This window comes from Xanthomonas sp. NCPPB 1325 (assembly GCF_041477645.2).
Classification (GTDB): Bacteria; Pseudomonadota; Gammaproteobacteria; order Xanthomonadales; family Xanthomonadaceae; genus Xanthomonas; species Xanthomonas cannabis.
This window is the reverse complement of sequence record NZ_CM192985.1, coordinates 2,291,104-2,406,446: the sequence shown is the minus strand read 5'-3', so window position 1 is coordinate 2,406,446 and position 115,343 is coordinate 2,291,104. Positions and strand designations below refer to the sequence as shown.

Below are 115,343 nucleotides of genomic sequence, written 5' to 3'. Positions count from 1 at the left end.
GGACGTGCCGGCCGGCGCCAGCGTGTTCGGCAACCCGGCCCGGATCATCTACCACAAGGATTCCTGAGGAAGCCGCGCCGATGCGATCGCGAATGCACCCCAGCTACTACCTGTCGACGGACATCTTCGCCCGCGAACAGCGCAAGATATTCCGCAAGGTCTGGCTGTTTGCCGGCCTGAAGACGCTGCTGCCCGACAACAACTGCTTCATCACTCGCAGGCTCGCCGGCATTCCGGTGCTGATCCAGAACTTCCAGGGCCGCCTGCGCGCGTTCGAGAACGTCTGCCTGCACCGCAGCGCGCTGCTGCAGACCGCAGCGGTGGGAAAGCGCCCGCTGGTCTGCCCTTACCATGCCTGGAAGTACGACGCTGATGGCCGGGTTGAGAACATCCCTGAGTGCGCGGCTGTCTATGGCTTCGATGAAGAAGAAAGACGCGGTTTGAAATTGCGGGAGTTCGCCTTGCGTGAGGTGGGAAACCTGCTGTTCGTCAACCTCGACCCCGACCCGATGCCAATCGAGGAGCAGTTTTCGGCAGACTTCATCGCCTTGCTGGAAAGTAGTTCCAACGCCTATGACACCGAGGTTATGGTGACCACATGGCATGGCCGGTACAACTGGAAGCTGGCCTACGAGAATCTGCGGGACGCCAACCACCCACGCTTTGTCCACCCCAAGACCCTGGCCAAAAGCGTCAACTTCACTCCCCAGGTAAACGAGGAACAAGCCAAGGAGTCCATGGATGCGTTGCAGGACACATCGCCCACAGCCCTGAGGCGCGAAATGCGCCGCTTCAGTTTCGGCGGCCCGGAAGCACCCATCCCTAAGCTTCAGCATTTCGGCTGGCACGATAAAGTGGAACGCTGGGACAAGCAGGACGCCTACTTTAACTGGCTTGCCTTCCCGAACATGCACATCGCCAGTTCCAATGGGGGCTATTCTTTCACGCTGGAACACCACATCCCCGTCGCACCGGACCGGACCGACCTGGAAATCTATTGGTTTAGCGCGCGCAGGAAACAGCCTTACGGTTCTTCCAGCCAGGTGCTACTGGCACAGATGCACGGCAGCAAGGTGGTGGTGGGCGAAGACGTCGACATCATGGAACGAGTGCAGTCCGCATTGCACACAGACGCGCCGCTGCCTACCCAGGGAGCCTATGAATCCATGAATCGCCTGGTCGAACGCTGGTACACGATGCTGATGGAGACCGAACATGAAATCTAGGTGGATCATCGGCAGCAGCGAGTACCTCGACCTGGCCTTTCACGCCTGGAAGCAGGCGCGTCAGGACGAGGCAGTCATCAGAATCGACGTGCCGCAAGACGCGGGACACGAATTCGATCTGGCCGTGCTGGATGTGCTGAATCCGACCGACGGCGCCATGTTCGTGGCTTTCGACGAACGCTTCGGCAACTTCAAGCGCCTAGAACTGATGCAGGCAGCGATGGAACGTGGCTTCAAGCTGGAGCCCTTCATCCACTCCAGTGCAGCCATCGCCTCTGACACGGTCATCGGGCTCAACGCATTCGTGGGTGCCAATGCTGTCGTCGGGCACGGGTGCAGGATCGACTACAACACCGTCATCCACGCCAGCGCACACCTCGGGCCGGCATGCCGCGTCAAATCGTCATGCTGGATAGAGAACGGTGTGCAAATCGGCACGGGCGTCGAGATCGGCGGCAACAGCATCCTGCGCACCGGCGCCATCGTGAGTGGGGGCGTCAAGGTGGGACGAAGCTGCGAACTTGGCTGGCCGCGTATCTACCGCGAGGACGTGCCGGCCAAGACCTATTTCGACGCCCGCTACGACGCCCCCATTCATACCTACGAGAGATGACGTTCATGAACTCAAGAAATGAGCAGCTTCGCCAACAGATTCTCCGTATTGCGGAGCAGGAGCGCCCTGTACTCGAGGATGTCATTGCGCGCCTACCCGCGATTGCCAACCGCCCTGTCTTCCTCGTCGCTCCCGAGTCCTATGCAGGCATGGTGCACGGTCCCAGGGTCGTTGCCGACCTGCATCATGTTGTTGCCGCAATTGATGACCAGAGCATCCACCTGGACCGCATTCATGGCGCGCCGCGCTGGAGCAGTCAGGAGTTTCTTGCCAAGGCGGGGCAGTATGCTGATGCGATCGCTATCGATTTCTCTTGCAGTCCGCGCGGACGGGCGTTTGCAAATGACCTCTGCACCAATGCGGGCATCGAGCAACTAAGCGTTGCGCCTTGCTTGGATCCGCTGATCCCGCATTTCGAGCAGCGCCCCCTCTTTTTGCTCCAACCGCGCTCGGGCATTGGAGACATTTATGGCCCAAAGATCGTCCAGCGCTCCAGCCATGTAATTGCCGCCGTCGATGACCAGCCAAGCGACAGCGATACCATTCATGGGGTACCGCGTTGGAGTTCGCACCAGTTCATCGAACAAGCGGCCCAGCATTCCCAGGCATTGGCCATCGATTTTTCTTACGGCCCGGGAGAATCCGGCCTGGCCCGCAAGCTGTGCGAGCAAGCAGGCATTGAAAGGGTAGATGCCTGCCTGGCCGTTGCTCACTGTGGGCTGCCCGCCGTATACGAGCCTGCACGGGTATACCGTCAGCGCACACTTGCGCGCCTGGAAGAATTTCTGCGCTTTGCGGATCGACTGGACGACGATTTCAGCGTTTTTACGCTCTACAGCAACCTGCTGTTCCGCCTGACCTATGATTCCAGCCTCCTGTTGGACTGCTGGGCTACGCCGATCAACGAGTACTTTTCAACATACGCCGATAGCAGCACGTTCCAGCTGGGCCAGCGTGAACATTTCTGCGATGGCGGTGCCTTTCAGGGCCCCATCGTCCACAAGTTTCTAGAAGCATCCCGCTATCGCTACGAAAGTATCACCGCCTTCGAACCCGACAATATCAACTTCCAGAAATTGGAGGGCGTCGCAAGCGCCCTCCCACTTCCCCCGCACAATTTCAGGGCCATAAAAAAAGCGATCTCCAACGAACACACGACGCTGCGCTTCGAGGAGACCGGCACCGTTTCCAGCCATGTATCGCCGGATGGCGGAATCTCCGTGGCTACTACACGCCTGGACGACGAGTTGGAAAAGCTGACGCTACTGAAGTTGGACATCGAAGGGTTTGAAGCCAGGGCACTAGAAGGCGCATCTCACCTCATCCGTACCCAGCGCCCCCGTATGGCTATCTGTGTATATCACTATGCCCAGGATCTACTGGATATCGTGGGACAACTGGACAAATTGGTCGATGGCTATCACTTCCGCCTACGCCAGCACTCTCCCGGCCACTACTACGACCTCGTTTTGTATGCATCGCCCGTCGCCGGTGCCGCACCACCACCCTGGGCGGAGTAAGCCCAGGGAAATTCACGGCTTGGAGAGATAAAGTAATGACTGACGGCTGCAAAATTCTTCTTCCCACTTCTTGTCCAATCTTCCCGCAGACAGGTGGTGCAAGAGTTTGGTGAAGACGGTCAAGTCCCGCAGGCGGATCGCACGCGATTACCAAAAGTTGAAGCAGGAGTTGCGCTGGACCACGACGAGGGGCGTGGTTGGCGAGCCCTCACTATCACTCCACGCTCTGTATCGCGGCTTATGGGTTTCTGATAGCCGCCCAGCGCCATATCGCCGACTCGATCGCGGCCTTGCGCTGGATAATTGCCATCGCAATCGGCGCGAAGCTGCTCGACGAAAAAAGCAACCGCATCTCCGAATTCAATGACACAGTAAGACTAGTAGAGCACACAAGGAAGCCCTGTCATGGCGTTAGCAATCGGCTCGATCGAGCGAGCCAGCATCAAATATCCAGGACTGAATCCGCGCAACACCAAGTTGATCGGCTGGGGCGCGGGACAGTTTTTCCGCGATTTCTATCCAGCCATCGCTCGGCAATTGAACTTGCAGTACACCATCTGCCCACGGCCAGAGAATCAGGGCACGACTGTCCATGGCCTGCCGGTCAAATCACCTTCGGCGCTGGAGGACGAATCAGCCGATGATGTGCTGATCGTCATCTTCTCCAATCACGCGGCAGAGGTGATGAACCAGATTGCAAGGGCACATGGCCCTTTCCGCACGGTGCGTGCCGTCGAATACGACCAGGGCAGCATTGCACTGCTGCAGGAATTGCAGGATTTCTCGCGTTTGTTACCCCAGCTGCAATTGTCGCGCCAACTGACCAAGGCGGACACCGGCATTTTCGTGCAGGGGCTCGCGTTCGATTTTACGCCCTTGGTGCTGGCCTGGAATCGCCTGCGTTTCCCCTGGGCTTACCAGTGCATGGTGACCTGGGACCACCAACCAAGTGCACTGCTGGACCGCTGCAGGCCCTGGCTGGACAAGCTGATCTTGGTGCCTCAGCCGGACAACCTGGGCCTGCACTACCGCAACGCGGTGCTGCGCTCCGCACGCCTGGGAGTGGAGCATCTGGCCGAGCAAGGCATCGAGTTTGCGGTGCGTTGCCGTAGCGACAACGTGCTGACTGGCTCAACGCACGACGCCATCAATGTCCACTTTAGAGGGAAACGCAATCAAGGAAAGATCGCAATTTCTTTGGGAGCAGGGTTTCGCAACATTCCGTTCCTTTTCACCGAGAAAGCCATGCTTGGTAGGACGCAGGACATGCTGGCACTATGGTCGATGCCAGAAGATCCGCGACCGGCAAATCATGCGGACGACGAATTTTCTCCCATGAACGAACTTGCGCCCGATCGGCATTTTCAAGAACTCAGCCAATACGCCTTCGAGTCGTCATTGTGGAAGAACTACGCATGCCAGCTTGGATTCCCGGCCGAGACGCTAGTCGATAGCTACCGTTTTGCAAAGTCTCGTCTGCTGGCACTGGAGCCGCATATGAGCTGGACGTCGTTGAAGCTTGTATCGTTGTTCAATGTGGCTCGCGACAACAGCTACGGCTTCTCGATGGACTCGTGGAACCGTCTATTCACCGACACCGATGCAGTACTTGAGGCTGCCGAGGCAGTCAGCCAGCTGGAGCTCAACTCCACTGATTTCTGGCAAGGCAGAGTCGGCTGAGCCGCCCTCGCCACTCAACGCCATCGGTTGCCAGGAGGCTTCCATGACTTACGCCATCATCATCCCCGCGCGGCGCGACTCTTCGCGCCTGCCCGGAAAACCGCTGATCGAGTTGGGCGGCGTGCCCATGGTCGTGCGTACCTATCAGCAATGCGCCAAGGCGGCGCCAGCCGAGCGCATTCTCGTCGCTACCGATTGCGATGTGATTCAACGTACCTGCGAGCAGGCCGGCATCCGCACCTTGATGACCTCCAGCGACTGCCTGACGGGCACCGATCGTGTTGCCGAGGTCGCGCAGCAGCTCGATGTGGACACCTATATCAATGTGCAAGGTGACGATCCGCTATTCAATCCGCAGGACGTGCGTCTGCTGATCGACGCTGCGGCAGCTTCACCGAATGATGTCATCAACGGTTACTGCCCTGTCGCCAACATCGACGAGTTTCGTAATCCGAGCGTGCCCAAGGTGGTGGTTCGCCCGGATGGGCGTCTGCTGTACATGTCGCGCGCGGCGATCCCGATCACCAAGCAAGGCGAGTTCCGGCGCGCATGGCGTCAGGTGTGCGCGTATGCATTTCCCAGGCAGGCATTGCAGGCGTTCGCTTCGGTGTCTTGCAAGACCACGTTGGAAGAGATCGAGGACATCGAGATCCTGCGCTTTCTGGAACTGGGCTTCGAAGTGCGCATGGTGCAGATGAGCAACCAATCGATTGCAGTCGATACGCCAGCGGATGTGGCTCGGGTGGAAGCGGCGCTGCGTGCACTACAGCATGGTGAGCAGAACGCCCCATGAAGCAGGACAAGACAGCCAACGCACAGCCCGGTATGCACTCGCCAATCTGTGGCGCATCCGATCTCAGAAACGAGGAACATGCTCAGGCGTACTCGCCTCGTCGGTTCTTCGACCAGTTGCTGATGACGGATGCGCCGGTCGTGCTGGATGTTGGCGCGCATCGCGGCGAGTCGATCCGGTATTTCAAATCGATCTATCCGGACTGCCAGCTTTATTCGTTCGAGCCGGATCCGCAGAATTTCGCCGCGCTGGAAGAAGTAGCCGCGCAGTTCGGCAGCAAAGCCGTGTGCTTGGCGCTGGGCGAGAAGGAAGAGATCAGTCCGTACTACCGGCAAGGCATCTCGCACCTGGGTGGATTGCTGCCGATCAATGCGGATTCCAACGATTCTCTTGGGTATGCGCGCCAGGCGTCGAACGAGCAGATTGCAGTCAGCAAGACCACCCTAGACAACGCGTGCGCGGAACTGGGGATTTCCCATGTGCATATCCTCAAGATCGATGTGCAGGGCTTCGAGCGTCAGGTACTGGAAGGCGCGAAAGCGATCCTGCAGCACACTGACTGCGCAGTGATCGAAATCGGGCTGTACGACTTCTACGGCAAGAGCACCAGCTTCGTCGACGTGGTCAACTTGATGCAGGCAGCTAGCTTTTCGCTATGGGACATCGCCAAGCTGTCCAAGAACCCCAGGAGCCTGCGCACCGACTGGATCGAGGTGGTGTACCGCAAGGACTCCGCCTAGCTGCGACCTCCCTCGCAGTCCCGGGTGCGGCGGCACGCCCCAACCGGCTCGTCCCACTTTACGCACCACGGCACGCTTGTTGCATCTTCGGCTAGGCTGAGCGCGCCCAGGTTCGCCGTCTTCCGGTGCACTGTGAGGCCCTCTTCCCTCCCCCCGCTGCTGCGCCGTGGATGCACCTTTGACTGTTCAAGACAATCGATCGCCGATGACGTCCAACGCCCTCGTCAGCATCGTCATGCCGACCTACAAGCCCCGGCACTTTGCGCAGGCGCTGGACAGCGTGCTGGCGCAGACTTACACAGCGCTGGAGCTGGTGATCTGCGACGACAACGCCGATGGCGCCATCGAGGCCGTGCTGGCGTCGAGGCTGGCTGACGCCCCATTTCCGATCCGCTACCACCGCAATACCCCCCGCCTCGGCGAACTCGGCAGCACGGTCAAGGGGATCGGCCTGGCGCAGGGCGAGTACGTCAAGTTGCTGCACGACGACGACGTGCTGCAGCCGGACTGCGTCACGCAGCTGGTCGGCGCAATGGAGCGCAACCCTGGCACCGCGCTGGCGTCCTCGCGCCGGCTGCGGATCGACGACGACGGCGCCCCATTGCCGGACATCCTGGCCACCAGCTTCCCGTTTGCAGAGGATGTGCTGATCGATGGGCCGGAGCTGGTGTCGTTCCTGGCCGACCATGCCATCAACTTCATCGGCGAGCCGAGTTGCGTGCTTGCACGGCGCGACGACCTGGTGGCGATGGGTGGCGAGCTGATGATGTTGAACGGCAAGGCCATCCATTGGGTTGGCGACCTGGCGATCTACGTCAAGCTGCTGCGTCACGGCAACCTGGCCCTGCTGTCCAGCCCGCTCACGCAGTTCCGCGTGTCCAGCGCGCAGTTCAGTCAGGCCGGCCGCGATCAGCCGGGTATCGGCGATCAAGGCCACGACGACCTGCGCCAGGGCATCCGCCAACTCGGCTGGCGACGCGAGGGCGGCGACAACCGCCAGGTGCGTGTCGCCCCGCTCAGCCCGCACAAGGCGCGGGTGTTCAAGTCGGTGGATCTGGTCAACGCCTTGATGCAGAGCGCAGGAATGGCCGAGCGCGTGTCGCCGGCCACCTGGTTGGGGGTGCGTCATCCCAGCACCGTGCAGCGCGCCTTGATCGATGCGCGTTTGCAGGCGCATGCGGGCGGCCCGCGGATCGCAGTGATGGTGGTCGACAGCGACGGCGATGCGGCGGCGGTGGCCGCAACCCGGGCCAGCCTGGCGGCGGTGGCGTGTTATCGGAACCAGCAGACCTGGGTGATCAGCAGCTCGCCGCAGCAGGCCGCCGAGCATGGCGAGCGCGGTGTGCTGATCGGTCCGGACGGGTTGGTGCCCGCACTCAATCGGACCATCGCCACGCAACAGTCCACCGACTGGGTGCTGCTGGTCCAGGCCGGCAGCCTGTTCACCGCCAGTGGCCTGCTGATGCTGGCGCTGGAGATGCTCGCGCTGCCGGACACGTGTCAGGCCATCTACGCCGATGAAGTGGTCGCGCTGGACGGCGGTCAGCTGGGGCTGGCGATGCGGCCGGCGCTGTATCTCGACATGTTGCTCAGTTCACCGTCGACGATGTCGCGGCATTGGCTGTTCCGGCACCAGACATTAGTGGCCGATGGCGGCCTTGCAACCGAAACGAGCGACGCCTTCGAACTGGATTACCAGCTTGGGCTGGTCGAGCGTTACGGCCTGGCCTGCATCCAGCACATCGCCGAACCCTTGCTGGTGGCATCGGCCACCACGCGGCATGACGACGAAGACGAACAGCAGGCCATTGCCCGTCACCTCGCCGCGCGCGGGTATATGGACGGGCGCGTGCACAGCGCCGGTCCCGGCCGGCATGCAGTGGACTACCGGCACGCGCAGCAGCCCTTGGTGAGCATTCTGGTGCTGATCGACGGCCGCCTGCCACAGGTGCAGCGTTGCCTGGAAAGCGTCCTGGCCAACACGGCCTATCCGCATTACGAGGTGTTGCTGCTGGACTGCGCCAGCAGCCAACCGGAGCTGCGCGACTGGCTTGCCGGCATCGAGGCGCTGGGCATGCAGCAGATCCGCGTGCTGCGCTTTGCCGGCGAACCAGCGCGCGAGGCGGTCTGCAATGCGGCCGCCGAACACGCGCGTGGGGACGTGCTGCTATGGCTGTCTGACGGTGCCGCGGTGATGAAAGCCGATTGGCTCGATCAGTTGCTCAACCATGCGCTGCGGCCAGAGGTCGGCGCAGTCGCCGGCAAGCTGCTGCGAGGCGATGGCACCGTGCATCACGCCGGGCTGCTGCTGGGCCTGGGGGCACCGGTGGCGCGCGCGTTCGAAGGTGCGGCATTCGACGAATCGGGCTATCTGCAGCGCCTGCAACTGGACCAGAACTACAGCGCGCTCAGTGGCGAATGCCTGATGCTGCCGCGCCAGCTGTTCCTGGACGCCGGCGGCTTTGCGCAGGAACCGGCATTGGCGCAATGGAGCGACGTCGACCTGTGTCTGCGCCTGCAGCAGGCCGGCTATCTCAATGTCTACGCCGCGCGCGCGCAGCTGTTGATCGACCCGCCCGACGCACTACCCGCCACCGCCCTCGAGGAAGAGGCGATGTACGCGCGCTGGCTACCGGTGATGGCCAACGACCCGGCCTACAACCCGGGCTTCTCGCTGGACCCCGGCGCCGGCTTCCAGCTGGCCGACCCGCGCGCCAGTTGGCGGCCGTTGCAATTGTGGCGGCCGCTGCCGCGCGTATTGGCGCTGCCGGCCGATATCGAAGGCTGCGGGCATTACCGGGTGATCCAGCCGCTGCGCGCCCTGCGCGAGGCCGGGCTGGCCGAGGGTGTGCTATTCAATGGCTACCTGGAGATCGCCGAATTGGCGCGTCAGGATCCTGACGTGGTGATCCTGCAGCGCCAGGTCGGCGAGGCTCGGCTGGAAGCGATGCGGCGAATGAAGGCGCTGTCGCGCGCCTTCAAGGTCTACGAGCTGGACGATTACCTGCCCAATCTGCCGCTGAAGAACGCGCACCGCGCGCAGATGCCCAAGGACATCCTGAAAACGGTGCGGCGCGGGCTCGGCATGGTGGACCGCTTCGTGGTCTCCACCCCTGCCCTGGCCGAGGCGTTTGCGGGGCTGCACAGCGATGTTCGCGTGGCGGAAAACCGCCTGCCGCCCCATTGGTGGGGGGCGCTGCCGGAGCGGCAGGTGCGCTACGGCGGCAAGCCGCGCGTCGGCTGGGCTGGCGGCGCCAGCCACACCGGCGATCTGGAGCTGATTGCCGACGTGGTGAAGGAGCTCGCCGGCGAGGTGGAATGGGTGTTCATGGGGATGTACCCGTTCGCGCTGCGCCAGCACATCCACCAGTTCCAGCCGGGTGTGCAGATCGATCACTACCCGGCCGCATTGGCGGCGCTGGACCTGGATCTGGCGCTGGCGCCGGTGGAGCAGAACCTGTTCAACGAATGCAAGAGCAATCTGCGCCTGCTGGAGTACGGCGCCTGCGGTTATCCGGTGATCGCCAGCGACGTGCGCTGCTACCAGGGCAGCCTGCCGGTGACGCTGGTGAAGAACCGCTACCGCGACTGGGTTGGCGCCATCCGCGAGCATCTGGCCGATCCGGTTTCGACGCGGGCCAAGGGAGCGGCCCTGCGCGAGGTGGTGCGGCGCGACTGGATGCTGAGCGGCAGCAATCTGGACACCTGGCGAGCCGCGTGGTTGCCGGACTAGCGCCCGAGCGCGCTGCTTGGGTGTTTTCCCGTTTGCAGTCTCCCTCATCCGGCGCTGCGCGCCACCTTCTCCCGCAAGCGGGAGAAGGAAAGCCGGGCTGGGTGTGATCTGTTGGTTGCACTGCGACTGGTCGTCTACCGGTCCCTTCTCCCGCTTGCGGGGGAAGGTGCCCGAAGGGCGGATGGGGGCGTGTGTTTACACTCCAGCGCCGCGCATCGCCCCGTCTGAGCCGCGTTGCCATTGATGGTGCTGCCCTCATCCGGCGCTGCGCGCCACCTTCTCCCGCAAGCGGGAGAAGGAAAGCCGGGCTGGGTGTGATCTGTTGGTTGCACTGCGACTGGTCGTCTACCGGTCCCTTCTCCCGCTTGCGGGGGAAGGTGCCCGAAGGGCGGATGGGGGGCGTGTGGTTACACTCCAGCGCCGCGCATCGCCCCGTCTGAGCCGCGTCGCCATTGATGGTGCTGCCCTCATCCGGCGCTGCGCGCCACCTTCTCCCGCAAGCGGGAGAAGGAAAGCCGGGCTGCGTGTGATCTGTCGGTTGCCGTGCAACTGACCATCCGGCGGCTCCCTTCTCCCGCTTGCGGGGGAAGGTGCCCGAAGGGCGGATGGGGGCAATCACGCTGCGCCGCAGCCGCGGCAGGAACATGCCCGCGCCGGAATCCCGGCGCGATTTCGGCACGCCGCTTGCATTGGTGTGGATGCCTCCCTGGCTGACCGCACCCATGAGCGACTCCGTTACCTCGATTCTTTCGCAGATCCGCAGCTATCAGACGCAGATGGGCCAAGGCCCCATGGGCGCGGTGGGCGATGCGGCGCGTGGCAATCAGACCCAGGGGTTGGCCGGCGCACAGGGAACACCGGCCACCCAGGCACCGAGCTTCAGCGAGACCCTGCGCGGCGCCATCGGCGGCGTCAACGAGGCGCAGCAGAAGGCCGGCGCGCTGTCCAAAGCATTCGAAATGGGCGACCCCAGTGCCGATCTGGCACGGGTCATGGTCGCCTCCCAGCAGTCCCAGGTGGCCTTCCGCGCCACCGTGGAAGTCCGCAACCGTCTCGTCCAGGCTTACCAGGACGTCATGAACATGCCGCTGTAAAGGTTGACGACACATGGCTCTCGCGATCAGCAAAGAAAACATGAACCAGAACGTCGAGAAGGCGGGGCAATGGTTCGACCGTGTCCGTAGCCTGCAGATCACCCGCAAGCTGACCATGATGGCGATGATCGCCCTGGCGGTCGCGGCCGGTCTGGCGGTGTTCTTCTGGTCGCAGAAGCCCGGCTACCAGGCGCTGTACACCGGCCTGGATGAGAAGGGCAACGCGGAAGCCGCCGACCTGCTGCGCACCGCGCAGATCCCGTTCAAGATCGACCAGGGCACCGGCGCGATCTCGGTGCCGCAGGACCGCCTGTACGACGCGCGCCTGAAGCTGGCCGGCTCCGGCCTGACCGGCAAGGAAACCGGCGGCGGCTTCGAGCTGATGGAAAAGGACCCAGGCTTCGGCGTCAGCCAGTTCGTGGAAAACGCCCGTTACCAGCATGCGCTGGAAACCGAACTCTCGCGCACCATCGGCACCCTGCGCCCGGTGCGCGAGGCGCGTGTACACCTGGCCATTCCCAAGCCCAGCGCCTTCACCCGCCAGCGCGATGTGGCCAGCGCCTCGGTGGTGCTGGAACTGCGCGGCGGCCAGGGCCTGGAGCGCAACCAGGTCGATGCCATCGTCAATCTGGTGGCCTCCAGCATCCCGGACATGACCCCCGAGCGCGTCACCGTGGTCGACCAGAGCGGGCGCATGCTCTCCATCGCCGACCCCAACAGCGACGCTGCCCAGCACGCCGCCCAGTTCGAACAGGTGCGCCGCCAGGAAAGCTCCTACAACCAGCGCATCCGCGAGCTGCTCGAGCCGATGACCGGCCCGGGCCGGGTCAACCCGGAAGTCAGCGTGGACATGGACTTCTCGGTGGTGGAAGAAGCCCGCGAGCTCTACAACGGCGAGCCGGCCAAGCTGCGCAGCGAGCAGGTCAGCGACACCAGCACCAGCGCTACCGGCCCGCAGGGTCCTCCGGGCGCCACCAGCAACAGCCCGGGCCAGCCGCCTGCACCGGCCGTCGCAGGCGCCCCCGGGACCCCAGCGGCGGCCAACGGCCAGGCCGCCGCACCCGCCGCGCCGACCGAAAGTTCCAAGAGCGCCACCCGCAACTACGAATTGGACCGAACCTTGCAACACACCCGCCAGCCGGCCGGCCGCATCAAGCGGGTGTCGGTGGCGGTGCTGCTGGACAACGTGCCGCGTCCCGGTGCCAAGGGCAAGATGGTGGAGCAGCCGCTCACCGCTGCCGAGCTCACCCGCATCGAAGGCCTGGTCAAGCAGGCAGTGGGCTTCGATGCGGCACGTGGCGACACGGTGTCGGTGATGAATGCCCCGTTCGTGCGCGAAGCGGTGGCGGGCGAGGAAGGCCCGAAGTGGTGGGAAGACCCGCGCGTGCAGAACGGTCTGCGCCTGCTGGTCGGTGCGGTGGTGGTGCTGGCGCTGCTGTTCGGTGTGGTGCGCCCCACCCTGCGTCAACTCACTGGCGTGACCGCGGTCAAGGACAAGCAAGGCAAGGATGGCAAGGATGGCACTCCACAGAGTGCTGACCTGCGGATGGTCGACGAAGACGACGACCTGATGCCCCGCCTGGAAGAAGACACCGCGCAGATCGGTCAGGACAAGAAGACCCCGATCGCTCTGCCAGACGCCTACGAAGAGCGCATGCGCGTGGCTCGCGAGGCAGTCAAAGCCGATTCAAAACGTGTCGCACAAGTCGTGAAGGGATGGGTCGCCAGTGAAGCCTGATACACCACCGATGACCGGCGTGCAGCGCGCCGCAGTGCTGTTGCTGTCGCTGGGTGAGAGCGATGCGGCCGAGGTGCTCAAGCACATGGACCCCAAGGAGGTGCAGAAGATCGGCATCGCCATGGCCACCATGACCGGCATTTCGCGCGATCAGGTCGAAAAGGTGATGGACGAGTTCAACGGCGAACTGGCCGGCAAGACCTCGCTGGGCGTGGGCGCCGATGACTACATCCGCAACGTGCTGATCCAGGCGCTGGGCGCCGACAAGGCCGGCGGCCTGATCGACCGCATCCTGCTGGGCCGCAACACCACCGGCCTGGACACCCTGAAGTGGATGGACCCGCGCGCGGTCGCCGACCTGGTGCGCAATGAACACCCGCAGATCATCGCGATCGTGATGGCGCATCTGGACAGCGACCAGGCCGCCGAAGCGCTGAAGCTGCTGCCCGAGCGCACCCGCGCCGACGTGCTGTTGCGCATCGCCACCCTGGATGGCATTCCGCCCAACGCGCTGAGCGAGCTCAACGACATCATGGAGCGCCAGTTTGCCGGCAACCAGAACCTCAAGTCGTCCAACGTGGGCGGCATCAAGGTGGCGGCCAACATCCTCAACTTCCTGGACACCGGCTCCGACCAGGGCGTGCTGGGCGAGATCGGCAAGATCGATGCCGACCTGGCCGGCAAGATCCAGGACCTGATGTTCGTGTTCGACAACCTGGTGGACCTGGACGACCGCGGCCTGCAGACGCTGCTGCGCGAAGTCTCCGGCGAACGGCTGGGCCTGGCCCTGCGCGGCGCCGACACCAAGGTGCGCGAAAAGATCACCCGCAACATGTCCCAGCGCGCCGCCGAGATCCTGATCGAGGACATGGAAGCGCGCGGCCCGGTGCGCCTGGCCGACGTGGAAGCGGCGCAGAAGGAAATCCTCACCATCGTCCGCCGCCTGGCTGACGAGGGCGCCATCAGCCTGGGCGGCGCCGGTGCGGAGGCCATGGTATGAACGACGTGGTCACCCGCTGGCTGGCCCCCGACCTGCACATGGCCCCGGCCCTGCCGGAGCCGGAGTACGACGAACCGGCCATGCTCGAGCCGGTGCTGCGCCCGCCGACCCTGGAAGAGATCCAGGCCATCGAGGACGCCGCCCAGCACGAAGGTTTCGCGCGCGGGCATGCCGAAGGCTTCGCCCAGGGCCAGTCCGAGGTGCGCCGGCTCACCGCGCAGATCGACGGCATCCTGGACAACTTCACCCGCCCGCTGGCGCGGTTGGAAAACGAAGTGGTCGGCGCGCTCGGCGAATTGGCCGTGCGCATCGCCGGCCAGCTGGTCGGCCGTGCCTACCAGGCCGACCCGCAGCTGCTTGCCGACCTGGTCGGCGAGGCGGTCGATGCGGTGGGCGGTGCCGGCCGCGAGGTCGAGGTGCGCCTGCACCCGGACGACATCACCGCGCTGCTACCGCATCTGGCGCCCAGCAGCACCACCCGCGTGGCCCCGGATATGAGCCTGAGCCGCGGCGACCTGCGCGTGCACGCCGAAAGCGTGCGCGTCGATGGCACCCTGGATGCGCGCCTGCGGGCCGCGCTGGAGACAGTCATGCGCAAATCCGGGGCAGGCCTGTGAGCGCCCTGTTCGGTGCCACCCCGGCCGATTGGCTGGATGCACGCAATCTGCGCCTGGCCACCCGCCTGGGCGCGCTCGGCCTGGAGCCCACCGCCGGCCGTACCCTGATCCGCGAAGGCATCCTGCGCCGCGCGGTCGGCCTGACCCTGGAAGCCACCGGCTGCGAAGCGCCGATGGGCGCGACCTGCAAGGTCGAGGTCGATGGCGGCTGGGTGGATGCCGAAGTGGTCGGCTTTGCCGGCGAACGCACCTACCTGATGCCCAGCGCCGAACTGCACGGCCTGCTGCCGAACGCGCGCGTGGTGCCCTCGCGGCGCCGCGGCGGCGTGGAAGTGGGCGAAGGCCTGCTCGGCCGCGTCATCGACAGCGACGGCACCCCGCTCGACGGCAAGGGCCCGATCCGCGCCGAAGGCAGCGTCGGCATGGCCGGCGTGTCGATCAACCCGCTGGCGCGCGAACCCATCACCACCTCGCTGGACGTCGGCGTGCGGGCCATCAACGCCATGCTGCCGATCGGCCGCGGCCAGCGCGTGGGCCTGTTCGCCGGCTCCGGCGTCGGTAAATCGACGCTGCTGGGCATGATGACCCGCTTCACCTCGGCCGACGTCATCGTGGTCGGGCTGATCGGCGAACGTGGCCGCGAAGTGCGCGATTTCGTCGAAACCACCCTGGGCGAAGAAGGCCTGCGCCGCGCCGTGGTGGTGGCCGCTCCGGCCGACCGCCCGCCGCTGGCACGCCTGCATGGTGCCTACCGCGCCACCGCCATCGCCGAATGGTTCCGCGACCAGGGCTTGAACGTGCTGCTGCTGATGGACTCGCTGACCCGCTTTGCGCAAGCGCAGCGCGAGATCGGCTTGTCGGTGGGCGAGCCGCCGACCACCCGCGGCTATCCGCCGTCGGTATTCGCCAAATTGCCGGCGCTGGTGGAACGTGCCGGCAACGGCGCCAAGGGCCGCGGCTCGATCACCGCCTTTTACACCGTGCTGACCGAAGGCGACGACCCGCAGGACCCGATCGCCGACGCCGCCCGCGCCATTCTGGACGGCCACATCCTGTTGTCGCGTCGGGTGGCCGACAGCGGCCTGTACCCGGCCATCGACCTGGAATCCTCGGTCAGCCGCGTGGTGCAGGACATCGCCGACGAACCGTGGCGCCTGCGCATCCGCAAGCTCAAGCGGCTGCTCTCCGCCTACACCGCCAACCGCGACCTGATCGCCATCGGCGCCTACCAGCGCGGCAGCGACCCGGCCACCGACGAAGCATTGGCACGCTGGCCGGAGATCGTCGAATTCCTCGGCCAGGACGTGCACAAGGCGTCGGTGCTGAGCGACAGCCTGTCTGCACTGCAGCAGCTGGTGGAACCAGAGAACTAATCCATGATGCAGTCCAAGCGAATCGATCCCCTGCTGCGGCGGGCCCAGGAACAGGAAGACAAGGTCGCCCGCGACCTGGCCGAGCGCCAGCGCACCCTGGAGACCCATCAGTCGCGCCTGGAAGAACTGCGCCGCTACGCCGAGGAATACGCCAACAGCCACATGGCCGGCACCAGCGCGGTAGCGCTGAGCAACCGCCGCGCCTTTCTGGACAGGCTCGACAGCGCCGTGCTGCAGCAGGCACAGACCGTGCAGAGCAACATCGCCAAGGTCGAATCCGAGCGCACCCGCCTGCTGCTGGCCAGCCGCGAGAAGCAGGTGCTGGAGCAACTGGCGGCAAGCTACCGCGCCCAGGAGAACAAGGTGATCGAACGCCGCGACCAGCGCGAGATGGACGATCTGGGCGCACGTCGCTCGCGCCTGGCGCGGGCCGAAGATACTCACGGAGAATCCGCATGAACCCCCTGTCCGCCTTCGCCGCCGGCCTTGGCGCGCTTGCCGGTAACGGCAAGAAGTCCAGCTACAGCGACCCGTCGTCCGAGCAGGACCCGGCCAAGGACCAGTTTGCGCGCATGCTCCATCCGGCCAATACGCCCGGCCACGCGCAGGCGCTCGAGCGCGTGCCGCCCAAGCCGGCCGCTCCCAAGCCCAAGCAGTCCGACACCCAGCGCGACGACGACACGCGCGACGATGCGGCCGGCGATGCCACCGCACGGCCGCGTGCGCAGGACGGCCAGGCCAAGCCCGCCGCCTCCAGCGCCACCAAGGATCCGGCAACCACCGATAGCAGCACGGCCGCCGGCGCCGGCAAGAGCGGCAAGACCGCCAAGGCTGCCACTGCCAGCGAAGACGCGACCGCCGAAATGGCCACCGCCACCGATGCCGGCTGGCCGCCGCAAGGCCTGGGCGGCTTCGGCATGGGCCTGTTGGCCCAGGCGCTGCCGGGCGGCGACGTCCTGGCCGCCGCAGCCGCAGCGCTGACCGCCAGCATGGCCGGCGCAGCCAGCGCCACGCCCGCAGCCACCGCATTGCCCACCGACGCAGCCGCCCCCGCCGCCACCGCGACGGCCACGACCGCCCTGCCCGCCCTGGGCGCGCTGGCGCCGGCCGCCCTTGCCGGCGCCAAGCCCACCTCGACCACGGCAGTGAGCGGCGATGCGCAGACCGCCACGCTGATGAGCATGGCCGCCAAGGCACTGGAACCGGTCGCCGACGACAGCGCAGCTTCGGCCGCGCCGGATGCCCCGGCGTTCGTCCTGCCGACCACCACCGCGCCGGCACTCAACCGCCTGCAGGAGGCGGCACCGATCTTCAGCGCCTCGCCCACCCCCACCCCGGAGCTGGGCAGCGACACGTTCGACGACGCCATGGGCGCGCGCCTGAGCTGGCTGGCTGATCAGAAGATCGGCCATGCCCATATCAAGGTCACCCCGAACGAGATGGGCCCGGTGGAGGTGCGCCTGCATCTGGACGGCGACAAGGTCAACGCCAGCTTCACTGCCGCCAATGCCGACACCCGCCAGGCGCTGGAACAGAGCCTGCCGCGGCTGCGCGACATGCTCGGGCAGAACGGCTTCCAACTCGGGCAGGCCGATGTCGGCCAGCAACAGCAGGGCCAGACCGGCAACCGCAATGGCGGTGGCAGCGACGGCAACGGCCTCAGCCTGGACGACAGCCCACCCGTCGGAATTCCGTCGGTGGTGTTACGCCAGCGTGGATTGCTGGACGCCTACGCCTGAGCCAGCGCGCCGGATCGGCCGGCGCACTGCGCAAACCGGCCACCCCGGCGCCGCTGCCGCCCGCCCGACTCCCTGCAGCGCAAGGCTTGCGGGGGTTTTCACGTCTGCGCGCACGCTGCGCCAGGAAACCGTCGCAGTTTTGGCATGCCGATTGCATCCATCGGGTGAGCATTCCCCTGGAGCACACCGTGGCAGCCGCAAAGAAACCCGAAAAGAGCGAAGACAAGGACGAAAAGAAGAAAGGCGGCAAGAAGCCTCTTCTGCTGATCGCCATTGGCGTGGTCGTGCTGGCCGCGGCCGGCGGCGGCGCCTGGTTCTTTCTGGGTCACAAGGGTGAGGAGAAAGGCGGCAAGCACGACGCGCCCAAGGTGGCCGAAGTGCCCAAGCCGGCCCAGTACTTCCCGATGGACCCGGCGATCGTGGTCAACCTGGCCGACCCGGGCGATGGCCCGCAGTACCTGCAGGTCGAAGTGCAGCTGGTCACCCGCGACCCGGAAGAGCTCAAGCTCATTACCGAAAACGCGCCCGCCATCCGCGCGCACCTGCTGATGCTGCTGTCCCAGGTCAAGGCCACCGACGTGGCCGACCTGGCCGGCAAGCAGAAGCTGCAGAAGTCCGCCCTGGCCGAAGCGCAGAAGGTCATGACTAGCGAGACCGGCAAGAAGTGCGTCGAAGAATTGCTGTTCACCAGTTTCGTGACCCAGTAAGGCCTGCCCGATGAGCGTCAGTGACCTGCTTTCCCAGGACGAAATCGATGCCCTGCTGCACGGCGTGGATTCCGGTGCGGTCAACACCGAGCCGGAGCCGTTGCCCGGCGAGGCGCGTCAATACGACCTGTCCAGCCAGGACCGCATCATCCGCGGTCGCATGCCGACCCTGGAGATGGTCAACGAGCGCTTTGCGCGGTTGTGGCGCATCGGCCTGTTCAACCTGATCCGGCGCTCGGCAGACCTGTCGGTGCGCGGCATCGACCTGGTCAAGTTCAACGAGTACATGCACTCGCTGTACGTGCCGACCAACCTCAACCTGATCCGCTTCAAGCCGCTGCGCGGCACCGGCCTGATCGTGTTCGAACCGACCCTGGTGTTCACCGTGGTGGACAACTTCTTCGGTGGCGACGGCCGCTTCCATACCCGCATCGAAGGCCGCGAATTCACCGCCACCGAGATGCGCGTGATCCAGCTGATGCTCAAGCAGACCTTCGCCGACCTCAAGGAAGCCTGGGCGCCGGTGATGGACGTGGACTTCGAGTACATCAATTCGGAGATCAACCCGCACTTCGCCAACATCGTCACCCCGCGCGAGTACGTGGTGGTATGCCGGTTCCATGTGGAGCTGGAAGGCGGCGGCGGCGAGATCCACATCACCCTGCCGTACTCGATGCTGGAGCCGATCCGCGAACTGCTCGACGCCGGCATCCAGAGCGACCGCAACGACCGCGACGACTCCTGGAACGTGATGCTGCGCGAGCAGCTGGACACCGCCGAAGTGACCCTGTCCAGCGTGCTGGCCAGCAAGCGCATGAGCCTGCGCCAGCTCACCGGCCTGAAGGTCGGCGACATCCTGCCGATCGACCTGCCCGCCCAGGTGCCGCTGTGCGTTGAAGACATCCCCTTGTTCACCGGCGAATTCGGCGTCTCCAACGGCAACAACGCCGTCAAGATCACCGCCGTGCGCCCGCCGGGCGTGCAAGCCCCGCGCGCCGTTCCCTCCCAGGACTCCAACTCATGATCAACTCCGACACCCTCGACGCCGCGCCCGCCACCTTCGACAGCCTGCAGGCCGAGCACGACCACAATGCCGCCGACCTCAACCTGGACGTCATCCTGGACGTGCCGGTGACGCTGTCGCTGGAAGTGGGCCGTGCGCGCATTCCGATCCGCAACCTGCTGCAGCTCAACCAGGGCTCGGTGGTGGAACTGGAGCGCGGCGCCGGCGAACCGCTGGACGTCTACGTCAACGGCACCCTGATCGCGCATGGCGAAGTGGTGGTCATCAACGACCGCTTCGGCATCCGCCTGACCGATGTGGTCAGCCCCAGCGAACGGATCCGGAGGCTGCGGTGATCGGCCTGCTGGCCGCCGCGGCGCCTGCCGCGGCAAAGGCCACCCAGGTCGGCGCGCAGGCACCGTCCTCGCCTGGCCTGTTTGGCGCAGTCTTTGCATTGCTGTTGGTGCTCGCGCTGATCGTCGGCCTGGGCTGGTTGCTCAAGCGCATGCCCGGTAGCGGATTTCGCAGCAGCGAGGGCCTGCGCGTGGTGACCAGCCTGGCGGTGGGTGCCAAGGAGCGCGTGGTGGTGGTGGAAGTGAACGGCCAGCAGCTGTTGCTCGGCGTTACCGCCGGCGGCATCAGCACCCTGCATACCCTGCCCGAACCGTTGCCGCCCACGCCTGCCCCCACCCTGCCCAACCTCAAGCAACTCCCCAATTTCGCCCAGCTGCTCGCTCAGAAGCTGCGCAAGGATCCGTGACATGTTCAGTAGCTGGAATCGCTGGGGGCGCAGCCTCCGCCTGGTGTTGATCCTGCTGGTGATGAGCTGCCCGCTGCTGGCCGCCGCCGCCCCGGCCGCGCTGCCGTCGATGGCCCAGGCCGCCGCCCCCGCCGCTGCCCCGGCGGCAGTGCCGCCCGGTTCCAACCAGCTGCCGAACCTGCCCAACGTGAGCGTGGGCCGCATCGGCGACCAGCCGGTCAGCCTGCCGCTGCAGACCCTGCTGCTGATGACGGCGATCACCCTGCTGCCGTCGATGCTGCTGGTGCTGACTGCCTTCACCCGCATCACCATCGTGCTGGGCCTGCTGCGCCAGGCGCTGGGCACCGGCCAGACCCCGTCCAATCAGGTGCTGCTGGGCCTGGCGATGTTCCTGACCGCACTGGTGATGATGCCGGTGTGGCAGAAGATGTGGGGCGCCGGCCTGCAGCCGTACCTCAACAACCAGATCGATTTTTCCACCGCCTGGACATTGACCACCCAGCCGCTACGCGCCTTCATGCTGGCGCAGATCCGCGAGACCGATCTGATGACCTTCGCCGGCATGGCCGGCGACGGCAAGTACGCCGGCCCGGACGCGGTGCCGTTCCCGGTGCTGGTGGCCTCGTTCGTGACCAGCGAGCTGAAGACCGCCTTCGAAATCGGCTTTCTGATCTTCATCCCGTTCGTGATCATCGACCTGGTGGTGGCCAGCGTGCTGATGTCGATGGGCATGATGATGCTGTCGCCGATGCTGATCTCCGCACCGTTCAAGATTTTGCTGTTCATCCTGGTGGATGGGTGGGTGCTGGTGGTGGGGACGCTGGCTGCGAGCTTTAATGCGTCGTAGGTGTGGACGCGCGGTGCGCGCGGTAGCGCTTGTCAGTTGACTGATTTTTGCGCATTGCGGGGTTGCATTGCTCAACCATCAGCTCCGCTTGCCGCGTTTTGCCTTCCGCTTTTTGCCTTTGTGCTTCGCTTTGGCTTCTAGCTTCTCCGGGGCCCCATACCGCAGCGGCAAGGCCGGCAGATACAACCCGCAGGGCGGCGCGCATGGATGCGCGTCGTTTTTGTAAGGGACAGGGATGTCCCTTACAAAAATTTCTGCCGGACTTGCGCACCCGCAGCGCCGTAGGCGCGGAGGGCGCGAGGACGGGGTGTGCTTTCTTTTGGTTACTTTTCTTTGCACAAGCAAAGAAAAGTGACTCGCGCCCGCAGGGCGTGAAAGCCGTTGATTTCTCTGTCTCACACCAAAAACGAAACTGCAAACCGAGCAAACTCAAGTACAGGGCTTTCGCTCCCCTTCGGGGAACGAGTCACTTTCTTTGCTTGTGCAAAGAAAGTAACCAAAGAAACACACCCCGTCCTCGCGCCCCTACGCGCCAGGGCGCTACGGGTACGCAGTCCACGTGGGAATTTTTCTAAGGGACATCCATGTCCCTTAGAAAAACGTCGCGCATCCATGCGCGCCGCCCCTTCGGGGTTTGACCCACGCGGCCCGCCGCTGCGGTATGGGGGATGAAAAGCAAACTGCAAAAGCCAAGCAAGAGCACAGCGACAGCGACAGCGACAGCGACAGCGACAGCGACAGCGACAGCGACAGCGACAGCGACAGCGACAGCGACAGCGAGTGCAACACGAGGCAACTCAGATCCCCGTTCGCCAACCAATCCCGAACCACGAATCCCGAATCCCCGCCCCCATTGGCACCCCACTTGCATCACAGCACCCCATGAGCCCTGAAATCGCCCTGACTGAATTGCGTGGTGGCCTGGTCACCGTCCTGTGGATTGCCGGACCGATGCTGCTGGCGGTGCTGGTGGTGGGTGTGGTCATTGGCGTGGTGCAGGCCGCCACCCAGTTGAACGAACCCACCATTGCGTTCGTGGCCAAGGCAGTCGCGTTGACGGCCACCTTGTTTGCCACCGGCAGCATGCTGCTGGGGCACCTGGTGGAGTTCACCATCGCGCTGTTCCAGCGCATTCCGCATCTGATCGGCTAGCGGGCCGGCGCGGATGGATGCTGCCACCCAGATGGTGATCGACGGCCAGCGCGCGTTTGCGATGGTCGGGGCGATCATGTGGACGATGCTGCGGACCGGCGCCTTGCTGACCGCCATGCCGTTGATCGGCACGCGCGCCGTGCCCGGGCGGGTGCGGGTCATGCTGACCGGGACCCTGGCGATGGCGCTGGCACCGATCCTGCCGCCGGTGCCCGAGTGGGACGGGTTCACCGCCAGCGCAGTGCTGAGCATTGCGCGCGAGCTGGCGGTGGGCGCGAGCATGGGCTTCATGCTCAAGCTGATCTTCGAGGCGGGCGCGCTGGCCGGCGAGCTGGTGTCGCAGTCCACCGGCCTGTCGTTCGCGCAGATGTCCGACCCGATGCGCGGGGTGACCTCCGGCGTGATCGCACAGTGGTTCTATATCGGTTTCGGGCTGTTGTTCTTTGCCGCCAACGGCCACCTGGCCGTGATCGCGCTGCTGGTGGACAGCTACAAGGCGCTGCCGATCGGCACCGCAATCCCCGACGCCAGCGCCTTTGCCGAGGTCGCCCCGACATTGTTCCTGCAGATCCTGCGCGGCGGGCTGACCCTGGCCTTGCCGATGATGGTGGCGATGCTGGCGGTCAACCTGGCCTTCGGCGCACTGGCCAAGGCGGCACCGGCGCTGAACCCCATGCAGCTGGGCCTGCCGCTGACGGTGTTGCTGGGACTGTTCCTGTTGTCCAGCTTTGCGAGCGAATTCGCCCCGCCGGTGCAACGCATGTTCGACACTGCCTTCGATGCCGCCAGAGAACTGACGGGCTGACCGCGCCACACCTCAAGTTTTGTAACCGATCGCCGTCAACGCTGGGGACGATTGGCCCGTTCAATCGGCATACCCCTCTTTCCGCGGAAACCGATGCTCATCTCAGCGCTGTTCGCCTGCCCTGCTTCGCGACGCGCTGCGTCGCGGGCGCGTCTGTGGCTGCTGGCGGTCGCGCTGCTGCTGGCCTGCGTGACCGGCGCGCAGGCACAGAGTTACAGCCTTCGCGATTACGGGCAGGCAGACGGCTTGCAGGGCATGACCATCAACGGGCTGGTCGAAGACCGGCGCGGCGAGGTGTGGGTGGCGACCGAGCTGGCGCTGCACCGCTTCGAACGCGACCGCTTCATTCCCGTCGAGCGGGAGAGCGGGCTGGATGCCCGCTATACGCGCGCGCTGACGCTGGACGATGCAGGGCGGCTGTGGGTTGCCACCGCCAATGGCGTCTTCGTGCGCAGCGGCGAGCGGTTCGTGCAGGTGTTGAAGGAGGGCAAGCGCATCAGGGCCGATGCCGGCAATGTGATCGCGCGCTACCGCAATGGCGTGGCCGTCATCAGTGATGGCGCGCTGCTGGCGCTGACGCCGGCTGCCGACGGTTCCTGGCAGGTGCAGACGCTGATACTGCAAACGCGCGATGGCACCGTGTTGAAGACCGGCCCTACCCTGCTGGCCGATGGCCGGTTCCTGTGGGTGTCCTGCAATGCCGGTGTCTGTCGTCTGGACGCCAATGGCACCGTAGTCGAAACCTTGTCCGACGCCGATGGCGTACCGGCCAGGCGGTGGCGCGTGATCTTTCGCGAGCGTGGCGGCCGGCTGTGGTTGCGCGGCGGCGGCATCATGGTGTCGCGCGAGCCGGGCGCCTCCCGTTTCCAGGAGCGTCCGGCCAATCCGCACAACAGCTTCGAAACCATGTCCGGTGCCACCACGATGGTGGAAGACGCGCATGGCCGCATGCTGACGCGCTCGGATCACGGTCTGGTGCGTTGGGACGGTTCGCATTGGACCGATATCGGCACCGATCAGGGCCTGCAGCTGGATGCGATGGTTGGTGCGCTGCTGTTCCAGAGCACCGGGACCTTGTGGATCGGCACGCGCGGGACCGGGCTGCAGCGCCTGCTCGGCTACGGCAACATCGAGCATCTCACCGAAGCACAGGGCGTGGCGTCGGCGCCCATCTGGTCGATGCAGCGCCTGCCCGACGGCACACTCGCAGTAGGCGCCGACGGCGGTGCCAACCTGCTCGCGCGCCACGCCGTGCGTGCGCAGCCGTGGCGGCTGGAGGATGGCAAGCCGTTGTCGCAGACGCTGAACATCGCGGTGGCACCGGACGGCGCGGCCTGGCTGTCGTACTACTCCGGCGCCATCGCACGGCGCGATCCAGTCACCGGATTGACCCGGCAGGTGATGGATCTGCCGCGGCCGGGCTACAAGATCCTGTTCGACACCACCGGTTCGGTCTGGATTGCGACCTCGCGCGGGCTCGGGCACGGCCAAGCCAGCCCGCCTTACACGCTGGTGTCCGATCCGGCGATGGCGACCAGGTTCATTGGCGATATCGACCTGGATCCCCAAGGCCGCCTGTGGGCCGCCACCGGCGATGGTCTGTACCGGCGTGACGGCACGACATGGGTGCACGTGCCGGTCACCGGGACGTTGCCCACGCAGGACATGTACCAGATCGATTTCGCGCCCGATGGCGAAATCTGGCTGTCGTTGCGCGAAACCGGGCTATGGCATGGCCGCCTGCAGGCCGATGGCAGCCTGCCGGTCCAGGCGGTGGACGACCCGTTGTTGTCCAGGGTGATGCCATTCATCCTGCGTCACGATCGCAAGGGCCGGCTATGGGTGGGCAGCAGCCAGGGGCTGGATCTGTACCAGCATGGACGTTGGTCGCGCATCACCCGTGCAGAAGGCCTGCTGTGGGACGACCTCTCGTCCAATGCGTTTCTGGAAGACGACGACGGCAGCATCTGGGTCGGCAGCAGCAGAGGGCTCAGCCATCTGCGCGACCCGCAGCGGTTGTTTGCGGCACAGGCGCTCAAGGTCGAGATCGGCCAGGTCCGTCGCGGCACCCAGATCGTCCGGGCCGGCAGCGCGCTGGACTGGTCGGAAACGCCGCTGGACATCGAGCTTCAAACGCCTGGCGTCGAAGGCGGCGCCGAGCGGATCAGTTTCCGCTATCGCGTGGAAGGCCATCAGGCGCGCTGGACCACCACCTCGCTCAGCCATCTCACCTACCCACTGCTGCCACCGGGCCGTTACACGCTCGAGGTGCAGGCGCTGGATGCCTATCAACGCAGCGCAAGCGCCGTGGCGCGGTTCCACTTCGTGCTGCGCGCACCCTGGTGGCGCGGCATCCCCGCACTGATCGGCTATGGGGTGCTGGCCATTGCAGCGGTGATCGTGCTGTTGCGCTGGCGTACCGCCAAACTGCTGCGCCGCAAGCGCGAGCTGGAGCAGCTGGTGGCCGAACGCACCGCCGAACTGGAGCAGGACAAGCGCGATCTGGAATCGGCCCGTGCCGCGCTCGCGCTCAAGGCCACCCACGACGAACTCACCGGCCTGCTCAACCGCGCCGGCATCCTCGCGGCCCTACGCGACATGCTGGAACGCGCCGATGCGACGGCGCGGCCGTTGGCGGTGGTGCTGATCGACCTGGACCATTTCAAGCTGGTCAACGACCAGCACGGCCACCTGGCCGGCGATGCGGTGCTGGCCGGGGTGGGCCGGCGGATGGATACGCTGGTGCGTGGCGAGGACCGCATCGGCCGTTACGGCGGCGAGGAATTGCTGGCGCTGATGCCGGGGCTGACGCAGGAGGCCACGCATCGGCTGGATGCCCTGCACCGCGGCATCTGCGGCGACTACCCCATCGACGGCGGCCGGCTGCATGTCACCTGCTCGATCGGCGTGGCCTGGTTCCAGCCCGGCGAAACCCTCGAACAATTGCTGGCCCGCGCCGATGCAGCGCTGTACGCCGCCAAGCGCAGCGGCCGCAATCGTATCGACTACGACCATGGGCCGGTGCGCCCTGCCGCACCGGCCGGTCATCTCGACTGATCCGACCGGCGCAGCGCGGCGGCAACGCTGCGCAGGGCCGGCGTGTGCACCGACATGGCGTGTGCGCCCTCGCTGCCACAAGTGCCGATCAGCGCACGGCGCGCTGGTTGGCCAGCGGCGCGATGGACGCGCCGCGCCAGCGCCGCCGCCCTGGCGCCCAGCTTTGCGCTGCAGCCTTGACCGCGATCCAGATCGTGCATTGACGCTGGTCTCGGCCGTTCCACGACAGGACTGCGGCACGGTCCGGCCCGCTGATTCACCGCGTCGATCGATTGTCAAATGCAATTAAAGTAAATCGCATGCACAGCCGCTAGTCGATAGATCGTGGCCTGGGATGGGGCCACCAATGGCAAGCGTGAGGCGTCTGCGCGAGGGCGCGGACCATACGCTTGGATGCGTGGGAGAGCGAAACGCCCGTGGGGTTCTTGCACCGCCAATCGAGGTCGTCAGGCCGAGTGCCACCGTTGACCGCGGTGCTGCTGTTGGCCCTGCTGTCGTTTGCGGAGCTGGCTGGTGCGCAGAGCGCCAGCATTCGGCGTTATGCCCACGATCAGGGCCTACTCGGCCTGGCCGGCACCTGCCTGCTGCAGACCCGTCATACCCTGCTGTGGGTATGCACCGAGAGCGGCCTGTATCGCTACAACGGCCGCCTCTTTCAGCAGGTTCCGCTGGACGGCCTGCGCAACGAACCGATCACCGCCATGAGCGAAGCGCCGGACGGTCGCCTGTGGGTTGCCGGGTTCCAGGCGCTGTTCGTCGGCGACGAACATGGCTTCCGCAAGCTTGCCCGCGACGAGGCCGAGCATCTGCAGGACGGCATGCTGCTGGCCAGCCCGTCGTGGGGCACGGTGATGCTCAACGGCGGCGAACTGGAGGTGCTGCGCCCGCGCAGCAATGGCAAGTGGCATAGCGACTACCTGCTGGACACCGCCACGCGGGTGCGGGTGCCGGAACTGTCCAAGGCGATGAGTCTGTCGGTGGAGGGCGACACCCTGTGGGTGGGGTGCGCGCGCAAGCTGTGCGCCATCGACGCGCAACGCCGGGTGCAGGTCTATGGCCCCGACCAGGGCGTGCCGGAGGACCGCTGGTCCAGCGTGCTGCGCGATCGCGACGGCGGGCTGTGGGCCCGCGGCGCCGGGACCCTGCTCCACCGCGCGCCGGGTGACGACCGCTTCCGCGTGCGCCCGCTGCCGCTGCTGGACGGCAGCACGGTCGGACGACAGGCACCGCTGGTGCTGGATCGCGAAGGACGCGTGCTGGTGCGCCGCAACGATGGCCTGGTGCGCTGGGAACACGGCCGCTGGCGGACCTTCGGCGCCGGCAACGGGCTGCCACCGGGCAGCAGCGACGCGATCGTGGTCGATCGCGACGGCGACCTCTGGATGACCGTGGACGGCGAAGGCCTGGTGCGTTGGGCCGGCTACGAATGGATCGAGAACTGGGACGCCACACAGGGCATGCCGCCCGCCCCGACCTGGTCCATTGCACGCGATGCGCAGCACGCCTTGCTGGTCGGCAACGAGCACGGCGTGGGACGACAGGCGCACCCGGGCGGGCGCTTTGCACCGGCGCTGCCGCAAGCCGGCATCCAGATCGTGGGCATGCAGCGCAGCAGCGACGGCAGCCTGTGGACGCTCAACTCGGCCGGCCACCTGCAGCGCTTCTGGCCCGATGGTCGCAACGCCGAGGTGGCCAAACTCCCGCGCACCGCCAGACGCCTGCTCCTGGATCGCCAGGGCCGGCTATGGATCCTCACCGCCGGCGGACTGTTCGTGATCGAGCGCCCGCTTGAGGGCGGCGCGCTGCAGCCGGTTGCCGGCATGCCCGCCATTGCCTACACCGATATCCAGCAGACCGCCGACGGCACGCTGTGGGTGTCCAGCGCCAACGGTCTGTTCCGGCTGCGCGGCGCACACTGGGCCAAGGTGCCGGTGAAGGTCAACGGTGGCGATGCCGAGCCCTGGGTGAGCAAGTTCCATATCAGCGACAGCGGCGAAGTGTGGCTGGCCTTCTACCGCCCCGGCGTCTGGCACGGCATGGTGCTGGCCGACGGCGTGGACCTGCAGGCCATCAGCGACGACGCGCTGCGCGATGTGGGCGTGTACCTGTTGCGCGGCGACAGCGTGGGCCGGATCTGGGTGGGCCATGCGCGTGGCGTGGAGGTCTATGACGGCGAGCGCTGGGCGCATCTGTCGCAATCGCAGGGGCTGATCTGGGACGACGTGTCCGAAGCGGCGTTCGCCGAGGATCCGGATGGCTCGGTGTGGATCGGCACCGCGCGCGGCGTCAGCCACCTGGCCGACCCGGCGCGGCTGTTCGACGATCGCCAGCCCAGCGTGCGGATCGACAGCGTCAGCCGCGGCGGCGTCCCGATCCGCAGCGGGCAGCTGCTCGGCTGGAGCGACAAGCCGCTGCATATCGAACTGTCCACGATGGAGGTCTACGACGACCCGAGCCGCCTGACCGTGCGCTATCGCCTGCTCGGCCTGCACGACGAATGGATCCAGAGCGACGACCTGTCGATCGACCAACCGCCGCTGCCGTCCGGGCACTTCCGCCTGCAGGTGCAGGTGCTGGACCGCTATCGGCGCACCGCCTCCCCGGTCGTGGACCTGGCCTTTGCGGTGGCGCCGCTGTGGTGGCGCAGCCCGCCGGCGATCGCCTTGTACCTGCTGATCGGCAGCGGCCTGCTGATCGGGCTGTGGAGCTGGCGCCACCGTCATCTGATGGCGCGCGAGCGCATGCTGGCCGAGCTGGTGGCCGAGCGCACCTACCAGCTCGAACGCGAGAAGCACGAGCTGGAAAGCGCACGCGCCGCGCTGGCGCTGAAGGCCAGCCACGACGCGCTCACCGGCCTGCTCAACCGCTCCGGCATTCTCGAGGCCATGGGCGAGGAACTGCAGGCCTGCGCGCATGCAGAACACCCGTTGGCGGTGGTGTTGATCGACCTGGACCACTTCAAGCAGGTCAACGACGAACACGGCCACCTGGTCGGCGATGCGGTGCTGGCCAAGGTGGGCGCGCGGCTTACCGCCTGCCTGCGCGATTCGGACAAGGTGGGCCGGTACGGCGGCGAAGAACTGCTGTTGCTGCTGCCCGGCATGACCCGTCAGGGCCAGCATCGGCTGCGCGCCATCCATGAGGCGATCAGCCTGTCGCCCTACGAGGTGGGCGCTGCGCGCGCGCTGCAGGTGACCTGCTCGATCGGTGTGGCGTGGTACCGCGTCGGCGACACCGCCGCCACCCTGCTGGCGCGTGCGGACGAGGCCTTGTATCGGGCCAAGCGCCACGGCCGCAACCGTATCGAGCCGGAAGAACCGGAGATTTCGGTGGCCTGAGCGCGCGGCCCATGCACCGGGGACCCAGGCTCCCCGTGGGGGCGCGTCGGTGCGTTGCGCGCGCCCGTGCTCGGCCGCTGGGCGAGCTGGCGGCAGAGCGGTAGAGCGGCAAAGCGGGTGAACGGTCCAGGACGATCACGGTCCAGGACGATCGCCGCCTGCAGCTTGGCACGCTGTGTCGCTGCCGGCGTCCGGGGCTGGCGGCCGCGGTTCTGGAATGCCGCTTGCATCAGTGGGCGTAATCCCCCACCGGCATCCCCATGTCCGAGTCCGAAGACGGCGGCGAGCGTACAGAGCTTCCCACCGAAAAACGCCTGCGCGAGGCCCGCGAACAGGGCAACTTCCCGCAATCGCGTGAGCTGTCCACCGCCGCGGTGTTTGGCGCCGGCGTGTTCGGATTGATGACACTGGCCGGCGGCATTGGCGATGGCGCGGCGGTCTGGATGAAGACCGCACTCAGCCCGGACCCGAAGATGCGCGAGAACCCGATGGCGCTGTTCGGCCACTTCGGGGACCTGCTGCTGCAACTGATGTGGGTGATGCTGCCGCTGATCGGCGTCTGCCTGCTGGCCGGGCTGGCCGGGCCGCTGTTGATGAGCGGCATGCATTTTTCCGGCAAGGCGCTGATGCCCGACCTCACCAAGCTCAACCCGATGAACGGGGTCAAGCGCATGTGGGGCAGCAATAGCCTGGCCGAGCTGGTCAAGTCGGTGCTGCGCCTGCTGTTCGTCGGCCTGGCCGCCTGGCTGTGCATCTCCAAGAGCCTGCCCGGCCTGCGCGCGCTGGTGAACCAGCCGCTGGAACAGGCGGTGGGCAACGGCCTGGACTTCACCAAGAGCCTGCTGTTCTACACCGCAGGCGCCTTGGTGCTGCTGGCGGCCATCGACGCGCCGTACCAGAAGTGGAACTGGCTGCGGAAGCTGAAGATGACCCGCGAAGAGATCAAGCGCGAGATGAAGGAAAGCGAGGGCAGCCCGGAGGTGAAGGGCCGCATCCGCCAGATGCAGATGCAGATGTCGCAGCGCCAGATGATGGAAGCGGTGCCCAAGGCCGACGTGGTGCTGATGAATCCGACCCACTACGCGGTGGCGCTCAAGTACGAAGGCGGCAAGATGCGCGCCCCGATCGTGGTGGCCAAGGGCGTGGACGAAATGGCCTTCCGCATCCGCGAAGCCGGCGAACAGCACCGGGTGGCGATCGTCACCGCCCCGCCTTTGGCACGCGCCTTGTATAGGGAAGCCCAAATCGGCAAGGAAATTCCCGTGAGACTCTATTCGGTCGTGGCCCAGGTGCTGTCCTACGTCTACCAGTTGCGCGGGTGGAACGGCGGCCCGATGCCGGAATTGCCGTCGCTGGACGTGGATGAGTTCGGCAAGGGGGCCAGCGCATGAGCGCCCAACCTGCCCCGATGAACGCCCGCCGCGTCATGGAGTTGCTGCGTAACGGCCTGGGTGCCCCGCTCGCCCTGATGGCCATGCTGGCCATGCTGATGGTGCCGCTGGCCGCGCCGGTGCTGGACGCGCTGTTCACCTTCAACATCGCCATCTCGCTGATGGTGCTGCTGGCGGTGGTGTATGTGCAGCGCCCGCTGGAATTCACCATTTTCCCGATCGTGCTGTTGATGACCACGATGCTGCGGCTGGCGCTGAACGTCGCCTCCAGCCGCGTGATCCTGATCAACGGCCAGGACGGCCACGCCGCGGCCGGCAAGGTCATCGAGGCGTTCGGCCAGTTCGTGATCGGCGGCAACTACGCCGTGGGTATCGTGGTGTTCGCGATCCTGACCATCATCAACTTCGTGGTCATCACCAAGGGTGCCGGGCGCGTGTCGGAAGTGACCGCGCGCTTCATTCTGGACGCCATGCCCGGCAAGCAGATGGCCATCGACGCCGACCTCAACGCCGGTTTGCTGACGCGCGAGGAAGCCAAGGCCCGCCGCGAGGAAGTCCGCGAGGAAGCCGACTTCTACGGTGCGATGGACGGTGCCAACAAGTTCATCCGCGGCGACGCCATCGCCGCCATCCTGATCCTGTTCATCAACCTGGTCGGCGGCATGGCCGTCGGCATGTTCCAGCACGGCATGAGCTTCGTGGATGCCGCCTCCACCTACACCCTGCTGTCGATCGGCGACGGCTTGGTGGCGCAGCTGCCGGCCTTGCTGGTGTCGTCCTCGGTGGCCTTGCTGGTGACCCGCGCCTCGCGGGCGCAGGACATGCGCGGGGCGATGGTCAGCCAGGTGTTCGGCCAGCACCGCGCACTGGCGGTGGCCGCAGCGATCCTGGGCCTGGTCGGCCTGGTGCCGGGCATGCCGAACGTCGCGTTTTTGACGCTGGGCCTGATCCTGGGCGTGATCGCCTGGAAAATGTACAAGCGCAGCCTGGTGGCGCCAGCGGCAGGCGATGCGGCCACCGACCCACAGGCGGCTGCGGCGGCCACTGCCGCCCAGGCCAGCGCGGAACTGAGCTGGGACGAACTGCGCCCGATCGACCCGCTGGGCCTGGAAGTGGGCTACCGGCTGATCCCGCTGGTGGACAAGCACCAGGGCGGCGAATTGATGGCGCGCATCAAGGGCGTGCGCCGCAAGCTCACCCAGGACATCGGCTTCCTGGTGCCGCCGGTGCATATCCGCGACAACCTGGAGCTGTCCGCCAACGCGTATCGGCTGCTGGTGCACGGCGTGCCGGTGGCCACTGCGGAAATCTATCCCGATCGCGAACTGGCGCTGGACCCGGGCGGCGCGCTCGGCCAGCTCGACGGCATTCCCGGCAAGGACCCGGCGTTCGGCCTGGACGCCACCTGGATCCAGCCGCATCAGCGCGCCTATGCCGAATCGATGGGCTATACCGTGGTCGACCCGGCCACCGTGGTGGCCACCCATCTGTCGCACCTGATCCGCGAACACGCCCCGGAACTGCTCGGCCACGAAGAAGTGCAGCAGCTGCTGGCAACCCTGGCCAAGACGGCGCCCAAGATGGTCGAGGACCTCACCCCCAAGGCGCTGCCGCTGTCGGTGGTGGTGCGCGTGCTGCAGAACCTGCTGATCGAGCGCATCCCGGTACGCCAGCTGCGCAAGATCGTCGAAGCGCTGGTCGAGCACGCCCCGCATAGCCAGGACCCGGCCACCCTCACCGCCGCCGTGCGTACCTCGCTGGGCCGCTTCATCGTGCAGGAAATCGCCGGCATGTCGGCCGAGCTGCCGGTGTTCACCCTGGCCCCGCAGCTGGAGCGCGTGCTGCAGGAATCTACCCACGGCAACGGCGTGGCACTGGAACCCGGCCTGGCCGAGCGCCTGCACCAGAGCCTGGCCGATTGCGTGGGCAAGCAGGAAGCGCGCAACGAACCGGCGGTGGTGCTGGTGCCGGGCCAGGTCCGCGCGGCGCTGGCCCGCCTGGTCCGCCACAGCGTGCCCAGCCTGTCGGTGCTGGCCTACAGCGAAGTGCCGGAAGACAAGCGCCTGAAGCTGGTCGGCACGATCAGCTAAAGACCAACGCCCCTCATCCGGCGCTGCGCGCCACCTTCTCCCGCCTGCGGGAGAAGGCAACGGGTTGCCAGCGCTGCAGCGGCGTTCCACCAACGCCTCCTTCCCTGCCTGCAAACGCCTCCCTTCCCCCGCCTGCGGGGGAAGGGGCCCGAAGGGCGGATGGGGGCAACACTCTGGCGATGTTCCCGCAGGCATGACTCGCACGGCACCAACGCCCCTCATCCGGCGCTGCGCGCCACCTTCTCCCGCCTGCGGGAGAAGGCAACGGGTTGCCAGCGCTGCAGCGGCGTTCCACCAACGCCTCATTCCCCTGCCTGCAAACGCCTCCCTTCCCCCGCCTGCGGGGGAAGGTGCCCGAAGGGCGGATGGGGGCAGCACTCTGGCGATGTTCCCGCAGGCGTGACTCGCACGGCACCAACGCCCCTCATCCGGCGCTGCGCGCCACCTTCTCCCGCCTGCGGGAGAAGGCAACGGGTTGCCAGCGCTGCAGCGGCGTTCCACCAACGCCTCCCTTCCCCTGCCTGCAAATGCCTCCCTTCCCCCGCCTGCGGGGGAAGGTGCCCGAAGGGCGGATGGGGGCAGCACTCTGGCGATGTTCCCGCAGGCGTGACTCGCACGGCACCAACGCCCCTCATCCGGCGCTGCGCGCCACCTTCTCCCGCCTGCGGGAGAAGGCAACGGGTTGCCAGCGCTGCAGCGGCGTTGCACCAACGCCTCCCTTCCCCTGCCTGCAAACGCCTCCCTTCCCCCGCCTGCGGGGGAAGGTGCCCGAAGGGCGGATGGGGGCAGCACTCTGGCGATGTTCCCGCAGGCGTGACTCGCACGGCACCAACGCCCCTCATCCGGCGCTGCGCGCCACCTTCTCCCGCCCGCGGGAGAAGGCAACGGGTTGCCAGCGCTGCAGCGGCGTTGCACCAACGCCTCCTTCCCCTGCCTGCAAACGCCTCCCTTCCCCCGCCTGCGGGGGAAGGTGCCCGACGGGCGGATGGGGGCAACACTCTGGCGATGTTCCCGCAGGTGTGACTCGCACGGCACCAACCGCCCCTCATCCGGCGCTGCGCGCCACCTTCTCCCGCCCGCGGGAGAAGGCAATGGGCTGCCAGCGCTGCAGCGGCGTTGCACCAACGCCTCCCTTCCCCGCCTGCAAACGCATCCCTTCCCCCGCCTGCGGGGGAAGGTGCCCGAAGGGCGGATGGGGGCAACAGGGGCAGCCGCCGCACGCGCAACCCTCCTGATCGAGCGCCAGAAATCCAGCACTTCGGTTTTGGCACACCACATGCATTAGCTCTGGCGAGACCGCAGACAGCTCCACCGCTGCGGGGCGGATGGCAGGACTTGGAACACAAACGGGACATGCAACTCATGACGCTGGCAACACACCCACATTCATCGCGCACCCGTCCGGCGTCCGGCGGGTCCCGTTCCTGGAGGCACGTGGCATGAAGATCAAACGCTTTGTTGCCCCGGACATGCGCACCGCATTCCGCATGGTGCGTGACGAGCACGGCCCGGATGCAGTGATCCTGTCCAACCGCCGCACCGCCGAAGGCATCGAAATCGTCGCGGCTAGCAATTACGACGAAGAACTGGTGCAGCGCGCCCTGGAAACCGCCCGCGCCGAGACCCCGGCCAGTGCCGCGCCCGCCCAGCAGGCGCCCGTGCAGCAGGCTCCGGTGCAGCAGGCCCCGGCCCAGCCGGCGGCCCGCCCCGCCGCACCGGTGCATGCTCCGCTGAAGCCGGCCGCCGAGGCCGGCATGAGCCACCGCCAGCGCGTTGCCAGCGCCGCCGAAGAGATGATCGCCGCCATGGCCCTGCGCCAGCCGGTCAGCGTGCCGCGTCAGGCCCCGGTGGCCGCCCCGATCCGCAGCGCCGCGCCGATGCCGGCCGTGCAGGAACTGGCCGCCCCGGTGGTGCAGCGCCAGGACCACGCGCTGTCGGCGGTGCCGGAACAGCTGTTCGCCGACTTCCTGACCACCGCCCCGGTCCAGCGCCCGGCGCTGCAGACCGCTCCGAGCCCGGCTCCGGCTCCGATCGCTGTCGCCGCCCCGGCCTACGCCGCACATGGCCAGGACGACGACGCCTTCGCCGATGAGGCCGACTTCGATCTGGACGACGCCCTGCCGCAGATCCTGCCGCCGGCTGCGCTGCCGCCGATCGTCGTTGCCCCCGCCGCGCTGGCCGCGGTGCCGGTGGCTGCGGCGCCGGTCGCGCAGAACGACGAAGAACTCAAGCAGCTGCGCGGCGAACTGGCGCTGATGCGGCAGATGATCGAGCGCGAAATGAACCGCCTCACCGACGAGCGCCTGCGTGGCTCGCCGGTGCGCGCCCAGGCGCTGGAACTGATGGACGACTACGGCTTCGACGCCGGCCTGACCCGCGATATCGCCCTGCAGATCCCGGCCGATACCGAATTGCACCGTGGCCGCGGCCTGATGCTGGGCTTGCTGTCCAAGCGGTTGCCGGTGTCCCCGGTCGACCCGCTGGAACGTGGCGGCGTCATCGCCCTGGTCGGCCCCACCGGCGCCGGCAAGACCACCACCATCGCCAAGCTGGCGCAGCGCTTTGCCGCCCAGCACGCCCCGCGCGACGTGGCCCTGGTCACCACCGACACCTTGCGCGTCGGTGGCCGCGAACAGCTGCACAGCTACGGCCGTCAGCTCGGCATCGCGGTGCACGAGGCCGACAGCGCCGAAAGCCTGCTGGAACTGCTGGAGCGTCTGCGCGACTACAAGCTGGTGCTGATCGACACCGCCGGCATGGGCCAGCGCGACCGTGCCCTGGCAGCCCAGCTGAACTGGCTGCGCGCCGCCCAGCAGGTCACCTCGCTGCTGGTGCTGCCCGCCAACTCGCATTTCGCCGACCTCGACGAGGTCGTGCGCCGCTTCGCCCACGCCAAGCCCCAAGGCGTGGTGCTGACCAAACTCGACGAGACCGGCCGCTTCGGCAGCGCCTTGTCGGTGGTGGTCGACCACCAAATGCCCATCACCTGGGTGACTGACGGACAGCGGGTCCCCGACGACCTGCACCGCGCCAATGCCGCCAGTCTCGTTCTTCGTCTTGAAGATTTGCGGCGCGCTGCCGATAAGCCCTGTACTCCGGAGCACAACCATGCAGTCGCGTGAATACGCCAAGCTGACCAACGCCTTCCCCCTGTCGGCGACCCGTCCCGAGCCTTTGGGCCCGGTGCGCACCATCGCCGTGACCGGTGGCAAGGGTGGCGTGGGCAAAACCAACATCTCCGCCAACCTGGCCGTGGCGCTTGCCGACATGGGCAAGCGCACCCTGCTGCTGGACGCCGACCTCGGCCTGGCGAACCTGGACGTGGTCCTGGGCCTGGCGCCCAAGTACACCCTGGCCGACCTGATCGCCGGCCGTTGCACGCTCGATGAAGTGATCATCGAAGGCCCTGGCGGCGTGCTGGTGGTGCCGGCCGCATCCGGTCGCCGCCACATGGCCGAACTGGCCCCGGCCCAGCACATCGGCCTGGTCAATGTGTTCTCCGAACTGGAGCGCGACCTGGACGTGATGGTCATCGACACCGCCGCCGGCATCACCGACAGCGTGCTGACCTTCTGCCAGGCCGCCCAGGACACCGTGGTGGTGGTCTGCGACGAGCCGGCTTCGATCACCGACGCCTACGCGCTGATCAAGGTGCTCTCGCGCGAACGCGGCGTGGACCGTCTGCAGATCATCGCCAACATGGTGCGCGACCCCAACGAAGGCCGCCTGCTGTACGACAAGCTCTCCCGCGTCTGCGAGAAATTCCTCGGCGATGTCTCGCTGAACTATCTCGGCCACGTGCCGCAGGACGACTGGTTGCGCCTGTCGGTGCAGCGTCAGCAACCCGTCATCAAGGCCTATCCGTCCAGTCCGTCGGCGCAGGCCATTGCAGAAATCGCACGCCGTACCTCGCGCTGGCAGGCACCCACCGTGCCGCGCGGCAACGTCGAGTTCTTTGTCGAACGCATCATCCAACGGGGAGTGGCCGCATGAGCACCGCTACCGCCACCACGGCCAGCGCGCAGTACCGCGCCGTGCAGCGCAACAACGCCAACGACGTGGTGACCCAGCACGCCGACCTGGTCCGCCGCATCGCCCACCACCTGGCCGCGCGCCTGCCGGCCAGCGTGGAAGTGGACGACCTGATCCAGGCCGGCATGATCGGCCTGATCGAAGCCTCGCGCAGTTACGACTCCGACCAGGGCGCCTCGTTCGAAACCTATGCCTCGATCCGCATCCGCGGCTCGATGATCGACGAGATCCGTCGTGGCGACTGGGTGCCGCGTTCGGTGCACCGCCGCGCCCGCGATGCCGCCGCCGCCGTGCGCAAGATCGAGCAGAACACCGGCCGCGCCGCCGCCGCCACCGAAGTGGCCGCCGCGATGGAAATGCCGCTGCCCGACTACCTGCGCCTGATGGAAGACGCCGCACGTGGCCAGGTGCTGAGCCTGGAATCGCGCATCGAAGATCACGGCGAGCTGGACACCACCGCCAAGGGTGGCCCCAACCCGCAGCAGATGATGGAGCGTGGCGAATTCGGCCGCGAGCTGGGCAAGGCCATCGGCCAGTTACCCGAGCGCGAGCAGCTGGTGCTGTCGCTGTACTACGAACAGGAATTGAACCTGAAGGAAATCGGCGCCGTGCTGGGCGTCAGCGAATCGCGCGTGTGCCAGATCCATGGCCAGGCGGTGGTGCGTTTGCGTGGCCGCCTCAAGGTCTTCGAACTGGCCGATGCCGGCGTCGAAGTCGACGACTGAATTTTTCGCGTAATTTTTCGTGTTAGGAGCTTGATGTGAACAAGAACATGCGGATCCTGATCGTGGACGACTTCTCGACGATGCGACGCATCGTCAAGAATCTGTTGGCGGATCTCGGCTTCACCAATACCGCAGAGGCCGAAGACGGCAACAGCGCGCTGGCTGCGCTGCGCGCGGGCCCGTTCGACTTCGTGGTGACGGACTGGAACATGCCCGGCATGACCGGCATCGACCTGCTGCGCAACATCCGCGCCGACGCCAAGCTCAAGCACCTGCCGGTGATGATGGTGACCGCCGAAGCCAAGCGCGAGCAGATCATCGAAGCGGCCCAGTGCGGCGTCAACGGCTACATCATCAAGCCGTTCACCGCGCAGACGCTGGAAGAAAAGCTGGGCAAGGTGTTCGAACGTCTGGCGGCGACCGCCTGATGAACGCCACCGTGGAAACCGATGCCGAACGTGCCGCGTTGATCGAGCGCCTGCAAGGCGCGCTTGACGCACTGGAAAGCGGTGATGAAGTGGCGTGGAAGCGCGAGGTCGACCACCTCGCCGCCCTGCGCACGCGCCCGATGATGCAGAGCCTGAGCCGGCTCGCCCGCGAACTTGGCCAGGCGCTGGGCGAGCTGCCCACCGTGCCCGAAGAAGCCGGTGAGCTGGACGATGCCTGCTCGCGCCTGGATCACGTGGTGGAGATGACCGAAAAGGCCAGCCACCGCACGCTGGACCTGGTCGAGGAATGCCGCGTGCTGGCCAACCAGCTGCGCGATGGCGGCCTCAATCAGGACCAGGGCGCGCTGATGGACAAGATGCGCCACAACCTCACCGAGCTGTCGCTGGCGCAAAGCTACCAGGACCTCAGCGGCCAGATCATCCGCCGCGTGGCCGGCATCGTGCGCCGCGTGCACGAGGGCTTCGGTGCGCTCGGCCTGCCGCCGAAGAATCCCGAGCCGAAGAAAGACGACGGCGGTCTTGCCGGTCCTGCGATCAAGGGCCTGGACCGTCACGCCGTGTCGCAGGACGACGCCGACGATTTGCTGTCCGGATTGGGGTTGTAACCATGAGTGCCGTTCCAGACGATATTGCTGCCGATTTCATCGTCGAGGCCCAGGAAATCCTGGATCGCCTCGGCGAACAGCTGGTGTCGCTGGAACAGGCGCCAGACGAAGCCGACCAGCTCAATGCGGTGTTCCGCGGCTTCCACACGCTCAAGGGCGGCGCCGGCTTCCTGGCGATCAAGCCCATGGTGGAGCTGTGCCACGCCGCTGAAGAAACCCTCGGCATGGCGCGCTCCGGCCAGGCGGTGTTGCAGGCGCATCACTTCGACGCCGCGCAGCAATCGCTGGACTATCTGCAGGCCATGCTGGATGCGATGGGCTCGGGTGAACCCGTGCCGCACGCACCGGCTACGCTGATCGCGCAGTTCGATGCCAAGAGCGGCCCGCCGGCGGTCAAGGCCGCGCCCAAGGCAGCTGCTGCTGCGCCAGTGCACGACGACGGCCATGCTGCGCCGGCGCCGGGCGCCAAGGCCGCACCGAAAGGTGCCGCCAAAGGCGGTGCCGAAGCCGAGCAGACCGTGCGCGTGGACACCAAGCGCCTGGATGCCATCGTCAATCTGATCGGCGAACTGGTGCTCTCGCGCAACCGTCTGAAGACACTGCGCACCCGCCTGCGCGACGAAGAACTCGACCGCGCCGTCAGCACGCTGGACATCGCCACCGCGCGCCTGCAGACCGCAGTGATGCGTACCCGCATGCAGCCGGTGAGCAAGGTGTTTTCGCGTTTCCCCAAGGTGGCCCGCGACGTCGCGCGCACCCTGTCCAAGGAAGTGGAGCTGGAACTGATCGGCGCCGAAACCGAGCTTGATCGTAATCTGGTCGAAGCCCTGGCCGATCCCTTGGTGCACCTGGTGCGCAATGCGATCGACCACGGCATCGAATCGCCTGCCCTGCGCGAAGCCACCGGCAAGCCGCGCAGCGGCCATGTGCGCCTGTCCGCGCAACAGGAAGGCGATTACGTCAGCATCGAGATCCAGGACGACGGCGCCGGCATCGACCCGGAGCGGCTGCGCGAGATCGCGCGCGGCAAGGGCCTGATCGACGCGGAAGCGGCGGCACGTCTGAGCACCGACGAGTGCTTGCATCTGATCTTCATGCCGGGCTTCTCGACCAAGGTGGAAGTCACCGATATCTCCGGCCGTGGCGTCGGCATGGACGTGGTGCAGTCGCGTATCCGCGAACTCAGCGGCCAGATCCAGATCCAGTCCGAACTGGGCCGCGGCAGCCGCTTCATGATCCGCGTGCCGCTGACCCTGGCGATTCTGCCGACCCTGCTGGTGCAGGCCGGCGAAGCGGTCTATGCATTGCCGCTGGCGCGCGTGGTCGAAGTGCTGCACGCACCACAGACCTCGCTGGGCTGGTTCGACGGCCGCGCCGTGCTCGACCGCCGCTCGCACACCCTGCCGCTGATCGACCTGCGCCGTTGGCTGGGCGTACCGGCCGAACAACCGCCACTGCTGACCGTGGTGCTGCTGCAGGCCGGCGAAACCCGCTTCGGCCTGGTGGTGGACCAGGTCCGCGGCCGCGAGGAAGTGGTGATCAAGCCCCTGCCCCGCGCCCTGCGCGGCCTCCCCGGCTACGCCGGCGCCACCCTGATCGGTGACGGCCGCATGGCGCTGATCCTGGATGTGGATGGATTGCGCTCCAGCGATCATTGATTTTTGGGAATCGGGAATCGGGAATCGGGAATCGGCAAGACGATCCTGGTTGCCTGATCTAACGACAACGGCCGCGTACTGCGGCCGTTGTCGTTTTCCATCCGGCCTCGCTGCCGATTTACGCCACTACGCGCGGCTATGCGGTGGTGTATTTGTCTAATGCTTGTAGACACCTCGATGGGGGTAATCCCCTCCACCGGCGCCCGCATCAGGCGCTGGGCATGAAGACACCCGATGAAGCATGTGCCTTAGCTACATGACCTGTGCAGAGACCGCTGGGTCATTACATACTTGGCTAACGAAAATCCGTTTCTTGCTGTAGAAGGGGCGTCCGATGCGCATCCGCTGCACTCCACGCCTGGATGCGCGCTCCGAAGTGGATCTAATCGCCAGGGCGATTACCCAAACGCAAGAATCCCCGAACCGACCTGAGTCAGAGGATTCTTCGCACGGAGCTGTGGAGAGGTATTACGTTTTCAAAAGCTCAGTGATGCTTGCCATAGGCAACCAGAGCTTGAGAGGGTTCGACGCCGCAGGCTGGAACCCGAACTTTTGATAGAAGGGGGCGGCATCTCCCTTGGCATCCACGAACAGTCCCGTGACGCCAATGGCTTCGCTCACCTGTGCGGCTCGCGAGATGGCTTCCATGAGGAGCATCGTGCCGAAGCCGCGCCCTTTCAGTCGTTGATGCACCGCCAGGCGGCCCATGCGGACTACAGGAACATTGCGGGGCAGCTTTGAGCCAGCCGGTGGCAGCTCGCTGTTCATTACCTGCGCTGATGACAGGCTGAAGTAGCCAAGGACGGTGGTGTCCTCGATGCCCTCAAATCTTTCCTGGTGCCAAGCGTACAAGCTTCCCTTCATCGGAATTGCCAGGAACGTGCGGCTGACGCCGCGCTTCTGGTGCTGGCTCGCCGTGGTATGCAGCCACTCGTTCAATTCCTTGTTGCCGCAATCGAAATCAGCGCGGCTTAGGTGTCCAGCGAACGGTACTACTTCTACTTCCAGTGTCATGGTTTCTCGTCTCCATATGATGTTTCAGGGAGACAGCCAGACGATCGGAGACCGGCTTCGGGTTATCGAGCGCATCCAGAAATTTCTGCATGTCGTTCTGGCTTAGTCGAATGATCGAATGTTCTTCGATGATTCTCTCAGCTTCCCGCAGCGCGGCCTGGGCGACGAACTGGTTCGTCGTTGTTGCCGTCATCTCAGCCGCCTGTTCAATTGCTTGCTGCGCGTAAGCGGTGACTCGGGTCGTTATTCTTGCCCGGTCATTACTGGTCGCATGCATAGGTAACTCCTATGTGTATTTCGTCTTCACCGGAGCTGGCCAAGCTCTTGGCTTGGTCTGAGCTCGCTGCCTGTGTGGTCTGATCGTGCCTACTTCATCTCATGTCTCCTACTGTTGGTAGACGCAATATAGCCAGGTGGTGCCAAAATGGCAACCGGGAGAAAATCCATTTAGGATTAAATTGCAATATCCGTGGGATATGCAGCAGGCTGAAGCGTCTTTGCAGCGGGCACGGCGCTACAGCCAAGCACAAGAGGTGCTACTGAAAGTAAAGCAACCGATATGCGCATACCTGGCCCAGGCCCTTGGTAATGTAAGGCCCGAGACTTCGTTCTCCTTCGGTCGGGAAGGTTGGCCTGTTGAACCACGATACCGCCACTGCGACTTCGTTCCAGCTACCGTCGCGCTCTGCGGGATGCGGCCGGTGCCTCCACCGGCGGCAACACTGTAATGACCCACTGATTTCCTGCTCAGGTGTTACTTTCCCCGAAGGAGACACCGATGAGCGAAGTGATGGAAGAGGAGATCAAGCGCTGGACCGCCCGGCGCAAGTCAGCGCTGGTGCTTGAGATCATCCAGGGCAAGACGACGGTAGCAGCGGCCAGCCGGCAGTTCGACCTGACCCCGGCCGAGATCGAGAACTGGGTTGAGGAGGGCAAGCGAGGCATGGAGAACGCCCTGCGGGCGAAGCCCGAGGACGTGCGCGAGCAGTACGAGCGGCAGCTGAAGGACTTGCAGGAGGCCTACGGCGAGGCGATGTTGGAGATACGCGCCCGAAAAAAGCTGGCCTCCCTGCTGGGAAAGGACGAGAGCTGATGCTCTCGGTCCAGCAGGGCTTGAAGGACGAAGGTGTTTCGGTTCCGATGACCAAGTTGTGCCAATGGTTCGGTGTGGCACGTCGCACGACGTACTACAAGCCGACCAGATCGCCCGCCAAAGTGAAGCCGGAGCTGGCCGAACCGATCAAGAAGATGATCGAGACGGAGCCGAGTTTTGGCTATCGCACGGTCGCTGCGCTGCTTGGCATGAACAAGAACACGGTGCAGCGGATCTTCCAGCTGAAGGGCTGGCAGGTGCGCAAGCGTGCCCTTGGCCAGCGCCCGCGCATTGAAGCTAAGGTCTCCCGCGCCGAGAAGCCGGATCAACGCTGGGCCACTGATCTGTGTCGCGTTTGGGGCGGCAAGGACGGCTGGCTGAGTCTGGCGCTGGTGATCGACTGCAGCACGCGGCAACTGCTCGGCTGGCACCTGTCACGGACCGGTAAAGCCAGCACGGCATCTGCCGCACTGGAGCAGGCGCTCATCACGCGCTACGGCACGCTGGGCCGGGTGCAAGAGCCATTTCTGCTCCGCTCGGACAATGGTCTGGTGTTCACCAGCCGCGACTACACCCGACTAGTTCGCAGCTATGGGCTGACGCAGGAGTTCATCACCCCGCATTGCCCACAGCAGAACGGGATGGTGGAGCGTGTGATCCGGACCCTGAAGGAACAGTGCGTGCACCGACATCGCTTTGAGAGCCACACCCACGCGCTGCGAGTGATTGCTGACTGGATCGCCTTCTACAACCAACAGCGCCCTCACCAGGCGCTGAAGATGATGACCCCGGACGCGGCCTATGCCGCTACATTAACCCCATGACCTGAGCAGAAACCGGTGGGTCATTACAACACCTCCATCAGTAGCTGCCCTGCGCTGGCGGTGATGCGTAGTTTGGTGCCGATGGCAAAGCCCAGTTGTTCCAGCCACAGGCCGCTGAGGCGGACGTGCGGCACGTGCTGGTCGCCGGCGCGGTCATGGGCGCCGGGGTAATGGGTGTAGCTGACGGTGCATTGGCGCGGGCGGCGGGCGCGGCGGGGTGCGCGTAGCGTGCCGGGGCCTTGCGGGGAGGCGTCCGGGTCGGGCGGCAGCATCGGTGGCAGCTTGGTGCGGTCGGGTTCCACAACGACCCACTGCACGCGCTTGGGCGGCGTGGGGCGCGCACGCGTGCGGGTGGGCCGTGCGCCGGCAGATGCCGTGGGTGGGCGGCGGCGTGTCATGGCGCCTCCGTGTGATAGCGGGTGATGGTTGCAGCGACGTACTGCTGCAATGGCACAGCCCTGCGTGCCGACAGGCGGCGCGAGGTGTACGGCAATACACCGAGCTGGCGACTCAGCGGATGCGCAGTATGGTCACTCGCCTGCTCAATACCTGTGCTTGCGTCGAGCCTGTGCAGCACATCGCCCATATCCCACCGCAGGCGGTGAGCGGAAGCTGGCAACAGATCAACCGGCACAGATGCCGGCATGGATGGTGCGGTAGACATGGCAACGCCCTCCTGGAACAACCCAAGAACCGCCGCCAACGGCGACGGGATGTCGGGAGGTTCGAAACCGCTAAGAGCCGGCGGGCGTATTCCCCTGGCGGGTGTTGTATTAGCCGCCCTCCCGACGCAGGCATCGCATCGGCTTGTACCTGCAGGATGCAGGCACAAAGAACCCACCGGTTTGACGGAGGTGGGTACCGCTCTTAGAGGAGTTTCGACGCTCCTTGGGCCTAGATTGCAAGTACACGGTCTGGCGTGTCAACACACGCTGGCGGGTCTCGCGCGGCTGTGTGCGCCGCTGGCGCAGTTCCATACGGGCCACGCAAGCCGAACGCCGTCGCCTGATAAGTGCACCTGACCCCATCACGGTCGTTCACGTGCTGGCGATGGAACCAGTCTCACGCTGGCTAGCACGCTCACGTACACTGCCCGACGCAGTGCGCGAGCAGATGACGCTGGTGCTTTAAAAACTTGGGGATACCTAAGAATCTGACCCCGTTAGCCCGGATTACTATCAATTGATTGCGTTGAAGAAGGCTTGGTACATGCCTACTTGCCAATGATTAGGGAAGACAGCCTCATTGATGCCGGGCTTAATTAAAATATCCTTTATAGATTGACAAGACATTCCCGCCATTTTCATGCCATCTATTTGACGTACGACCGTCCCCCTTTGCTCCGCGGCTTTAAAAGCATATCTACTCGAAAGATCGAATGCATCAAAATGTTTCCTTGCACGCTTCTCATCCGTCACACTCCAAGCATCTGGTGCACGAACAAAGTAGGTTAGTTCACTCTGTGGATCCCGGAAGCAACCAGAAAACTCAGCAAATACCCACTGTTCTTTGAAAAACTTTTCTACATCTATGTACGGCTGGATCAGCTGATCTTCTGGACAAGTCGCGTAACTCTGGGACTTGCCGTCAAAGTTACAATCCCGACAAGAGGGGACAAGATTTTGAGGAAGTATTGAAAACAGGGGAAATCGAGCTTTGGGCAAGAAATGATCAAGCGTTCGAGGTCTACCAATACCCCCGCAAAACGGGCACTTCTCTAAAGCGGAAAGCAATAAATCATCATAGAATTTTCTGGCCGGCTTACCTTTTGCAGCGAAATATTGTTCGTATATTTTTATGAGGTCTGATTTTTTTAGAATCTCAGCTTTGCTTATATCCACCACCACCACTGGATCTTCCAAATCATCAGGAACAGGAGAAATTTTGTGTAGCTCACCAATGACGCTATGGCAAATATAATTATCTCTTGCCGCAAGCAGCGCCCCTCTGCCTTCTTGAAGCCTTGTGCGAAGTAAAATGTTTCCGGTTATTCCTTCTATGCACCCCGATATGATCGAATCATATATGTTACCAGGCGAATCAAGCCGGAGCATCAAAGCACCCCCTTATCGCGCTCGGCAATCAGCGCTCCGAGCAAGGCCCTGCCTTCAAATCCAATTTGCCCGTTGTATTGAGACAATATTTCAGCAAAGGCCCCTCCATCTTGGACAGAACTTTTAAGAAGATCATGAAAGCCAGACCTACTTACCTCAAGCCCGAATACTTCAGACGTAAGTAAGCCAACGTTTTCACCGAAAGTTTCGATTTCTGGACGGGAGCACGCAATGCTTAGGCCACGCCTGTAAATTTTCCAAACTGATGAGCGGGGGATTTCCTGAAGAACGACCGGAGAGTGTGTTGCGATGATGGCCACCCCGTTTCTATCCCGCAATAAATCAGACAAAGCTCTAAGAAAAGCCGCAAGAAGCGGAGGATGGAGGTGGCTTTCAGGTTCATCCAACAACACAAGGGTTTTTTCTTCCAGCCTAGCGACTAGACGAGTTATCGTAAGTAGCACAACGGCGTGCCCTGAACTCATACGAACAAGTAGCGGACTTACTTTGCCATGAAATTCACCATGTTCGAAATCTCCATCTGGCTTTTCGGCTCGCAAATCATCAAAGACTCTACGAATTCCGCGAATATCCATTGAAGCAAAAACCTCATCCGAGCTCAACTTATCTATAGCACTGAGCCAGCGCTTAAATTTCGAGTTATTGACGAAACACTCGGCAAGCGCCTGCGTGCAGCTAAGCCGCAATTCCGTAAGGGTTTTAAGTCGATCGGGATCCCCCGGCGTTTTCAGTCCAACATAAAAGTAGCAGGTACCCTTCGTAGGATCGCTTTGCTCTAACGGGGGCGGAAATGGATCAAAAGCGCTAAAGGATACAGATATTAAGCTACTGAAGTAATCATGATCAATCTTCGGACTTTTCCACGCCGCCTTGTCAAAGAAACCACAATCTCCGGAGCTATCCATCACAGCCTGAATCATACCATTCAGCAAAGTGGTTTTACCCACTCCATTTCTTCCGATAATCGCATGGATATTAGTACTTGGCATCGATGACTCTTTCACATAGAAATCGAGGCGAACTTCATCAAATCCATTTGCAGAAGGCTTGACAAACTGAAAACTATAGTCCGTTAATTCAGCATACCCATCTAGAACACGCGTAAACTGGCCCTTGATTGTGGACAGGCTCACATATCTTAAAAGAGAAATACTAAAAACCTTTTCATCACCAACTAGATCAATGATTTCAAGATCCAGCACAATATCACGGAGAGCGCCTAGAATTAACTTACCCAATCCGTCAGGAATGGCCGCCATCTTCTTGTAGAAATCCACGTCTTGCCCAAGCGAAAAAAAATTTTCATCCAGGGTTTCAAAGACATTTGGCAATTTTTCATATGTAGCTCGGTCCGTGGTTTGACCCTTGAACCCAATTTTTATAGCTCCCACATCATGAAAAACCCCTTTTTCGTCAAGCACGTACACTGAAAACATAGTGACAAAAGAATAATCGTTCCACTTGTCAATTTTCAAATAAACACAACTTTTTCCTACGTGTGGAACAGACGCATCTTTTGGCAGCACTTGAAATTGCATTGACATCCTCTCTGTTTATTTCATTTCCACTCAATAACTTTAACATCCTGACGCATACCACTTGAGCCGCTTGGAGCTTCAATGCCTTTAGGACAAATAACGGAGTCAGATAAACTTCTCACAAGCTAGTGTGCTAGCAACACGGAACGCAGATCGTAAATAACGAGGTCAGGTGACCTGGAATCGCTCTTCTGCTCACGAAGTAAGTGAACATCGGACCGTCCATCCTTACTGTTGTTGTCCCCGGTTGGAAGGCTCGATTCGGTTGGAATTGAGATGACCGACCGATACGCTGCTGCGGCGCTGGATCGTCTTGGGGGCCAAGTAATGGGGACGCACAGCCGCGCCCTTCTTTTTATTTTCAAACGCTGCATGCCCTCCGATCCACGGTTAGCCTTACACTAGCCTGTATGACCCATTAATTTTTAGAGACTTATCGCCCTACGGTTGGGAGATCCACTCGCCATCTGCTGAATAGAATGGACAGTCTTCCAGTCCAAATGTTTGGAACAACATGTCAGCTAACTGGCGGCACGAGGCGTCGGGATCGGTTGCAAGTTGAGCAAGACTATCTACTTCAAGCATGGGTAATTCGATCGCGGGTTCCCAAGGTGCTCCTGCCTCTTGCTGGAAGTCTGGCCCGGGATAAAGCAGGCCGTAACCTTCTGCATTGACACCCGATAATGCAATGTAAGCAGGCCCGGAGACACCCACTTGACCGAGCGCTATAGCGCAGTTTTTGGATGCATTTCTCATCAGAGACGTGGCAGTGTAACCATGGATTACAAGCTTTCCAGGCTGCTGTCTCTCTCTGCCTTTCCAAACCACCTCAACCAAACCTGAGCGGAACACGCGAATAAATTTACTCTTCGGATCGTCGCGCCCTGCGCTTGTATAAAGTAGGCCATCGGCGGTGAAGGTCGACGAAAGCGTATAGTCACCCTCAATTAAAGATCGATATCTATTTCTGATAGCATGAATATCTATCTGCGAAGCACTAAATAAACTTTGGTGTGGAACGATGTGCAAGGCAAGCCAAGCGACGTCTTCAAGCTGCCGCTTCTTGATAGAACGATCCAAGTGAGCAAGGCGTCCAATTCGCCATTCAGTTGCAGCTTGTGACGCTCTTCCACGAAGCTGAAATGCCGCGCGAAGTTGACCGTAGTTCATTTCCAAGTTCATCGTTCCCTGCCGATAGACAAATCTTCGCTGGTTGTTGAAATTGGTCTGGAACGGCCCGCCGTACTGCTGCGGAACTTCGATCACAAGTACATATCCGCCAGTTACTAATATGGCCGACACGGTATATCCAACTACCCTTGGCTCGATACCGTCTGCAATGCATTGATCCACGCGCCGCTGTGCATCATCTCGGTCCTCGCCAGCAATGGGAACAATTGCTTCCGCGAGACCATCGCTGCCTTCCTGGACTCCATAAACAATTCGTCCGCCCTCGGTATTTGCCAGGGCGCACACGTCCTTCAGCAATTCTCTTCGGCTGTCTTCTCGCTTAGTCGGAAGCTCGCGCTTGAAGTCTAAATGGAGCGACTCCTGCGCTTGGTCCTTCACAAGCTGCTCTATCCATTCGCTGTTGATGGCCATCGCTCTGGTGTCTTTTAGTAAGCCCTCTTATCAGCTGCCGCATGCTCACCCGTCAATAGCAAACTCATCCCGCCTACATTCGACTTGCCCATCTTCATATCTTGTCACCCCCGTTACAAATAACGGTTCCAGGTTCACTTCCACTTCAGCCGGCCGCCGCCAAACCATCCCGCCCATACCGCCACGCGGCAGGCATGGGCGCGACACGCTGGGACTTAGAACTTGTAGGTCAGCCCCAGATACGCCAGCCGGCCTGCGTAGCCGCCGGTGTAGAAGCGGGCGCGGGTGTCCTCGCCCAGGTGCGAGCGGGACTCCTGCTTGGTCAGGTTCAGCACCGAGGCGGTAAGGCTGAGCGCCGGGGTGATGTTGTAGGCCGCGTTGACGTCGATCTGGTAGTACGGCTCCTCAAAGACGTTCAACCCGTTGACCAGGCCCTGCACCAGCTCACCGCGCCGGTTGTACGAGGCGCGCAGCAGCAGGCTGTCGATCTCGTAGAACACGGTGAGGTTGGTCTGGTTCCTGGCGCTGCCCGGCATGGAGGTCTTGCCGGCCTCGGTGCCGTCCTCCAGCCGCACCGCCGCCTTGCTGGCATCGTTGTAGGTGTAGTTGACCTGCACCCCGAGGCCGAACGGCAGCGTGTGCTGCGCGTAGAGCTCCACACCCTGCGAGACCGCGTCCTGGCCGCCGGCCTGGGTGCTGTAGTTCTGCACGGTGACCATCTGCCCGTCGATCATCATGTTGACGTCGCTGATCACGTCGACCGCGAAGTTCTCTACGTTCTTGCGGAACAGTCCCACACCCGCCACCGAACCCGGCTGGAAATACCATTCCAGCCCCAGGTCGAACTGGTTGGCCTTGTACGGCTCCAGGTTCTTGTTGCTGCCCGAGCCGTACCAGCCCTGCTCGCTGGCCCCGCCGGTCAGGCGCCGGTCGGCCACGTACTCGGGGCTGTAGAACTCCAGGCTGCCAGGCGCGGCGATGTCGTTGTAGCTGGGACGCGCGATCACCTTCGACGCTGCCGCGCGCAGCAGCAGGTTCTCGGTCAGGTCGTAGGCCAGGTTGAAACTCGGCAGCACGTCGGTGTAGTTGCGGTCCAGCCCGCTGACCACGAACGACTCGGTGCGTTGCACGCTGTCGGCCAAACGCCAGTAGCCTTCGGTCCCGCAATAGGTGTCGGCCGGGGCGCCGCCGGGCATGGCGGCGCCCTGCTGGCAGGCCAGCGGATTACCGTCGGCACCATCGAAGAAGTAGTCGTTGTAGGCGGTCACCTTGTCGGTGGAATCGGCACGCTGGCCCGTGCGCGCCACCCGCACGCCGACGTTGCCACGCAGCCGCTCGGTGTGGAAGTTGAGCTGCAGGTAACTGGAATAGATCTCCTCGTCGACGTTGTAGACGAAGTTGTCTTCGCTGCGGGTCTGCATCGCGCCGTAGGTCTGGTTCAAGTAACCGATGTAGCCCGGGAAGTTGATCGCCGGGAACGCGCTGGCCTTGACGCCACCGGCCAGGTTGTCCTGCGCGAACAGCAGGCCCGGCGAGAACTGCGTGGCGATGGCATTGCAGCGCCCGTTCCAGTAGCGGTTGTCATAGTCGCCTGGGTCGGTGCCCGGGCACACCCAGTAGTTGTTGCCGGTACTGCGGTGGATGCCGCCGTCGCGACGCTTTAAGCCGAACTGCAGCGAGTCGAAGACCTCGCCATCGAAATGCCAGGTGGTATCGATCTGCGCGTACTGCTGCTGATTGGTGTTGCGGGTCCAGGACGAGCCGGTCGAGCCCAGGTCGACCTGCAGGATGCCGTCGCGCAGGTTCTGCATCAGCTCCGGCGAGAACGTCATGGACGGCGTGCCGGTCAGGTCCCAGGCGCTGGCGAAGTTGCCGTTGGTCCAGCTGCCGTCGGCGTTCTGCAGGCGCGGCTTGATCGGCAGGGAGAACTGCAGCTCCGGCCCGCCCTTGGCCCAGGTGCGGCCGGCCTTGAACGCCACGTCCACCTGCTCGCCACGCCATTCGCCGCCCAGGTCCACCGTCTGCGACTGCGATTTTTCGATGTTGTAGCTGCCGGTGATCTGCGGCGTCGGCACGGTGCAATCGTCCGAGCCCCAGCCGCCCGGCGGCAGGCCGGCCGCGGCGGCCTGCGCCTCGCTGCAATAATAGGTCTTGCCCGGACGCAGGCTGTAGGCGGCGCCAGTGACGATGGTGCCGCTGGGATCGAACTGCAGCCCGTCGAGCAGACGGCCGCCGCGCCAGTTGCCGTCGCCGTTATAGCGGGCAATGTTCCACTCGGGAATCTTGATGGTATTGGTCTGCGAGTCCTGCGACAGGTCGAAGCGGAAGTAGTTCGCGGTCAGCGTCAGGTCGTCGGTCGGCTTGAACTGCAAGGTCAGCTGCCCACCCTTGCGCTCGCGCTCCTCGCGTTTGGCATCCACGCTGACCGCCGTCGGCATCATGAAACCGGTGGAGTAATTGCCGTCCTGGTTCCAGAAACCGGTACCGCCCCACCAGTTGGCGTTGAAGTCCGACGGATTTCCGTTGACGTCCACCGCCGGGCCGACTTCGTCGAGGCCGTACCATTGCCAGCTCTCGGTACTGGCATTGAGCGTGCGCGCGGTGCGCTTCTGCTGCGTGTAGCCAACGAAGACACCGAAGCGGTTGTCCTTGTCGTGCCAGGAGTACGAACCGGAGAACTGGCCGTCGGTCTTCTTGCTGGTATCGGACCAGGTGCCCTCGGCGGAGACGAAGCCGGAGTTTGGCTCCAGTTCCAGCGGGCGCCGCGTCTGCAGGATCACCGTGCCGCCGATGCCGCCTTCATCGATGCGCGCTTCCGGGGTCTTGTACAGCTCCGCGCTGCCGAGCAGGTTCGACGGCAGCAGCGTGTAGTTGAACGAGCGCGTCGGGTCGCCGTTGGACTCGGCGGTGGCGATGTAGTTGCCGTTCAATTCGGTCAGCACCAGCTCCGAGGACAGGCCGCGCACGCTGACGTTCTTGCCCTCGCCGCCGTCGCGGCTGATGACCACGCCGGGCACGCGCTGCAGCGCATCGGCCACGTTCTTGTCGGGGAACTTGCCCACGTCCTCGGCGGTGATCACATCGACCACGGCGTTGGCGTTGCGCTTCTGCTCCAGGCTTTTTTCGATCGCGTAGCGGTAGCCGGTCACCGTCACCGCGTCCAGGTCCGTGGCCTGCACCGCGGCCTGGCCCGTGGGCGCCGGCGTGCCGTCGGCCTGCTGGGCAGCAGCGGTAGAGGCGGCGCCCGCGAACAAGGCGATGGCGATACCGGCGGACAGCGTGCTGCGGTGGCGTGCAAATGGCATGCAGTTCATGTCGATCATGCTCTCCCAAAGGTGATCGGCTCCGGCGGATTTCTGTCGATCCAACGATCGGACAGGAATGCCGCGCGAAGTGACGCAAAAAGATCCGGCGCCGTTGCGGCGACCCGGGTCCTCTCCTCTTCTCCCCCCTCTGCACAGATGCGATTAGATCGTTCTAATGCAGCGGAAAACTAAGTATCACAGCCCGTGCGGCAGCGCATTCTGCTGCGCAACAGGCCCGCGGCGGCTTGAGACATCCACCACTTGCCGAGCTCGCCACGCTTGCATGCGGCACAGCACAGCCTGCCTGCAGAAGCAGCCCGATCGCGCCAGCAAGACGCGCTCGGCCGCAACCGGGCGCAAGCGGTCGACCGAAGCACTTGCACACTCCCCATTATTTTCAACCGAGCTCAGCGAGAGAACCGCAGCATCCGCCTTGTAATTGGCGACTCCGTGTAGCAGCACCCAACTGACAGCTGCGCACGCGTTTTGTCGGCTGCACCAAGGACCGCCGGCACCCTACGCCGTTACGCGCGGCTGCACGTTGGTTTCGATTCGCTGTGAGTCAGCAAGGTTTTCAGGTCGTCGGTCGCCTGCGCGCCAGCCACGATGCAGCGTCGCAACCGAAGTGGCGCGCGAGAGCGGTAACGGCAGTGATCGCGCGCGCCGTGCACGATGCTGTGGACACGCGTGGTACGTCAGACGGAATACATGATGTGTAACGTAATGGCGCGAGGGATCCGCATCCACTCCCTAACGTCACCAAACCAAAGACTCCTCGAAATCACAGCAACAACGTGCCGAGGCGCCAGCGTGGCCAGGGATTGGCGGAGAGCGGCACACGGATGTGCCGCGACGGCGCGTCAGACAGGATGTCTGTCGCGCCGAAGAGCCGATCCCCGGCCGCGCTGGTGCCCCTTACCGAAGCCGACAGCTGATAGTCCGCGCCTGGACGTACCCTCACCCCAACCCCTCTCCCGCAGGAGAGGGGCTTTAGTCCCGCGCCGGACTCAGGACTCCTCGAAATCACACCAGTAACGTGCCGAGGCAGCAGCGTGGCTGGAGATCGGCGGAGAGCGGCACGGGGATGTGCCGCGACGGCGCGTCAGACAGGATGTCTGTCGCGCCGAGCAACCGGTCCCCGGCCGCGCTCCCGCTCTCGGCGCAGTGGCAATTCGAAGACCCATCCCCCAGAACGACAACTTTCTGGCGCTCTCTACCATCTGGCTCTATCAAGTCCGCCGCACCTGGGCCGATACCGCTTGCATGGACAGATTGAGCATCATCGGACTGGTGCTGGCGATCGTGGCGATCGTCGGCGGCAGCGTATTGAAGGGCGCCGGCATTTCGTCGCTGTGGTCGCCTGCTGCCTTCGTGATCGTGATCGTCGGCACCGTGGCGGCAATCCTGCTGCATACCTCGCCGGCAGTTTTCCGGCGCGCGTTCAAGATTCTGCGCTGGGTGGTGCAGCCGCCGGCCAGCGACCGGCCGCAGCTTGTTGCGCGGATCGTGGAATGGAGCAACATCGCGCGTCGCCAGGGCCTGCTGGGCCTGGAAGACCAGCTGCCGCGCCAGAGCGACGCCTTCCTGCGCAAGGGGCTGCAGATGCTGGTGGATGGCGTGGAGCCCGAAGCCATGCGGCACATGCTCGAAATCGAAGTGGACAATCAGGAGCGTCAGGATCTTGCCGCGGCCAAGGTGTTCGAGGGCATGGGCATCTACGCCCCTACCCTGGGCATCATCGGCGCGGTGCTGGGGCTGATGGCGGTGATGAAGAACCTGGCCGACCCGGCCATGCTCGGGCACGGCATCGCCGCGGCCTTCACTGCCACCATCTACGGCATCGCCTCGGCCAACCTGCTGTTCCTGCCGGTGGCGGCCAAGCTCAAGAGCGTGATCCATTGCAGCACCAACGAACGCGAAATGGCGATCGAAGGGCTGATTGCGATCGCCCAGGGCGAGAACCCGCGCAACATCGAGTCGAAATTGGCAGGCTACTTGCATTAGCGCATTATGGCCCGTCGTCGCAAACACCACGAAGAACATGGCAACCACGAAGCGTGGGCGATTCCGTATGCCGATCTGATGACGCTGTTGCTGGCGTTTTTCGTGGTGATGTACGCCATCTCCTCGCTCAACGAAGGCAAATACAAGGTCATGGCGCAGGCACTGACCAGCGCCTTCGGTGGCTCGTCCAAGAATGCCAGCCCGGTCCAGCTGGGCAAGACCCAGAGCCTGGGCGCCGATTACGACCGGCCGTCGGTGATCAAGGCCGGCGCGCCGATGGCCGCCTCCAACGGTCCCACCGACCCCACCCTGCTGCCGTCGATGGCCGCGCAGATGCGCATGCCGGTGTCGTTGCGCAACCAGGCGCAGCTGGCGCGTGCGCAACGCCAGATGGATGCGGTGGCCCAGCAACTGGGCAAGACGCTGGCGCCGCTGATCGACAAGCAACTCATCACCATTCGCCGCAACGATCTGTGGATCGAGGTGGAGATCAACAGCGACATCCTGTTCGGCACCGGCTCGGCCACCCTGGCCGGCGGTGCGCGCGGCACCATGTCCACGCTTGCGGCGGTGCTGCGCGATGCGCCCAATGGCGTGCGTGTGGAGGGCTACACCGACAACCAGCCCATCGCCACTGCGCAATTTCCGTCCAATTGGGAGCTGTCGGCCGCGCGTGCGGCCAGCGTGGTGCATCTGTTTGCCGACGATGGCATTGCCCCGCAACGATTGGCGATGGTGGGCTATGGAGAATTCCGCGCACGTGCCGATAACTCAACCGAGGCGGGACGGAATGCGAACCGGCGTGTGGTGTTGATCATCCTCGCTGACTCAGCTGGCTCACTCGCACCCGATCCGCCATCGCAATTAAATGCGACCGCCGCCGGGGCGCCAAAGCTACCCAAGTCTGACGGCGGCCAAACAGCCGTCACCACCGAAAGCGGCACAAGTTCCGTCCCCGCCGTAATTCAAGGAGTGCAGTGAGATGCGTATCTGGGCAATCGCCAACCAAAAGGGCGGCGTCGGCAAGACCACCACGACGCTGGCATTGGGTCGCGGCCTGGCCGCGCTCGGCCACCGGGTGTTGTTGATCGACCTCGATCCGCACTCCTCGCTCACCCGCGCGTTCGGCGTGGCGATCGACCCGCCGCCGCGCGGAGTGCTGGACCTGTTCGGCACCCCGCCCAGCGATCTGGCCAGCCTGGCGCACGAAAGCAGCATCCCCGGTCTGTCGTATGTCTGTGCCCAGGCCGCACTGGCCACGCTGGAACGCCGCAGCGCCAACCAGCCCGGCCTGGGCCTGGCATTGCAGAACGCCATGACCCGCCATGCCGGCCAGCACGATTACATCCTGCTCGACTGCCCGCCCACGCTCGGGCTGCTGATGATCAATGCCCTGGCCGCCTGCGACCGCGTGGTGGTGCCGACCCAGGCCGAGCCGCTCGCGCTGCATGGCCTGGCCAGCATGGTGCGCACCGCCGACATGGTGCAGCGTTCGCGCCGCCGCGAGTTGCCGGTGTCGATCCTGCCGACCCTGTTCGACCGCCGCACCCGCGCCGGCACCGAGACGCTCAAGGAAATGCAGGCCACCTACGGCCCGGTCGTCTGGGAAGACGCGGTGCCGGTAGACACCCGAATCTGCAATGCCGCCGCCCTGACCGTGCCCGCCGTTGGCGGCGACTATCAGGGCCGCGGCCTGTCCGCCTATCGCCGCGCGCTGGAATGGGTGCTGGCCGATGACGCGATGCGTATGGAGCAAGCCGCATGAGCAACCACACCGCCAACGGTGAGCTGGACGACTATCTGGAAGGCCTGCTGCACGATGCCGGCGTGGAAGCGCCCGCCGCCGTGGCAGTGGCCGGTGCGGCCGAGCCGCCGGTGATGCTGGCCGCGAGCGACGAAGACACCGTGGCCCTGGCCGACGCACCGGTGGCCATCACCGCCACCCCGGAGGTGATCGCCGCCGACCTGCTGGCCGACATGCATTCGGATCCGGCCTTCGGTGCGCCCGTGGTTGCCGCGCCCAGCGCCGCCGACATCGCCGCCGATTTCCTGGCCGAGATGGACGCCGACCCGGCCTTCGGCCCGCCGGTGGTTGCCGGCCCCAGCGCCGCCGACATCGCCGCCGATTTCCTGGCCGAGATGGATGCCGACCCGGCCTTCGGCCCGCCGGTGATTGCCGGCCCCAGCGCCGCCGACATCGCTGCCGATTTCCTGGCCGAGATGGACGCCGACCCGGCCTTCGGTCCGCCGGTGGTGGCCGGCCCCAGCGCCGCCGACATCGCCGCCGATTTCCTGGCCGAGATGGATGCCGACCCGGCGTTTGCCGAGGCGGCACCCAGCGCGTTCATGAGCACTGCCGATCTGATGGCCGAAATGGATGCCGATCCTGCCTTCGGCGCGCCGAGCTCCGCGGTCGATCTGCTCACTGCCGACCTGCTCGCAGAAATGGATGCCGACCCGGCGTTCGGGCTGGACGCCGCACCCGCCGTTGCACCCACGCCCGCGCCGGCACCCACACCGCGTGCAGCGCCGGCACCGCCGCGCGCCGCACCCGGCCCGGTCTATCCGCAAGGTCTGCAGGCGCTGCTGGCCCCCGGCCAGGCCGATACGATCCAAGCCGAACGCCGCGCCAGCGAACGCAGCACCCGCTGGCTGCGTCTGCGCTGCGGCGAACAGACCTATGCGCTGGAACTGCTGAAGGTGCAGGAAGTGGTACTACCGGTCCCGTTGCTGCCGCTGCGCGGCACGCCCAGCGCGATGCTCGGCATCATGAACCTGCGTGGCCAGGTGGTGCCGGTGATCGACCTGGGCATCCATTTGGGCTCGACGCCGGTGGACATGGACCTGCAAACGCGCGTGGTGGTGCTGGAAGAAAACGGCGAAACCATGGGCCTGCGCGTGTCGGCCGTGGAAGATGTCACCAGCCTGACCGATCAGCAGATCGAGCCGCCGGACAACGCCCGCCTGTGCCGCATTTCCAACAACCTGTTCCGCGGTGTCGCGCGCCTGGGTCATCAGCCGATGATCCTGCTCGATGCCACGCACCTGCTGCATTGATACGCAGCTTGCACAATCTGGCGTGTTGCCGATTCACCGTTAAAGCTTTTCCGCCTTCCGCCGTTAGTACGCATAGAACCATCCGTTCGGAGCAACAATGAGCACAGTGACATTGGGTGAGGATCTCGGCATCGAGACCAGCGCCGACCTCAAGCAGAAGCTTGCCGGATTCCTCACCCAGGACGGCGACCTGGTGCTTGATGCCGGTGAAGTCCGGCGTATCCACACCGCCAGCGTGCAGTTGCTCTGCGCCTTTGTGCAGAGCCGCCGCCAGGCCGGTCTGCACACCGAGTTCGATGGCTGCAACGACACTTTTAGAGATGCGGCACGTCTGCTCGGCGTCACCGACGCACTGGGGCTTTCCGCATCCAATGACAACCTGAAATCTGTGGAGAACGCCGCATGAGCGCACGTATCTTGGTGGTGGACGATTCGGCGTCGATGCGCCAGATGGTCTCTTTCGCCCTCACCTCTGCCGGCTTTGCCGTCGAAGAAGCCGAAGACGGCGCCGTTGCGCTGGGCCGCGCGAAGGGCCAGCGCTTCAATGCGGTGGTCACCGACGTCAACATGCCCAACATGGACGGCATCTCGCTGATTCGCGAGCTGCGCCAGCTGCCGGACTACAAGTTCACCCCGATGCTGATGCTCACCACCGAGTCGGCGGCCGACAAGAAGTCCGAAGGCAAGGCGGCCGGTGCCACCGGCTGGCTGGTCAAGCCGTTCAATCCGGAACAGCTGATCGCCACCGTCCAGAAGGTTCTGGGTTAATTCCTTTTCGCTTCACTTTCGGATTTCACGCCCATGAGCATGGACCTGCAACGTTTCCACGCCACCTTTTTCGAGGAAAGCCGCGAAGGGCTCGATGCGATGGAGGCCGGGCTGCTGTCCCTTGAAGAGGGCAACCGCGACCCGGAAATCATCAACTCGGTGTTCCGTGCCGCGCACTCCATCAAGGGTGGCGCTGCCACGTTCGGGTTCGAGGCCGTGGCCGGCCTGACCCACGTGCTGGAGACGCTGCTGGACGAGTTGCGCTCCAACAAGCGCCAGCTCGAACCCAATGCGGTCGATGCCATGCTCGGCTCGGTTGACGTGCTGCGCGCCCTGCTGCGCGAAGCCGAACACGGCACGCCGGCCGACCCGGCCGCGGTCAAGGCCGTGCACACGCGCCTGAACGCGGTGCTGGCCGGCGAAGCCCCGGCAGCCGCCGCGGTTGCCAAGCCGAAGGAAGAAGAGCCCGAAGCCTGGCACATCGGCTTCACCCCGGCGCCGTCGCTGTTCATGAGCGGCAACGACCCGTTGCGCATCATCCGCGAGCTGGAGCATCTGGGCCCGCTGCAGATCGCCGCACGCCTGGAGCGCATGCCCGGCTTTGAAAACATCGACCCGCTGGAAGCCTATCTGGCATGGGATCTGGGCCTGATCGGCAAGATCCCGCGCAGCAAGATCGAAGACACCTTTGCCTGGGTCGTGGACGACTGCGAGCTGGACATCCGCCCGATGGCGGTGCCCGGCCCGCCGCCGAGCCTGGCCGTGGACGCACCGGCCGCACCGGTGGCCGCCGCCGCTCCGGCGGCTCCGGCCGCTGCCGCCGAGCCGGTGGCCGCGGCTGCCGCAACGCCGGCCAAGGCCGCGGCTGCCGAAGCGGAAAGCTCGATCCGTGTCAGCGTGGACAAGGTCGACGCGCTGATCAACCTGGTCGGCGAACTCGTCATTACCCAGGCCATGCTCAAGCAGGTCTCCACCGGCCTGGACCCGGCGCATGCCGAGCGTCTGTTTGCCGGCCTGGACCTGCTCGAACGCAATACCCGTGACCTGCAGGAAGCGGTCATCGGCGTGCGCATGCTGCCCGTCGATGCGGTGTTCCGTCGCTTCCCGCGGCTGGTGCGCGACCTGTCCAGCCGTCTCGGCAAGCAGGTGCGCCTGCGCACGATCGGCGAAGGCACGGAACTGGACAAGGGCCTGATCGAAAAGATCGCCGACCCGCTCGTCCACCTGGTGCGCAACTCGATCGACCACGGTCTGGAAATGCCCGATGCGCGTCGCGCCTCCGGCAAGGACGAGACCGGCACCATCACGCTGGCGGCCTCGCATCAGGGCGGCCACATCGTGATCGAGGTCAGCGACGACGGCCGTGGCCTCAACCGCGCCAAGATCCTGGAAAAAGCCGCCGAACGCGGCATCGCCGTGCCGGACAACCCGACCGATTCGCAGGTGTGGGACCTGATCTTCGCACCCGGCTTCTCCACCGCCGATGCGGTCACCGACCTGTCCGGGCGTGGCGTGGGCATGGACGTGGTCCGCCGCAACATCCAGGGCCTGGGCGGCGAAGTGCAGCTGGAAAGCAATGCCGGCAGCGGCACCCGCGTGCTGATCCGTCTGCCGCTGACCCTGGCCATCCTGGACGGCATGACCGTGTCGGTGGCTGGCGAAACCCTGATCCTGCCGCTGGCCTATGTGCTCGAAGCCCTGCAGCCGGCCGCCGAAGACATCCGCTCCATGGCCGGCGACGGCCGTGTGTTGCGGGTCCGCGGCGAGTATCTGCCGATCTTGTCGCTCACCAACTACTACGGCTTCGGCGGGCAGCAGTCCTCGCAGGAACCGTTGGTGGTGGTGGTCGAAGGCGATGGCCAGAAAATCGCGCTGGAAGTGGACGAACTGCTCGGCCAGCAACAGGTCGTGGTCAAGAACATCGAAAACAACTACCGCCGCATTCCGGGCGTCTCCGGCGCCACCATCCTCGGCGATGGCCGGGTGTCGCTGATCGTGGACATCGGTGGCCTGGTGCGCTCGCTGAAAGTGCCGCAGGCCGCGTAACGCAACACCCTGCGGCAGGGACGCCGCACTGCAAGGCTCCATGAGACGGCCGCCGAGCGGCCTGACCCGGAGCGATCGCCGGCAGTATGGGGACTGCCGGCATCAGTGACACCCGTCCGGCCCGACACGACCGACGGAGATTCTGGCCCTTTGTCCGGATCTTTCGACTCTGCCATCGTCTTTGGCCCGTCTGGTGACGGGCGCCCACGAGGCCAGTCGTTCTCTGCAACACGAGAAGACCACTATGAACTGGTTCCGCAATCTTGCCGTTGCCCGCAAGCTGGCCGTGGCGTTTTCCTTTACCGCATTGATCACCCTGAGCCTGGGCGTGTTTGCGCTTGCGCGCATGCAGTCGAGCGCGCACCTGTTGCGCGAGATCGGCAATGTATGGGCGCCGGCAGTGCAGCAGCTGAGCGAAATGCGCGCGCTGCTTGGCGAATTCCGCACCTACGAGCTGGCCCAGCTGGCGCACGCCGACGATCCGAAGGCGGTGCAGAATTATTTCGAACGCATGGACAAGGCGCGTGCCGACGTGGACGCCGCGCAGAGCGCCTATGCCAAGACCACCACGCCGGGCAAGGAGGCCGAGCTGTATGGCGAGGTCAAACAGAAGCTGGCCGATTACTACAAGGCCAATGCTGCGCTCAGTGCCGCCGTGCGTGCCGGAGATGTGGTCACCGCAAACAGCGTGTCCGACGAGCAATCGCGGCCGGCGCGGCGCGACCTGTTCGCCAAGCTGGTGGAACTGACCAAGTTCAATACCGCTCACATGAACGATGAGATCGCCTCGGCCGAGGCCACCTATCAGCGCTCAGTCAAGGTGATGATTGCAGCAATGGCGCTGGCAGTCCTGCTGGCCGCCTCTGCCGGCTGGTTCATCGCCCGCAGCATCGCCGGCCCGCTCGGCCGTGCGACCCGCGTGGCCGGTGCCATCGCCCAGGGCAAGCTGGATAACATCATCCAGGTCGATAGCCGCGACGAAGCCGGGCAATTGCTGCACAGCATGCAGGGCATGCAGCAGCAGTTGCAGGCCGTGCTGACCGCCCAGTCGGAGATGGCGCAACGCCATGACGCCGGGCAGATCAGCTACCGCATGGATCCGCAGGCATTTCCCGGCGATTTCGGCACGATGGTGCACGACACCAACAGCCTGGTCGGCGCGCACGTGACCCTGCAGACCAGTCTGGCGCAGATCATGTCGCGCTATGCCATCGGCGACCTGAGCCAGGACATGCAGCGCCTGCCCGGCGAAAAGGCCGTGCTCAGCGACACCATGGACACCGTCAAGGCGAACCTTTCGGCGATGAACCGCGAGATCAAGACGCTGGCGCAGGCCGCCGCCAACGGCGATTTCAGCGTGCGCGGCGATGCGCAGCGCTTCCAGTACGATTTCCACGCCATGGTGGACAGCCTCAATCAGCTGATGGCCACCGCCGATGCCAACCTGGCCTCGCTATCCAAGGTGCTGCAGGCCATTGCCGCCGGCGATCTGAGCGAGCGCATGCACGGCCAGTTCCATGGCGTGTTCGCGCAGATGCGCGACGATGCCAATGCCACCACCGAACAGCTCTCGAGCATCGTCGGGCGCATCCAGCACGCCACCACCTCGATCAATACCGCCGCCAGCGAAATCGCCGCCGGCAACCAGGATCTGTCGCAGCGCACCGAGCAGCAGGCGGCCAACCTGGAAGAAACCGCCGCCTCGATGGAAGAGCTCACCTCCACTGTCAAACAGAATGCCGAGCATGCACGCCAGGCGAACCAGTTGGCGATCGGCGCGGCGTCGGTCGCCTCGCAGGGCGGCAGCGTGGTGGCGCAGGTGGTGACCACCATGTCCGGGATCGAGGTCTCTTCGAAGAAGATCGCCGAGATCATCAGCGTGATCGACGGCATCGCGTTCCAGACGAACATCCTGGCCTTGAACGCGGCGGTGGAAGCCGCGCGTGCCGGCGAACAGGGGCGTGGGTTTGCGGTGGTGGCCTCGGAGGTGCGCACGCTGGCGCAGCGCAGCGCCGGCGCCGCGAAGGAGATCAAGCACCTGATCGACGATTCGGTGAGCAAGGTGACCGAAGGCTCGGTGCTGGTGGACCAGGCCGGCAAGACCATGGCCGACATCGTGGCCAGCGTGCAACGCGTCACCGACATCATGGGCGAGATCTCCGCCGCCTCGCAGGAGCAGTCCGCAGGCATCGAGCAGGTCAACCTCACCGTGACCCAGATGGATGAAGCCACCCAGCAGAACGCGGCGCTGGTGGAAGAAGCCACCGCGGCCGCACGCGCAATGGAAGAACAGGCCGGCCAGCTGTCCGACGCGGTGGCGATCTTCAAGCTTCAGCCCACCGCCGCCGTGACGACGGCAGCAACCCGCCCCGCTCCGTCGCCGGTCAAGGCCGTCAAAAAGCCCGCCGACAAGCATGCCTCGGCCGCCACGCCGACAGCCGCCATGCGTCCGGCGCGCCCGGCCCTGGCAGCAGCTGCCAACGGCGACACCAGCTGGCACGAGTTCTGACGCCCGCGCCCGCCTCGGCGGCCATTGCAGCCTTCACGATCAAGCCCCGGCAGCGATGCCGGGGCTTGATGGTTTCTGCGGGGGATGCAGTGACCCACCCGTCCATCACCACGCGTGCCGATCATCGACGCCGCACACCTCGCCGGGCGCGGCCTACGCTCGCGCCATGTGTACCGCTGCAGCGCCGACTGCGCTCGCCACACGACTGAACGCGAGCATGCTGCAGTGCAGCATCAGGACTTAAGAATTCAGGCTAGCGCACGCTACCGGTGTATCTCTTTCCCACCCTCCCCAAGAGAACACCATGACATTCCTGCATTCCCTGACCGTCGGGCGACGCCTGGCGTTGGCATTCGCGTTGCTGATCGTGCTGCTGGCCGGCTCCACCACCCTGGCCTTGCACGAATTCAAGACCGTCAAGAACCAGGTCTCCATCATCATCGAGGTCAACAACCGCAAGGCCGCGTTGCTCAACCAGATGCGTGAAAGCAACATGCTTGGCGAGCGCTACATGCGCGACTTCATGCTGGCGACGCCGCAGCAGTTGCCCGCCGTCGATGCCCAGCTCAAGGCCAACCGCACGCATTACGCGCAGCTATGGGAGGCGCTCAAGCAGCTGCCCACCGACGCCGACGGCATGCGCGCACGCCAGGCCATCGAAGACAGCCTGACCGCGGCGCGCGCCACCAATAATCGCCTGCTCGGCATGGTGCGCGAGGGCAACCTGGACGGTGCCAAGCAACTGTTGAGCGGCCAGGCGCAACCGTTGCTGGAACGCCGCTCCAAGGCGATTGCCGCAGCGGTGCAACTGCAGAACCAGCAGAATGCCGCCGGTGCCGACACCATCCTGAGCAGCGTCGCGCTGGCCAACCGTGCCCTGATTGCGTTCGGCCTGGTGTCCGCTGGCCTGGCGGCCGCACTGGCGTGGCTGATCTCGCGCAGCCTGGTACGCCCGCTCCGGCAGGCCACGCAGGTCGCCGAGGCGATCGCACACGGTGAACTGGACAACCCGATCGGCCCGCAACCCGGCGATGAGCCTGGTCAATTATTGACCAGCATGCGCGGCATGCAGGATCAGCTCAAGGCCGTGGCCGCCGCACAGCAGGAAATGGCACGCCGGCACGAGGCAGGCCAGCTCAGCTTCCGCATGGACCAGGACGCCTTCCCCGGCGAATACGGCAGCATGGTGCGCGACACCAACGCCCTGGTCGAATCGCACATTGCAGTGAAGATGCGGCTGGCGCAGATCATGTCGCGCTACGCCATTGGTGACCTGAGCCAGGACATGGACCGCCTGCCCGGCGAAAAGGCCGTGCTCAGCGACACCATGGATGCGGTCAAGCGCAATCTTTCGGCAATGAACGACGAAATCAAGCTGCTGGCGCAGGCCGCGGCCAATGGCGATTTCAGCGTACGCGGCGATACGCAGCGCTTTCAGCACGATTTTCTGGCGATGGTGCAGAGCCTCAACCAGCTGATGGCCACCGCCGACGGCAATCTGGGTGCGTTGTCCAAGGTGCTGCAGGCCATTGCCGGCGGCGACCTGACCGAGCGCATGCACGGCCAGTTCCATGGCGTGTTCGCGCAGATGCGCGATGACGCCAACGCCACCACCGAGCAGTTGTCCGGCATCGTCGGACGCATCCAGCACGCCACCGCTTCGATCAACACTGCGGCGGGCGAAATTGCCGCCGGCAACAACGATCTGTCGCAACGCACCGAACAGCAGGCCGCCAACCTGGAAGAAACCGCTGCCTCGATGGAAGAGCTCACCTCCACCGTCAGGCAGAATGCCGAAGGTGCCCGCCAGGCCAACCAGCTCGCCATTGGCGCCGCCGCCGTCGCCTCGCAGGGCGGCGCCGTGGTCGACAAGGTCGTGGCGACCATGGCCGACATCGAGATCTCGTCCAGGAAGATCGCCGACATCATCAGCGTGATCGACGGCATCGCCTTCCAGACCAACATCCTGGCCTTGAACGCGGCGGTGGAAGCGGCGCGCGCCGGCGACCAGGGCCGCGGCTTTGCGGTGGTGGCCTCGGAAGTGCGCACCTTGGCGCAGCGCAGCGCCGGCGCCGCGAAAGAGATCAAACACCTGATCGACGACTCGGTCGGCAAGGTGGCCGAAGGCGCGGCGCTGGTGGACCAGGCCGGCACCACCATGAGCGAGATCGTGGCCAGCGTGCAACGCGTCACCGACATCATGGGCGAGATCTCCGCCGCCTCGCAGGAGCAGTCGGCCGGCATCGAGCAGGTCAACCTCACCGTCACTCAGATGGATGAAGCCACCCAGCAGAACGCCGCGCTGGTGGAAGAAGCCACGGCGGCCGCGCGGGCGATGGAGGAACAGGCCGGCCAGCTGGCCGATGCCGTGTCGATCTTCAAGACCCACCCCGGCGCAACGCAGCCGGCGGCGACGCACCGCCCTGCCCCGCGACACCTGGCAAGCGTCGCCTCGGCGGTCGCTCCCCGGCAGCCCGGTTCTGCGACGGCCAGGCCTGCAGCCAGATCCGCCACGGCGCAGCGGCCGGCCTTGGCAGTCGCTGCCGACGACGATGCGAGCTGGCGCGAGTTTTAAGTCCACGGCTGCTGAACCCCTCTCCCCCAGGAGAGGGGTTAAGGTGAAGGTACCGCCCGACGCAACAGCGCCAGACAGCGCACAACCCGGCGCTTCACGATCCGTCGAAACGCCCCGGCCACCCCCGGGGCGTTCTGCTGTCCGGCCACAGGACCCCATCGCCGCGCATTTCACCCGACCACCAATTCACCACGCTGCAGTGCCGTTGGTCGAAAGGTGATCAAGCACACGCGTCTGCGGCCGATACACATGGCACTGAGGGCCGCATCGCCCGCGCATCGTTGAAGGACGTCCCGCATGCACACCGCCAATCCCATCCGCTCTGCCCGCAACGTGCTGGGCGCCGTGTTTGCCGTTGCCGTGCTGGCCGCGGGCGTGTCGTTGCCGCCCTCCTTCGCCGCGCCGGCCGCCCCGGTGTCCGTCTTGCTCGACAACGTGCCGGTCACCGCACTGCAGTCGCTTGCCGTGGACCTGGTGCAGCTGCGCAACGATCAGCGTGCCCAGCTGGCCGCAGCGCAGGACCCGGCGCGCGTGCAGGCCTACGACGAGCGGCTGGGCAAGCTGCGCCAACGCATCGCACGCCATGCGGGCTATTTCCAGGCCAGCGCGCCGCAGGGCGAACAGGCGCGCCAGTTTGCAGCGGTGCAGCAGCAACTGGGCCAGTATCTGGCGCAGCACCGCCAGGCCAATCGCGCCCTGCATGACGGCGATCTGCACGACGCCCAGGCGCTGGCGCTGGGCCATGCCGGCGACACCCGCCAGCTGCTGTGGACCGAACTGCAGAACCTGCAGGCCTCGATCACCCCCGTCGGCGCGTCGCCGCGGCACTGAGCTCGCCCGGTGCGCGGCCAGGCGGCCGCCACCCTGCATCGCTGTCTGCCAGCCCCCACGCTGCGCATGCCATGCGCTCTGTCCTGCAGAGCGAGGTGTGCGATGTGCGGTGCGGCTTGCGGTACGCCGCGCGTGAGTGCGTGTATCGGCGCGGGGCATCGCGTCGGTCGAACGCTCGACCGCCCGGATGGCGCTGAAATCGGCTGTGCACCGCGCTAGCACAAACAGCGTCACGCGGTGCTCAACATTTTTCCCACTGGGTCGCTATTCGATTTATCCCGGTCACAATTCCTTCGCTGGATACCTGTCATGACGTTCAAGAGCTCGCTCGCAAAGACGTTGGCCAATGTGCCGCTCAAGCGCAAATTCCTCGCCCAGACGGCGCTGGTTGCGCTGGGCATCATCATCCTGGCCGTGATCGCGGCACGCATGCAGTACGTGGATCTCACCGACACCCGTCGCGATGGCCTCAAGAGCCAGATCGAGATGGCGATCGCGGTAGTCAATGGCTATGCCGAGCGCGCGCAAAAGGGCGAGATGGACGTGGACGCCGCCAAGAAGGCCGCGCTGCACACCTTGTCGACCATGCGTGCACGCGGTGGTGTGGATTACATCTATGTCACCGACCAGGCGCCGGTGATGCTGATGCACCCCACCCGTCCGGATCTGGATGGCAAGCCGCTCAACGACGTGCTCAGCCCCGACGGCAAGCGCATCTTTCCCGCGTTCGTGACCGCCGCGCAGGCCGGCGGCGGCTATGTCGATTACACCTGGGCCAAGCCCGGGCAGAAGGACCCGGTGCAGAAGACCTCCTATGCGGCGCTGTACAAGCCGTGGGGCTGGGTGATCGGCACCGGTGTCTACCTGGACGACACCCAGTCGCAGGCGCTGGCCTTCACCGGCATCGTGACGCTGGCCGGTGCCGTGCTGGTGCTGCTCAACCTGCTGGTGGGCTGGATGATCGGCAATTCGATCCTGGAGCCGGTCTCGCGTGCCCTGGCAGCGATCAAGGGCGTGGCGCGCGGCGACCTGAGCGTGCGTACCGCCGAGCATGGCAATGACGAAATCGGCCAGATGCTCAAGGCCACCGACGACATGGTGCACACCCTGGAACGCTTCTCCGCGCAAACCAAGGTGATGGTGCACATGCACGCCGGCGACGACGTCACCCACCGCATGCCGACCGACTTCCCGGGCGTCTACGGCGAACTGGCGGCCGGCATCAACACCATGATCTTCGAGCACCTGGATGCCATCGTCGATGCCATCGGCATCCTCAACGAATACGCGCAGGGCGACCTGTCGCGCGACGCCGCGCGTCTGCCGGGTACGCGTGCGGTGCTGCACGAAGCCATGGATGCGGCCAAGGCCAGCCTGCTGGCGATCAATAACGAGATCAAGCGTCTGGCACAGGCCGCCGCCAACGGCGATTTCAGCCAACGTGGCGATGCCGCGCGCTTCAAGCACGATTCGGCGCGCATGATCAACGACCTCAACGCCATGATGGAGGTCAGCGACCGCAATCTGGGCAAGCTGTCCGAGCTGCTGGCCGCACTGGCCGAGGGCGACCTGACCGCACGCATGGACGGTGAGTTCCATGGCGTGTTCGCGCGCATGCGTGACGATGCCAATACCACCGCCACCCAGCTGGCCGGCATCGTCGGGCGCATCCAGCAGGCCGCCGCCTCCATCACCGGTTCGGCCAGCGAGATCGCTTCCGGCAACAACGACCTGTCCCAGCGCACCGAGCAGCAGGCCGCCAACCTGGAAGAAACCGCCGCCTCGATGGAAGAGCTCACCTCCACCGTCAAGCAGAACGCCGAAAGCGCGCGCCAGGCCAACCAGCTGGCGATCGGTGCCGCCGGCGTGGCCTCGCAGGGCGGCCAGGTGGTGAGCCAGGTGGTGGAGACCATGTCCGGCATCGAACACTCTTCGAAGAAGATCGCCGAGATCATCAGCGTCATCGACGGCATCGCGTTCCAGACCAATATCCTGGCGCTCAACGCCGCGGTGGAAGCGGCACGCGCCGGCGAACAGGGGCGTGGGTTTGCGGTGGTGGCCTCGGAAGTACGCACCCTGGCGCAGCGCTCTGCCGGTGCGGCCAAGGAGATCAAGCACCTGATCGACGATTCGGTCGGCAAGGTCGCGCAGGGCTCGGCGCTGGTGGACCAGGCCGGCAAGACCATGGCCGAGATCGTGTCCTCGGTGCAACGCGTCACCGACATCATGAGCGAGATCTCGGCCGCTTCGCAGGAACAGTCCGCCGGCATCGAGCAGGTCAATCTCACCGTCACCCAGATGGATGAGAGCACCCAGCAGAACGCCGCACTGGTGGAAGAAGCCACCGCCGCGGCCAATGCGATGCAGCAGCAGGCGCAGCAACTGGACGATGCGGTGTCGATCTTCCGGGTGGTGGCGACAACCGCCAGCTCCCACGGCAGTGTGGGTGCGCGCGCACCCAAGCGCGTGGCGCTGGCCGCCTACTAGCCGCGGCCGACGGGTGTCGTGCGCGTGAGCTCCAGTGGGTGCGCACCGCGCGCCCGGATGGCAGCCGGCGCGCGCCCTGCCGGGTTGTGATCGCAGCCGCATCTGCCCGGCGGTCGAACAGCAGGCGCGCTGCGTGCTTCGCCTGCAGATTCCCCGCCCCGGCGGGGCCTTCTCCCTTTTCCGCGGCCACACCCATGACTTCGCTTTCCACGCACTCACGTTTCGGCGGACGCCTGGCGTATCGCCTGATGTTCGGCACTGCGGTCATTGCGTCGTTGTGCTTCGGGCTGACCGCGGCCATCACCTACTGGCAAAGCAGCGGCGCATTGAGTACGTCGGCGCAGGCCACGATGCAGAACGCTGCGCGCTACCAGGCCGAGCAGATCGGCAGCGAACTGGGTCAGGCGCTGACCACCGGTCAATCCCTGGCCACCACCTTGCTGGTGCAGCGCGCCAACGGTGGCATCAGCCGCGACACCGCCGCCGCGGTGGTGCACGATCAATTGCAGGACCATCCCGAATGGGTGGGCATGGGCACCTTGTGGGAAGCGCAGGCCTTCGATGGCAGGGACAGCGCCTTCGCCAATGCCCAGGGCCACGACGCCACCGGCCGTTTTATGACCTACTGGGGACGCGACGGCCACACCCTGGTGCGTGAGCCGCTCACCGACTACGAAACTCCCGGCCTGGGTGACTGGAATCTCAAGCCGCGCGCCCTGCTGCGGCAGACCGTGGCCGAACCGTACGATTACAAGATCGGCGGCAAGACCGTGCTGATGACCACCTTGTCCACGCCCATCCTGCAGGACGGTACCTACCTGGGCGCAGTGACGGTGGACGTGGCACTGGCGGCGTTGCAACAGCGCCTGGGCGCCCTGCGCCCGATGGACAGCGGATATGTGGAGTTGCTGTCGCCCGCCGGCGTGGTGCTGTCCTCGCGCGACAGCACGCGCATCGGCAAGCCGCTGACCGATGCACGGCACCGCACCATGCTGGAGGCCATCAAGGCTGGCAAGGACTCGGTCGATTTCACCCCCGACGCGGCCGGCATGGTCAGTGCCTATGTGCCGCTGCAGATCGGCAAGGCGCAGGAACGTTTCGCGTTGGGCGTGGTGGTGCCGTACGCGGCCATCATGCAGCAGGCGCATCGCCTGCTGTGGACGATCCTGCTGGTGGGGCTGGGTTCGGCGGTGGTGCTCAGCGGCGCGCTGTTCCTGCTGTTGCGTCGCCAGGTGGTGCGTCCGCTGGAGTCGGCGGTGGGCGTGGCCGATGCGATCGCCTCGGGCAAGCTCGACAACCAGATCGCCGTACAGCGCCAGGATGAAGTGGGCCGGCTGATGGGCGCGATGCAGCGCATGCAGAACGATCTGCGCGCGCGCATCGAGCGCGACACCGCGGTCGCCAACGAAAACCTGCGCATCCGCACCGCGCTGGAGCACTCCGAGATGGAAGTGCTGCTGGCCGACGAACACCACAATGCGGTATTCATCACCGAAGCGCTGCACACCTCGTTCAAGCATGGCGAACCGGCCTTCCATGCCAAGGGCCAGGCCGGTTTCAGTGCCGATGCGGTGGTCGGCAAGCCGCTGGAATACGTGTTCGGCACCGACGCCGACGGCAGGGCGCGCACGCAGCGATTGCAGCAACTGCAGACCACCGTGTCCGAGCGTTACACCTTTGGCCCGGTGACCCTGGACCTGACCATGACCCCGCTGTACGCGCCGGACGGCCATCGCAGCGGCAGCATGCTGTTGTGGCGCAACGTCAGCGCCGAAGTGAGTACGCAAAAAGAAGTGGCCGCTCTGGTGCAGTCTGCCTTGATGGGCGACTTCGGCCAGCGCCTGGCGCTGGATGACAAGCACGGCTTCTATCTGGAATTCGGCCGTCAGCTCAACGGCTTGCTGGAAACCACCTCGCAGGGGCTGGAGCGTATTTCCAGCCTGCTCAGCGCACTGGCCGAAGGCGACCTCAGCGTGCGCATGGATGGGCAGTTTGCCGGCGTGTTTGCACGCATGCGGGACGATGCCAATGCCACGGTGGCGCAGCTTACCGGCATCGTCTCCGGAATCCAGACCTCGGCCACGCAGATCAATGCCGCAGCCAGCGAGATCGCCGCCGGCAACAGCGACCTGTCGCAACGTACCGAGCAACAGGCCGCCAACCTGGAAGAAACCGCTGCCTCGATGGAGGAACTCACCTCCACCGTCAGGCAGAACGCCGAACACGCGCGCCAGGCCAACCAACTGGCCATCGGCGCGGCCGACGTCGCCGCGCATGGCGGCGCGGTGGTGGCGCAGGTGGTCACCACCATGTCCGGCATCGAGGTCTCGTCGAAGAAGATCGCCGAGATCATCAGCGTGATCGACGGCATCGCCTTCCAGACCAACATCCTGGCCTTGAACGCGGCGGTCGAAGCCGCGCGCGCCGGCGAACAAGGGCGCGGCTTTGCGGTGGTGGCCTCGGAGGTGCGCACGCTGGCGCAGCGCAGCGCCGGCGCCGCGAAGGAGATCAAGCACCTGATCGACGATTCGGTCCACAAGGTGAGCGAAGGCGCGCATCTGGTGCACCAGGCTGGCACCACCATGGCCGAGATCGTGGCCAGCGTGCAGCGCGTCACCGACATCATGGGCGAGATCTCCGCCGCCTCGCAGGAACAGTCGGCCGGGATCGAGCAGGTCAACCTCACCGTGACCCAGATGGACGAAGCCACCCAGCAGAACGCCGCACTGGTGGAAGAAGCCACCGCCGCCGCGCGTGCGATGGAAGAACAGGCCGGCCAGCTCGCGCAGGCGGTGTCGCGCTTCACGCTTGCCGATACGGCCCCAGCCACCGCATCGACCGGCCGGCCCGCGCTCACCGCCATCGCTGCCCACCCTGCATCCAGGCCATCGCGCCCACGGGTCTGAACCGCCTGCGGTCGCGCCCGGTCACGGGCGCGGCAGCTGCGCTGTGTGATACGTCACGCTGACCTGCCGCGCACGGCATGGTTAGACACCGCAGATCGCCATGCGGCGCGTCGCCGAACACGCCGCGTTCATCCTTGCAAAGTAAAGAATCCGGGCCCCGGGCCGTTAGCGTGCAGGACACACATTGCCTTGCATCGCCCGGAGTACATGATGAACAAGTTCAACGATTGGCCCATCCGCCGCAAACTGATGTTTGCGTTCTGCCTGAGTGCCGTGCTCACCGCCCTGCTAGGTGGGTTGGGCTTCTCGCGCATGAAGCAAATGCAGCAGCAGGCCGTGCTGATCAATGAAAATGTCGTGCCGGTGCTGAGCAGGCTGTCGGAACTGCGCGCCTTCGGTGGCGAATTCCGCATCTATGAGTCGGGCCAGTTCGTCAATCTGGATAATCCCGAGCGCTACGCCTACTTTCTCACCCGCATGGACGAGATCCAGGCCAGCTACCTCCAGACACAGAAGGCACTGGGGGCCAAGGTCGATGCCGGCTCGCCGCTGAAGGCCGGCTACGACAAGCTGGCCAAGGAAAGCGCAAGTTACTTCGAGGCCAACAAGACACTGCGTGCGCTGTACAAGCAGCCCGACTACGCCGCCGCGATCCTGGCGAACAAGCAGTCCGGCGACATCCGCAAGGTGCTGTTCCAGACCATCGACAAGATGTACGCCGAGCAGTCCACTGCGCTGGCCAACATGGTCGCGGCCAGCAGCGCCTCGTTCAAGCTGACCAGTGCGGTGCTGCTGATCGGCACCTTGCTGATGGCGGCCCTGTCGGTGACCTTTGGCTGGTTGATCGCTCGCAGCATCACCAACCCGCTGTCCAGGGCGCTGGGCGCCATCCAGGCAGTGTCGCGGGGCGATCTCAGCGTGCAGATAGGCAAGACCAGCAAGGACGAAATCGGCCAGATGCTGGATGCCACCGGCCGCATGACCCTGATGCTGCGCCGCTTCTCCGACGAGACCGCGCGCATGTCGCACCTGCATGCGGCCGAAGACATCACCCACCGCATGCCGGAAGATTTTCCCGGCGTGTACGGCACGCTGGCCGGCGGCATCAACACCATGATCTTCGAACATCTGGATGCCATCACCGACTCGGTGCGCATCCTCAACCAGTACGCACAAGGCGACCTGACCCAGGACGCCCGCCGCCTGCCGGCCAGCCGCGCGATCCTGCACGAAGCGATGGATGCGGCCAAGGCCAGCCTGTTGTCGATCAACACCGAGATCAAGCAGCTGGCGCAAGCCGCTGCGGCTGGCGACTTCAGCGCCCGCGGCGATGCGGCACGCTTCAAGTACGACTTCGCGGTGATGGTGGCGGATCTGAATTCGATGATGGAAGTCAGCGATCGCAACCTGGGCAAGCTGTCGCAGCTGCTGGGCGCGGTGGCCGATGGCGACCTGACCGCACGCATGGACGGCGAATTCCATGGGGTATTCGCGCGTCTGCGTGACGATGCCAACGCCACCGTGCAACGCCTGACCGACATCGTGGGCCGCATCAAGCACTCCACCCTGGCCATCAATACGGCGGCCGGCGAAATCGCCGCGGGCAATCAGGATCTGTCGCAGCGTACCGAACAACAGGCCGCCAACCTGGAAGAAACCGCCGCATCGATGGAAGAACTCACCTCCACCGTCAAACAGAATGCCGAACACGCGCGTCAGGCCAACCAGCTGGCGATCGGCGCGGCAGGCGTGGCATCGCATGGCGGCAGCGTGGTCGGCCAGGTGGTCACCACCATGTCCGGCATCGAAACCTCGTCCAAGAAGATCGCCGAGATCATCAGCGTCATCGACGGCATCGCCTTCCAGACCAACATCCTGGCCTTGAATGCGGCCGTGGAAGCGGCGCGTGCCGGCGAACAGGGCCGCGGTTTTGCGGTCGTGGCTTCGGAAGTGCGCACGCTGGCGCAGCGTTCGGCCGGTGCCGCCAAGGAAATCAAGAGCCTGATCGACGACTCGGTGAGCAAGGTGGCCGAAGGCTCGGCACTGGTGAACCAGGCCGGCAGCACCATGAGCGAGATCGTCTCCTCGGTGCAGCGCGTCACCGACATCATGAGCGAGATCTCCGCCGCCTCGCAGGAACAGTCGGCCGGCATCGAGCAGGTCAACCAGACCGTGACCCACATGGACGAGGCCACCCAGCAGAACGCCGCGCTGGTGGAAGAAGCCACCGCCGCCGCGCGCTCGATGGAAGAACAGGCACAGCAGCTCACCGAAGCGGTGGCCCTGTTCCGCCTGTCGGCCGAGCTGGAAGCGGTGACCCGCGCCACGCCGGTGGTGCGCCACATCACCGCCAAGCGACCGGCTGAGGTCAGTGCGCCGGTCGCAACGCGTGCGGCGCGTCCTGCAGCGCGTAGCGCGGTTGCAGCGGCGCCGTCCAGCGAGTCGGATTGGGCGGAATTCTAAGCCCCAGTTCAGTGCGAGTTTCATCAAAGCCGCGCCCGCAGGAGCGCGGCTTTTTTATTGGCCACATGCGCAGCAAAGCGGACCCGGCAGTCAATCAACCCAAATACGTTTATATCGAGCACATTCAATTACTGTATTAAATCAACTGCAGAGCTCGCCAGTTATTAGTCCAATCAACCAATATATAGAACGGACACATCCTTGAAGCTATTTCACGACACCAACCTGGTTTATACATTTTCCATTCCCCAGGTATAAAGTCTTTGCACAATGCCGCCGTTATTCGTCTTAGCGACATGTCACGCAGCAGACGGTGGCGTCACCGGGTCGCTCCTTCCATCTCGAGCCTTCCAGGACTTTGTCATGACTGCATTACTCCAGCGGTACAACGTAGGCCCGCGCCTGGCGGCGGCATTTGCCGTGCTGATCGTGCTGTCCGGCCTGATTGCCTTCATCGGTTATCGCGGCCTGTCATCGGCACGCGCCCTGGTCGACGACATCGTGCACCAGAATATGGTGAAGATCCGGCTGTCCAACGACATGATCAACGCCAATTTCATTATCGGCATGCAGCTACGCAATGTGGTTCTGCCCACCACCGATGAAGAGAATCGCCAGTTCATCGCCATCATCCAGTCGGCACGTGCCGATTACAACAAGGCGCGCGAAGCGCTGTATGCCATGCCGCCCTCGGACCAGGGCAAGGTGTTGCGCGCCGAGATCGATGCGCGCCGTGCCGAGGTCAAGGTGTTGAACGACAAGGTGATGGACCTGGTGATGACCGGCCATAGCGACGAAGCCCTGCCCTTGCTGCTCACCAAGGCCGCGCCGGCCATGCAGGGCTGGCAGGACAAGATCGCCGAGAACATCGAACTGCAGGACAAGATGGCCGCCGACGCATCGGGTGTTGCGCTGAAGTCGATGGACGACTCGCGCAAGCTGCTGATCGGCGGCACGCTGCTGGTGGTGCTGCTGAGCGGCACCCTGGGCCTGTTGATCACCCGCAGCCTCACTGCACCGTTGAGCCGCGCCACCCGCGCAGCCGAATCGATTGCCGGCGGCAAGCTGGACAACGACGTCGATACGAAGTTCAACGACGAAACCGGCCGCCTGCTCAAGGCCATGCACAAGATGCAGCAGCAGCTGCGCAACCTGCTGGCTGCGCAGACCGACATGGCCCGCCGCCACGACGAAGGCCAGATCAGCTTCCGCATCGATGCCGATGCGTTCCCGGGGGAATACGGCCGCATGGCCAGCGACACCAACAACCTGGTGGCCTCGCATATCGCGGTGAAGATGAAGCTGGCGCAGATCATGGGCCGCTATGCCATTGGCGACCTCAGCGAAGACATGGACAAGCTGCCCGGCGAGAAGGCCGTGCTCACCGAGACCATGGCGCAGGTCAAGCTCAACCTGGGCGCGATGAACACCCAGATCAAGCACCTGGCGCAGGCCGCGGCCAATGGCGACTTCAGCGCACGCGGCGATGCCGAGCGCTTCCAGTACGATTTCCGGGTCATGGTGGAAAGCCTCAACACCTTGATGTCCACCGCCGACGGCAACCTGCAGTCGCTATCCGGTCTGTTGCAGTCCATTGCCGCAGGCGACCTGACCGCGCGCATGAGCGGCGACTTCCACGGGGTGTTTGCGCAGATGCGCGACGATGCCAATGCCACCGCCGTGCAGCTGGCCGAGATCGTCACCGGCATCAAGGCGTCGGCGATCTCGATCAAGGGTGCCGCCAGCGAAATCGCCGCCGGCAACCAGGACCTGTCCCAGCGCACCGAGCAGCAGGCCGCCAATCTGGAAGAAACCGCCGCCTCGATGGAAGAGCTCACCTCCACCGTCAAACAGAATGCCGAAAGCGCCCGCCAGGCCAACCAGCTGGCGATTGGTGCCGCCGGCGTGGCCTCGCAGGGTGGCGAGATCGTCAGCAAGGTGGTCGAGACCATGAGCGGCATCGAAGCCTCCTCCAGGAAGATCGCCGACATCATCTCGGTCATCGACGGCATCGCGTTCCAGACCAACATCCTGGCCTTGAACGCGGCGGTGGAAGCCGCACGCGCCGGCGAACAGGGCCGCGGCTTTGCGGTGGTGGCCTCGGAAGTGCGCACCCTGGCGCAACGCTCCTCGGGCGCGGCCAAGGAGATCAAGGACCTCATCGACGACTCGGTGCAGCGCGTGGCCGACGGCTCGGTGCTGGTGCACGACGCCGGCAAGACCATGGGCGAGATCGTCTCCAGCGTGCAGCGCGTCACCGACATCATGGGCGAGATCTCCGCCGCCTCGCAGGAGCAGTCCTCGGGCATCGAACAGGTCAACCAGACCGTCACCCAGATGGACGAAACCACCCAGCAGAACGCCGCCCTGGTGGAAGAAGCCACCGCCGCGGCGCGTGCACTGGAAGAACAGGCGGTCGGGCTGACCGAGGCCGTGGCGGTGTTCAAGACCGACGCCGGCCATGCATTGGCGCCGCCGTCGCCGGTGCGTGCGGTCCCGGCGCGGCCGGCGGTGAGTGCCGTGCTCAAGGCGCAGGTCGCCGCGACCGGGCGCACTGCTGCCTCCAAGCCGCGCGTGGTGGTCACCGCGTCCAGCAACGACACCAGCTGGCAGGAGTTCTGAGCAAGCGAGCAGGACTGGCTGAACGGTTCCGGTCGGCAGCGATGCCGGCCGGCTCAAGGCATAACTGGTATCGGCCGATAGCCTGCGTACGCCCATGAGACGCATCGATGACCACTTCGCCCGCGCAGTTGCCGCAGCCCCATCCCCCTTCCCCGCGCCGCTGGACCAGCCGCTGGGATGATCTGGCCATTGCCAGAAAACTCGGCGCGATCGGTGTGCTGGCGCTGGTCGGGCTGATCATTCCGGTGCTGCTGTACAGCGGCAAGCTCAATGAAAGCGTCACCATCAGCAGCAACGAATTACGCAGCTATGGCCCGCTCGGACAGATGCTGGGCCTGATCACCGACCTGCATGCGGCCCATGTCGACAGCGGCAGCGCCGCCAGCGCGGCGTCCAGCCGGGCCGAACGCGACCTGCAGCAACTGCTTGTGGCCACTGCGGCAATGCCCGGCTTCGAACGCAGCCAGAAACAACTGCTGGCGCTGCAACAACGCCATCTCGCCAGTGCCGACGCCTATGCCGGCGTGAGCGAACAGGCCTTCGCTGCGCTCGACGCCTTGCGCGACGACAGCCAGCTGGTCTACACCCCGTATATCGAAAGCTACCACCTGGTGGTGGCCACGCTGATCTACAGCCCCGATGCCACCGAATCGCTGACCCGCCTGGATGCGGCCAGCGATCCATCGCAGGCCGGCGACAGCCGCGCCATGCTGCGCGAGCAGCTCAACCAGCTGCAGCGGCACCATGTGCGCTTCCGCAATGAGCTGGACAAGGCGATGGGCCTGCTGGAACAGCCCGACCCCGCCCTGGCCGATGCCGCCCGCACCGAAGCCACGCGCGCCACTGCAGCACTGACGGCGCTGGCCACCGCGCTGGACGGCAGCGACACCCAGGCAGACACGCAATGGAATGCTGCGCTCGATGCACTTGGCCAGGCCATGCAGGATCTCAGCAGCACTTCGCTGCAGGCCTTGCAGCGGCAGTCCCAGCGGCACCTGGCGGATGCGCGCAATGCCATGTGGCAGGCCATCGCCGGGCTGTCGCTGCTTGCGCTGCTGATCGCCACGCTGTGCTGGTACACATTGTCCCGGCTCACCCGCAACGTGCGCCGCGCTGCGGCAGTGGCGGCCAACATCGCGCGCGGCGACCTGGACGAGCGCATCGTGGCGCCCAGCCACGACGAGACCGGCCAGCTGCTCGACAACATGCGCAGGATGCAGGAGCAGCTGCAGCGCGTGCTGGCGGCACAGAGCGAGATGGCGCAGCGCCATGACGCCGGCCAGATCAGCTACCGCATGCAGGCCGACAGCTTCCCCGGCGCCTACGCCACCATGGTGCACGACACCAATGCGCTGGTCGGCTCGCATGTCGCGGTGACGTTGCAGCTCGCGCAGATCATGTCGCGCTACGCCATCGGCGACCTGAGTCAGGACATGGACCGCCTGCCCGGCGAAAAGGCCGTGCTCAGCGACACCATGGACACGGTCAAGCGCAATCTCTCGGCAATGAACAGCGAGATCAGGCTGCTGGCGCAGGCCGCCGCCAACGGCGATTTCAGCGTGCGCGGCGACGCGCAGCGCTTCCAGTACGATTTCCGCGCCATGGTCGACAGCCTCAATCAGCTGATGGCCACGGCCGATGCCAACCTGCTGTCGCTTTCCACGGTGCTGCAAGCCATTGCCGCCGGCGACCTCACCACCCGCATGCACGGCGATTTCCATGGCGTGTTCGCACGCATGCGCGACGATGCCAATGCCACGGTGACCCAGCTGGCCGATATCGTCGGGCGTATCCAGCGCTCCACCGACGCCATCAACGAGGCCGCCAGCGAGATCGCGTCGGGCAATCAGGATCTTTCGCAGCGTACCGAGCAACAGGCCGCCAACCTGGAAGAAACCGCCGCCTCGATGGAGGAGCTCACCTCCACCGTGCGCAACAACGCCGAGCATGCCCGCCGCGCCAATCAGCTGGTGGTCGGCGCCGCCTCGGTGGCATCGCAGGGGGGCGAGGTGGTTGGCCAGGTGGTCGGCACCATGGCCGGCATCCAGGCGGCCTCCAAGAAGATTGCCGACATCATCGGCGTCATCGACGGCATCGCGTTCCAGACCAACATCCTGGCACTGAATGCCGCCGTGGAAGCGGCGCGTGCCGGTGAACAGGGGCGCGGCTTCGCCGTGGTGGCCTCGGAAGTGCGCACCCTCGCCCAGCGTTCTGCCGGTGCAGCGAAGGAAATCAAGCAGCTGATCGACGACTCGGTCAGCCGGGTGGACCACGGCAATCAGCTGGTCGGCCAGGCCGGCCGCACCATGCAGGACATCGTCGACTCGGTGCGCAACGTCACCACGATCATGCAGGAGATCAGCGAGGCCTCGCAGCAGCAGTCGCAAGGCATCGAACAGGTTGGCCAGACCATCGCGCAGATGGACCAGGCCACCCAACAGAACGCAGCGCTGGTGGAAGAAGCCACCGCCGCGGCGCGCTCGATGGAAGAACAGGCGCAGCAACTGCGTGATGCGGTCTCGGTGTTCCAGCTGCAGGCGGCCGCACCGGCGCGCCTGGGGCAGGCGGCCTGAAAACGGCAGGGCGCGGGCCACGGCATCTGTCGATGGCCCCGGCCCCTGCGACCCATGCATTGACCGAAGACACCGCCGCCTGACCATGGCACCGGCTGCCGTGGACGTGATGTTGGTCGGCACGCAGGTAGCGCGCCTGCGGCTACCATCGCGCACCGCGATGGCCCCGATGCTGCGCCCTTCAGCAATTGCGCCAGCGCGCCGCATACCTCACCGGTGACTCCGGCGCGTCGCCCCGCCCTCGCTTCACTCTCGCCTCGCCGGGTGCATCCACCCGGCAACATGCCCGCCTGCACACAGCCATCACGCCCGAGGCGTGATCGAGCGGTGAATTGGCCGCGCGCGCAACGCCTGGCAATCATCCAATTACCGGCCTTTCCAGCCCTCGTGTGCACGTCCGCATCACCTCGGTGACGGCTGCCCGTACACGGCCGCGCAAGCGAGTTCAGGCGCCGCGGCAGTCGCCGTTACCGACCACAAGCATGCAGACCTGCCCCGCAACCGACTGCCGCGTGACACCTCTCACCGGCACCGACGGAGGGCTGGATGCCTGCCTGCCATGGCCCGGCTCGACGTAGTGATCTACGCGACCTGGCCGATGCGCATTCCCCCTTCCCGCCCATTGCCTCGAGATTTCAACATGATCGCTCTTCTACAACGGTACAACGTCGGCAAGCGCCTCACCTTCGCCTTCGGCACGCTGATCCTGCTGTCCTGCGGGCTGGTCGCCACCGGGCTGTACACGGTGGCGCAAGCACGCGAGCGCATCGACACCGTGGTCAACCGCAACATCACGATCATGCAGCACCTGCAGGACATGACCAACGCCAGCTCGGCGGTTGCCGTGCAACTGCGCAACATCGTGTTGCCCACCTCCGAGGCGGACAACCTGCGCTTTGCCGGCATCATCAAGGACAAGCTCGCTGCCTATGAAGACAGCCGCAGCACGCTGTACCTGTTTTCTGCATCGCCGGAGGCCACGGCCCTGCGACAGAAGATCGACCAGGCCAGCCAGGCGGCCAACAAGGTCAACGCGCAGGTCGCGGCGCTGGGCTTGAGCGGCAAGCCCGACGAAGCACTGGCACTGTTGCTGCAGAAAGCTGCGCCGGCCACCGAGCAGTGGCAGGACGCACTGGCCGACTACGCGGCGTTGCAGCGCCGTCGCGCCACCGAAGCCTATGAAGCCGCCACCACGGCCATGGCACGCGGCCGTGCGATGCTCATCGGCGGCGGCCTGGCGGTGGTGTTGATCAGCGGCCTGCTGGGTTGGGCGATCACCCGCAGCCTGGTGCGTCCGCTGACCCAGGCCACGCGCGCCGCCGAGGCCATTGCCAACGGCAGCCTCGATAACGATGTGCGCACCCAGGCCAACGACGAAACCGGCCGCCTGTTGCAGGCCATGGACAAGATGCAGGACCAGGTGCGCAACCTGATCACCGCGCAGCTGGACATGGCCAAGCGCCACGACGAAGGCCAGATCAGCTTCCGCATGGATGCCGGCGCGTTCCCGGGCGACTTCGGGCGCATGGCCAACGACACCAACGAGCTGGTCGCCGCGCACATCAAGGTCAAGATGCAGACCATTCACCTGGTGGAACGCTATGCCATCGGCGATCTGAGCGAAGACATGCCGCAATTGCCCGGCGAAAAGGCCGCGATCACCACCGCGATGAATCAGGTCAAGCACAACCTGTCCACGATGAATCACGAAATCAAGCACCTGGCCCAGGCGGCGGCCAATGGCGACTTCAGTGCACGCGGCAATGCCGAGCAGTTCCAGTACGACTTCCGCCTCATGGTCGAAAGTCTCAACCACCTGATGGCTACCGCCGACGGCAACCTGCAGTCGCTCTCGGGCCTGTTGCAGTCGATCGCCGCCGGCGACCTGACCGCACGCATGAGCGGCCAGTATCAGGGTGTGTTCGCGCAGATGCGCGACGACGCCAATGCCACCGCCGAACAGCTGGCCAACATCGTCGGCCGCATCCAGGAAGCAGCCGGTGCGATCGGCCTGGCCTCCGGCGAAATCGCCACCGGCAACCAGGACCTGTCGCAACGCACCGAGCAGCAGGCGGCCAACCTGGAAGAAACCGCTGCCTCGATGGAAGAGCTCACCTCCACCGTCAAGCAGAATGCCGAACACGCCAGCCAGGCCAACCAGCTCGCCATCGGCGCCGCTGCGGTCGCCTCGCAAGGCGGCGAAGTGGTGGCCAACGTGGTCACCACCATGTCCGATATCCAGGCCTCGTCCAAGAAGATCGCCGAGATCATCAGCGTCATCGACGGCATCGCCTTCCAGACCAACATCCTGGCACTGAATGCCGCAGTGGAAGCGGCACGTGCCGGTGAGCAGGGCCGCGGCTTTGCGGTGGTCGCCTCCGAGGTGCGCACCCTCGCCCAGCGCTCGGCCAGTGCGGCCAAGGAGATCAAGCACCTGATCGACGACTCGGTGGACAAGGTCGCGCAAGGCGCCACGCTGGTCGACCAGGCCGGCACCACCATGGCCGACATCGTCGCCAGCGTGCAGCGCGTCACCAACATCATGGGCGAAATTTCCTCGGCCTCGCAGGAGCAGTATGCCGGGATCGAGCAGGTCAACCAGACCGTGACCCAGATGGACGAAACCACCCAGCAGAACGCCGCTTTGGTGGAAGAAGCCACCGCCGCCGCCCGCGCAATGGAAGAGCAGGCACAGCAGCTCACCGAAGCGGTGGCCGTGTTCAAGGTGGCCAACACCGCACCGGTGGCGCGGCGGCTGTCGGCCATTGCCAATGCAGCGGCCAACGCGCGCCCCGCAGCGCGCCCGGTTGCCGGTTCCGGCACCGTCGCCGCCCGGCAACGTGGCTCCGCCCATGCCGCGACATCGACCGCCGATCTCGGTGACTGGCAGGAGTTCTGAGCTCCCCGCGATGCACCGCACGCCTTGAGCATGGGTGACACTGCCGCTGACGGCAGTGCGCGCTGTCGGAGTCGCACGCACCGCGATCAGCGCTGAACATCGCACGACATCGACACAAGGCTGGCCCGGTGACGGGCCGGCCTTGTGTCTTCTCTGGTCCACACAGACACCGCGGCTGCGACCACCCGGATCGCAATGCAGTGGTCCTGCGCGTCGACCAAGCGGCATTGCATCCGCGCGTTCGTGGATATTCCACCCGCTGGGCATATCGCGGTCGTCGGCAACGCAAGCGCGACGCGCAAGGCGCCCTTCGAAGAGGCGGCGCGATCGAGGCGAGCAGTGCTGAAGGCCACGAGATCGTCCGAGCATCGCCGTCGCCATCGTCATGGCAGCCTCGCGTTGCCCACCCACGCCGTGCATGCCAGGTGAAAGCGCAGTTGGGCCGCACTGCAGCGGCGCGCGTAGGGCACGCAGAATGGGTGAATTCAGGCGCTGCCGGCCAACAATTCGGCACAGTTCAACCACAGCGACAACACATCCGCACGCGCCCCTCACCTGCGTGATCCAGCGCTGTACCGGCAGTGTGCATCCCGCTCAATTCGCCGATTGCCGCGCCGTTACCACTGGGCGCGCTGCAAGCGGACACGAGCGCACCGCAGCGCGTCGTCCGCCGCCAGCCACGCAACCCACCTTCGAGTCGAGCGACCCCATGACTTCTTTTCTGCAGCGCTTCAATGTCGGGCCACGTCTGGCCGGCGCCTTCACCGTGCTGATTCTGCTGTCCGGCTTCATCGCCTTCATCGGCTATCGCGGCCTGAGCTCGGCGCGCGGGCTGGTCGATGCGCTGGTGCACCAGAACATGACCAAGATCCGCCTTTCCAACGACATGATGAATGCCAATTACGTCATCGCCGCCGAGCTGCGCAATGTGGTGCTGCCGACCAGCGACGCAGACAACCTGCGATTCATCGAGAAGATCAAGACCGCACGGGCCGACTACGCCAAGGCCAGGCAGGCGCTGTACGCGCTGCCCTCGTCCGAGCAGGGCAAGGCCATCCGCGAAGATATCGACCAGCTTACCGGTCCGGTGCGGGAGTTGAACAACAAGGTGATCGACCTGGTGATGTCCGGCCACAGCGATGAAGCGCTGCCGCTGCTGCTCACCCAGGCCGCACCGGCGCTGCAGCAATGGCAGGACAAGATCGGCGAAAACATCGCACTGCAGGACAAGCTCGCCGCCGAAGCCGCGGCCGTGGCGCTGCAATCGATGGACGATTCGCGCAAGCTGCTGGTCGGCGGTTCGCTGCTGGTGCTGCTGCTCAGCGGCACCCTGGGCCTGTTGATCACCCGCAGCCTCACCGGCCCGTTGAATCGCGCCACCGGCGCCGCCGAAGCCATTGCCCGCGGCAAGCTGGACAACGCCGTGCACACCGATGCCCGCGACGAGACCGGCCGCCTGCTGCAGGCCATGGACGCCATGCAATCGCAGGTGCGCAACCTCATCACCGCCCAGCTGGACATGGCCAAGCGCCACGATGCCGGCCAGATCAGTTTCCGCATGGATGCCGGCGTGTTCCCAGGCGACTTCGGCCGCATGGCCGGCGACACCAACACCCTGGTCGACAGCCACATCCAGGTCACCACGCGCCTTGCGCAGATCATGGGCCGCTACGCCATCGGCGACCTGAGCGAAGACATGGACCAGCTGCCGGGCGAAAAGGCCACCCTCACCGACACCATGGCGCAGGTCAAAGCCAATCTGGCAGCGATGAACCAGCAGATCAAACAGCTGGCAACGGCCGCGGCCGATGGCGATTTCAGTGCGCGCGGCGACGCGGCGCAGTTCCAGTTCGATTTCCGCATCATGGTCGAAAGCCTCAACCAGCTGATGGCCACCGCCGACGGCAGCCTGCAATCGCTGTCGGGCATGCTGCAGGCGATTGCCGCCGGCGACCTCACCGCGCGCATGGACGGCGACTTCAAGGGCGTGTTCGCGCAGATGCGCGACGATGCCAATGCCACCGCCACCCAGCTGGCCGGCATCGTCGGGCATATCCAGACCTCGGCGGTGTCGATCAATGCCGCTGCCAGCGAAATTGCCGCCGGCAACAACGACCTGTCGCAGCGCACCGAGCAGCAGGCTGCCAACCTGGAAGAAACCGCAGCGTCCATGGAGGAGCTCACCTCGACCGTCAAGCAGAATGCCGAGGGCGCTCGGCAGGCCAATCAGCTGGCCATCGGCGCGGCCAGTGTGGCTTCGCAAGGTGGTGAAGTGGTCGGCAAGGTGGTCGACACCATGGCCGGCATCCAGGCGTCCTCGAAGAAGATCGCAGACATCATCTCCGTCATCGATGGCATTGCCTTCCAGACCAATATCCTGGCCTTGAACGCCGCAGTGGAAGCGGCGCGCGCCGGCGAACAGGGGCGTGGGTTTGCGGTGGTGGCCTCGGAAGTGCGCACCTTGGCGCAGCGTTCTTCGGCGGCCGCCAAGGAGATCAAGGACCTGATCGGCGACTCCGTGCAACGTGTGGCCGATGGCTCGCAGCTGGTGGACCAGGCCGGCCGCACCATGGCCGAGATCGTGGCATCGGTGCAGCGCGTCACCGACATCATGAGCGAAATCTCCGCCGCATCGCAGGAGCAGTCGGCCGGCATCGAGCAGGTCAACCTCACCGTCACCCAGATGGACGAGGCCACCCAGCAGAACGCTGCACTGGTGGAAGAAGCCACCGCCGCCGCCCGCGCGATGGAAGAACAGGCCCAGCAACTGACCGAAGCGGTGGCGGTGTTCAAGATCGAGCGCCATCTGCCGCTTGCCGCTCGCAGTGCGCCGGTTGGCCACGCAGGTGCCGTGCCGCGTCGCATACCGCGCCCGGTGCTGGCTTCCACCTCCACCCGCAGCAGCGCCGGCGCTGCGGCCACCACCACGATTGGCGAATGGCAGGAGTTCTGAGCCACTGATCGGCCTGACGTGCGCCGCGCACTTCCCTGGCACGGTGCGGCGACCGGCCTGACCGCGCGGGACGGCGGCACCACTCGCCGGCAGCGGGCAGCGGCCGCCGGCCATTAAGCAGCTCCGCAACCCGTTCACCGCACCACACAGCATTCGAGAGCGTTCGATTCGCCAACTGCGAATCTTGCGGGCCGCTTCCCTGGCGACGGGAAGCGGCCCCTTTTTTTTGGGGTGCCCTACCCGGCCGCTAACTGAGCCAGACGCGCTCATATTCATGCATCCATAACAAATGCCAGAAACGCTCAATGCGCTGAAAGCGATTTCATAAACTGGAAACCCAACGCAATGCACCGTTTCATGTAGATTTCGGCATAAAACATCAATTTCAAGCATAGGCGGCCGCTATCGACTTCACGCATCCGTAACGCCCTCCCCCGGGCAAGGTCGATTCCTCATGCATTCCTTCAACCGCCTCTCTGTCGGCACGCGGCTCTCCGCACTGCTGACCCTGGTCATCGCCATCTCTTTGGGCCTGCTGGCCCTGACCATCTATCGTCAGTCCGCTGGCGACATCGAATCGCAGGTCAAGGCCGAGCTGCGCTCCAGTACCCGGTTGATGCAGCAGTCGGTGGCGATGTACGACGTCACCCTGACCGAAGGCACCCAGCGCCTGGGCAGCGTGTTCGATGACATGCTCCCCGCCGGGGCGCGCGAACTCGATAGCGCCAGCACCGTCACCATCGGCGAGCAGAACACCCCGTCGCTGCGCGCCGGCAAGCAGGCGCTGAATCTCAACTTCGAGGCAGTGGACCGCTTTGCGCAGGCCACAGGCGGCGTTGCGACCATCTTCGCGCGCACCGGCGACGACTTCGTGCGCATCACCACCTCGCTGCGCAACAAGCAGAACGAGCGCGTGATCGGCACCCTGCTCGACCGCAAGGGCAAGGCCTACGCCGCACTGTCCGAAGGCAAGCCCTTCACCGGCCAGGCGCAGCTGTTCGGCGAGCAGTACATGACCCACTACGCACCGCTGCGCAACGACGCCGGCGAGGTGATCGGCGCACTGTTCGTCGGTCGCAACTACACCCAGGGCCTGGCCGCGCTCAAGGCGCAGGTCAGCGCGACCACGCTGGGCCAGGACGGGTATTTCGTCATCGCCGACATGGCACCGGGCGAACGCCAGGGCCAGATCATCGCCGCACCGCCCGGTACCCCTGCAACCTTGTCGGCGCTGGTGCCGGCCGACCAGCAGGCCGCGCTGCAGTCGGTCCTGGACGGCAAGCAGCCCAGCGCCAACCTGCAACTGCGCGATGCCAAGGGCAACAGCCAGGCCTTCGAAGTCACCGCGCAGCGTTATGCTCCCTGGCAGTGGGCGGTGATCGGCACCCAGCCGCGTAGCGCCATCGACGGCCCGCTCAACGAACTGCTGGGCAGCATGCTGCTGTTTTCGCTGGTGGTGCTGGCCTTGTGCATCGCGGTGGTGTTCATCGCCGCGCGCAAGATGGTCACCCGCCCGTTGGCGGCAGTGGAACGCGTGCTCGGCGACGTTGCCGCTGGCCGCCTGGACAACCCCATCGAAATCGACCGCCACGATGAACTCGGCCGTCTGCTGCTCAGCGCCCGCACCATGCGCGACGACCTGCGCGCACGCCTGGAACGCGACCACCTGATCGCCAGCGAGGCGCTGCGCGTGCGTACCGCGCTGGACGATGTCAGCACCAACGTGATGATCGCCGATGCAGATCGCCGCATCATCTACGTCAATCGTCCGCTGCAGCGCATGCTCAAGAGCGTGCAGGACGAGCTGCGCCGCGACCTGCCCAACTTCGACGCCGATGCCCTGATCAATGCCAGCATCGACCAGTTCCATCGCAAGCCCGAGCATCAGGCGCGCATGCTCGACCAGCTCACCAGCACGCACGTGGCACAGATCCATGTCGGAGGCCGCACCATGCGCCTGGTGGTCAGCCCCGTGCTTGGCGCCGCTGGCGAGCGCATGGGGTTTGTGGTCGAGTGGGCCGACCGCACCCAGGAAGTCCAGGTGGAACAGGAAGTGGCCCGCATCGTGCAGGCCGCCGCCGCCGGCGACCTGAGCGAGCGTGTCAGCATCGACGGCAAGCAGGGCTTCCTGCTGTTGCTCGCCCAGCAACTCAACGCCCTGCTGGACAACAACGCCGACGGCCTGTCGCGCGTATCGTCGTTGCTCTCCTCGCTGTCGCAGGGCGACCTGACCGCGCGCATGGACGGCGACCTGCAAGGCGTGTTCGCCACCATCCGCGACGACGCCAATGCCACCGCCGACCAGCTGGCCGGCATCGTTCGCCGGATCAAGGACTCGTCGCTGGCGATCAACTCCGCGGCCACCGAAATCGCCACCGGCAACGGCGACCTGTCGCGCCGTACCGAACAGCAGGCTGCCGCGCTGGAAGAAACCGCCGCCTCGATGGAAGAGCTCACCGCCACCGTCAAGCAGAATGCCGACAATGCCGACCAGGCCAACCGCCTGGTGCTGGATGCCGCCGGCGTGGCGGCCAAGGGCGGCGACGTGGTCGGCCGCGTGGTCAGCACCATGGCCGACATCGACACCTCGTCCAAGAAGATCGCCGAGATCATCAGCGTCATCGACGGCATCGCCTTCCAGACCAACATCCTGGCCTTGAACGCCGCCGTGGAAGCCGCCCGTGCCGGCGAACAGGGCCGTGGCTTTGCCGTGGTCGCCAGCGAAGTACGCACGCTGGCCCAGCGTTCGGCCGGCGCCGCCAAGGAGATCAAGCACCTGATCGAAGATTCGGTGACCCGCATCGGTAACGGCGCTGCACTGGCCTCCGAAGCCGGCAGCACCATGCAGCAAGTGGTGAGCTCGGTGCAGCGCGTCACCGACATCATGGGCGAAATCACCAGCGCCTCGCGCGAGCAGGCCGCCGGCATCACCCAGGTCAACCAGACCGTCACCCAGATGGACGAAACCACCCAGCAGAACGCCGCCCTGGTGGAAGAAGCAACGGCAGCCGCACGCGCGATGGAAGACCAGGCCGCGCAGCTGGTGGACGCAGTGGCTGTGTTCCGGCTCGAACAGGAAGATCGCCTGAGCACCCTGCTGGCCAACGCACGTCACGCCTACAGCTGATTCAAGGCGCCACAACGACGCGCGCGCAGAGCGCCATGCTGCAAGGACGTACTTGCAGCGTGTCCTGGGATGGTGGGCGGGCCGGGATCCTGCAGCAAAGGCGCAGACCATCCGCTCTGCATCTTTGCTGCCGGGATTAGGCAATCATGTAGCGACATCTGCATCGTGCGTGTCGCGATCGCTTGGCCGTCTTCAAGTCCGGTCGAGGGCGCGGCGCCCTCACCGCTCGCGGGACACGCCGCAAGTACGTCCCTGTAGGCTCGGTGGCGGCATCCATGCCGCCACACGGTCCCGCAATCGGCGAGGACACCACGCCAGACAGTTGGCTGGTGGTTTTGTTGAAGAATCAGACAGCGTGTCGCGGCTTGCCGTTGCTTGTTGAGAACTTTGCGCACCAGCCAACTCGACTGGTCCTTGCCCGCCCACCGTCGCAGGACCCTTGGCGGCATGGATGCCGCCACGGAGCCTACAGGGATGTACTTGCGGCGTGTCCTGCGATGGTGGGCGGGAAAGGGCCCTGCAGCAAAGGCGCAGACCATCCGCTCTTCGCCTTTGCTGCCCGGGTCAAGCAATCAGGTAGCGACAACTGCATGGTGAGTCTCGCGAGCGCTTGGCGATCCTCAATTCCGGTCGAGGGCGCGGCGCCCTCACCGCTCGCGGGACACGCCGCAAGTACTTCCCTATAGGCTCGGTGGCGGCATCCATGCCGCTACACGGTCCCGCAATCGGCGAGGACGCCACGCCAGACAGTTGGCTGGCGGTTTTACTGAAGAGCGAAGACACCGCATCGCATGGTTTGCTCGTTGCTCTGCTGATAGCTCTGCACACCGACCAACACGACTGGTCCTTGCCCGCCCACCGTCGCAGGACCCTTGGCGGCATGGATGCCGCCACGGAGCTTACAAGGACGTACTTGCAGCGTGTCCTGCGATGGTGGGCGGGCAAGGGCCCTGCAGCAAAGGCGCAGACCATCCGCTCTGCGCCTGATCCGTCCGTAGCGAGCGATCAGGTCGAGACGCCTAAAATGCGCGTCTCGCAAACCCTTGGCGATCTTCAAGTCTGGTCAAGCGCTCGGCGCCCTCACCGCTCGCGGGACATGCCGTGAATCCGTCCGTGGAGTCTCAGTGGCGGCATCCATGCCGCCACACGGTCCCGCAATCGGCGAGGACACCACGCCAGACGGTTGGCTGGTGATTTAGCGAACGTATCTTGTCAGCGGCGCTTAAAGATTTCGCTTTGCCGCCGATATCAAGGCGACGCCGGGACAACCTTCCGGGCCTCATCCCGCTTCCACTGTGCTTGTGCCCATGTCCCAAGGCGATACCTCAGAGTCAGAGCTGGACCACGATGCCGATCACCTCGCCGAAGGTGACGAGCGTTACCTGCTGCGCAACAAGCGGCAGATCCGTGGGTTGTTGCGCCAGCTGTTGGACCAACGCGCCGTGGTGACCATGCACGTGGCTGGCCGCGACATGGCCGTGCCCACCGCCGTGCTGGAAATCGACGAAGACGACGACTGCGTGATCCTGGACGGCAGCCATAACGATGCCTCCAACCGCGCCATCGAAGGCGCCAAGTACCTGCTGTGCTACGCCCAGCTGGAACGGGTCAACATCCGCTTCCGCCTGGACAAGGCCGAACGCCTGGAGCGCGACATCCACGTCGCCTTCCGCGCCGAGCTGCCGGAAGTGATGTACCACCTGCAGCGCCGCGAGTCGTACCGGCTGGAGACGCCGATCACCGACTCCCCCATCTGCATCATCCGCCAGGACGACGCGCAGGGCGGCAACCTCAACCTGCAGCTGCGTGTGATCGACATCAGCAGCGGCGGCCTGGCCGTCTCGCTCACTGCCGGCATGCCCCTGCTCGAACCGCAGCGCACCTACCGCAACTGCACCCTGCAACTGCCCGATGCCGCGCCGATCGCGCTGCCGCTCACGGTCTGCAGCCAGCACAAGCAGACCCTGCCCAACGGCAGCGAAGGCTTCCGGGTCGGCATGCAGTACAGCGACCTGCCGCGCGGCGCCGATGAAACCATCCAGCGCTACATCTTCCGGGTCGACCGCCAGCGCAATGCGCGCAAGAGCGGCGTGTTCTGAACCCGACCGTACCGTCCCCGGCACGCACCTAAAGTTGCCGAGCGCGGCGCCGATGTTGCTATGGCAACCCCCTTTCAACCCTGTGCCGCAACCTGACACTCAGCCGCAACGCCCGGAGTTTTCATGAACGACAAAAGCACTGCCACCGGCACCGGTGGTGAATTCCTCAGCTTCGCCCTGGGCGAAGAACACTACGGCGTGGACATCCTGAAAGTGCAGGAAATCCGCGGCTACGATTCGGTCACCCGCCTGCCGGACGCGCCCGATTACATCAAGGGTGTGATCAACCTGCGCGGCACCATCGTGCCGGTGATCGACCTGCGCCTGAAGTTGCGCCTGAAAGAAGCGCGCTACGACGCCTTCACCGTCATGATCGTGCTCAACGTCGAAGACCGCGTGGTCGGCATCGTGGTCGACAGCGTCTCGGACGTCATCCCGCTCAATGACGACCAGATCCGCCCGACCCCCGAATTCGGCGCCTCGGTGGACACCCGCTTCATTTCCGGCATCGGTACCCAGGACGATCGCATGCTGATCCTGCTGGACATCGAAACCCTGCTGGACAGCACCGAGCTGGGTCAGCAGCAGCCGGCCGAAGAAGCCGCCTGATCGGCGTTGCCGATCGACGCGTCCGAGCGACGCGACGGACGTAGCGGTGCCCGCGGTCGTCAGATGGCGTGTGACTGGCAGTGACTGCGATGTGCGTTTGCACGTCGCACTCCGGCAGCCCACACGCAATCAGACGGCCGCAGCGGTTTCTGGACCGCCGGTACGACCATCAGGTGTCAGGAGCTCCCCGACACGCGACGCACGGCCGAATCAAAGTGCGATGTGACTCACGTTTTTTGGATTCAAGTTGAACCGGAGCTAGCCGATAGCTGAATAGAAGCCCGCGTTTACAAACGGGTCACTGTTCGACTTTCGATTCTGGAGAATCCACATGAAGTTCCTGCTCTCGCTCCTCCCCGTCGCTGCTCTCGTGATCGTTGCTCCCACGCTGTCGGCTCAGTCGCAGGAAATGATTCCGCCGGAGATGGCCACCCGCTTCGTCGGCAAGGACGGCATGGTGTGCGGCAAGGTCGAAAAGGCCAAGTACGCGCAGAGCTCGGAAGGTGAGCCCACCTTCCTGTACATGGGCGGCATGTTCCCGCGCCACACCTTCTCGGCCCGCATCGACGGCGCCAACCGCGGCAAGTTCAGCTTTGCCCCCGAATCCCTGGAAGGCAAGGACGTCTGCGTCCTCGGCAAGATCCAGCGCGACAGCTCGCGCGCCGAAATCGAAGTCAGCTCCCCGGCCAGCCTGAAGCTCGCCACCATCAAGTAATCGCCTCGCACATCGCCACGCGCACGCGTGGCGATGTGCTGTGTGGATTATGCGGACTGACTTCTACGGGGAATCGTGTCAATGCAATGGATCAATAATCTGAAGTTGATGCCGCGCCTGATGCTCGCATTCGGCATCGTGCTGCTGATCATGCTGGTGCAGGGAATCATCGCCTATGCGGGCCTGGCATCGCTCAACAACGTCACCCGCGACCTGGCCGGCAACACCATGTCCAGCGTGCGCGAAGCCGGCGATCTGCGCGGCATGCTCGGCGAATACCGGAATGCGTCTTATCAGAACCTCGTGCGCGCCAGCGACGCGGTCAAGCAGGAAGCCAAGGTCCGCGCCAAGCGCCTCAATGGCGAAATCGAAGCCACGATCAAGGGCTACCCGCGCCTGATCGAAAGCCCGCAACAGAAAAAACTCTTCGACGTCTTCGTGGCGGACTGGAAGAAGGCCGCCGCCTCCTACGCCAGCGTCGACGAAATGGTCGAACTGAACCTGCCCGACGATGCGGTCGACACCTTTGTCGGCGAAACCCGCACCCTGCACAACAAGGCCAAGGATTCGCTGGCCGCGTTGATCGCCGAAGACAACCTGCTGGCACAGGCTGCCAAGACCAAGGCCGAAAAGGTCCACGCCACCTCGGTCACGCTGACCCTGCTGGTGTTGCTGATCGGCATTGCCGGCGGCCTGGGCCTGGCGTTCCTGTTTGCCCGCGCCATCGTGCGCAGCATGCGTGGTGCGGTCAGCACCGCCACCGAGATCGCCGGCGGCAAGCTGGACGGCCAGATCAACGTGCAGGGCCAGGATGAAGTGGGCGAACTGATGCGTTCCATGCAGCGCATGCAGCGCGATCTGAAGGAGCGCATCGAACGCGACCGCACCATCGCCGACGAAAACCTGCGTATCCGTACCGCGCTGGACAAGTCGTCCACCGGCACCTTCATCACCGATCCCGACCGCGTCATGATCTACGCCAACGACGCGTTCAAGAAGATCGTTGCGCAGTACGAGAGCAGCATCCGCCTGGCCTCGCCGGAATTCGATGCCAACAAGGTCATCGGCCAGCACATCAGCTACCTGGGCCTGTCGGATGCGACCGTGCGCAAGGCCATTGCCGCGCTTGAAAGCGATGGCGTCACCAGCTTCGAAGAACGTTTCGGCGAAGTGGTGCTGGCGCAGACGGTCACCGGCATCAAGAACGAGCACGGCGAGAATACCGGCGAAGTCTGCGAATGGCGCGACCGCACCATCGAAGTCCAGGTCGAAGAAGAAGTCGCCCGCATCGTGCGTGCCGCCGCCAGCGGCGACATGAGCGGCCGGGTGGAAACCGACGGCAAGCAGGGCTTCTTCCTGCAGCTGGCGCAGCAGCTCAACGGCTTGCTGGATGCCAACGCCGCCAGCATCGAGCAGATTTCGGCGCTGCTGTCTGCGTTGTCGCGTGGCGACCTCACCGTGCGCATGCACGGCCAGTTCAGCGGCGTGTTCGCGCAGATGCGTGACGATGCCAATGCCACCGCCGAACAGCTGGCCGACATCGTCGGGCGCATCAAGTCTTCGTCCACCGCCATCAACGCGGCGGCCGGCGAGATCGCCTCCGGCAACACCGACCTGTCGCACCGTACCGAACAGCAGGCCGCCAACCTGGAAGAAACCGCCGCCTCGATGGAGGAGCTCACCTCCACCGTCCGGCAGAACGCCGAAAGCGCCCGCCAGGCCAATCAGCTGGCGATCGGCGCCACCGGTGTGGCCTCGCAGGGCGGCGAGGTGGTGTCGCAGGTGGTCACCACCATGTCCGGCATCGAAGCCTCGTCCAAGAAGATCGCCGACATCATCAGCGTCATCGACGGCATTGCGTTCCAGACCAACATCCTGGCCTTGAATGCCGCGGTGGAAGCCGCGCGTGCCGGCGAACAGGGCCGCGGCTTTGCGGTGGTGGCCTCGGAAGTGCGCACGCTGGCACAGCGCTCGGCCGGTGCGGCCAAGGAGATCAAGGGCCTGATCGACGATTCCGTGCACAAGGTCGCCGAAGGCTCGGCACTGGTGCGCAAGGCCGGTGCCACCATGGCCGACATCGTGGCCAGCGTGCAGCGCGTCACCGACATCATGGGCGAGATTTCGGCCGCTTCGCAGGAGCAGTCGGCCGGCATCGAGCAGGTCAACCAGACCATCACCCAGATGGACGAGACCACCCAGCAGAACGCCGCGTTGGTGGAAGAAGCCACCGCCGCCGCCCGCTCGATGGAAGAGCAGGCCGGCCACCTGGCCGAAGCGGTGTCGGTGTTCAAGCTGGACGAACCGGCCGCCGTCGCCGCGCAGGCCCGCGTGCGTCCGGTGGCATCGCGTCCGGTTGGCGTCAAGAACGCCGCCAAGCCGGCCCCGCGCACTGCGGCAACGTCCGCGCGACCTGCCACGCCACAGGCCGCCCTGGCCGACGGTAACTGGCAAGAGTTCTGATCCACCGCTGTCACCCACAACGCCCCGGCCCTGCCGGGGCGTTGTGCATTTGGAGCCACTGCTGGAGCGGGGATCTACGTTGCCCCCTGCGCGCGCACGCTGCCGCGGATGTCGCGGCGTGCGGCTTCAGCGCGCCGCGCCCGACAAACGCGCAGCCCGGCCCAGTCACACTGCCGACCGAACACAACCGCGCGCAATCCACGTATTGGCGCTTCAGTTGCGCGGCTCCGTGGCCGATATCCAGTGATAGCTAACGACGCGTATGGATATGACGATTACGACTCCTGCTTCAGACACACGCGAATTCGATTTCGGCGACCGCGATTTCAAGCGCGTTTGCGACCTGATCTATCAGCGTGTCGGCATCGCCCTGGCCCCGGCCAAGCGCGACATGGTGTATGGCCGCCTGTCGCGCCGCCTGCGCGTGCTCGGCCTGCGCTCGTTCCGCGATTACCTCGACCAGCTGGAAGCCGGCAACGACGAGGAAGAATGGCAGGCGTTCACCAACGCACTGACCACCAACCTGACCTCGTTCTTCCGCGAGCCGCACCACTTCGACAAGCTGCGCGAAGAACTGCAGAAGCGCGCCTCGCAGGCGCCATTGAAGATCTGGTCGTGCGCCGCCTCTACCGGCGAGGAGCCCTACTCCATCGCCATCACCGCCTGCGAAGCCTTCGGCACGCTGACCCCGCCGGTGAGCATCGTGGCCACCGACGTGGATACCCAGGTGCTGGAAACCGCCTCGCGCGGCGTCTACGCCATCGACCGCGTCGCCTCGCTGGATGCCTCGATCAAGCGCAAGTACTTCCAGCGCGGCAGCGGCCCCAACGAGGGCAAGTGCCGGGTGATTCCGGCGCTGCGCCAGCTCATCGAATACCGCCAGCTGAACCTGCTGGCCCCGCGTTACGACGTCGGCGGCCCGTACGCGGCGCTGTTCTGCCGCAATGTGATGATCTATTTCGACAAGCCCACCCAGCGCGGCATCCTGTCGCGTCTGGTCAGCCACATGGGCGACGACGGCCTGCTCTACACCGGGCACTCGGAGAACTACCTGCACGCGGCCGATCTGATCCAGCCGTGCGGCCGCACGCTGTATCGGCGCGCCCCGCGCGCAGGAGCCTCTGCATGAGCACCGCCGTACAAGTCGATGACGTGATGCGGTACCGCGATTCGCGCTTCCAGACCATCACCGCCAAGCTGCTGCCCACCCAATACCTGGTGGTGGACGACGACACCGCGTTGACGACCACCTTGGGATCGTGCGTTGCAGCCTGCTTGCGCGACCCGGTGCTCAAGATCGGCGGCATGAATCACTTCCTGCTGCCCGAAGGTCAGGTTGGCGATGGCGCACCCGCGCGCTACGGCAGTTATGCGATGGAGTTGCTGATCAACGACATGCTCAAGCGCGGCGCGCATCGTAAACGCATCGAAGCCAAGGTCTTCGGCGGCGCCAACGTGCTCAAGGGCTTCACCAGCAACCCGGTCGGCACCCGCAACGCCGAGTTCGTCCGCCAGTACCTGCAGGCCGAACACATTCCCATCATTGCCGAAGATCTGTGCGGCATCCATCCGCGCAAGGTGTGGTTCTTCCCGACGACCGGCCGGGTGGTCGTGCAGCGTCTGCCGCACGCACACGAAGCCGAAGTCGCCGCCGCCGAATCGGCCGTGCGTGCCCGTCTGTCCAAAGCACCGGTCACCGGTGGAGTGGAGCTGTTCGAATGACGCTGGAAACTCCCGTACGTGTCCTCATCGTCGACGATTCGGCGGTGGTACGTCAGATGCTCACCGAAATCCTCTCGCGCGACCCCGGCATCGAAGTGGTCGGCTCAGCCGCCGACCCGCTGCTGGCGCGCGAAAAGATCAAACGCCTCAATCCGGACGTGCTCACGCTGGATGTGGAAATGCCGCGCATGGACGGCCTAGTGTTCCTGGAAAACCTGATGCGGCTGCGGCCGACGCCGGTGGTGATGATTTCGTCGCTGACCGAGCGCGGCGCCGACACCACCCTGCAGGCCCTGTCCCTGGGCGCGGTGGACTTCGTGTCCAAGCCCAAGATCGATGTCGCGCGCGGGCTGGAAGGCTATGCCGAGGAGATCGTCAGCAAGGTCAAGATGGCCGCCAAGGCCAAGGTCAGCGCGCTCAATCGCCCCAGCACCCCCAAGGTCACCTTGGACATGCAGTCGGCGCCGGTGCCGGGCAGCGCACTGCGCTTCCGCACCACCGACCGCCTGATCGCCATCGGCGCCTCCGCCGGTGGCACCGAAGCACTGCGCGTGGTGCTCGAACACATGCCCGCCGACGCGCCCGCGGTGGTGATGACCCAGCACCTGCCGGCCAGCTTCAGCACCGCATTCGCCGAGCGCCTCAACCGCCACTCGGCGATGTCGGTGCGCGAGGCCAGCGATGGCGAAGCCATCCTGCCCGGCCACGCCTATCTGCCGCCGGGCGGCCAGCACCTGCGCATCATCCGCGACGGTGCGCGCTGGCGCTGCCGCATCGACGACGGCCCGCCGGTCAATCGGCACAAGCCGGCGGTGGATGTGCTGTTCCGCTCGGTCGCTGCCAATGCCGGGCCCAATGCGGTGGGCGCCATCCTCACCGGCATGGGCGACGACGGCGCGCGCGGCCTGCTGGAAATGCTGCAGGCCGGCGCCCCCACCCTGGTACAGGACGAAGCCAGCAGCGTGGTCTGGGGCATGCCGGGCGCCGCCTACAAGCTGGGCGCCGCGCAGGAAGTGGTGCCGCTGGACCGCGTGGCCGAACGGCTCATCGCACTGTCGGCGCAGGCGCGCTGATCGCCCATGTGCCCCCTGCCCCCGCGCCCGACCGATCTGCCGCGTTTCGGTGAACCGGCCACTGTCTTGCCGACAGTGGAGGATGCGAGGGCAACGATACCGGCGTTCGCCGTGGAAACGCTGCCGCTCGATGCAGCCGGCGATGGCGCTGCCACGCGTGCGCTGACGCCAGGCGCCATCCCGCACGGCCCGGTCACCGCCGGCATGGCCATGCCGGGTGAGCATCCGGACGCCCGCCGCTCACGCCTGTTGGCCGAGGCGCTGGACGGCAGCAGCAGCGCCATCCTGATTTGCGATCTGCAATCGCGCCTGCTGTATGCCAACGACGGCTTCCAGCGCATGTTCGGCTACACCGAAGCCGAACTGGTCGGCCAGCGTCCGTCCGACGTGCTGACGCGTGCGCAAAGCGACCAGAGTGAAGTCGCACGCATCCGCGACCGCGCCGATGCCCTGCAGCACACCCGTGCCGACCTGCTGGTGTACCGCAAGGACGGCACCCCGCTGTGGATTTCGCTCAACTTCAATCCGATCTACGACGCCCGGCACAACCCCTCGCACTACGTCGCGGTGCTGACCGACATCACCGATACCAAGATGCACGAGGTGCTGCAGCATCGCGTGCTCGAAGCGCTGGTGCAGGAGCGTCCGCTGATCGAAGTGATGACGTTGATCTGCACCGAAGTCGAACGCATCGCACCGGATGTGATTGCGACCGTGATGAGCGCCGACAATCAGGGCTGCCTGCATTCGCTGGCCGCGCCCAGCCTGCCCCCCGAATACGCCGATGCAGTCAACGGCCTGAAGATCGCGCCGACTGCCGGTGCCTGCGGCACCGCCGCCTGGCGTGGCCGCGCGGTGATGGTGGAAGACATCGCCACCGACCCGCTGTTTGCGCCGTATCGGCAGACACTGCTCCCGATGGGCCTGCGTGCCTGCTGGAGCACGCCGATCCGTTCCAACAGCGCGCGCGTGCTGGGCACCTTCGCGCTGTATTACCGCAAGCCGCAACGCGCCGACGCCTGGCATGTGCGGCTCACCGAGCTGTGCCAGCAGCTGTGCACCCTGGCACTGGAGCGCGAGCAGATCCGCCAGCGCGTGCATCAACTCGCGTTCTATGACGCGCTGACCGGCCTGCCCAACCGCATCATGTTCAGCGCACGCGCCGAGCAGGCGCTGACCCAGGCCGAATATGCCGGCGAGCCGGCCACCTTGATGTTCATCAACATCGACCGCTTCAAGCTGATCAACGACAGCCAGGGCCATGCGGCCGGCGATGGCCTGCTGCGCGATATCGCGCTGCGCATCGCCGACCAGCTGGCCGCCACCGCCATGCTGGCGCGTCTGGCTGGCGATGAATTTGCGTTGGCCCTGCCGCAATGCAGCGCCGAACAGGCCAGTGCCGCGGCCGAACGCGTGCTGGGCACCATCGCCGGCCCGCTATCGGTCGGCCACATGACCGTGCATCCGTCGGCCAGCATCGGGGTGGCGATGTTTCCTGAGGACGGGCGCGACATCAACATCCTGCTGCGGCACGCGGATCTGGCGATGAATCGCGCCAAGAAGGAAGGCGGCGGACGCTTTCGTTTCTTCAGTTCCGACATGAATCGCATGGCGCAGGAGCGCGTGGCGCTGGAAGCGGAGCTGCGGCAGGCCATCGGTCGCGGTCAGCTGCAGCTGCATTACCAGCCGCAGATGCATAGCGCCGCACCGCACGCACTGTATGGCGTGGAAGCGCTGCTGCGTTGGAACCACCCGCAGTTGGGCGCGATCTCGCCGGCGCGGTTCCTGCCGGTGGCCGAAGAGCAAGGCATGATGCCGCAGCTCAACGACTGGGTGCTGCGCCACGCCTGCGAACAGGTGGCCGACTGGCGCCAACGCGGCGTGCCGGTGGCGCGCGTCTCGGTCAACCTGTCGGCCAGCGGCTTCGAAAGCCCGCGCATGCTGCCCGACCTGCTCCGGCTGATGGCCGATACCGGCGTGCAACCGTCCGACCTGACCCTGGAGCTGACCGAGAGCGTGATGCTTTCCGGGCAGTCCGGCGTGCTGGACAACCTGCACGCGATCCGCGAAGCCGGCATTTCGCTGTCGCTGGACGACTTCGGCACCGGCTACTCCAGCCTCAGCCACCTGCATCGCCTGCCGATCGACGAACTCAAGCTGGACATGAGCTTCGTACGCGACATCGAACACAGCGAGGACGCGCGCGCACTCACCACCTCGGTGCTGCGCATCGGCGAGCACCTGCGTAAGCACGTGGTGGCCGAAGGGGTCGAAAACGAGGCCCAGCGCCTGTTTCTCGCCGACCTGGGGTGCGAGGTGCTGCAAGGCTATCTGTTCTCGCGCCCGTTGCCGGCTGCCGCACTGGAAGCCTGGCTGGGCGCGCAGCCTTAGCGGGTTGCTGCCCCGGCGGCTGGCGGTACCCGAGTCACCCGTCCCCTTATCCGCCGCTGCGCGCCACCTTCTCCCCCATGAAGGAGGACAATGTCCCAATGGGAGAAGGGAGTTAGCCCCTCTCCCATCGGAGCGAGAAGGCACGGCTTGCGCGTCACTGGAGCGCGTGCCTCGGAGCGCCCGCGCCGCAAGCGCGGGCCGGGCGCGGAGCGGGGGTTGAGGGGTCAGGGTACGGGCTGCATCCCGCACTCACTCAATTACTCAAGCATCACCGCAACGTCCACGCTCAGTGCAACGTACGCTTCAACCATCCCAGCAACTGCGCATTGACGAACGCCGGGTTTTCCAACGAGGCGATATGCCCGGCATCGGGCACCAGTTCGTAATCGCAACAGATCGCCTCGGCCATCATCCACACCTCTTCCGGCGGGCGTGCCACATCGGCATCGCCGCCGAGCAAGAAAGTGCGTGCCGGATCCAGTGCAGACAGCGCGTCCAGGCGATCGGCCCGCCCGAAGATCAGCCGCCCGAGCGGCACGATCGAGGCACGCAACTGCTCGACCGAAAGCTGTGCCAGGCGCTGCGCAAACGCAGCCGGCAACGCCGAGGTCAGATCGATCCCCGGACGGAAGAAGATCGGCACGATCGCCTCGATCAGCGCAGGCGTCACCTGCCCCGCCGCCTCGATCGCATCGAGCATGCCGAAGTAACGCGTCCGCGTGGCCTGCGGCTCGGCACCGAGGAAAGTGTCCATCAACACCAGGCTGCGGACACGCTCCGGCGCCAGCAACGCCAGCTCAGCGCCCCACATGCCGCCAACCGACAAGCCCACCACTGCGCACTGCGGCAGCTGCAGCGCATCCAGCAGGCCAAGCATCTGCCGCGCCAGGTCGTCGATGCCCCGGGTCTGGTCGGGCAATCCGCCCGATTGTCCGTGGCCCCAGAGCTCCGGAACGATGACCTGGTAGTGCTGCGACAGGACCTGGATCTGCGGCTCCCACATGGCCGCATCCCAGAGGTAGCTGTGGCCGAGCAGGACCGGAAAGCCCTGGCCGTATTGTGCGTAGTGCAATGGTTGACCAGCGATCGTGCAAGTGGGCATGGCATCGAAGGTAAGTGGGGAAGTGCCGGACACTAGCTCCCCCGACTTCAGATTTTTGTTGCAATGCGCCACGTCAGTCAGCTGCTGGTTGCCTTATCGCCCGTCATCGTGGATGCAACGCGAAGCCAACGCGCAAAAAGCGAAATGCCCGGCAGTGCCGGGCATTTCGGGACAACACACACCCGTGACGGCATCAGGCCGCGACGGTCTCCGCAACGCCCTGATACTCCTGGATCTGATCGAAGTTCATGTAGCGGTAGATCTGCTCGCCACTGGTCTTGATCACGCCCACGTCGGCCATGTACTCCTCCTTGGTCGGAATCCGGCCCAGGCGCGAGCAGATCGCCGCCAGCTCCGCCGAGCCCAGGTATACATTGGTGTTGCGGCCCAGGCGGTTGGGGAAGTTACGCGTGGAGGTGGAGAACACCGTGGCGCCCTCGCGTGCCTGCGCCTGGTTGCCCATGCACAGCGAGCAGCCGGGCATTTCCATGCGTGCGCCGGCCGCGCCGAAGGTGCCGTAATGGCCTTCCTTGGTGAGCTCGGAGGCGTCCATCTTGGTCGGCGGTGCCACCCACAACCGGGTCGGGATGTCGCGCTTGCCTTCCAGCAACTTGGCGGCGGCACGGAAGTGGCCGATGTTGGTCATGCACGAACCGATGAACACCTCGTCGATCGCCGCACCGGCCACCTCGGACAGCGTCTTGACGTCGTCCGGGTCGTTCGGGCACGCCACGATCGGTTCAACGATATCGGCCAGGTCGATCTCGATGACCGCGGCGTATTCGGCATCGGCATCGGGCTGCAGCAGCTGCGGGTCGGCCAGCCACTCTTCCATCTTCTTGATGCGGCGGCCCAGCGTGCGCGCATCGGCATAGCCTTCGGCAATCATCCAGCGCAGCAGGGTGATGTTGCTGGTCAGGTATTCGATGATCGGCGCCTTGTCCAGGTGCACGGTGCAACCTGCCGCCGAACGCTCGGCCGAGGCGTCGGACAGTTCGAAGGCCTGCTCCACCTTCAGGTTCGGCAGCCCTTCGATTTCCAGGATGCGGCCGGAGAAGATGTTCTTCTTGCCTTGCTTGGCCACGGTCAACAGACCGTCCTTGATTGCATACAGCGGGATCGCGTTGACCAGGTCGCGCAAGGTCACGCCCGGCTGCATCTCACCCTTGAAGCGCACCAGCACGCTCTCGGGCATGTCCAGCGGCATCACGCCGGTGGCGGCCGCGAAGGCCACCAGGCCGGAGCCGGCCGGGAACGAAATACCGATCGGGAAACGGGTATGCGAGTCGCCGCCGGTGCCCACGGTGTCGGGCAGCAGCATGCGGTTGAGCCAGCTGTGGATCACGCCGTCGCCCGGACGCAGCGACACGCCGCCACGGGTGGAGATGAATTCCGGCAGGGTGTGGTGGGTCTTGACGTCCACCGGCTTCGGGTAGGCCGCGGTGTGGCAGAACGACTGCATCACCAGGTCCGAGGAGAAGCCCAGGCAGGCCAGGTCCTTCAGCTCGTCGCGAGTCATCGGGCCAGTGGTGTCCTGCGAGCCCACCGAGGTCATCTTCGGCTCGCAATAGGTGCCCGGGCGCATGCCCTGGCCTTCCGGCAGGCCACAGGCGCGGCCGACCATCTTCTGCGCCAGCGAGAAGCCCTTGCCGGTGTCCGGCGGGTCCATCGGCAGGCGGAACAGGTCCGACGCCGGCAGGCCGAGAAATTCGCGCGCCTTGGCGGTGAGGCCACGGCCGACGATCAGCGGAATGCGGCCACCGGCGCGCACTTCGTCGAACAGCACGTCCGACTTCATCGCGAACTCGGCGATCACCTGCCCGTTCTTCAGCGCCTTGCCGTCGTACGGACGCAGCTCGACCACGTCGCCATGTTCCATCTGCGACACGTCCAGCTCGATCGGCAGTGCGCCGGCGTCTTCCATGGTGTTATAGAAGATCGGCGCGATCTTGCTACCCAGGCACACGCCGCCGAAGCGCTTGTTCGGGATGTACGGAATGTCTTCGCCGGTCCACCACAGCACCGAGTTGGTCGCCGACTTGCGCGAAGAACCGGTGCCGACCACGTCGCCCACATAGGCCACCAGGTGACCCTTGTCCTTGAGATCGGCAATGGCCTGGATCGGGCCGCGCTTGCCGTCTTCTTCCGGCACGAACGCTGCGCCTTCGCGGGCATTCTTGAGCATCGCCAGTGCGTGCAGCGGGATGTCCGGGCGCGTGGTCGCATCCGGTGCCGGCGACAGGTCGTCGGTGTTGGTTTCGCCCGGCACCTTGAACACGGTGACGGTCATGCTCTGCGGCACTTCCGGCTTGCTGGTGAACCACTCGGCATCGGCCCAGCTCTGCAGCACGGCCTTGGCGTGCGCGTTGCCGGCTTCGGCCTTTTCCTGCACGTCGTGGAAGGCGTCGAACACCAGCAAGGTGTGCTTGAGCGCGTCGGCCGCGGTGGCGCCCAGCTCGGCGTTGTCCAGCAGGTCGATCAGCGGCTGGATGTTGTAGCCGCCCAGCATGGTGCCGAGCAGCTCGGTGGCACGCGTGGGGCTGATCAGTGCCGTTTTTTCGGTGCCGAAGGCGACCGCGGCCAGGTACGAGGCCTTGACCTTGGCCGCGTCGTCGACGCCGGCCGGCACGCGCTGGCTGAGCAGTTCGACCAGGAACTCCTCTTCGCCCGCTGGCGGTGCCTTCAACAGCTCGATGACTTCGGCGGTCTGCTGCGCGGTCAGCGGCAGTGGCGGGATACCGAGCGCGGCGCGCTCTGCAACGTGGTGGCGGTAGGCTTCCAACATGCGGGTTCTCCAAAAGGACAGCAGTGAATGTGTAAAAACGTCAGACGTGGATCAGAAGACGTGGATCAGGCAACGGGTTTGGGCACGGTGATCTTCAAACCCTTGAAGTAGTCGCGGAAAAAGCCCTCGTCGCGGGTAATCAAGCCATCGCACTGGAGCATCGCGTGGGCGCCGATCAAAAAATCCGCCACCACCCGCTCGCGTTTGCCGCCGCGCGCGCGAAACCGCTTGTTCATGTGGCCGGCGCGCACCGCTGCCGCTTCCTGGGTGGCTTCGTAACGCACGCCGATCGAGGCCAGGGTTTCCATCAGGTCGACCTGGGTGTCGAGCATGGCCAGCACTTCGGCCACCACCGCATCGCAGACCACCACTTCATCGCGCGCCAGCGCATCGCCGATGCAGATCTCCGACACCTCGCCGTAGACCGGGTCGCCGATCAAGATATCGAGCAGCACCGAGGAATCCAGGGCGATCATGGGTCGAATGGGTCCCCGGGGGCGCGGCCACGGATGGCGCGCATGGCCTCATCGGTGCTGGTCAGGCCGTCGACCAGCTTGAACTTGCCGCGCACCTTGCGCAGCGCTTCGCTGACGTCCTTGCGCAGGATGATGCGCCCGCCGTCGAGCTCGATCTTCAGCGTGGTGCCCTTGGTCAGGCCCAGGGCGTCGCGCACGGCCTTGGGCAGGGTGATCTGTCCGCGTTCGGCAACGGTGGCTTCCATGAGCATGCTCCAGAAAGTATGCACATATGATACGTACTTGCGATGTCGTACTCAAGCTTGCAGATCGCCCCGGACACACCGTGCGTACACACTGAATCGCTCAGAATGGGCGCCTACCTAAAGCCTTAGACGCCATAGGAGTGACGCATGAGCGATTCCTTTTCCACTCGCACCTCGCTTGAGGTCCACGGCAAACGCTATGAGTACTACAGCCTGCCGAAGCTGGGCGAACGCTTCGACATCGGCCACCTGCCCTACTCGATGAAGATCCTGCTGGAGAATCTGCTCCGGCACGAAGACGGTGGCGTGACCGTCGGCAAGGACCATATCGAAGCGGTCGCCAAGTGGGACCCCAAGGCAGAACCCGATATCGAAATCGCCTTCATGCCCGCGCGCGTGGTGCTGCAGGATTTCACCGGCGTGCCCTGCGTGGTCGACCTGGCGGCAATGCGCGACGCAGTGGTCAAGCTGGGCGGCAACGCCGACCAGATCAACCCGCAGATCCCCTCCGAACTGGTCATCGACCACTCGGTGCAGGTGGACGTGTTCGGCAAGCCCGACGCGCTCGACCTCAACGGCAAGATCGAATTCCAGCGCAACCAGGAACGCTACGGCTTCCTGCGTTGGGGTCAGAAGGCCTTCGAAAACTTCAAGGTGGTGCCGCCCAATACCGGCATCGTCCACCAGGTGAATCTGGAAAATCTCGCGCGTGTGGTGATGAGCGCGGACAAGGACGGCACCCGGATCGCCTATCCCGACACCGTGTTCGGCACCGACAGCCACACCACCATGATCAATGGCATCGGCGTGCTGGGCTGGGGCGTGGGCGGTATCGAGGCCGAGGCCGCGATGCTGGGCCAGCCCTCGTCGATGCTGATTCCGCAGGTGGTTGGCTTCAAGCTCAGCGGCAAGCTGCCCGAAGGCGCCACCGCCACCGACCTGGTACTCACCGTTACCCAGATGCTGCGCAAGGCCGGCGTGGTCGGCAAGTTCGTCGAGTTCTACGGCGAAGGCCTGCAGCACCTGCCGCTGGCCGACCGCGCCACCATCGGCAACATGGCACCGGAATACGGCGCCACCTGCGGCATCTTCCCGGTCGACGACGAATCGCTGACCTACCTGCGCCTGTCCGGTCGCAGCGAGGAGCAGATTGCCCTGGTGGAAGCCTATGCCAAGGCGCAAGGCCTGTGGCACGACGCCAACACCCCGCCCGCCCAGTACAGCGCCACGCTGGAGCTGGACATGGCCGAGGTCAAACCGTCGCTGGCCGGCCCCAAGCGCCCGCAGGACCGGGTGCTGCTGGAAGACATGCAGTCCAACTTTCGCGAAAGTCTCAAGCCGTTCGCCGAGGCACGCAGCAAGAAGCTGACCGATCTCAAGCAGGAAGACCGCCTGAAGAACGAAGGCGGCGGTGGTACCGCGGTCGGCGCCAAGGCCGCGCAGGCCGAGCATGCCAGCGACAGCGGCGTCGGCTGGCAGCTGCGCGATGGTTCGGTGGTCATCGCCGCCATCACCTCCTGCACCAACACCTCCAATCCGGCAGTGATGCTGGGCGCCGGCCTGCTCGCACGTAACGCGGCGGCCAAGGGGCTGAAAGCACAGCCGTGGGTGAAGACCTCGCTCGGGCCAGGCTCGCGCGTGGTCACCGATTATCTGAGCAAGGCCGGCGTGCTCGCCGATCTGGAAAAACTCGGCTTCTACGTGGTCGGCTATGGCTGCACCACCTGCATCGGCAACTCCGGCCCACTGCCGGAAGATGTGTCTGCAGCGATCGCCAAGGACGATCTAGTGGTGGCATCGGTGTTGTCGGGCAACCGCAACTTCGAAGGCCGCGTGCATCCCGAAGTCAAGATGAACTACCTCGCTTCGCCGCCGCTGGTGGTGGCCTACGCGATCGCCGGCACCACCGATATCGACCTCACCACCGAGCCGCTGGGCACCGGCAGCGACGGGCAGCCGGTGTACCTGCGCGACATCTGGCCGAGCAACAAGGAAATCGGCGACACCATCGCCGCCACCGTCGGCCCGGAGATGTTCAAGCAGAACTACGCCGACGTGTTCAAGGGCGACACGCGCTGGAACACGATTGCCTCCCCCGATGGTGCCTTGTACGAGTGGGACGCCGCGTCCACCTACATCAAGAACCCGCCCTACTTCGACGGCATGACCATGCAGGTGGGCAACGTGGACGACGTGCACGGCGCACGCATCATGGGCCTGTTCGGCGACTCGATCACCACCGACCACATCTCCCCGGCCGGCAACATCAAGAAGGATTCGCCCGCAGGCCGCTTCCTGCAGGAACGCGGCGTGCAGCCGGCCGACTTCAACAGCTACGGCAGCCGCCGCGGCAACGACGATGTGATGGTGCGTGGCACCTTCGCCAACATCCGCATCAAGAACCTGATGTTCGGTGGCGAAGAAGGCGGCAACACGCTGTACTACCCCGCCGATGGTGGCCAGCCGGAAAAGCTGGCGATCTACGATGCGGCGATGAAGTACAAGGCCGATGGCGTGCCGCTGGTGGTGCTGGCGGGCAAGGAATACGGCACCGGCTCCTCGCGCGACTGGGCGGCCAAGGGCACCAACCTGCTTGGGGTCAAGGCAGTGATTGCCGAGAGCTTCGAGCGCATCCATCGCTCCAACCTGGTCGGCATGGGCGTGCTGCCGCTGCAGTTCCTGGAAAACGAAAACGCCCAGACGCTGGGCCTGGATGGTTCGGAAGTGCTGGACATCACCGGCCTGCAGGACGGCGCCAGCCGCCGTGCCACGGTGGATGCCAAGAAGTCCGACGGCAGCGTCAAGCAGTTCCAGGTCAAGGTGCTGCTGCTCACACCCAAGGAAGTGGAGTACTTCAAGCACGGCGGCCTGCTGCAGTACGTGCTGCGTCAACTGGCTGCGCGCAAGGCGGCGTAACGCCCCTTCCAGCGCGTGTTGCCCCCGACATTCCCGCCTGCTGGCGGGAATGTCGTCTCTGGGTTGGCCCGCTCCGGCGTCGGCGCATTCGCGCGCCCGGCGACACCTGCTCCGTTTACTGCAGTCGCCAGTCATACCCAACGCGCCTGGGCGCCCGCGCACGGCCCTGCATCGGCATGCAGGCAGCGCTGGGCATCGGCGCCCACGACGCACCCCTTCACTGACGCCCGCCCAGGCAGCGGACGCGACGCAACCGCCAACGTGCGATAGCGAAGGCGGTGGCGGCAACGTGTGGCGTCATGCGGCACACGCACAGCAGGCTTACCGGCCCGCCGGTGCCCATTGCGCGTGATAGAGCTGCCAGTCGCCGTCCTGCAGGCGCCATCCGGTCGTCACCTGGTAGGTCTGCGCCTGCTCGGGCACCCAGCGCCCATCGCCCCCGGTGACCAGCGCGGTGAAGCTGGCGGTTGCCGTCGTGCCTTGCAGTCGCACGTCCGTCGGCCCCAGGGTGAGGCCGATCTTGCGGTTGCCCAGCAGCTGCAGCATGCGACGCAGGCCGGCCGTGTCCAGGCCCTGCTCACCCACGAAATCGGCCGCCACTAGCTGCATCGCCTCGCCGACATCGCGTGCCTCGATTGCCGCCTGCATCTGCGCCACGCGTTGCCGAACGCGCTGCTCCGGCGCAGGACGTGCACATCCACAAAGCAGCACGGTCCACGCAAGCACCGGCAGCCACTGCCGCCAGTGAATCCTGCCCTGCATCACGCTTCGCCTTTTCCATTCATGACGGTATGCTGCCAGTTGTTGTCACGCCGTGGAACACACTGCGGCGCGTCGAGAACACCCTGGAGGGGGGCAGATGAATCAGGCACGTCCTTGGTTGCAAAGTTATCCGGCCGGCGTCGCCGCCGAGATCGATCTGGAGCAGTTCCGCACGGTCGCCGAGGTGTTTGCGACCTCGGTCAGCCGCTTTGCCGATCGTCCTGCGTATCACAGCTTCGGCAAGACCATCACCTACCGGCAGGCCGATCAGCTGGTCGACCAGTTTGCTGCCTATCTGCTGGGCGAGCTGCAGCTCAAGAAAGGCGACCGCGTCGCCCTGATGATGCCCAACTGCCTGCAATACCCGATCGCCACCTTCGGCATCCTGCGTGCCGGCCTGACCGTGGTGAACGTCAATCCGCTCTACACACCGCGTGAGTTGAAGCATCAGCTGATCGACTCCGGTGCCAGCGTGCTGGTGGTCATCGACAACTTCGGCACCACCGTGCAGCAGGTCATCGCCGACACGCAGGTCAAGCAGGTGATCACCACCGGCCTGGGCGACATGCTGGGCTTTCCAAAGGCCGCACTGGTCAACTTCGTCGTCAAGTACGTCAAGAAACTGGTGCCGGAGTACCGCATCAAGGGCGCGATCCGCTTCCGCGAGGCGCTGGCGCTGGGCCGCAAGCACAAGGTACCGACCCTGCAGATCGAGGCGGACGACATCGCGTTCCTGCAATACACCGGCGGCACCACCGGCGTGGCAAAGGGCGCGATGCTGACCCACCGCAACTTGGTGGCCAACATGCAGCAGGCGCACCAGTGGCTGGCCGGCACCGGCAAGATGGAGGAAGGCAACGAGGTGGTCATCACCGCGCTGCCGCTGTACCACATCTTCGCCTTGACGGCGAACGGCCTGGTCTTCATGAAGATCGGCGGCTGCAATCACCTGATCAGCAATCCGCGCGACATGCCCGGCTTCGTCAAGGAACTGAAGAAGACCCGCTTCACCGCCTTCACCGGCGTCAACACGCTGTTCAACGGACTGCTCAATACGCCCGGCTTCGATCAGGTCGATTTTTCCTCGCTCAAGATGACCCTGGGCGGCGGCATGGCCGTACAGCGCTCGGTGGCCGAACGCTGGAAGAAGGTGACCGGGCTGACCCTGGTCGAGGCCTATGGCCTGACCGAAACCTCGCCGGCCGCCTGCATCAACCCGATGGACCTGAAGGACTACAACGGCGCGATCGGCCTGCCGATTCCGTCCACCGATGCCTGCATCAAGGACGACGCCGGCATGGCGCTGCCGGTCGGCGAGATCGGCGAGTTGTGCATCAAGGGCCCGCAGGTGATGAAGGGCTATTGGAAGAAGCCCGACGAAACCGCCAAGGTGATGGACGACGAGGGCTGGCTGCACACCGGCGACATCGCGCGCATGGACGAACGTGGCTTTGTCTACATCGTCGACCGCAAGAAGGACATGATTCTGGTGTCCGGCTTCAACGTTTACCCGAACGAGATCGAAGACGTGATCGCCACCCTGCCCGGCGTGCTGGAAGTGGCAGCGGTCGGCGTGCCGGATGAAAAATCCGGCGAAATCGTCAAGGCCGTGATCGTGAAGAAGGACCCCGCCCTGACCGCCGAGGACGTGAAGGCGCATTGCCGTGCCAACCTGACCGGCTACAAGCAGCCCAGGGTGATCGAGTTCCGCAAGGAACTGCCGAAAACCAACGTCGGCAAGATCCTGCGCCGCGAACTGCGGGATGCGCCCAAGGCATAAGCCCGCAACACCGTGATCGACCGGGGCGTTCAGCCTCCAGGCACGCCCGCAACGCCGCAAGGCCTTGCGGGCGTTCGCTTTTGCACGCATAGAATCGGATGTCGGCGCACGCTCAGGCGTTCACCCTTTTCTCCGTCCGCAAGGCAGCCGGCCGGACGGTCTTCACGGAGAATCACCATGTCTGCAGTTCAACCCTTCATTCGCACCAACATCGGCTCCACCCTCCGCATCATCGAAGAACCGCAGCGTGACGTGTACTGGATCCATATGCATGCCGACCTGGCCATCAACCCGGGGCGCGCCTGCTTTTCGACGCGCCTGGTCGACGACATCACCGGCTATCAGACCAACCTGGGCCAGCGCCTCACCACCGCCGGCGTCCTGGCGCCGCACGTGGTGCTGGCCTCGGACAGCGACGTATTCAATCTCGGCGGCGACCTGGCCCTGTTCTGCCAGCTGATTCGCGAAGGCGACCGCGCGCGCCTGCTCGACTACGCGCAGCGCTGCGTGCGCGGCGTGCATGCCTTCCACGTCGGCCTGGACGCGCGTGCGCACAGCATCGCACTGGTGCAGGGCAATGCGCTGGGCGGGGGCTTCGAAGCGGCGCTGAGCTGCCACACCATCATTGCCGAGGAAGGTGTGATGATGGGGCTGCCCGAAGTGCTGTTCGACCTGTTCCCGGGCATGGGCGCCTATTCCTTCATGTGCCAGCGTGTCAGCGCGCAGCTGGCGCAGAAGATCATGCTCGAAGGCAATCTGTATTCGGCCGAGGAACTGCTCGGCATGGGGCTGGTGGACCGCGTGGTGCCGCGCGGCCAGGGTGTCGCCGCGGTGGAACAGGTCATCCGCGAGAGCAAGCGCACCCCGCACGCCTGGGCGGCGATGCAGCAGGTGCGCGAGATGACCACCGCCGTGCCGCTGGAGGAGATGATGCGCATCACCGAGATCTGGGTCGACACGGCGATGCAGCTCGGCGAGAAATCGTTGCGCACGATGGACCGCCTGGTGCGCGCGCAGTCGCGGCGCTCCGGGCTCGACGCGGGCTGATGCGGCGGCGGTCTATTCGCTACTACGGGGGGAGCACTCGTCGTCCTTGACGCCTCGCACGCGTGCGTCGAGTGCATCCTTGCCGGCCGTCAATTGCTCACGCAGCACGGACAGCCGCTGCCGCCATTCGGCCTGCAGCTGCCAATCGGCCATGCGCATCAGCTCGCCGCCGTTGGTGGCCATCTGCGCCAGACCCAGGTTGCTGGCGACGCCACGTAGCGCATGCGCGCTCTCGCGCAATTGCTCCCAGTCCGAGCGCGTGCCGTCGCGCTCGATCGCAGCCACGCAGTTTTGCGCATCGTCCAGGCATTGCCGTACGAACTGACGTTCGAATTCGTCGCCCATGCCCAATGCCGCCAGCTCGTCCAGCACGCTCGCATCCAGCACGCCTTCGAAACTGGTCGGCAACTGCACCGTGGTGGCCGGGCTCGCCAACGGGCGCGTGCTGACGGCCAGATCGGCCAGGGTGTCGAGCAATTTCGCCGCCACTACCGGTTTGGCCAGGAAGGCGCGTGCACCGGCCTGCTCGCAGCCGCGGATGGCTTCGGGCGTCACATCGGCGCTGAGCACCACCACCGGCGTGTAGCGCATGCCGCCGGCCTGCATCACCCGCAGTTGCTTGAGCATGTCCAGGCCATTCATGCCGGGCATGTGCAGATCCACGATCACCGCGTCGAAGTCTTCATCGGCCATGGCATCGAGCACCTGCTCGGCACCATTGACGCACAGCACCTTGTGCCCTGCCTTTTCCAGCAGGCGCTGCAGCACCATGCGGTTGGCTTCGTGGTCGTCGGCCACCAGCATGCGCATGCTGCGCACGCGGGCGCGGTGACGCAGGAACGGGTTGGAGAAGGCGATGACGTTGGAGGCCTCCAGCTCGTCGGGTACCTCTTCCAGCGCACTGGCCGCCGCACGGCTGGGGGCGGCCCTGGACGGCTCGCCGATCGTCAGCGGCAACTCGAACCAGAACACGCTACCGCTGGGCTTGTTCTCCCTGAACCCGATGCTGCCGCCCATCGCCTCCACCAGGCCCTTGGCGATGGTGGTGCCCAGCCCGGTGCCCTCGTACCGTCGCGACAATCCGACGTCGGCCTGCTCGAAGGCCTCGAACAGCCGCGGGCGCATGTCCAGCGGTACGCCAATGCCGCTGTCTTCGACTTCGAAACGCAGCCGCACCGACTGCTCGGCACCGCCGGAGAGCCGCGTGACCCGCAGCAGCACGTGCCCGTATTCGGTGAACTTGACCGCATTGCCGACCAGGTTGAGCAGCACCTGGCGCAGATGGCCGGTATCGCCCTTGAGCAGGTCCGGCACGTCGGCGGCCACCTGCATGGCGTAGTCCAGCCCGCGCGTCCTGGCCTGCGGCTGCAGGATCATGCTGACCGAACCGATCAGCTCGCGCAGCGAGAAATCGCGCTGATCGATCCGGATCTTGCCGGCTTCGATCGCCGAGATGTCCAGTACCTCTTCCACCAGCGACAGCAGGCTGCGCGCCGATGCCTGGATGGTGTTGAGGCATTCCTTCTGCTCCGCGTCCAGGCGCGTGGTCGCTAGCACTTCGGTCATGCCCGACAACCCGTTGAGGGGGGTGCGGAACTCGTGGCTCATGTTGGCCAGGAAGCGGCTCTTGGCCTGGTTGGCATGGCGCGCCTCGCGCACGGCGCGGGTCATCGCACGCAGCAGCGAGTCGAAATACAGCGGTACCGCGATCAGGCCCAGCCACAGGCCCCAGCTGAGATACGGATTGGCCTTCCAGTACGGCGAGATCAGGATCGCACTGAGAAAGCACAGGCTGCCCATCGCGGTCGCCGCACGCAGATAGTTGCTGCCATAGCGCAGGCCATTACCGATGGTCACCCACATGCACACCGCATACAGTGGCGAGGCCGGCTCGCCCTGGATCGCCATGATGGCGCCGGTGCAGGTGTAGTCCAGCAGCATGCCGATCAGGCGGCGCGTATGCGAGACCTGCGGTCGCAGCAGGATGGCCACCATCAGGCCCAGCGACACCACCAGCTCGCCGACCAGGATCAGCCAGGTGGCCATCAAGGTATCGCCATGGGTGTGCTGATAGCGCCAGCCCAGGTACGAAATGAACAACGTGGTGATGATGATGCGGATCAGGTTTTGTGCGTGTTCCGTATCCGCCCGCCCGGACAGGCGTCGTTTCAACCATGGCAAGGGAGACGTCATAGAAGCCTCAGACGCGCGGTGGCGTCGCTGGTGTGGGAATCCGTTCGTGCGTCGCTGCCGCGTCGCCGATCCTGTGGGGCAACCGCGCAACGCACGCGTCCGCGCCCTCGTGTAACAGACGCAACAATGACATGGGAATGATGACCAGCGCACCCAATAGCGCGATCGCCAGCTCCAGTTGTTGCTGCCAGTACACACTATTGGCAAGTGTCATACCGAAACTGAGCGCACCCATTGCGGTGGCCGTCTGCAGGGCATGGCTGCCAAAGCGCAGGCCATTGCCGATGGTGACCCATAGCAATACCACCGACAGGCAGGCCATCGGCGCGCCGAACCAGGTCATGGCCAGACCGATCAGGCCATAGTCGGCCAGCATGCCGAGCGTGCGGCGCAGATGCGAGCGCCGTGGCCTCACCACTATCCACGCGAAGATCAGCACCGCCCCAGCCTGCCCGACTGCGATCATGCCCAGCAGCAATTGCAGTTGGTGCCGGGGCAATTGCCAGTGCGAGGCGAATGCCAGGGTGTAGGCCAGGATCAGCAGGATCATGACGATGCGCACCATCGCCTGGCCATGCTCGCTGTCGGGACGCCGCGCAAGCCGGTCCCGCAGCTGGCCGAGCACCGCCCTCACCTCACACCCCGGGTCGCGCCGATGCGGTGGAGAATTCCCCGCAGATCTGGTCAAGCTGCGCACGGCCGCGCAGCAACGCATCCACGCAGCGCGGATCGAACAGGCGGCCGCGCTGCGCGTACAGATAGGCCAGTGCGGCATCCATCGTCCACGCTTCCTTGTACGGGCGCGGCGACAGCAAGGCGTCGAACACGTCGGCCACCGCCACGATGCGCGCCTCCAGCGGAATCGCTTCGCCGACCAGTCCATCCGGATAGCCGGTGCCGTCGTAGCGCTCGTGGTGGCGCAGCGCGATCAGGGCGCCGACCTGGATGAAGCGGTTCTGGCTGCCGCTGAGCAGCTCGTAGCCGATCCGCGGGTGGCGCTTCATGATGCTCATCTCGTCGTCGGTGAGCTTGCCCGGCTTGAGCAGCACCGCATCGGGAATGGCGATCTTGCCCATGTCGTGCAGCGGCGCGGCCATCTCGATGATGCGCACTTCTTCTTCCGACAACCCCAGTTGCTCGGCGATCAGGCCGGCAACGTGCGACATGCGCTCCAGGAACGCGCTGGTGCCCGAATCGCGGTACTCGATGGCGCGCGCCAGCCGCGACAAGGTTTCGCGCTCGCGCTCCTCGACCTCGTTCATGCTGGCCAGCAGGCGTTGCTCCAGCGACAGCGCGCGTTGCTTGACGCTTTCGCTCTGCTGGCGCAGCTGCAGCAGGTTGGAACACCGCGCGCGCAATTCGCGCGGGCGGATCGGCTTGACCAGAAAGTCGATCACACCGGCTTCCAGCGCTGCCTGGCGAATCGGCTCGTCGCCGACGATGGTGATCAGGATGATTGGAATGTCGCGATGACTGGGCAGCCGGCGCAGCCGCCGCGCGAACTCCAGACCATCCATGCCCGGCATGCGGTAGTCGAGCAGCAACAGGTCCACGCGGCCGGCCTCGCACCATGCCAACGCGTCGAGCGGGTCGCCGAAATCATAAACCTTCAGTTCCGGCGCAATGTCCTCGATGACATGGCGCAGCATCGTCCGCGCAGACATCTGGTCATCGACAATGACGATGTTCAATCCCAGATCCGCCTTTTCCGCCCAGCTTCCCCATGTATCCGCCGACACGATGCCGTCCGGACTCCCTAAAACATCCTGCATAGCCGTTGCTCCTCTATCCCGAGAACGGAAAAGCGATGACGTCGACCCCTCTGTCGACTCCCCCGAACGTCACGGCGTTCGAGGCTCCGCCCTAGCATATGCAGTATCTGTGCCGTGAGCACGCGCTTGGCACAAAAAAGTCAGGCTTCCGGCCGCATGTACGGAAACAGCAGGACGTCACGGATCGAGGTGCTGCCGGTCAGCAGCATCACCAGACGGTCGATACCGATGCCCAGACCCCCGGTCGGCGCCATGCCGTACTCCAACGCACGGATGTAATCGGCGTCGAAATGCATGGCTTCGTCGTCGCCGCCGTCCTTGGCCTGCACCTGCGCCTGGAAGCGTGCGGCCTGGTCTTCGGGGTCATTGAGTTCGGAGAAGCCGTTGGCCAGCTCCTTGCCATTGATGAAGAGCTCGAAGCGATCGGTGTACCCCGGCTCGGTGTCGCTGGAACGCGCCAGCGGCGACACCTCGACCGGATGGTCGGTGATGAAGGTCGGCTGCACCAGGGTGTGTTCGACGGTGGCTTCGAAGATCTCCAGCAGCAGCTTGCCCCAGCCGTAGGACGGCTTGACCCGGATCTTCAGCCGCTCGCAATGGCGCAGCAGCGCCTCGCGGTCGGTGCAGTCGGCGGCGCTGATCTCAGGGTTGTGGTGACGGACGGCCTCATCCATGCGCCAGCGCCGGAAAGCCGGCGCCAGATCGATGTCGGCGCCGTCCCAGCTCACCTGGGTGGTGCCCAGCACCGTCTGTGCGGTGTCGCGGATGACCTGCTCGGTCAGATCCATGATCTCGTGGTACGTGGCATAGGCCTCGTAGAGCTCGAGCATGGTGAACTCGGGGTTGTGCCGGGTCGACACGCCCTCGTTGCGGAAGTTGCGGTTGATCTCGTAGACGCGCTCCAGGCCACCGACCACCAGGCGCTTGAGGTACAACTCCGGGGCGACGCGCAGGTACAGGTCCAGGTCCAGCGCGTTGTGGTGGGTGGTGAACGGCTTGGCCGTGGCGCCACCGGGGATGTAATGCATCATCGGCGTTTCCACTTCCAGGAAGCGGCGCGCGTCCAGCCAGGCGCGCATCGCGCGGATGATCTTGGAGCGCTTGATGAAGACCTCGCGCGCCTCGGGGGTCACGATCAGGTCGACGTAACGCTGGCGGTAGCGCTGCTCCACGTCCGACAGGCCATGCCACTTGTCCGGCAGCGGGCGCAGCGACTTGGTCAGCAGGCGCAGCGCGCTGGCCTTGACCGACAGCTCGCCGGTCTTGGTGCGGGTGAGCCCACCCTCCACTGCCACGATGTCGCCCACATCCCAGCCCTTGAAGGCGGTATAGGCATCGCCGAGCACATTGCCCTGCAGGAACAGCTGCACACGCCCGGATTCGTCCTGAATCTGCGCAAAGCTGGCCTTGCCCATGACCCGCTTGGCCATCAGGCGGCCG

The 115,343-nt window shown here is 65.1% G+C and carries 81 protein-coding genes and 1 pseudogene (2 of these 82 only partly in view); 64 read left to right on the top strand and 18 right to left on the bottom strand.

Annotated features, from left to right (window positions below; genetic code table 11):
• From ACCQ10_RS10220 to fliP, 21 genes and pseudogenes are all read left to right on the top strand, one after another.
• Window positions 1-67: the 3' end of an acetyltransferase gene (locus ACCQ10_RS10220; RefSeq protein WP_372362997.1), read on the top strand. Its footprint begins 578 nt before the window's first position; the window shows 67 of its 645 coding nt (coding positions 579-645); its start codon lies beyond the left edge, outside the window; the stop codon is at window positions 65-67.
• 13 nt (window positions 68-80) lie between these two features.
• Window positions 81-1,226 (top strand): aromatic ring-hydroxylating oxygenase subunit alpha, encoded by a 1,146-nt coding sequence (locus ACCQ10_RS10215; protein ID WP_372362996.1) that lies wholly within the window; start codon window positions 81-83, stop codon window positions 1,224-1,226.
• Complete coding sequence (locus ACCQ10_RS10210) at window positions 1,216-1,839, top strand: LbetaH domain-containing protein (protein WP_372362995.1); 624 nt, start codon at window positions 1,216-1,218, stop codon at window positions 1,837-1,839. The genes ACCQ10_RS10215 and ACCQ10_RS10210 overlap by 11 nt, the downstream gene beginning before the upstream one ends.
• Window positions 1,836-3,359, top strand: coding sequence for an FkbM family methyltransferase (locus ACCQ10_RS10205; protein WP_372362994.1), 1,524 nt, complete (start codon window positions 1,836-1,838; stop codon window positions 3,357-3,359). The genes ACCQ10_RS10210 and ACCQ10_RS10205 overlap by 4 nt, the downstream gene beginning before the upstream one ends.
• A 58-nt stretch (window positions 3,360-3,417) precedes the next feature.
• Window positions 3,418-3,637 (top strand): annotated as a pseudogene (locus ACCQ10_RS10200) (IS701 family transposase); the annotation flags it as partial.
• A 127-nt stretch (window positions 3,638-3,764) separates the two neighbouring features.
• On the top strand, window positions 3,765-5,039 hold the full coding sequence (locus ACCQ10_RS10195; RefSeq protein WP_372362993.1) for a hypothetical protein: 1,275 nt from the start codon (window positions 3,765-3,767) through the stop codon (window positions 5,037-5,039).
• Entirely contained in the window at window positions 4,960-5,832 is an 873-nt protein-coding gene (locus ACCQ10_RS10190; protein WP_372362992.1) for a 3-deoxy-manno-octulosonate cytidylyltransferase, read from the top strand. The genes ACCQ10_RS10195 and ACCQ10_RS10190 overlap by 80 nt, the downstream gene beginning before the upstream one ends.
• On the top strand, window positions 5,829-6,572 hold the full coding sequence (locus ACCQ10_RS10185) for an FkbM family methyltransferase (RefSeq protein WP_372362991.1): 744 nt from the start codon (window positions 5,829-5,831) through the stop codon (window positions 6,570-6,572). The genes ACCQ10_RS10190 and ACCQ10_RS10185 overlap by 4 nt, the downstream gene beginning before the upstream one ends.
• A 235-nt stretch (window positions 6,573-6,807) precedes the next feature.
• Window positions 6,808-10,305 carry a glycosyltransferase gene (locus tag ACCQ10_RS10180; protein ID WP_372363096.1) on the top strand — a complete coding sequence of 1,166 codons (3,498 nt, stop codon included), beginning with the start codon at window positions 6,808-6,810 and terminating at the stop codon, window positions 10,303-10,305.
• 722 nt (window positions 10,306-11,027) lie between these two features.
• Entirely contained in the window at window positions 11,028-11,399 is a 372-nt protein-coding gene (gene fliE, locus ACCQ10_RS10175) for a flagellar hook-basal body complex protein FliE (RefSeq protein ID WP_372362990.1), read from the top strand.
• A 13-nt stretch (window positions 11,400-11,412) separates the two neighbouring features.
• On the top strand, window positions 11,413-13,137 hold the full coding sequence (gene fliF, locus ACCQ10_RS10170; protein ID WP_372362989.1) for a flagellar basal-body MS-ring/collar protein FliF: 1,725 nt from the start codon (window positions 11,413-11,415) through the stop codon (window positions 13,135-13,137).
• A gap of 10 nt (window positions 13,138-13,147) precedes the next feature.
• Window positions 13,148-14,137, top strand: coding sequence for a flagellar motor switch protein FliG (gene fliG, locus ACCQ10_RS10165; protein ID WP_372363095.1), 990 nt, complete (start codon window positions 13,148-13,150; stop codon window positions 14,135-14,137).
• Window positions 14,134-14,754 (top strand): FliH/SctL family protein, encoded by a 621-nt coding sequence (locus tag ACCQ10_RS10160; protein WP_372362988.1) that lies wholly within the window; start codon window positions 14,134-14,136, stop codon window positions 14,752-14,754. Before fliG ends, ACCQ10_RS10160 begins: the two co-directional genes overlap by 4 nt.
• Window positions 14,751-16,127, top strand: a complete 1,377-nt coding sequence (locus tag ACCQ10_RS10155) for a FliI/YscN family ATPase (protein WP_039407763.1) — start codon at window positions 14,751-14,753, stop codon at window positions 16,125-16,127. Before ACCQ10_RS10160 ends, ACCQ10_RS10155 begins: the two co-directional genes overlap by 4 nt.
• 3 nt (window positions 16,128-16,130) lie before the next feature.
• Window positions 16,131-16,586 (top strand): flagellar export protein FliJ, encoded by a 456-nt coding sequence (gene fliJ / locus ACCQ10_RS10150; protein ID WP_039407767.1) that lies wholly within the window; start codon window positions 16,131-16,133, stop codon window positions 16,584-16,586.
• Window positions 16,583-17,866 carry a flagellar hook-length control protein FliK gene (locus ACCQ10_RS10145; RefSeq protein ID WP_372362987.1) on the top strand — a complete coding sequence of 428 codons (1,284 nt, stop codon included), beginning with the start codon at window positions 16,583-16,585 and terminating at the stop codon, window positions 17,864-17,866. Before fliJ ends, ACCQ10_RS10145 begins: the two co-directional genes overlap by 4 nt.
• Window positions 17,867-18,030: 164 nt before the next feature.
• Window positions 18,031-18,573 (top strand): flagellar basal body-associated FliL family protein, encoded by a 543-nt coding sequence (locus ACCQ10_RS10140; protein WP_179455335.1) that lies wholly within the window; start codon window positions 18,031-18,033, stop codon window positions 18,571-18,573.
• A gap of 10 nt (window positions 18,574-18,583) precedes the next feature.
• Entirely contained in the window at window positions 18,584-19,597 is a 1,014-nt protein-coding gene (fliM, locus tag ACCQ10_RS10135; protein WP_039565009.1) for a flagellar motor switch protein FliM, read from the top strand.
• Window positions 19,594-19,932 carry a flagellar motor switch protein FliN gene (gene fliN / locus ACCQ10_RS10130; protein WP_372362986.1) on the top strand — a complete coding sequence of 113 codons (339 nt, stop codon included), beginning with the start codon at window positions 19,594-19,596 and terminating at the stop codon, window positions 19,930-19,932. Before fliM ends, fliN begins: the two co-directional genes overlap by 4 nt.
• Entirely contained in the window at window positions 19,929-20,336 is a 408-nt protein-coding gene (gene fliO, locus ACCQ10_RS10125; protein ID WP_355586547.1) for a flagellar biosynthetic protein FliO, read from the top strand. Before fliN ends, fliO begins: the two co-directional genes overlap by 4 nt.
• Before the next feature lies 1 nt (window position 20,337).
• Entirely contained in the window at window positions 20,338-21,183 is an 846-nt protein-coding gene (gene fliP / locus ACCQ10_RS10120) for a flagellar type III secretion system pore protein FliP (protein ID WP_104580591.1), read from the top strand.
• Window positions 21,184-21,774: 591 nt separating this feature from the next.
• Here the strand turns inward: fliP and ACCQ10_RS10115 are convergent.
• Window positions 21,775-21,972, bottom strand: coding sequence for a hypothetical protein (locus tag ACCQ10_RS10115; protein WP_372362985.1), 198 nt, complete (start codon window positions 21,970-21,972; stop codon window positions 21,775-21,777).
• A gap of 93 nt (window positions 21,973-22,065) precedes the next feature.
• Between ACCQ10_RS10115 and ACCQ10_RS10110 the strand changes: the two genes are divergently transcribed.
• The 12 genes from ACCQ10_RS10110 to ACCQ10_RS10055 all read left to right on the top strand — a co-directional run bounded on the left by ACCQ10_RS10110 (window position 22,066) and on the right by ACCQ10_RS10055 (window position 40,485).
• Window positions 22,066-22,335 carry a flagellar biosynthetic protein FliQ gene (locus ACCQ10_RS10110; protein ID WP_005917968.1) on the top strand — a complete coding sequence of 90 codons (270 nt, stop codon included), beginning with the start codon at window positions 22,066-22,068 and terminating at the stop codon, window positions 22,333-22,335.
• 13 nt (window positions 22,336-22,348) lie between these two features.
• On the top strand, window positions 22,349-23,140 hold the full coding sequence (gene fliR / locus ACCQ10_RS10105; protein ID WP_039566112.1) for a flagellar biosynthetic protein FliR: 792 nt from the start codon (window positions 22,349-22,351) through the stop codon (window positions 23,138-23,140).
• Between the two features lie 93 nt (window positions 23,141-23,233).
• Window positions 23,234-26,197, top strand: coding sequence for a ligand-binding sensor domain-containing diguanylate cyclase (locus ACCQ10_RS10100; RefSeq protein WP_372362984.1), 2,964 nt, complete (start codon window positions 23,234-23,236; stop codon window positions 26,195-26,197).
• A gap of 416 nt (window positions 26,198-26,613) precedes the next feature.
• Window positions 26,614-29,535 (top strand): diguanylate cyclase, encoded by a 2,922-nt coding sequence (locus tag ACCQ10_RS10095; protein ID WP_372362983.1) that lies wholly within the window; start codon window positions 26,614-26,616, stop codon window positions 29,533-29,535.
• A 260-nt stretch (window positions 29,536-29,795) separates the two neighbouring features.
• A complete protein-coding gene (gene flhB, locus ACCQ10_RS10090) occupies window positions 29,796-30,926 on the top strand; it encodes a flagellar biosynthesis protein FlhB (protein WP_372362982.1) in 1,131 nt (376 codons plus the stop codon).
• A 17-nt stretch (window positions 30,927-30,943) separates the two neighbouring features.
• Window positions 30,944-33,016, top strand: coding sequence for a flagellar biosynthesis protein FlhA (flhA, locus tag ACCQ10_RS10085; protein WP_372363094.1), 2,073 nt, complete (start codon window positions 30,944-30,946; stop codon window positions 33,014-33,016).
• Between the two features lie 1,439 nt (window positions 33,017-34,455).
• Window positions 34,456-36,138: a flagellar biosynthesis GTPase FlhF gene (gene flhF / locus ACCQ10_RS10080; protein ID WP_372362981.1), complete on the top strand. Its 1,683-nt coding sequence runs from the start codon at window positions 34,456-34,458 to the stop codon at window positions 36,136-36,138.
• A complete protein-coding gene (locus ACCQ10_RS10075) occupies window positions 36,125-37,009 on the top strand; it encodes a MinD/ParA family protein (protein ID WP_039566578.1) in 885 nt (294 codons plus the stop codon). Before flhF ends, ACCQ10_RS10075 begins: the two co-directional genes overlap by 14 nt.
• A complete protein-coding gene (locus tag ACCQ10_RS10070) occupies window positions 37,006-37,773 on the top strand; it encodes an RNA polymerase sigma factor FliA (protein ID WP_039414775.1) in 768 nt (255 codons plus the stop codon). Before ACCQ10_RS10075 ends, ACCQ10_RS10070 begins: the two co-directional genes overlap by 4 nt.
• A gap of 35 nt (window positions 37,774-37,808) precedes the next feature.
• Window positions 37,809-38,201, top strand: a complete 393-nt coding sequence (cheY, locus tag ACCQ10_RS10065) for a chemotaxis response regulator CheY (RefSeq protein ID WP_014507662.1) — start codon at window positions 37,809-37,811, stop codon at window positions 38,199-38,201.
• Window positions 38,201-38,827: a protein phosphatase CheZ gene (locus ACCQ10_RS10060; RefSeq protein WP_372362980.1), complete on the top strand. Its 627-nt coding sequence runs from the start codon at window positions 38,201-38,203 to the stop codon at window positions 38,825-38,827. Before cheY ends, ACCQ10_RS10060 begins: the two co-directional genes overlap by 1 nt.
• Before the next feature lie 2 nt (window positions 38,828-38,829).
• Window positions 38,830-40,485 (top strand): chemotaxis protein CheA, encoded by a 1,656-nt coding sequence (locus tag ACCQ10_RS10055; RefSeq protein WP_372362979.1) that lies wholly within the window; start codon window positions 38,830-38,832, stop codon window positions 40,483-40,485.
• 468 nt (window positions 40,486-40,953) lie between these two features.
• On the opposite strand, the gene ACCQ10_RS10050 is transcribed toward ACCQ10_RS10055, so the two are convergent.
• Both ACCQ10_RS10050 and ACCQ10_RS10045 read right to left on the bottom strand, forming a co-directional pair.
• Window positions 40,954-41,499 (bottom strand): GNAT family N-acetyltransferase, encoded by a 546-nt coding sequence (locus ACCQ10_RS10050; RefSeq protein ID WP_372362978.1) that lies wholly within the window; start codon window positions 41,497-41,499, stop codon window positions 40,954-40,956.
• Window positions 41,447-41,776 (bottom strand): type II toxin-antitoxin system TacA family antitoxin, encoded by a 330-nt coding sequence (locus tag ACCQ10_RS10045; protein WP_104581804.1) that lies wholly within the window; start codon window positions 41,774-41,776, stop codon window positions 41,447-41,449. Before ACCQ10_RS10045 ends, ACCQ10_RS10050 begins: the two co-directional genes overlap by 53 nt.
• Before the next feature lie 501 nt (window positions 41,777-42,277).
• Between ACCQ10_RS10045 and ACCQ10_RS10040 the strand changes: the two genes are divergently transcribed.
• Entirely contained in the window at window positions 42,278-42,592 is a 315-nt protein-coding gene (locus ACCQ10_RS10040; RefSeq protein ID WP_017163777.1) for a DUF1153 domain-containing protein, read from the top strand.
• Complete coding sequence (locus ACCQ10_RS10035) at window positions 42,592-43,416, top strand: IS3 family transposase (RefSeq protein WP_372360889.1); 825 nt, start codon at window positions 42,592-42,594, stop codon at window positions 43,414-43,416. Before ACCQ10_RS10040 ends, ACCQ10_RS10035 begins: the two co-directional genes overlap by 1 nt.
• Before the next feature lie 23 nt (window positions 43,417-43,439).
• Here the strand turns inward: ACCQ10_RS10035 and ACCQ10_RS10030 are convergent, their stop codons facing one another.
• From ACCQ10_RS10030 to ACCQ10_RS10005, 6 genes are all read right to left on the bottom strand, one after another.
• Entirely contained in the window at window positions 43,440-43,814 is a 375-nt protein-coding gene (locus ACCQ10_RS10030; protein WP_372362977.1) for a SymE family type I addiction module toxin, read from the bottom strand.
• Window positions 43,811-44,080, bottom strand: a complete 270-nt coding sequence (locus tag ACCQ10_RS10025; protein WP_372362976.1) for a hypothetical protein — start codon at window positions 44,078-44,080, stop codon at window positions 43,811-43,813. The genes ACCQ10_RS10030 and ACCQ10_RS10025 overlap by 4 nt, the downstream gene beginning before the upstream one ends.
• 514 nt (window positions 44,081-44,594) lie before the next feature.
• Window positions 44,595-45,470 carry an HNH endonuclease gene (locus ACCQ10_RS10020; RefSeq protein WP_372362975.1) on the bottom strand — a complete coding sequence of 292 codons (876 nt, stop codon included), beginning with the start codon at window positions 45,468-45,470 and terminating at the stop codon, window positions 44,595-44,597.
• Window positions 45,470-47,029, bottom strand: coding sequence for an AAA family ATPase (locus ACCQ10_RS10015; RefSeq protein WP_372362974.1), 1,560 nt, complete (start codon window positions 47,027-47,029; stop codon window positions 45,470-45,472). Before ACCQ10_RS10015 ends, ACCQ10_RS10020 begins: the two co-directional genes overlap by 1 nt.
• A 441-nt stretch (window positions 47,030-47,470) precedes the next feature.
• Window positions 47,471-48,631, bottom strand: coding sequence for an AlbA family DNA-binding domain-containing protein (locus ACCQ10_RS10010; RefSeq protein ID WP_372362973.1), 1,161 nt, complete (start codon window positions 48,629-48,631; stop codon window positions 47,471-47,473).
• 215 nt (window positions 48,632-48,846) lie between these two features.
• Window positions 48,847-51,999: a TonB-dependent receptor gene (locus ACCQ10_RS10005; protein WP_372362972.1), complete on the bottom strand. Its 3,153-nt coding sequence runs from the start codon at window positions 51,997-51,999 to the stop codon at window positions 48,847-48,849.
• 1,200 nt (window positions 52,000-53,199) lie between these two features.
• Here ACCQ10_RS10005 and ACCQ10_RS10000 point away from each other — a divergent pair.
• The 26 genes from ACCQ10_RS10000 (at window position 53,200) to ACCQ10_RS09875 (ending at window position 98,825) form a co-directional block, all read left to right on the top strand.
• Entirely contained in the window at window positions 53,200-53,940 is a 741-nt protein-coding gene (locus ACCQ10_RS10000; RefSeq protein ID WP_039565224.1) for a flagellar motor protein, read from the top strand.
• Between the two features lie 6 nt (window positions 53,941-53,946).
• Window positions 53,947-54,921 carry a flagellar motor protein MotD gene (gene motD / locus ACCQ10_RS09995; RefSeq protein ID WP_184440658.1) on the top strand — a complete coding sequence of 325 codons (975 nt, stop codon included), beginning with the start codon at window positions 53,947-53,949 and terminating at the stop codon, window positions 54,919-54,921.
• A gap of 1 nt (window position 54,922) precedes the next feature.
• Window positions 54,923-55,705 carry a ParA family protein gene (locus ACCQ10_RS09990; RefSeq protein ID WP_003489696.1) on the top strand — a complete coding sequence of 261 codons (783 nt, stop codon included), beginning with the start codon at window positions 54,923-54,925 and terminating at the stop codon, window positions 55,703-55,705.
• On the top strand, window positions 55,702-56,997 hold the full coding sequence (locus ACCQ10_RS09985) for a chemotaxis protein CheW (RefSeq protein ID WP_372362971.1): 1,296 nt from the start codon (window positions 55,702-55,704) through the stop codon (window positions 56,995-56,997). Before ACCQ10_RS09990 ends, ACCQ10_RS09985 begins: the two co-directional genes overlap by 4 nt.
• Before the next feature lie 97 nt (window positions 56,998-57,094).
• Entirely contained in the window at window positions 57,095-57,403 is a 309-nt protein-coding gene (locus ACCQ10_RS09980) for an STAS domain-containing protein (protein WP_039413671.1), read from the top strand.
• On the top strand, window positions 57,400-57,765 hold the full coding sequence (locus tag ACCQ10_RS09975; protein WP_002806565.1) for a response regulator: 366 nt from the start codon (window positions 57,400-57,402) through the stop codon (window positions 57,763-57,765). The genes ACCQ10_RS09980 and ACCQ10_RS09975 overlap by 4 nt, the downstream gene beginning before the upstream one ends.
• 33 nt (window positions 57,766-57,798) lie before the next feature.
• Complete coding sequence (locus ACCQ10_RS09970) at window positions 57,799-59,811, top strand: chemotaxis protein CheA (protein WP_184557524.1); 2,013 nt, start codon at window positions 57,799-57,801, stop codon at window positions 59,809-59,811.
• Window positions 59,812-60,055: 244 nt separating this feature from the next.
• Complete coding sequence (locus ACCQ10_RS09965; RefSeq protein WP_372363093.1) at window positions 60,056-62,320, top strand: methyl-accepting chemotaxis protein; 2,265 nt, start codon at window positions 60,056-60,058, stop codon at window positions 62,318-62,320.
• 304 nt (window positions 62,321-62,624) lie between these two features.
• Window positions 62,625-64,895, top strand: coding sequence for a methyl-accepting chemotaxis protein (locus tag ACCQ10_RS09960; protein WP_372362970.1), 2,271 nt, complete (start codon window positions 62,625-62,627; stop codon window positions 64,893-64,895).
• Window positions 64,896-65,192: 297 nt separating this feature from the next.
• Complete coding sequence (locus tag ACCQ10_RS09955; RefSeq protein WP_372362969.1) at window positions 65,193-65,726, top strand: hypothetical protein; 534 nt, start codon at window positions 65,193-65,195, stop codon at window positions 65,724-65,726.
• Window positions 65,727-66,035: 309 nt separating this feature from the next.
• A complete protein-coding gene (locus ACCQ10_RS09950) occupies window positions 66,036-68,213 on the top strand; it encodes a methyl-accepting chemotaxis protein (protein WP_372362968.1) in 2,178 nt (725 codons plus the stop codon).
• A gap of 194 nt (window positions 68,214-68,407) precedes the next feature.
• On the top strand, window positions 68,408-71,119 hold the full coding sequence (locus tag ACCQ10_RS09945; protein WP_372362967.1) for a methyl-accepting chemotaxis protein: 2,712 nt from the start codon (window positions 68,408-68,410) through the stop codon (window positions 71,117-71,119).
• A 210-nt stretch (window positions 71,120-71,329) separates the two neighbouring features.
• Window positions 71,330-73,582: a methyl-accepting chemotaxis protein gene (locus ACCQ10_RS09940; protein WP_372362966.1), complete on the top strand. Its 2,253-nt coding sequence runs from the start codon at window positions 71,330-71,332 to the stop codon at window positions 73,580-73,582.
• A gap of 363 nt (window positions 73,583-73,945) precedes the next feature.
• Entirely contained in the window at window positions 73,946-76,204 is a 2,259-nt protein-coding gene (locus ACCQ10_RS09935) for a methyl-accepting chemotaxis protein (RefSeq protein ID WP_372362965.1), read from the top strand.
• 107 nt (window positions 76,205-76,311) lie between these two features.
• A complete protein-coding gene (locus tag ACCQ10_RS09930) occupies window positions 76,312-78,777 on the top strand; it encodes a methyl-accepting chemotaxis protein (protein ID WP_372362964.1) in 2,466 nt (821 codons plus the stop codon).
• 640 nt (window positions 78,778-79,417) lie between these two features.
• The gene (locus ACCQ10_RS09925; RefSeq protein ID WP_372362963.1) at window positions 79,418-81,676 is read left to right on the top strand and encodes a methyl-accepting chemotaxis protein; all 2,259 of its coding nucleotides are present in this window, start codon (window positions 79,418-79,420) and stop codon (window positions 81,674-81,676) included.
• A gap of 709 nt (window positions 81,677-82,385) precedes the next feature.
• On the top strand, window positions 82,386-84,629 hold the full coding sequence (locus tag ACCQ10_RS09920; protein WP_372362962.1) for a methyl-accepting chemotaxis protein: 2,244 nt from the start codon (window positions 82,386-82,388) through the stop codon (window positions 84,627-84,629).
• Between the two features lie 454 nt (window positions 84,630-85,083).
• Window positions 85,084-87,756 (top strand): methyl-accepting chemotaxis protein, encoded by a 2,673-nt coding sequence (locus ACCQ10_RS09915; protein ID WP_372362961.1) that lies wholly within the window; start codon window positions 85,084-85,086, stop codon window positions 87,754-87,756.
• A gap of 1,307 nt (window positions 87,757-89,063) precedes the next feature.
• Complete coding sequence (locus tag ACCQ10_RS09910; RefSeq protein ID WP_184442490.1) at window positions 89,064-89,855, top strand: flagellar brake protein; 792 nt, start codon at window positions 89,064-89,066, stop codon at window positions 89,853-89,855.
• A 123-nt stretch (window positions 89,856-89,978) separates the two neighbouring features.
• The gene (locus tag ACCQ10_RS09905; protein WP_372362959.1) at window positions 89,979-90,464 is read left to right on the top strand and encodes a chemotaxis protein CheW; all 486 of its coding nucleotides are present in this window, start codon (window positions 89,979-89,981) and stop codon (window positions 90,462-90,464) included.
• Window positions 90,465-90,795: 331 nt separating this feature from the next.
• A complete protein-coding gene (locus ACCQ10_RS09900) occupies window positions 90,796-91,179 on the top strand; it encodes a hypothetical protein (protein WP_005993867.1) in 384 nt (127 codons plus the stop codon).
• Window positions 91,180-91,260: 81 nt separating this feature from the next.
• Window positions 91,261-93,639, top strand: coding sequence for a methyl-accepting chemotaxis protein (locus ACCQ10_RS09895; protein ID WP_372362958.1), 2,379 nt, complete (start codon window positions 91,261-91,263; stop codon window positions 93,637-93,639).
• A gap of 262 nt (window positions 93,640-93,901) precedes the next feature.
• Window positions 93,902-94,768, top strand: a complete 867-nt coding sequence (locus tag ACCQ10_RS09890; RefSeq protein WP_372362957.1) for a CheR family methyltransferase — start codon at window positions 93,902-93,904, stop codon at window positions 94,766-94,768.
• A complete protein-coding gene (gene cheD, locus ACCQ10_RS09885; RefSeq protein ID WP_024937701.1) occupies window positions 94,765-95,361 on the top strand; it encodes a chemoreceptor glutamine deamidase CheD in 597 nt (198 codons plus the stop codon). Before ACCQ10_RS09890 ends, cheD begins: the two co-directional genes overlap by 4 nt.
• The gene (locus ACCQ10_RS09880) at window positions 95,358-96,434 is read left to right on the top strand and encodes a protein-glutamate methylesterase/protein-glutamine glutaminase (protein ID WP_047696216.1); all 1,077 of its coding nucleotides are present in this window, start codon (window positions 95,358-95,360) and stop codon (window positions 96,432-96,434) included. The genes cheD and ACCQ10_RS09880 overlap by 4 nt, the downstream gene beginning before the upstream one ends.
• Before the next feature lie 6 nt (window positions 96,435-96,440).
• Window positions 96,441-98,825, top strand: coding sequence for an EAL domain-containing protein (locus ACCQ10_RS09875; protein ID WP_372362956.1), 2,385 nt, complete (start codon window positions 96,441-96,443; stop codon window positions 98,823-98,825).
• A 286-nt stretch (window positions 98,826-99,111) separates the two neighbouring features.
• Here the strand turns inward: ACCQ10_RS09875 and ACCQ10_RS09870 are convergent, their stop codons facing one another.
• From ACCQ10_RS09870 to ACCQ10_RS09855, 4 genes are all read right to left on the bottom strand, one after another.
• Entirely contained in the window at window positions 99,112-99,927 is an 816-nt protein-coding gene (locus ACCQ10_RS09870; protein ID WP_039564519.1) for an alpha/beta fold hydrolase, read from the bottom strand.
• 193 nt (window positions 99,928-100,120) lie between these two features.
• Window positions 100,121-102,712: a bifunctional aconitate hydratase 2/2-methylisocitrate dehydratase gene (gene acnB / locus ACCQ10_RS09865; RefSeq protein WP_372362955.1), complete on the bottom strand. Its 2,592-nt coding sequence runs from the start codon at window positions 102,710-102,712 to the stop codon at window positions 100,121-100,123.
• A gap of 65 nt (window positions 102,713-102,777) precedes the next feature.
• A complete protein-coding gene (locus tag ACCQ10_RS09860) occupies window positions 102,778-103,188 on the bottom strand; it encodes a type II toxin-antitoxin system VapC family toxin (RefSeq protein ID WP_011259444.1) in 411 nt (136 codons plus the stop codon).
• Entirely contained in the window at window positions 103,185-103,433 is a 249-nt protein-coding gene (locus ACCQ10_RS09855) for an AbrB/MazE/SpoVT family DNA-binding domain-containing protein (RefSeq protein WP_016903180.1), read from the bottom strand. The genes ACCQ10_RS09860 and ACCQ10_RS09855 overlap by 4 nt, the downstream gene beginning before the upstream one ends.
• A 147-nt stretch (window positions 103,434-103,580) precedes the next feature.
• Between ACCQ10_RS09855 and acnA the strand changes: the two genes are divergently transcribed.
• Window positions 103,581-106,349, top strand: coding sequence for an aconitate hydratase AcnA (acnA, locus tag ACCQ10_RS09850; RefSeq protein ID WP_372362954.1), 2,769 nt, complete (start codon window positions 103,581-103,583; stop codon window positions 106,347-106,349).
• 321 nt (window positions 106,350-106,670) lie between these two features.
• On the opposite strand, the gene ACCQ10_RS09845 is transcribed toward acnA, so the two are convergent.
• Window positions 106,671-107,111, bottom strand: a complete 441-nt coding sequence (locus ACCQ10_RS09845; protein ID WP_372362953.1) for a Cif family virulence factor — start codon at window positions 107,109-107,111, stop codon at window positions 106,671-106,673.
• Window positions 107,112-107,208: 97 nt separating this feature from the next.
• On the opposite strand from ACCQ10_RS09845, the gene rpfB reads away from it, so the two are divergent.
• Window positions 107,209-108,891, top strand: a complete 1,683-nt coding sequence (gene rpfB / locus ACCQ10_RS09840) for a fatty acyl-CoA ligase RpfB (protein WP_372362952.1) — start codon at window positions 107,209-107,211, stop codon at window positions 108,889-108,891.
• A 177-nt stretch (window positions 108,892-109,068) separates the two neighbouring features.
• Entirely contained in the window at window positions 109,069-109,938 is an 870-nt protein-coding gene (gene rpfF / locus ACCQ10_RS09835) for a diffusible signal factor synthase RpfF (RefSeq protein WP_372362951.1), read from the top strand.
• Window positions 109,939-109,950: 12 nt separating this feature from the next.
• Here the strand turns inward: rpfF and rpfC are convergent, their stop codons facing one another.
• From rpfC to lysS, 4 genes are all read right to left on the bottom strand, one after another.
• Window positions 109,951-112,131 (bottom strand): sensor histidine kinase RpfC, encoded by a 2,181-nt coding sequence (gene rpfC / locus ACCQ10_RS09830; RefSeq protein WP_372362950.1) that lies wholly within the window; start codon window positions 112,129-112,131, stop codon window positions 109,951-109,953.
• A 7-nt stretch (window positions 112,132-112,138) separates the two neighbouring features.
• Window positions 112,139-112,756: a hypothetical protein gene (locus ACCQ10_RS09825; protein WP_039564540.1), complete on the bottom strand. Its 618-nt coding sequence runs from the start codon at window positions 112,754-112,756 to the stop codon at window positions 112,139-112,141.
• 10 nt (window positions 112,757-112,766) lie between these two features.
• A complete protein-coding gene (gene rpfG / locus ACCQ10_RS09820; protein WP_047696230.1) occupies window positions 112,767-113,903 on the bottom strand; it encodes a cyclic di-GMP phosphodiesterase response regulator RpfG in 1,137 nt (378 codons plus the stop codon).
• A gap of 140 nt (window positions 113,904-114,043) precedes the next feature.
• On the bottom strand, window positions 114,044-115,343 hold the 3' portion of the coding sequence (gene lysS, locus ACCQ10_RS09815) for a lysine--tRNA ligase (RefSeq protein ID WP_372362949.1). Its footprint extends 218 nt past the window's final position; the window shows 1,300 of its 1,518 coding nt (coding positions 219-1,518); the start codon falls outside the window, past its right edge — the gene reads right to left on this strand; the stop codon is at window positions 114,044-114,046.

What these genes read in the sequence shown, in the direction of transcription:
- ACCQ10_RS10215 (WP_372362996.1), top strand. Translation starts at nt 81, where the DNA reads ATGCGATCGCGAATGCACCCCAGCTACTACCTGTCGACGGACATCTTC.
- ACCQ10_RS10210 (WP_372362995.1), top strand. Translation starts at nt 1,216, where the DNA reads ATGAAATCTAGGTGGATCATCGGCAGCAGCGAGTACCTCGACCTGGCC.
- ACCQ10_RS10205 (WP_372362994.1), top strand. Translation starts at nt 1,836, where the DNA reads ATGACGTTCATGAACTCAAGAAATGAGCAGCTTCGCCAACAGATTCTC.
- ACCQ10_RS10195 (WP_372362993.1), top strand. Translation starts at nt 3,765, where the DNA reads ATGGCGTTAGCAATCGGCTCGATCGAGCGAGCCAGCATCAAATATCCA.
- ACCQ10_RS10190 (WP_372362992.1), top strand. Translation starts at nt 4,960, where the DNA reads ATGCAGTACTTGAGGCTGCCGAGGCAGTCAGCCAGCTGGAGCTCAACT.
- ACCQ10_RS10185 (WP_372362991.1), top strand. Translation starts at nt 5,829, where the DNA reads ATGAAGCAGGACAAGACAGCCAACGCACAGCCCGGTATGCACTCGCCA.
- ACCQ10_RS10180 (WP_372363096.1), top strand. Translation starts at nt 6,808, where the DNA reads ATGCCGACCTACAAGCCCCGGCACTTTGCGCAGGCGCTGGACAGCGTG.
- fliE (WP_372362990.1), top strand. Translation starts at nt 11,028, where the DNA reads ATGAGCGACTCCGTTACCTCGATTCTTTCGCAGATCCGCAGCTATCAG.
- fliF (WP_372362989.1), top strand. Translation starts at nt 11,413, where the DNA reads ATGGCTCTCGCGATCAGCAAAGAAAACATGAACCAGAACGTCGAGAAG.
- fliG (WP_372363095.1), top strand. Translation starts at nt 13,148, where the DNA reads ATGACCGGCGTGCAGCGCGCCGCAGTGCTGTTGCTGTCGCTGGGTGAG.
- ACCQ10_RS10160 (WP_372362988.1), top strand. Translation starts at nt 14,134, where the DNA reads ATGAACGACGTGGTCACCCGCTGGCTGGCCCCCGACCTGCACATGGCC.
- fliJ (WP_039407767.1), top strand. Translation starts at nt 16,131, where the DNA reads ATGATGCAGTCCAAGCGAATCGATCCCCTGCTGCGGCGGGCCCAGGAA.
- ACCQ10_RS10145 (WP_372362987.1), top strand. Translation starts at nt 16,583, where the DNA reads ATGAACCCCCTGTCCGCCTTCGCCGCCGGCCTTGGCGCGCTTGCCGGT.
- fliM (WP_039565009.1), top strand. Translation starts at nt 18,584, where the DNA reads ATGAGCGTCAGTGACCTGCTTTCCCAGGACGAAATCGATGCCCTGCTG.
- fliN (WP_372362986.1), top strand. Translation starts at nt 19,594, where the DNA reads ATGATCAACTCCGACACCCTCGACGCCGCGCCCGCCACCTTCGACAGC.
- fliP (WP_104580591.1), top strand. Translation starts at nt 20,338, where the DNA reads ATGTTCAGTAGCTGGAATCGCTGGGGGCGCAGCCTCCGCCTGGTGTTG.
- ACCQ10_RS10110 (WP_005917968.1), top strand. Translation starts at nt 22,066, where the DNA reads ATGAGCCCTGAAATCGCCCTGACTGAATTGCGTGGTGGCCTGGTCACC.
- fliR (WP_039566112.1), top strand. Translation starts at nt 22,349, where the DNA reads ATGGATGCTGCCACCCAGATGGTGATCGACGGCCAGCGCGCGTTTGCG.
- ACCQ10_RS10100 (WP_372362984.1), top strand. Translation starts at nt 23,234, where the DNA reads ATGCTCATCTCAGCGCTGTTCGCCTGCCCTGCTTCGCGACGCGCTGCG.
- flhB (WP_372362982.1), top strand. Translation starts at nt 29,796, where the DNA reads ATGTCCGAGTCCGAAGACGGCGGCGAGCGTACAGAGCTTCCCACCGAA.
- flhA (WP_372363094.1), top strand. Translation starts at nt 30,944, where the DNA reads ATGAACGCCCGCCGCGTCATGGAGTTGCTGCGTAACGGCCTGGGTGCC.
- flhF (WP_372362981.1), top strand. Translation starts at nt 34,456, where the DNA reads ATGAAGATCAAACGCTTTGTTGCCCCGGACATGCGCACCGCATTCCGC.
- ACCQ10_RS10075 (WP_039566578.1), top strand. Translation starts at nt 36,125, where the DNA reads ATGCAGTCGCGTGAATACGCCAAGCTGACCAACGCCTTCCCCCTGTCG.
- ACCQ10_RS10070 (WP_039414775.1), top strand. Translation starts at nt 37,006, where the DNA reads ATGAGCACCGCTACCGCCACCACGGCCAGCGCGCAGTACCGCGCCGTG.
- ACCQ10_RS10060 (WP_372362980.1), top strand. Translation starts at nt 38,201, where the DNA reads ATGAACGCCACCGTGGAAACCGATGCCGAACGTGCCGCGTTGATCGAG.
- ACCQ10_RS10055 (WP_372362979.1), top strand. Translation starts at nt 38,830, where the DNA reads ATGAGTGCCGTTCCAGACGATATTGCTGCCGATTTCATCGTCGAGGCC.
- ACCQ10_RS10050 (WP_372362978.1), bottom strand. Translation starts at nt 41,499, where the DNA reads ATGACACTGGAAGTAGAAGTAGTACCGTTCGCTGGACACCTAAGCCGC.
- ACCQ10_RS10045 (WP_104581804.1), bottom strand. Translation starts at nt 41,776, where the DNA reads ATGCATGCGACCAGTAATGACCGGGCAAGAATAACGACCCGAGTCACC.
- ACCQ10_RS10040 (WP_017163777.1), top strand. Translation starts at nt 42,278, where the DNA reads ATGAGCGAAGTGATGGAAGAGGAGATCAAGCGCTGGACCGCCCGGCGC.
- ACCQ10_RS10035 (WP_372360889.1), top strand. Translation starts at nt 42,592, where the DNA reads ATGCTCTCGGTCCAGCAGGGCTTGAAGGACGAAGGTGTTTCGGTTCCG.
- ACCQ10_RS10030 (WP_372362977.1), bottom strand. Translation starts at nt 43,814, where the DNA reads ATGACACGCCGCCGCCCACCCACGGCATCTGCCGGCGCACGGCCCACC.
- ACCQ10_RS10025 (WP_372362976.1), bottom strand. Translation starts at nt 44,080, where the DNA reads ATGTCTACCGCACCATCCATGCCGGCATCTGTGCCGGTTGATCTGTTG.
- ACCQ10_RS10020 (WP_372362975.1), bottom strand. Translation starts at nt 45,470, where the DNA reads ATGCTCCGGCTTGATTCGCCTGGTAACATATATGATTCGATCATATCG.
- ACCQ10_RS10015 (WP_372362974.1), bottom strand. Translation starts at nt 47,029, where the DNA reads ATGCAATTTCAAGTGCTGCCAAAAGATGCGTCTGTTCCACACGTAGGA.
- ACCQ10_RS10010 (WP_372362973.1), bottom strand. Translation starts at nt 48,631, where the DNA reads ATGGCCATCAACAGCGAATGGATAGAGCAGCTTGTGAAGGACCAAGCG.
- ACCQ10_RS10000 (WP_039565224.1), top strand. Translation starts at nt 53,200, where the DNA reads ATGGACAGATTGAGCATCATCGGACTGGTGCTGGCGATCGTGGCGATC.
- motD (WP_184440658.1), top strand. Translation starts at nt 53,947, where the DNA reads ATGGCCCGTCGTCGCAAACACCACGAAGAACATGGCAACCACGAAGCG.
- ACCQ10_RS09990 (WP_003489696.1), top strand. Translation starts at nt 54,923, where the DNA reads ATGCGTATCTGGGCAATCGCCAACCAAAAGGGCGGCGTCGGCAAGACC.
- ACCQ10_RS09985 (WP_372362971.1), top strand. Translation starts at nt 55,702, where the DNA reads ATGAGCAACCACACCGCCAACGGTGAGCTGGACGACTATCTGGAAGGC.
- ACCQ10_RS09980 (WP_039413671.1), top strand. Translation starts at nt 57,095, where the DNA reads ATGAGCACAGTGACATTGGGTGAGGATCTCGGCATCGAGACCAGCGCC.
- ACCQ10_RS09975 (WP_002806565.1), top strand. Translation starts at nt 57,400, where the DNA reads ATGAGCGCACGTATCTTGGTGGTGGACGATTCGGCGTCGATGCGCCAG.
- ACCQ10_RS09970 (WP_184557524.1), top strand. Translation starts at nt 57,799, where the DNA reads ATGAGCATGGACCTGCAACGTTTCCACGCCACCTTTTTCGAGGAAAGC.
- ACCQ10_RS09965 (WP_372363093.1), top strand. Translation starts at nt 60,056, where the DNA reads ATGAACTGGTTCCGCAATCTTGCCGTTGCCCGCAAGCTGGCCGTGGCG.
- ACCQ10_RS09960 (WP_372362970.1), top strand. Translation starts at nt 62,625, where the DNA reads ATGACATTCCTGCATTCCCTGACCGTCGGGCGACGCCTGGCGTTGGCA.
- ACCQ10_RS09955 (WP_372362969.1), top strand. Translation starts at nt 65,193, where the DNA reads ATGCACACCGCCAATCCCATCCGCTCTGCCCGCAACGTGCTGGGCGCC.
- ACCQ10_RS09950 (WP_372362968.1), top strand. Translation starts at nt 66,036, where the DNA reads ATGACGTTCAAGAGCTCGCTCGCAAAGACGTTGGCCAATGTGCCGCTC.
- ACCQ10_RS09945 (WP_372362967.1), top strand. Translation starts at nt 68,408, where the DNA reads ATGACTTCGCTTTCCACGCACTCACGTTTCGGCGGACGCCTGGCGTAT.
- ACCQ10_RS09940 (WP_372362966.1), top strand. Translation starts at nt 71,330, where the DNA reads ATGAACAAGTTCAACGATTGGCCCATCCGCCGCAAACTGATGTTTGCG.
- ACCQ10_RS09935 (WP_372362965.1), top strand. Translation starts at nt 73,946, where the DNA reads ATGACTGCATTACTCCAGCGGTACAACGTAGGCCCGCGCCTGGCGGCG.
- ACCQ10_RS09930 (WP_372362964.1), top strand. Translation starts at nt 76,312, where the DNA reads ATGACCACTTCGCCCGCGCAGTTGCCGCAGCCCCATCCCCCTTCCCCG.
- ACCQ10_RS09925 (WP_372362963.1), top strand. Translation starts at nt 79,418, where the DNA reads ATGATCGCTCTTCTACAACGGTACAACGTCGGCAAGCGCCTCACCTTC.
- ACCQ10_RS09920 (WP_372362962.1), top strand. Translation starts at nt 82,386, where the DNA reads ATGACTTCTTTTCTGCAGCGCTTCAATGTCGGGCCACGTCTGGCCGGC.
- ACCQ10_RS09915 (WP_372362961.1), top strand. Translation starts at nt 85,084, where the DNA reads ATGCATTCCTTCAACCGCCTCTCTGTCGGCACGCGGCTCTCCGCACTG.
- ACCQ10_RS09910 (WP_184442490.1), top strand. Translation starts at nt 89,064, where the DNA reads ATGTCCCAAGGCGATACCTCAGAGTCAGAGCTGGACCACGATGCCGAT.
- ACCQ10_RS09905 (WP_372362959.1), top strand. Translation starts at nt 89,979, where the DNA reads ATGAACGACAAAAGCACTGCCACCGGCACCGGTGGTGAATTCCTCAGC.
- ACCQ10_RS09900 (WP_005993867.1), top strand. Translation starts at nt 90,796, where the DNA reads ATGAAGTTCCTGCTCTCGCTCCTCCCCGTCGCTGCTCTCGTGATCGTT.
- ACCQ10_RS09895 (WP_372362958.1), top strand. Translation starts at nt 91,261, where the DNA reads ATGCAATGGATCAATAATCTGAAGTTGATGCCGCGCCTGATGCTCGCA.
- ACCQ10_RS09890 (WP_372362957.1), top strand. Translation starts at nt 93,902, where the DNA reads ATGGATATGACGATTACGACTCCTGCTTCAGACACACGCGAATTCGAT.
- cheD (WP_024937701.1), top strand. Translation starts at nt 94,765, where the DNA reads ATGAGCACCGCCGTACAAGTCGATGACGTGATGCGGTACCGCGATTCG.
- ACCQ10_RS09880 (WP_047696216.1), top strand. Translation starts at nt 95,358, where the DNA reads ATGACGCTGGAAACTCCCGTACGTGTCCTCATCGTCGACGATTCGGCG.
- ACCQ10_RS09875 (WP_372362956.1), top strand. Translation starts at nt 96,441, where the DNA reads ATGTGCCCCCTGCCCCCGCGCCCGACCGATCTGCCGCGTTTCGGTGAA.
- ACCQ10_RS09870 (WP_039564519.1), bottom strand. Translation starts at nt 99,927, where the DNA reads ATGCCCACTTGCACGATCGCTGGTCAACCATTGCACTACGCACAATAC.
- acnB (WP_372362955.1), bottom strand. Translation starts at nt 102,712, where the DNA reads ATGTTGGAAGCCTACCGCCACCACGTTGCAGAGCGCGCCGCGCTCGGT.
- ACCQ10_RS09860 (WP_011259444.1), bottom strand. Translation starts at nt 103,188, where the DNA reads ATGATCGCCCTGGATTCCTCGGTGCTGCTCGATATCTTGATCGGCGAC.
- ACCQ10_RS09855 (WP_016903180.1), bottom strand. Translation starts at nt 103,433, where the DNA reads ATGGAAGCCACCGTTGCCGAACGCGGACAGATCACCCTGCCCAAGGCC.
- acnA (WP_372362954.1), top strand. Translation starts at nt 103,581, where the DNA reads ATGAGCGATTCCTTTTCCACTCGCACCTCGCTTGAGGTCCACGGCAAA.
- ACCQ10_RS09845 (WP_372362953.1), bottom strand. Translation starts at nt 107,111, where the DNA reads ATGCAGGGCAGGATTCACTGGCGGCAGTGGCTGCCGGTGCTTGCGTGG.
- rpfB (WP_372362952.1), top strand. Translation starts at nt 107,209, where the DNA reads ATGAATCAGGCACGTCCTTGGTTGCAAAGTTATCCGGCCGGCGTCGCC.
- rpfF (WP_372362951.1), top strand. Translation starts at nt 109,069, where the DNA reads ATGTCTGCAGTTCAACCCTTCATTCGCACCAACATCGGCTCCACCCTC.
- rpfC (WP_372362950.1), bottom strand. Translation starts at nt 112,131, where the DNA reads ATGACGTCTCCCTTGCCATGGTTGAAACGACGCCTGTCCGGGCGGGCG.
- rpfG (WP_047696230.1), bottom strand. Translation starts at nt 113,903, where the DNA reads ATGCAGGATGTTTTAGGGAGTCCGGACGGCATCGTGTCGGCGGATACA.